At 43.8% G+C, this 87026-nt stretch carries 64 protein-coding genes and 6 tRNA genes; 55 read left to right on the plus strand and 15 right to left on the minus strand.

The genetic code is table 11. The features are described 5' to 3' along the window. Positions 1 to 84: 84 nt before the first annotated feature. Positions 85 to 444, minus strand: coding sequence for a GNAT family N-acetyltransferase (locus tag ACTUJY_RS05530; protein ID WP_463615066.1), 360 nt, complete (start codon positions 442 to 444; stop codon positions 85 to 87). Between the two features lie 295 nt (positions 445 to 739). Between ACTUJY_RS05530 and ACTUJY_RS05535 the strand changes: the two genes are divergently transcribed. Beyond that, positions 740 to 1213, plus strand: a complete 474-nt coding sequence (locus tag ACTUJY_RS05535; RefSeq protein ID WP_463615067.1) for a DUF1203 domain-containing protein — start codon at positions 740 to 742, stop codon at positions 1211 to 1213. 181 nt (positions 1214 to 1394) lie between these two features. Then, positions 1395 to 3137, plus strand: a complete 1743-nt coding sequence (gene recJ / locus ACTUJY_RS05540; RefSeq protein ID WP_463615068.1) for a single-stranded-DNA-specific exonuclease RecJ — start codon at positions 1395 to 1397, stop codon at positions 3135 to 3137. On the opposite strand, the gene ACTUJY_RS05545 is transcribed toward recJ, so the two are convergent. Continuing rightward, positions 3138 to 3506, minus strand: coding sequence for a hypothetical protein (locus tag ACTUJY_RS05545; RefSeq protein ID WP_463615069.1), 369 nt, complete (start codon positions 3504 to 3506; stop codon positions 3138 to 3140). It lies immediately after the preceding gene. A 227-nt stretch (positions 3507 to 3733) separates the two neighbouring features. Next, positions 3734 to 4165 (minus strand): hypothetical protein, encoded by a 432-nt coding sequence (locus tag ACTUJY_RS05550; RefSeq protein ID WP_463615070.1) that lies wholly within the window; start codon positions 4163 to 4165, stop codon positions 3734 to 3736. Positions 4166 to 4316: 151 nt separating this feature from the next. Here ACTUJY_RS05550 and prfB point away from each other — a divergent pair. The 9 genes from prfB (at position 4317) to ACTUJY_RS05595 (ending at position 16717) form a co-directional block, all read left to right on the plus strand. Then, a protein-coding gene (gene prfB, locus ACTUJY_RS05555; protein WP_463615071.1) for a peptide chain release factor 2 occupies positions 4317 to 5415 on the plus strand; the annotation gives its coding sequence in 2 pieces (ribosomal slippage) (positions 4317 to 4391 and positions 4393 to 5415; 1098 coding nt in all). A gap of 26 nt (positions 5416 to 5441) precedes the next feature. After that, positions 5442 to 6977 (plus strand): lysine--tRNA ligase, encoded by a 1536-nt coding sequence (gene lysS / locus ACTUJY_RS05560; RefSeq protein WP_463615072.1) that lies wholly within the window; start codon positions 5442 to 5444, stop codon positions 6975 to 6977. A 47-nt stretch (positions 6978 to 7024) separates the two neighbouring features. Then, on the plus strand, positions 7025 to 7411 hold the full coding sequence (locus tag ACTUJY_RS05565) for a hypothetical protein (RefSeq protein WP_463615073.1): 387 nt from the start codon (positions 7025 to 7027) through the stop codon (positions 7409 to 7411). Between the two features lie 257 nt (positions 7412 to 7668). Continuing rightward, positions 7669 to 9492, plus strand: coding sequence for a GAF and HD-GYP domain-containing protein (locus ACTUJY_RS05570; protein WP_463615074.1), 1824 nt, complete (start codon positions 7669 to 7671; stop codon positions 9490 to 9492). Positions 9493 to 9642: 150 nt separating this feature from the next. Continuing rightward, complete coding sequence (locus ACTUJY_RS05575) at positions 9643 to 11487, plus strand: CHASE2 domain-containing protein (protein WP_463615075.1); 1845 nt, start codon at positions 9643 to 9645, stop codon at positions 11485 to 11487. After that, positions 11484 to 11990, plus strand: coding sequence for an SH3 domain-containing protein (locus ACTUJY_RS05580; protein ID WP_463615076.1), 507 nt, complete (start codon positions 11484 to 11486; stop codon positions 11988 to 11990). Before ACTUJY_RS05575 ends, ACTUJY_RS05580 begins: the two co-directional genes overlap by 4 nt. Before the next feature lie 3 nt (positions 11991 to 11993). Next, entirely contained in the window at positions 11994 to 12881 is an 888-nt protein-coding gene (locus tag ACTUJY_RS05585) for a M48 family metalloprotease (protein ID WP_463615077.1), read from the plus strand. Positions 12882 to 12941: 60 nt separating this feature from the next. Further along, on the plus strand, positions 12942 to 14282 hold the full coding sequence (locus tag ACTUJY_RS05590) for an HD-GYP domain-containing protein (RefSeq protein ID WP_463615078.1): 1341 nt from the start codon (positions 12942 to 12944) through the stop codon (positions 14280 to 14282). Between the two features lie 194 nt (positions 14283 to 14476). Continuing rightward, positions 14477 to 16717 (plus strand): DUF6351 family protein, encoded by a 2241-nt coding sequence (locus ACTUJY_RS05595; RefSeq protein ID WP_463615079.1) that lies wholly within the window; start codon positions 14477 to 14479, stop codon positions 16715 to 16717. 29 nt (positions 16718 to 16746) lie between these two features. Here the strand turns inward: ACTUJY_RS05595 and ACTUJY_RS05600 are convergent, their stop codons facing one another. The 4 genes from ACTUJY_RS05600 to ygfZ form a co-directional block, all read right to left on the minus strand. Next, entirely contained in the window at positions 16747 to 17541 is a 795-nt protein-coding gene (locus ACTUJY_RS05600; protein WP_463615080.1) for a DsbA family protein, read from the minus strand. Between the two features lie 68 nt (positions 17542 to 17609). Further along, complete coding sequence (locus tag ACTUJY_RS05605) at positions 17610 to 22127, minus strand: DUF6701 domain-containing protein (protein WP_463615081.1); 4518 nt, start codon at positions 22125 to 22127, stop codon at positions 17610 to 17612. Between the two features lie 142 nt (positions 22128 to 22269). Then, positions 22270 to 23106: an HDOD domain-containing protein gene (locus ACTUJY_RS05610; RefSeq protein ID WP_463615082.1), complete on the minus strand. Its 837-nt coding sequence runs from the start codon at positions 23104 to 23106 to the stop codon at positions 22270 to 22272. Positions 23107 to 23136: 30 nt separating this feature from the next. Beyond that, positions 23137 to 24084: a CAF17-like 4Fe-4S cluster assembly/insertion protein YgfZ gene (gene ygfZ / locus ACTUJY_RS05615; RefSeq protein WP_463615083.1), complete on the minus strand. Its 948-nt coding sequence runs from the start codon at positions 24082 to 24084 to the stop codon at positions 23137 to 23139. A gap of 146 nt (positions 24085 to 24230) precedes the next feature. On the opposite strand from ygfZ, the gene ACTUJY_RS05620 reads away from it, so the two are divergent. Both ACTUJY_RS05620 and ACTUJY_RS05625 read left to right on the plus strand, forming a co-directional pair. After that, the gene (locus tag ACTUJY_RS05620; RefSeq protein ID WP_463615084.1) at positions 24231 to 24485 is read left to right on the plus strand and encodes an FAD assembly factor SdhE; all 255 of its coding nucleotides are present in this window, start codon (positions 24231 to 24233) and stop codon (positions 24483 to 24485) included. A gap of 4 nt (positions 24486 to 24489) precedes the next feature. Beyond that, the gene (locus ACTUJY_RS05625) at positions 24490 to 24942 is read left to right on the plus strand and encodes a protein YgfX (RefSeq protein WP_463615085.1); all 453 of its coding nucleotides are present in this window, start codon (positions 24490 to 24492) and stop codon (positions 24940 to 24942) included. Here ACTUJY_RS05625 and nadB read toward each other — a convergent pair. Beyond that, complete coding sequence (gene nadB / locus ACTUJY_RS05630; RefSeq protein WP_463615086.1) at positions 24939 to 26537, minus strand: L-aspartate oxidase; 1599 nt, start codon at positions 26535 to 26537, stop codon at positions 24939 to 24941. The two genes, ACTUJY_RS05625 and nadB, sit on opposite strands and share 4 nt — an antisense overlap. Positions 26538 to 26823: 286 nt before the next feature. Here nadB and rpoE point away from each other — a divergent pair, with 286 nt between their 5' ends. From rpoE to acpS, 12 genes are all read left to right on the plus strand, one after another. Continuing rightward, a complete protein-coding gene (gene rpoE / locus ACTUJY_RS05635; protein WP_463615087.1) occupies positions 26824 to 27393 on the plus strand; it encodes an RNA polymerase sigma factor RpoE in 570 nt (189 codons plus the stop codon). 305 nt (positions 27394 to 27698) lie between these two features. After that, positions 27699 to 28343: a sigma-E factor negative regulatory protein gene (locus ACTUJY_RS05640; protein WP_463615088.1), complete on the plus strand. Its 645-nt coding sequence runs from the start codon at positions 27699 to 27701 to the stop codon at positions 28341 to 28343. Between the two features lie 78 nt (positions 28344 to 28421). Further along, the gene (locus ACTUJY_RS05645) at positions 28422 to 28898 is read left to right on the plus strand and encodes a SoxR reducing system RseC family protein (protein ID WP_463615089.1); all 477 of its coding nucleotides are present in this window, start codon (positions 28422 to 28424) and stop codon (positions 28896 to 28898) included. An 88-nt stretch (positions 28899 to 28986) separates the two neighbouring features. Further along, positions 28987 to 30282: a Do family serine endopeptidase gene (locus ACTUJY_RS05650; protein WP_463615090.1), complete on the plus strand. Its 1296-nt coding sequence runs from the start codon at positions 28987 to 28989 to the stop codon at positions 30280 to 30282. A 129-nt stretch (positions 30283 to 30411) separates the two neighbouring features. After that, complete coding sequence (gene lepA, locus ACTUJY_RS05655) at positions 30412 to 32214, plus strand: translation elongation factor 4 (RefSeq protein ID WP_463615091.1); 1803 nt, start codon at positions 30412 to 30414, stop codon at positions 32212 to 32214. Between the two features lie 416 nt (positions 32215 to 32630). Next, positions 32631 to 33482 carry a signal peptidase I gene (gene lepB / locus ACTUJY_RS05660; RefSeq protein ID WP_463615132.1) on the plus strand — a complete coding sequence of 284 codons (852 nt, stop codon included), beginning with the start codon at positions 32631 to 32633 and terminating at the stop codon, positions 33480 to 33482. Positions 33483 to 33523: 41 nt separating this feature from the next. Further along, on the plus strand, positions 33524 to 33883 hold the full coding sequence (locus tag ACTUJY_RS05665) for a DUF4845 domain-containing protein (RefSeq protein ID WP_463615092.1): 360 nt from the start codon (positions 33524 to 33526) through the stop codon (positions 33881 to 33883). A 14-nt stretch (positions 33884 to 33897) separates the two neighbouring features. After that, entirely contained in the window at positions 33898 to 34587 is a 690-nt protein-coding gene (gene rnc / locus ACTUJY_RS05670; RefSeq protein ID WP_463615093.1) for a ribonuclease III, read from the plus strand. Further along, positions 34574 to 35479, plus strand: a complete 906-nt coding sequence (gene era, locus ACTUJY_RS05675; RefSeq protein ID WP_463615094.1) for a GTPase Era — start codon at positions 34574 to 34576, stop codon at positions 35477 to 35479. Before rnc ends, era begins: the two co-directional genes overlap by 14 nt. 11 nt (positions 35480 to 35490) lie before the next feature. Next, on the plus strand, positions 35491 to 36204 hold the full coding sequence (gene recO, locus ACTUJY_RS05680; protein WP_463615095.1) for a DNA repair protein RecO: 714 nt from the start codon (positions 35491 to 35493) through the stop codon (positions 36202 to 36204). Positions 36205 to 36255: 51 nt separating this feature from the next. Beyond that, positions 36256 to 36996, plus strand: a complete 741-nt coding sequence (gene pdxJ, locus ACTUJY_RS05685) for a pyridoxine 5'-phosphate synthase (RefSeq protein ID WP_463615096.1) — start codon at positions 36256 to 36258, stop codon at positions 36994 to 36996. Then, on the plus strand, positions 36987 to 37367 hold the full coding sequence (acpS, locus tag ACTUJY_RS05690; protein ID WP_463615097.1) for a holo-ACP synthase: 381 nt from the start codon (positions 36987 to 36989) through the stop codon (positions 37365 to 37367). Before pdxJ ends, acpS begins: the two co-directional genes overlap by 10 nt. 9 nt (positions 37368 to 37376) lie before the next feature. On the opposite strand, the gene folD is transcribed toward acpS, so the two are convergent. Beyond that, entirely contained in the window at positions 37377 to 38240 is an 864-nt protein-coding gene (gene folD / locus ACTUJY_RS05695) for a bifunctional methylenetetrahydrofolate dehydrogenase/methenyltetrahydrofolate cyclohydrolase FolD (RefSeq protein WP_463615098.1), read from the minus strand. Positions 38241 to 38456: 216 nt separating this feature from the next. Between folD and ACTUJY_RS05700 the strand changes: the two genes are divergently transcribed. The 13 genes from ACTUJY_RS05700 (at position 38457) to ACTUJY_RS05760 (ending at position 49330) form a co-directional block, all read left to right on the plus strand. Further along, positions 38457 to 38533: transfer RNA gene (locus ACTUJY_RS05700), tRNA-Pro, on the plus strand. A 37-nt stretch (positions 38534 to 38570) separates the two neighbouring features. After that, positions 38571 to 38647, plus strand: a tRNA-Arg gene (locus tag ACTUJY_RS05705). A gap of 77 nt (positions 38648 to 38724) precedes the next feature. Beyond that, a tRNA-His gene (locus ACTUJY_RS05710) sits at positions 38725 to 38800 on the plus strand. Positions 38801 to 38951: 151 nt separating this feature from the next. Then, positions 38952 to 39036, plus strand: a tRNA-Leu gene (locus ACTUJY_RS05715). Between the two features lie 120 nt (positions 39037 to 39156). Continuing rightward, positions 39157 to 40452 (plus strand): trigger factor, encoded by a 1296-nt coding sequence (tig, locus tag ACTUJY_RS05720; protein WP_463615099.1) that lies wholly within the window; start codon positions 39157 to 39159, stop codon positions 40450 to 40452. 184 nt (positions 40453 to 40636) lie between these two features. Then, positions 40637 to 41251: an ATP-dependent Clp endopeptidase proteolytic subunit ClpP gene (gene clpP, locus ACTUJY_RS05725; RefSeq protein ID WP_463615100.1), complete on the plus strand. Its 615-nt coding sequence runs from the start codon at positions 40637 to 40639 to the stop codon at positions 41249 to 41251. A gap of 180 nt (positions 41252 to 41431) precedes the next feature. Further along, complete coding sequence (clpX, locus tag ACTUJY_RS05730; RefSeq protein WP_463615101.1) at positions 41432 to 42727, plus strand: ATP-dependent Clp protease ATP-binding subunit ClpX; 1296 nt, start codon at positions 41432 to 41434, stop codon at positions 42725 to 42727. A gap of 134 nt (positions 42728 to 42861) precedes the next feature. Beyond that, positions 42862 to 45276 (plus strand): endopeptidase La, encoded by a 2415-nt coding sequence (lon, locus tag ACTUJY_RS05735; protein ID WP_463615102.1) that lies wholly within the window; start codon positions 42862 to 42864, stop codon positions 45274 to 45276. A gap of 332 nt (positions 45277 to 45608) precedes the next feature. Continuing rightward, positions 45609 to 45881: an HU family DNA-binding protein gene (locus ACTUJY_RS05740; RefSeq protein WP_463615103.1), complete on the plus strand. Its 273-nt coding sequence runs from the start codon at positions 45609 to 45611 to the stop codon at positions 45879 to 45881. A gap of 110 nt (positions 45882 to 45991) precedes the next feature. Next, positions 45992 to 46067 (plus strand) — tRNA-Val (locus ACTUJY_RS05745). Positions 46068 to 46131: 64 nt separating this feature from the next. Beyond that, positions 46132 to 46208, plus strand: a tRNA-Asp gene (locus tag ACTUJY_RS05750). A gap of 112 nt (positions 46209 to 46320) precedes the next feature. Continuing rightward, positions 46321 to 48225, plus strand: coding sequence for a SurA N-terminal domain-containing protein (locus tag ACTUJY_RS05755; protein WP_463615104.1), 1905 nt, complete (start codon positions 46321 to 46323; stop codon positions 48223 to 48225). A gap of 346 nt (positions 48226 to 48571) precedes the next feature. Further along, entirely contained in the window at positions 48572 to 49330 is a 759-nt protein-coding gene (locus ACTUJY_RS05760; RefSeq protein ID WP_463615105.1) for a TIGR01458 family HAD-type hydrolase, read from the plus strand. 51 nt (positions 49331 to 49381) lie between these two features. On the opposite strand, the gene ACTUJY_RS05765 is transcribed toward ACTUJY_RS05760, so the two are convergent. Continuing rightward, positions 49382 to 50467 carry a hypothetical protein gene (locus ACTUJY_RS05765; RefSeq protein WP_463615106.1) on the minus strand — a complete coding sequence of 362 codons (1086 nt, stop codon included), beginning with the start codon at positions 50465 to 50467 and terminating at the stop codon, positions 49382 to 49384. A 598-nt stretch (positions 50468 to 51065) separates the two neighbouring features. Here ACTUJY_RS05765 and gltB point away from each other — a divergent pair. From gltB to ACTUJY_RS05800, 7 genes are all read left to right on the plus strand, one after another. Further along, a complete protein-coding gene (gltB, locus tag ACTUJY_RS05770) occupies positions 51066 to 55529 on the plus strand; it encodes a glutamate synthase large subunit (RefSeq protein WP_463615107.1) in 4464 nt (1487 codons plus the stop codon). A 28-nt stretch (positions 55530 to 55557) separates the two neighbouring features. After that, a complete protein-coding gene (locus tag ACTUJY_RS05775) occupies positions 55558 to 56937 on the plus strand; it encodes an FAD-dependent oxidoreductase (RefSeq protein WP_463615108.1) in 1380 nt (459 codons plus the stop codon). 335 nt (positions 56938 to 57272) lie between these two features. Further along, on the plus strand, positions 57273 to 57677 hold the full coding sequence (locus ACTUJY_RS05780) for a RipA family octameric membrane protein (RefSeq protein ID WP_463615109.1): 405 nt from the start codon (positions 57273 to 57275) through the stop codon (positions 57675 to 57677). 78 nt (positions 57678 to 57755) lie between these two features. Further along, a complete protein-coding gene (locus ACTUJY_RS05785) occupies positions 57756 to 59033 on the plus strand; it encodes an SDR family oxidoreductase (protein ID WP_463615110.1) in 1278 nt (425 codons plus the stop codon). Then, entirely contained in the window at positions 59033 to 59503 is a 471-nt protein-coding gene (locus tag ACTUJY_RS05790; RefSeq protein WP_463615111.1) for a DUF2269 family protein, read from the plus strand. The genes ACTUJY_RS05785 and ACTUJY_RS05790 overlap by 1 nt, the downstream gene beginning before the upstream one ends. A 203-nt stretch (positions 59504 to 59706) precedes the next feature. Next, entirely contained in the window at positions 59707 to 61041 is a 1335-nt protein-coding gene (locus tag ACTUJY_RS05795) for an ABC transporter substrate-binding protein (RefSeq protein ID WP_463615112.1), read from the plus strand. Between the two features lie 118 nt (positions 61042 to 61159). Next, positions 61160 to 63388, plus strand: coding sequence for a DUF5916 domain-containing protein (locus ACTUJY_RS05800; protein WP_463615113.1), 2229 nt, complete (start codon positions 61160 to 61162; stop codon positions 63386 to 63388). 44 nt (positions 63389 to 63432) lie between these two features. Here the strand turns inward: ACTUJY_RS05800 and ACTUJY_RS05805 are convergent, their stop codons facing one another. The 5 genes from ACTUJY_RS05805 to ACTUJY_RS05825 form a co-directional block, all read right to left on the minus strand. Further along, positions 63433 to 64191: a hypothetical protein gene (locus ACTUJY_RS05805; protein WP_463615114.1), complete on the minus strand. Its 759-nt coding sequence runs from the start codon at positions 64189 to 64191 to the stop codon at positions 63433 to 63435. A gap of 215 nt (positions 64192 to 64406) precedes the next feature. Continuing rightward, positions 64407 to 65837, minus strand: a complete 1431-nt coding sequence (locus ACTUJY_RS05810) for a sensor histidine kinase (RefSeq protein WP_463615115.1) — start codon at positions 65835 to 65837, stop codon at positions 64407 to 64409. Then, the gene (locus ACTUJY_RS05815; protein WP_463615116.1) at positions 65830 to 66510 is read right to left on the minus strand and encodes a response regulator; all 681 of its coding nucleotides are present in this window, start codon (positions 66508 to 66510) and stop codon (positions 65830 to 65832) included. Before ACTUJY_RS05815 ends, ACTUJY_RS05810 begins: the two co-directional genes overlap by 8 nt. A 114-nt stretch (positions 66511 to 66624) precedes the next feature. Continuing rightward, on the minus strand, positions 66625 to 67398 hold the full coding sequence (locus ACTUJY_RS05820) for an enoyl-ACP reductase FabI (RefSeq protein WP_463615117.1): 774 nt from the start codon (positions 67396 to 67398) through the stop codon (positions 66625 to 66627). Positions 67399 to 67479: 81 nt separating this feature from the next. Further along, the gene (locus ACTUJY_RS05825; protein WP_463615118.1) at positions 67480 to 69345 is read right to left on the minus strand and encodes a DUF1631 family protein; all 1866 of its coding nucleotides are present in this window, start codon (positions 69343 to 69345) and stop codon (positions 67480 to 67482) included. Positions 69346 to 69770: 425 nt separating this feature from the next. Between ACTUJY_RS05825 and ACTUJY_RS05830 the strand changes: the two genes are divergently transcribed. From ACTUJY_RS05830 to ACTUJY_RS05875, 10 genes are all read left to right on the plus strand, one after another. Further along, positions 69771 to 70814, plus strand: coding sequence for a rod shape-determining protein (locus ACTUJY_RS05830; protein WP_463615119.1), 1044 nt, complete (start codon positions 69771 to 69773; stop codon positions 70812 to 70814). A gap of 92 nt (positions 70815 to 70906) precedes the next feature. Then, positions 70907 to 71827 carry a rod shape-determining protein MreC gene (gene mreC, locus ACTUJY_RS05835; protein WP_463615133.1) on the plus strand — a complete coding sequence of 307 codons (921 nt, stop codon included), beginning with the start codon at positions 70907 to 70909 and terminating at the stop codon, positions 71825 to 71827. Then, positions 71827 to 72315: a rod shape-determining protein MreD gene (gene mreD / locus ACTUJY_RS05840; protein ID WP_463615120.1), complete on the plus strand. Its 489-nt coding sequence runs from the start codon at positions 71827 to 71829 to the stop codon at positions 72313 to 72315. Before mreC ends, mreD begins: the two co-directional genes overlap by 1 nt. 2 nt (positions 72316 to 72317) lie before the next feature. Further along, on the plus strand, positions 72318 to 72920 hold the full coding sequence (locus ACTUJY_RS05845; RefSeq protein WP_463615121.1) for a Maf family protein: 603 nt from the start codon (positions 72318 to 72320) through the stop codon (positions 72918 to 72920). 17 nt (positions 72921 to 72937) lie between these two features. Continuing rightward, positions 72938 to 74389 (plus strand): ribonuclease G, encoded by a 1452-nt coding sequence (gene rng, locus ACTUJY_RS05850; RefSeq protein WP_463615122.1) that lies wholly within the window; start codon positions 72938 to 72940, stop codon positions 74387 to 74389. 13 nt (positions 74390 to 74402) lie between these two features. Then, positions 74403 to 78308 carry a YhdP family protein gene (locus tag ACTUJY_RS05855; protein WP_463615123.1) on the plus strand — a complete coding sequence of 1302 codons (3906 nt, stop codon included), beginning with the start codon at positions 74403 to 74405 and terminating at the stop codon, positions 78306 to 78308. A gap of 83 nt (positions 78309 to 78391) precedes the next feature. Further along, on the plus strand, positions 78392 to 79213 hold the full coding sequence (locus ACTUJY_RS05860; protein ID WP_463615124.1) for a carbon-nitrogen hydrolase family protein: 822 nt from the start codon (positions 78392 to 78394) through the stop codon (positions 79211 to 79213). 36 nt (positions 79214 to 79249) lie between these two features. After that, entirely contained in the window at positions 79250 to 80689 is a 1440-nt protein-coding gene (gene tldD / locus ACTUJY_RS05865) for a metalloprotease TldD (RefSeq protein WP_463615125.1), read from the plus strand. Between the two features lie 504 nt (positions 80690 to 81193). Continuing rightward, positions 81194 to 86182: an RHS repeat-associated core domain-containing protein gene (locus tag ACTUJY_RS05870; protein WP_463615126.1), complete on the plus strand. Its 4989-nt coding sequence runs from the start codon at positions 81194 to 81196 to the stop codon at positions 86180 to 86182. A gap of 5 nt (positions 86183 to 86187) precedes the next feature. Continuing rightward, positions 86188 to 86829 carry a hypothetical protein gene (locus ACTUJY_RS05875; RefSeq protein WP_463615127.1) on the plus strand — a complete coding sequence of 214 codons (642 nt, stop codon included), beginning with the start codon at positions 86188 to 86190 and terminating at the stop codon, positions 86827 to 86829. The last annotated feature ends 197 nt before the right edge of the window (positions 86830 to 87026 follow it).

An 87026-nucleotide genomic window follows, 5' to 3' on the forward strand; every position in this document is an offset into this window, starting at 1 on the left:
CTGTCGTAGCAAACCAAAGCATTTTAAGTCGTGAAATAATCCTTTCCAGTATCCACACTCTCGACGCAATCCTTCTTCTTTAAATCACAATTTTTTAAGCAGACTTTCTGAACGTTCATTACCGGGAACCGTATCCGCTTGTATTCGATGTAATCTACCGCAAGCCAAAGAGTCAGCAAAAGCCTGCGTAATAATTGCCGAAACCGTTTCTTTGGCATATCCATGGCTCCAAAAATCGGGGTGAAGATCGTAACCGATATGCGCGTTTTTCATAGTTTTACTCCAACTATTAAAACCGAAAGTGCCGATCAAACGATTATCCTTGTGCAAGCGTATGGCCCAACGAATACCTTCACCGGATTGCTGGCGAGTTTTAAAAAGATGTATGAGTTCTTCAGCCTGTTCAAGGTGGATTAATACCCGTAAATCGTAATATTCAACCACCTATTCGTCCGAAAATTAGTTGAAAATCGCTTCACGATCCTGCAAGGTAATTTCGTCGAGTATCCATCGTGCGGTTTTAATAGTTGGTTGTTGATTATTGGTTTTCTTTTGTTATGAAATTTTTATCAACAAAGCTTAATTCGCAAAAAGTTTTCTATTCGACCCAACTTTATGCCGCTATTGACGCGTAGCAACTGCTAAAGTGTCACTTCTTAAGTTTAACTTCCGAATACAGCCAGTACAAACCGTACCGATTAATTAAAATGGATTGGATTTTTACTCATCGAGACAAAGTATGTCCAATAACTTTATTATCAAAGCATTGACCATAGAGCCATTCAAGCCACTAATTGCATTGAATGACAAACAACTTAAACAACACAACGCCCGTTTTATAACGGTAAACAGCAAGCCAGGTTTTCCTTGTCGCGTTTCTCTGGTTGATGCTGAAGTCGGTGAAAAAGTTCTATTGTTACCTTTTTGCCATCACAATGTTTCTTCGCCCTATCGTTCCTCCGGTCCTATATTTGTACGCCAACAAGCTGTACAAGCACAACTTGAAGTGAATGAAGTGCCTATGATGTTAGAGCACAGAACCCTATCGATCCGTGCGTATGATGCTCAGCATTTGATGATAGATGCTGCTGTGGTGTCGGGTAAAAAACTATCGTTAGCAATTGAAAATCTATTTAAAAACTCCGCAGTAGATTACCTTCATCTGCATAATGCCGGTGCGGGTTGTTTTAACTGTTCGGCGTGGCGTGTGTGAATAACTTTTTACAGATTGGGAACTTTTATTAGGATTCCTTGTAGCTTAATAAACGATAGGTATATTTATTACCTTCTTACAGGATTTAGGTACTCTCGACAATATGACAGTTGGTTTCATTTTACTTATACTATATTTCAAATTGGGACTTGAGAGTTTAACGCCTTAATTGAAGGTAAAAATGTTAGAAAAAACAATTGTTCGGCGCCAAATAGAAGAGATACCAGAAGCGTTAAGTGAGTACTCGCCATTATTGCAGCGTATTTTAGCCGCTCGTCAAATACGAACTCCATCGCAAATGGATACGCGACTAAAAGCCTTAGCCGATTATCGCCTGTTAAAAAATATTGACTTGGCCACGGAAGCATTGGAGCAAATGATCCGGTTGCAGCAAAAAGTTATTATTGTGGGTGACTTTGATGCTGACGGTGCGACTAGCACAACTCTGTTAATGCTTGCGTTACCTCAAATGGGATTAAAACAACTGTCGTATGTGGTACCCAATCGCTTCGAGTACGGTTATGGATTATCGGTAGCGATTGTCGAAGAAGTAGCAAAGCAGACGCCAGATTGGATCATTACTGTTGACAATGGTATTTGCAATCATGATGGCGTTGCGCGTGCTCGGGAGTTGGGGATTCGTGTTTTGATCACCGATCACCATTTACCCGCAGAAACACTGCCTGATGCCGAAGTCATTGTGAATCCAAATTTACCAGGTGATGAATTTCCCAGTAAGTCACTTGCGGGAGTTGGGGTCGCGTTTTACCTATTAATTGCATTGAGAGCGCATTTACGGGAAAAGCAGTTTTTTAATGAGCAAAACATTCGAGAGCCTAACCTTGCAGAGTGGCTAGACATTGTGGCTTTAGGGACCGTTGCCGATGTTGTGCCGTTAGACAGTAATAATCGAATTTTGGTTGCTCAAGGATTAGAACGTATTCGCGCTGGAAATTGTCGACCAGGTATCAAGCTTTTATTGCAGGCTGCAAAGCGCAATATAGCTAATGTGCAAGCCAGCGACTTGGGGTTTGCGGTAGGACCGAGGCTCAATGCTGCGGGTCGGTTGGAGGATATGTCTGTTGGCATTGAGTGCTTGTTAGCCACAACAGAAAATCTAGCAATGCCTTTAGCGTATGAGTTGGATAGTTTGAATCAATACCGCCGAGAAATTGAACAAGATATGGTGCAAGATGCAATGGACAGCCTGAATCGAAAAGTAGGAGATTTAGTTGAAAGTAGGCCCCATGCCATTTGCTTGTTTGATGAGTCTTGGCACCAAGGCGTTGTTGGGTTGGTGGCATCTCGCATTAAAGAAAAAATGAACCGCCCTGTTATTGCGTTTGCTCAAGAAGACGAACAAAACTTGAAAGGCTCTGGTCGCAGTATTTCTGGAATTCACCTGCGTGATGTGCTGGCAAACTTGGCTGCGAAACACTCTTTTCTGTTGAGTAAGTTTGGTGGGCACGCCATGGCAGCAGGGCTGAGCATTAAAAAGGAGCATTTGCCTTTATTTCAAGAGTGTTTTGAGCGGGAAGTTAAAGCTTGGCTCGGTAATGACTCTATTGAAGATCAGATTTTAACCGATGGGGAACTTCAAGCCGATGAGCTGCACCTTTCTACGGCAATTAATATTCAGCAATCCGGACCTTGGGGACAGCAGTTCCCAGAGCCTTTGTTTGACGGTGAGTTTCTGGTTATCAATCAAAGAGTCTTGGCTGAAAAACATCTGAAACTGAATTTGCGGCATACGACGAGCGGTATAGAATGTGAAGGCATCTATTTTTTCGCACCGGAGCAGGTATTGCGAACCGATTTAACCAATGTTCAATTGGTGTATAAATTGGGAGTGAATGAGTTTAAAGGCGACACCAGTTTACAATTGTTAATTGAGCAACTGGTGTCGGTTCATGCAAATGACTAATTATTTGTCATTACTGGTATAGACTTGGAGTAAATCAGAAGACGATGCTTTAAGCTTTTTTAACTTTTTAACTTGACTGCTACTTAGCCGAATAGCAGAACCTTTATAAGGTTTGTTATGGAAAAAGTTCCAATCTTTTTTATTGGCTTTGAATCCGATCATTTTTAAAACTTTTACATCTTGGCATTGCGCTCGTGAAGGTCTAAAACCAAGCTTTTTTTCATAGGCTTTGACTAAGCCTTTATGGACGATAGAACTTGAATGTTGATCTTTAATCTCACAATATTCCTCTACAGAATAATTAACCATATCACTCGCAAAAAGCGATCCAGACGATACTAAAATTAAAGTGGCAGCTAGCTTTTTCATTGCAGACTCCTGATTCTCAAACCGGAACAAACTGGAAGAAGCCCAAGATGAAACTATGGGTGTTTTTATTATGGGACTATCTTTCGAAAATTACATTGAAGAGCTGTAACCGAGTGTGTCAAAAAGAAGGTTTTGTAATGTTCTGTAACTGAGATAACCAAATGAAAGTTAATACGCTACAACTTAACGTTTAACGCGTCGAAAATGAAGGTATTAAAAAAAATGCTTTAATTCGTTTTATCTTTTTTAGTTTGTTGCGCCAATAACTCGCCACAAAAATTTTTATTACCTTGCCATTGTAACGCTTTGACTTCTTCTTTATTTTCATCGGTATTGGCGCGAAGTATGCACACATCATTGTCGGAATCTAGAGGAATTGAAAACCCTAAGCCTAGAAATGAACCGCGGCCACCTGTTGATGTTCCTATAGAAAGTCTAGATTGACTGTCGCTATGTTCCTTCTTTGTCCATTCGACATAGAGTTCTCCATTGGACTCGAATTGGCGATTGGGTACACCCCAGAGTGAAATTAATTGATGTAAAGAGAGGCCTTGATATTGGCTGAGTTGCTGATCCACTTCCTTTATCGAATAAACAGAACAGCTGCTGGCAAACACAAGTGATACACAAAGCAAGAAAGTCGTTGAACGTCGCATCATGGAGTTACTCCGAAGCCGGGCGCCTAACCGAAGTGAGACAAGGGATTTTTCATCGCTATAGCCAATCACTATATTCCACTGTTTAAATCGGGAGCGTTTTTGTACAATAGCGCCTTTTCGACCTCAATAAAAGTGACCGGTTAGCAGTATTATGATTGAAATTAACGCGATTCGAGAAAAAATCAAAGACTTAAGTGCTCGTAACCTTGAACTCAGGGGGTATCTTTGACTTCGAAACCAAACAAGAACGATTAGTCGAAGTTGAGCGTGAACTGGAAGACCCTTCCGTCTGGAATGAGCCTGAGAAAGCTCAAGCGCTAGGGAAAGAACGTTCATCTTTGGAGCTCATCGTTAATACTTTTAATCAACTCCAACAAGGGCTTACGGACAGTTCCGATTTATTAGACCTGGCCATCGAAGAAAACGATGAAGACAGCGTGCTCGAAGTAGAGCGAGAGCTTAACGAGCTGGAAGGTCAGCTGGCGACACTGGAGTTTCGTCGTATGTTTGCTGGGGTTAACGATGCTTCTGACTGTTATTTGGACATTCAGGCGGGCTCTGGTGGAACCGAAGCTCAAGACTGGGCGAATATGTTGCTACGAATGTATCTACGATGGGGTGAAGCGAAAGGTTTTAAAACGGAGTTGATTGAAGTTTCCGAAGGTGATGTAGCCGGGATCAAAAGTGCTACTATTCGCTTTGGCGGAGAATACGCGTACGGTTGGCTACGTACTGAAACCGGTGTTCATCGTCTGGTTCGTAAGTCACCTTTCGACTCAGGCAACCGGCGACATACTTCTTTCGCTTCGGCTTTTATTTATCCTGAGGTTGATGAAGATATTGAAGTCGATATTAATCCATCGGATTTGCGCATTGATACCTATCGTGCCAGCGGTGCTGGCGGTCAGCACGTTAACAAAACCGACTCGGCCGTTCGTATCACACACTTACCGACCAATACGGTCGTTCAGTGTCAAAATGATCGTTCTCAGCATAAAAATAAAGATCAGGCAATGAAACTGTTAAAAGCGAAATTGCATGAACTGGAAGTAATGAAGCAGAATGAAGAGAAGCAGGCGATGGAGGAGTCCAAATCGGATATTGGATGGGGCAGTCAGATTCGTTCCTATGTTTTGGACGATGCTCGCATTAAAGATTTAAGAACGGGTGTTGAAAACCGTAACACCCAAGCCGTACTGGATGGTGAACTGGATCCTTTTATTGAAGCCAGTTTAAAAGCCGGCCTATAAACTTGATTGATACATTGAGAGAAAGAATGACCGAACAAATCCTTCAAGACGAGAACAAGCTGATTGCTGAACGTCGCAGTAAATTAGAGCAAATTCGCAAAAATTGCCCGGCTAACGCACACCCAAATGATTTTCGCCGTGAACATTACAGTGGTGACTTACAACGAGAGTTTGAGTCTGTATCGAAAGACGAATTAACGGATCTCAACAAAGTGGTCAGTGTTGCCGGCAGAGTCATGGCGAAACGTGGTCCTTTTTATGTTGTTCAGGATATGAAAGGTCAAATACAAGCCTACTCCGGCAAGGAGGTGCAAAAAGAGATTAAAGAGCGTTGGGGTGAGCTGGATATTGGCGATATTATCGGTGTAAAAGGGACCCTTAAGCGCTCAGGAAAGGGCGATCTTTTTGTTGCGATGGAAGAGTACCAGTTATTAACAAAATCGCTACGACCGTTGCCTGACAAATTCGCGGGCCTAAAAGATCAGGAGCTAAAGTATCGACAGCGCTATGTGGACCTGATCACAAACCAAAAAACACGACAGGATTTTTTGATACGCAGTAAAGTGGTCGAAGGCATTCGTAAATACCTCTCTGACCGAGACTTTATGGAAGTTGAAACACCGATGTTGCAAGTGATACCGGGTGGTGCAACGGCACGACCTTTCGTCACTTTTCATAATGCAATGGACATCGAAATGTTTCTGCGAATCGCCCCCGAACTTTATCTAAAACGATTAGTGGTTGGCGGATTTGAGCGTGTGTTTGAAATTAATCGTAATTTCCGAAATGAAGGCTTGTCGACTCGCCATAACCCCGAGTTTACGATGCTGGAATTCTATCAGGCTTATGCCAATTACAACGATCTGATGGATCTCACGGAAGACATGTTACGAACGTTAACCCAAGATATTTTGGGTACAACGGTCGTTACCAATCACTTAAAAAATGAAGAAGGTGAAGTCATTGAAACAATCGAGTACGATTTTGGTAAGCCGTTTACTCGAATGACGATGGTCGAAGCCATTTTGGAATACAACCCCGAATTTGATACCAAAGTTTTTGAGCAACCCGATCAAAATTTGGAGTCATTGATTGCTTATGCCAAACAGGTTGGGGTAAAAATTCCAGAGAATAATGTATGGGGGGCCGGCAAATACTTAACTGAAATATTTGAGGCGACCGCAGAGCATAAGCTCATCCAACCTACTTTTATTACGGAATATCCCTGGGAAGTTTCTCCACTAGCAAGGCGCAACGATCGAAATCCGTTTGTTACCGATCGCTTCGAGTTTTTTGTTGGCGGCCGAGAATTGGCAAATGGCTTTTCGGAGTTAAATGATGCCGAAGATCAAGCCGCTCGATTTCGTAAGCAGGTTGAAGAAAAAGAGTCGGGCGATGACGAAGCGATGCACTACGATGAAGATTATATTCAAGCTTTAGAATTCGGTTTACCGCCTACGGCGGGTGAAGGTATCGGTATCGACCGATTGGTCATGTTGTTTACTGACTCTCCAACTATCAAAGATGTGATCCTGTTTCCACATATGAGACCACAAGGTTAAGCGAGATAAACTCGATTTAAAACATGAGCTAAAGTAGAGAAAATTGCATGACAATTGTAACTCGAGTGAACTGGGTATTAATGCTGATTTCCGGGCTAGGACTTTTCGGTTATTACCAGGTCGGAATGGGCGCCAATCATTTACTTTGGATAGATTTGGTCACTTTTGGTGGTATTGTTCTGCTTCAGATCACTCTACTCGCTCGATTGGGAAGACTTTATGGTTTTTCGCTCGTGCTATTATACGTATTGGCGTTGCTGCAAGGATTGCGGCTGATGCTTTCTCTTGGCACCGCATCGGTTACTGTGAGCGGTGTGTTAACTTTACTTTTCACTTTATTTTTAATCCTTTTCTTTATTGGTGTGCGCGGTTTTCTTCGGTCTGAAAAAGGCAGAACAGCCCTTGGTTTGCCTACTGGCGAAAACGTTTCTTAACCTTATCCACTGAGCATTGGCGAAATTGGGCATTTTAGGCTGAGTTTTTGCCAATGGTTTTCCTTTTCGATCTGAATATCAAGTTTTTTATTTCAATATGAGATAATGAGTCTCGCCTTAAAATTACGCAATTTGCGATTTCGTGGCTTACAATAAGTTTGTCGGTTTTTATCTTAGGCGAGTTCTGGCCAAAAGCATAAGCGCATCCGATCTTTCCAGAGAACCCGATAGTCAACATGCTAAAGGTGGAGCTATAAGTGTCGCACTGGAAGATAGCTACTAATTCAAAAGAGATCCGTAAACTGATCCAGCCGATGATGGGTAAGGGCCAGGTCTGCCAGTTGTTTGACCAGAATACCCATAACCTTCATCAGGTGATGGCGTTGATCATTGATTGCGACGCTGATTTCGTTCCTGATCTCGCAAAACTCTCCTTTGACGGGCTAATATTTACCTGCGAAATTAGCGAGTACAGTGATGGGATTTTTGATCTCGATTTTAATCAAGCCCAGTGGCAAAAATTACTTCAGTTAATCGGTAAATACGCAACGCAGTCCATTCGATTACGTGAACAACAGCAACTTAATCGAGAGATGACGCAAATAGGCATTGCACTGTCGTCTGAAAAAGAGCTTTCAAGCTTGTTAACGATGATTTTAGACGAAGGGCGAAAATTGTCGGAGTGTGAGGCGGCGTCACTTTATTTGGTCGACCGAAGTGACAAAAAGCAACCCTTTCTTAAGTTCATGTTGTTCCAAAATGAAAAGCTCGATATTCCCTTTCAGGAAAAGAGATACCCACTGAATCATAAGTCTATGGCAGGGCATGTTGCTTTAACCGGTAAGCTCCTGAACATTCCAGATGTTTACTTTATTAAAGACGACGAGCCATATGTATTTGATGACAGCTTTGACCGTGCCTACGATTACCGTACTCGTGAAGCTTTAACGATACCAATGAAAAATCACAGTGATGAAATCATTGGAATATTGCAATTTTTAAATCGAAAAAATGAAAAGCACCAAGGCAAAGCGTTTGACCCACAAACTTGCGATCTTTTAGTCGCACTCGCCAGCCAATCGGCTGTTGCGATCGATAACAGTTTATTAATAGAAAATATTCGAGATTTATTTGAAGGATTTGTATCTGCTGCAGTCACCGCAATAGAAGCTCGAGATCCCATCACCAGCGGTCATTCTTTTCGAGTCGCCGGATACACTTGTAATTTGGCTCAACAATTAGAGCGGCACCCGATATTAAAGTCACAGGCTTTGACCGTCGCTGATATGCGAGAACTTCGATACGCTGCATTGCTACATGATTTCGGGAAGGTCGGTGTAAGAGAGCATATTTTACAAAAAGCAAAAAAACTCAATCCGTTGGAGCTCGAACTGGTTCGTTCTCGGTTAAAATGGTTTCGAGAAAAGCTGCGAGCCGATTTTTATGAACTGGCATTTCAATATCAACGTGAAAACAACAGTGAAGCGGGGGATTGGTACGAGCAACATCTACAAAAGCATGAGCAGCACATTCAACAACTGGAGCTTTATTTATCGATTATTGAAGAAGCGAACGAACCGAGTATTTTGCATCAAGATCACTTTGACAAACTTCTTCAACTGAAAAATCTCAAGTTTGAATCTCAAGGCGTGGTTCATGAGCTGATTTCCGAACAGGAGTTTCTCGCGCTTTCGGTGACGAAAGGAAGTTTAACGGATCCAGAGCGCGATGAAATTCAGTCTCATGTTAACCATACATTGGAGTTTTTAAAGCGCATCCCTTGGACGCAGGATCTGCAAAATATACCTTTTATTGCAAGTGCCCACCATGAAAAACTCGACGGTAGTGGCTATCCTTTTGGATTGACGGCGAGTGAAATTCCTGTTCAAACGCGAATGATGACCATTGCTGATATCTATGATGCATTAACGGCCGCGGATCGACCTTATAAGGCTGCTCTGCCTCATGAAAAAGCATTAAACATACTATTAGGAGAGGCAGAACAGGGAAAACTGGATCAATCTCTGGTTGATTTGTTTATTGAGTCAAAATCTTTTGAAGTCGATAAAAGTAGCATGTAGTAGCGATGAACGAGGTATGGAAATCACGAAAAGCGATATTTAATATTTTTAGAACTTAGAACTTAGAACTTAGAACTTAGAACTTAGAACTTAGAACTTAGAACTTAGAACTTAGAATTTAGAACTTGGATCTTTATCCCCGGGGGAGTCTTGAGAAAAATTTACGCCCGTCACTGGTTATCTGCATCGATACTGACCGGCCTTTTGATGTACCTGCATTTCACACCTTTTGCTGTGTCGGTGAATTATGTTTGGTCCGATATCTTAGTCCGAAACTTGTCGCATAAGTTTATCCCTCACAAAGACATTCTTATCGTGGATATTGATGATAAAAGTTTAAAAGATATGGAGTCTATTGCTGGTAAGTGGCCTTGGCCTCGTAGTATTCATGCCTTTGTTATTGAGCAACTTCAAGTGTTTCAACCCAAAGCAATCGTATTTGATGTTTTATTTGTTGAGCAAGACGTTTATCGACCAGAAGCGGATCGCTACTTTGCTGAAGTGATCGCGAGTACAAACAATGTTTATCTAGCTGGTGCAGAATCAGGGAGCCGTCGAGTTACTCCAATTCGACTCGCGGATTATCAAGATGCACTGCAACTTGAGATGGTTAAAGGTGGGCGAAAAGAAGCGCGAGCTCACTTGACCTTGCCTTGGATAATACCGACAGAGTACTGGAAAGTAGGCAGTATTACCTTTGATTTAGATGTTGACGATATTGGACGTCATTATGATGTGAGGCGCGATCTCAGTGGTTGGCAGTGGCTCAGTTTGCCCGCACGGGTCGCTTCCGATCTTGGCGCAGAGTTGCCTGAACAAAATAAAATACGATTACGCTGGCTGGGCTCGGAAATGATGCCTTTTGAGAGTATTGGTTACTCTGATTTGTTTGCTCACTTGGAACATCCCGATGCGAATCAACATGGAGCGATGATAGAAAAAAAAATCCTGATCGTTGGCAGCTCGGCTCTAGGGCTTTTTGATACTCAGGCAACACCGCTCAGCCCAAACTATCCCGCTGTTGCGATATTAGCGACCGCACTGGATAATCTACTGCTCAACCGATTTTACCAAACGGTGGAGTCTGAACAACTTTTGATCGTGACAGCCCTTTTGGCATTTTTGTTTACTATACTCGGTAGTGCATTCAGGCAATACCGAATGATCATTTTCGTACTTTTGCCGACATTATTAATGATAAATGCAACGATGTTGTTTATGTCCCATCATTTTGCGGCCAATGGAATGATTGTTCCCATTGCTTACTCTTGTTTAAGTGGCTTTTTAGCGTTGTTAACCGTTTCGCTTGTTCGCGGTTTTGGCGAGTATATGCAGCGCCAGAAGTTGATTGGCCTTTTCAGCCGATTTATCGATCCGCGAGTGGTCTCTCAACTTATCGAGCAGCAAAAGTTGGAAGTTTCAACGCAAAGTAAAAGTTGTCAGGTTACGGTTTTATTTTCAGATATTCGAGGGTTTACCACACTTTCGGAGCAGCATACTGCCAGTGAGATAGTGGCATTGTTAAACCGGTACTTTTCTGCTCAAGTTGAGACTATATTTAAATATGGTGGCACACTCGATAAATTTATTGGTGACGCCGTGATGGCATTTTGGGGAGCTCCGATGAGCGACCCTGAGCAAGCCGATAAGGCTTTAAAAGCAGCCATTGAGATGTCTAAAAACCTTGCTAGTTTTCGAGAACAGTTACCAGCGTCATTACGTCACTTTGATGTTGGTATAGGGCTACATACTGGTGAAGCGGTTGTCGGTATGATCGGTTCTGATAAGCGATACGATTATACCGTCATTGGCGACACTGTAAATCTGGCCAGTCGTATTGAGGGGTTAACCAAAAACAAAGCGCGCATATTGGTTTCAGAGGATTGTAAAAACGCTTGTCTCGGTGATTTCGAATGGGTAGCAATGGGGTCATTTCACGTTAAAGGCCGGGAAAAGCCGGTGCAAGTATTTTGCTTGGAGGGTAGTCAGTTATGAAAATTAAGTTCGTGCTGTTCACGTTTATAGCCGCACTTTCAATTCCATTTTCACTTTCATTGTTGGCCGAAACGACGGCAGAGCTGGTGCGCGACAGTCAACTCCATAAGAAACCACAACTTCAGTCCGACATATTATCAACACTCAAAAAATCGGATCAGGTTCGCGTTACAACGCGTCAAGGTGGATGGTATCAGGTGATGACGTCTTCTTTAGTGGGATGGGTGAAAATGTTTAATTTGAGGTTTGACAGTCACGCCAGCCAAGAGGGGCGAAGCGGACTGGGCGCTTTACTGAGTAGCACTCGAAAACCACACAGCGATGTGACCCTCACTACCGGTGTAAGAGGGATCAATGAAAAACTGTTGAAAGAGTCAAAACCAGACTTTGCCAGTATGGGTAAACTGTATCAGCATACGGCCACACCTTCACAAGCAAAAATATTTGCTAAAGCCGCAAAGCTTAATGCCAAAAAAGTTGAATATGCCAAAGCAAAGGAGTAGCTCATGAGTTTTTATGTTTCTAAATATATGGTTGTTATATGCATTCTTTTCCTCACTGCATGCAGCGGCTTGGTGATTCAAGGTGTTGACTTAGGAAAAGCGGTGGATATTGGTAAAAAAGCATTTACTACCAATGAAGTGAGTGAAAAAGATGAAGCGAATATGGGTGCGCAAATGACGGCGATAATTTTAGGTTCCGCGTCATTGCATTCTAACCTTGAGCTTCAACGTTACGTTAATCGAGTTGGTTATTGGATTGCGTTGCAATCCGAACGGCCCGCTTTGCTGTGGCAATTTGCTGTTGTTGATACTCAGGCCATTAATGCTTTCGCGATGCCCGGTGGTTATGTGGTTGTAACGTCGGGAATGTTGGAGTTATTGTCCAGCGAAGCTGAATTGGCGGCAGTACTGGCACATGAAATTGCTCATGTTAATGACAAACATTACCTTAAAGCGATGGAAAAGTCAGACAGCTTGAGTCTGGTAGGTGACTTAACTATGTTCGCAGGGGATATATATCAAGCTCGCAAAGGAGATTCAGTGAATGATGACTTCTATTTGAATAAAGCAGTTGCTGAAAAATTAATAAATACCACGACCGAACTCTATTCGAAAGGACTCGAGCGAGAAGATGAGTTTGAAGCCGATTCGCACGCAGTAACCTTGTTGGCTCGTTCAGGATACGATCCCTATGCAATGGCGCACGTGTTACAAAAACTGGCAACATTGTCGGCAGACGACTCCGATCTACAAATGTTATTCAACTCTCATCCTAAGCCTGAAGATCGTCTGCAGTTCATTGCAGGAACCTATAATTCGTTACCATTGAGTGAGGGTTTGTTGGTAGAAAGCCGATTTAACACCATGATGGAAAAGGTAAAGGGAATTTAAAAGTACTGTTAAATTGAGTAACGCGCATAAATTTACTGCTCACTTACTGGTGGTCGATAAATGGAACCGGCGAAAACAGAACCTAAAGAACATTACTTGCAACATTTAAGCGAAGTAAGTCGTTCTAATTCGGTTACTGTTGCTGAAGATATTTTTAATGACAATGGTGTGCTTTTAGTCGCTAAAGGAACGCCGATTAATGAAAATGTCTCTAAAAAATTATTAGTACACAAAGTCAGCAAGCCGTTGGACTCTGTATTGGGTCTAGGGAATTTATTAACGCAGTCCCAAATCTTTCAAGATATTGAAGATTACCTACGACAATTTCCAGACTGTTATTATATGCATCATTCTTTGAAATACGATCAACGTTTGAGGCACTTGTTTACCATAAAAGAATTTCCAAGAGTATTGCTGCAAAAACTGACGGTTATGAAGCAGCGGTTTCCCAAGCATTACCAAAAATCACTGTTTATATGTTGGTTTTCCTGCATGGTCACCGATGAGTTAGGCAGTGAGTTCAGTTATGGTGACGACATCTTTTATGCCAGCTTATTCTCAGATTTGGGGTTATTGCACATCGATCCGAATTTGGTCAATGAAGATGTGATTCATGATAAAAGTGGCTTACAGGTTTATCAAAGTCATCCGCTCATCAGTCGTATGATTGCTGAAAACAGCTCTTTATTTTCAAAAAGCACATTGATTGCTATTGCCGAGCATCATGAACGCGGTGATGGCATGGGTTTTCCTCGCAAACGGAAACTAAATCGACTTTCAGTGACGGGCCAGGTTCTTGGAATCGCTAATGTCATTTATGATATTCGGATGGGATTGTTCCTTAAGATGAATCATACACTGATGGAGTTCGCGCCTTATTTACTCATCAATTTGCGCTCTTTTCCAGTAGAAGTTATTCAAGCGACGCGAAAATTATTGCACCGTGGAGGGTTGCCTTTACATCACAACATTGAAAGAAAACACCTGTTGCAGGTAAGCCAAAACTTGCGTGATAGTAGTCGTGCCTTTGTAAAAATTCAAGAGTACCTAAAATCTTTGTCCAGACTATTACATCCGATAGAAAGTGATGCAATCGCTAGCACATTATTAAAGTCCTGTTATTCAATACTGTCGACCATTCAACGTTCAGGGGTTACCAGTCCGGATATTGTGCAATGGCTAGCAACTTTACAAGAAGATGACTACGACGAATGTGTGCAAGAACTTGCAGAAATACAACATTTATTTTATTGGCTATTACAAGGAGCAAACGATAACTTACAGCAAATTGAACACTTTATTGATTGCTTCTCGTTATCGGATGATAGACGAAAGGAGTTTGAATCGATCAAACATAACATCAAAGAGATATTAGAGAATATTCACGCGAACAAGCCTTAACGGCTCATAAAATACGTTTTGATTTTCAATGGCTTTATTGAAGTAATTTAGATTTAAAACAAGGATTATTTTGTAACTTATTGATTTCATTTTTGATATTTGTTTTTTATGTTTTCTAGCTGGTAAGCTAATCAGCATCATCTATACTTTTCTTGTCGAAACGAGATTTTTTCAACAATTCCTGAGGGGAAACCATGAGCAGTAGATGGTTGGGGAAAGTGTTTTCACAAACACTCCGCGTATCCTATTTTATCTCTCTTTTGTTATGTTTGGCGGCATGTCACGGCAGCCGATTTCAGCCGCAGATAACACGAATACCAGCGACACAAGAAGCGCAATTGATGTACGCTGCGAATCGCTCAGATAACTTGCTAAATACGCATGTTAAAGATCCTTTTCATTATCCAATTCAAGTTGGAGAAGTTGGGCCTATTCAACCTCTTTTTGCTGGACCGCTCACTTACCCCTTTTATTGCCGCAGTTATCGTTCGGGGTTCGGTCAGCCACTGGTGGACAACCATCAGGGTTATGGTATTCCTGTGTATAAGCATAAACCGGAAGCAGAGGGTGAAATTATTGGATACAGTAAGGATTGCTCTATACCTACACAAGTTGTTTACTTTTATAGGCACAGTGAGTCCGGACTCTTTTATCCTTGGCAGAATAAAAATGAATCGGTGATGATGATTTCGCAAGGAAATCAGAAAAAACCATTTATTGTACGAGTTGAAGTTGGAACCATTAATCGTTTTTTGTATACCATCATGGCACTGAAAGGAGAAAACGATTTACCCGACCGAGTGGATACAAAAAATTGGAATCAAAAACTGATTTATTTTTTTGGCGGTGGGGTTGGCATTGGTTACGATCAGGGAAAATTAAAACTGCATCGATTATTGAAGCGGCTTACGGTACCGCTTACGGAGGGGTACGCGGTTGCTTTTTCTACGGGTAATGCAACGGCTACTCATTTCGACATTCGACTTTCAGAAGACACTGCATTACGCGTAAAACGTCAATTTAGTGCACGTTATGGTGTACCCAAGTATACGCTTGGATTAGGGGCTTCCGGGGGAGGCATTCAGCAATATTTATTGGCACAAAACCACCCAGGCTTACTAGATGGAGCCATTCCTCTTTATTCCTATCCGGATATGATTACACAAACCATTTATGCCCTAGATTGCGACTTACTGGAGTATTACTTCGATAAAATTGATGGTGAAAATGAGCTTTGGCAAACGTTCGAAAACCGACAGTGGATTCAGGGGGTTGCCGCTGACAGTGATGCAGAAAATCAATTTTATCAGCTGGACATATTAGCGCGCCTGGCCAGTTTACGGTGGCCAAATTGGAGAACTGAAGGCATTACTGAGTGCGCCAAACATTGGCGCCCATTAGCGCAATTGATCCATAACCCACGAGCACTGCGCTATGAAAAACTTTTCTCACCTGAGGTTTTACAACAGGTGCAGTGGTCTATTTGGGCCAACTTGCAGCATATGTTGGGACAAAGAGTATCCGGATTTGCCAATCAAACTTGGGATAACGTCGGAGTACAATATGGCTTAAATGCTCTAACGTCGCGCAAAATTTCAATTGAGCAATTTCTCGAATTAAATGCTCAGATTGGCAGTTGGAAGCCTCCTGAAAAAATGCTTCCCGTGCGTTACTGGATGATTGCGGGAAATTCTCGAGCCTCTAAATTTTCGATGTGGAGTCATCACAATATGGATGGCAGTCCCGATGGTGGCTTCACTCCAGCGCCTCGCGCCAGCGCGGATATTGAAGCGATTGAAGCAGCGTATCGTTATGGATTTGTTTTTAAAGGAGATATCAATATTCCAGTAATCGATTTTCGTCACTACCTTGAAGATGAAGTGGATATGCACCATATGTCGGCGTCATTTGCGACGCGATCACGAATTTTGAGAGCTAAAGGTCATACCGATAACCATGTGATTTGGATCAGCGATAAGCCCTATTTTCCATTAAAAGAAATGCTTAGCTTAATGGATCAATGGATCGAAATGCGTCGTGCAGGGTTAACGAATGAAAAGCCGAAAGAAGCTGTCGATAAATGCTTTAATACCGTTGGTCAAGTCATTGCTGCAGGGGATTCCGTTTGGGATGGACGGTGGAATTCAAAACCAAATGGCCTTTGCAGCCAACGATTTAAAATGAATACCAACTCGCGAGTCGAAGCCGGAGCCTCTCTTGCGGGTGATACGTTCAAGTGTGAGCTGCAAAGTGTTGAAAAAGCAATCGCCAAAGGTGTATACGGTAACTTGAACATGAATGAGCATTTAACTCGATTAAAGCAGATTTTTCCAAAAGGTGTTTGCGATTATGGAAAAGACTTTTTGAAGAAAGAGCGAGTTCAGCAAAATCGAGTCACTATGAATATGGGGCAGTCTGAACAGGTTCTTCCTTGAACCGAAATACTCGAAAGAATTAACGGAGGTTAAGGAGCAGCCTGCCCACTTGCTTTTTCAGTGGGTACTTCTTGATTCATACAGTCTGCAGGCAATTTGAGCGTATCATTGACGATTTCAAACACTTTTTCATAACCACCGGCTTCGGTAACATCGGTAGCGTATTGGTAGTTGACCAGTACTCGAGGCACGCCGGTAATTTTATAGCGCAACATTAACTGATAATACTGCTCAAACTTTTTCGAGAGAAACTCTTCATTCTGCAGCAAAGATTCTGCTTTCGCTTTCTCAACACCGGCATCGACAAACATTTGCAAAATGCCGTTATAGTCGCTAAACCCAGGCTTTTGTTCGTGCAACATTCCAAATAATATGGGTTTTATTTGATCCAGTACACCCAGCTCGCGTGCAACGTGATGAATTGCAACAAATGGGACAAATTCTTTCCGGCCTAAATCGGTCGGCACGCTGAAAAAATCGACATCGGGGGCAAGGTTAGACTTCCAGGAGTTTAAATGCTCCTCGAGTTTAAAGCAGTGCGGGCACTGGTAGGCAAAAAACTCGATTACGGTTGGTTTTTCACAGCGGTCTTTTACTTCTAAAGTGGTGTAACCGCTGGTAACCAGAGGGCTGTTCGAGTCTATTGTATGATCGTGTCCTTCATGATCATGACCTTTATGACTTTCATGAGCATGTGCCTCTGAAACCGCTTCTTTTTTACTCGACGGCTCGGCTTTTTTCTCGGTATCCGAGCCGCAAGCCGTTAAAAGAAGTGCTAGGAATGTCGCTGGTATCGCTTTTGAAAATAAGGATTTTGAATTCACGAATAGTAACTCTTATTTAAATTGAATGATTCGCAGTCTACTCAAACTGCGATCTCTCATGGTTTACGTTAGTTTTCACGCCAATAAATCACGCGATCACTGCCTCGGTAACGGCCGAATCCCACTGTCGCAATGGGATTGTCTTTGTTATTGTCTCCAGTCCAGTCGAAGGTTAACCAATCTTGCGTGGATAAATCAAATTCTACATTCACTTCTCCCGAGTTTCCTAAACCTGGCGCAGAAAACCAGATGCCGTTATTTGTAGGAGACGCGCCACTATTCACGTTGGTTACTGCTACAGGAAGGGTTGCACTGGTATCGCCAGGGCTGAGATCACCTTGATAACTGCCTGCGATGAAGTTAATGCGGGTGTTGATGTAAGTGGTGCAGTTATCCACTGAATTGACAGTCCAGCCGGTGCTGGAAAAGTATTCAGTAAAGAGTGGCATTTCCAACATCTGAAGTTCGGAGCCGTAAGTGGTTTTGAGTTGAAGCCTTCCAATCCGTTGCTCTACACCTGCGGAACTGGAAGTGCCATTAACACCATCGGAGTCCGTCGCGTCAATATCTATACGAAGATTAAATTCCGAACTGAATGTATCGAATTGATAGTGTACATCAGGAATACTCACGTTGGTTGCGAGGCCTGTATTGTCAAACAATGGAGAGCCAATGACACCGCTGCTGGTTGTACCGGAAGCCGCTGCACCTGCAGAAACGTCAAATCCGCTAATGCTGATTGTTCCTGACTCGAGTTTAGCGAATCCAGAATCATAATTGGCGGTCGGTTGCCCTGTTGAATTAACCGCTTGAATCGAAATTTCAAGACTGTCTGTTTGGCCGACTTTATCTAAACCCGCAACACCGTTTGCCAGTCCGGCGTAACTAAACGTACCGCACTGCTCTACGAAATTGTCCGTTATGGTTAAATTGAACTGATCGGGAATGAACCGCCCTATATTGGCACGAATACCGGAAACCGACTCTCCACTGCTCATAAAGTTGTTGGTGAGGGCATTGAGCGTCAATATACCCACTTCGCTCCAAGATTGCGGCACGACTGCAGTACCTTCATTGCCGCTGCCGATGGCTCCAAAGGTATTAAAGCTGATGTCGTAGTCTCCGAGTAAACCGTTTGAATTGGTAACAATTTGAGCATTGGCGCTAAAAGTCACATCGGTGGCTGAGGAGGGCACATTAACGATATTTGGGGTAATTCCGTTATCACTTAAGTCGGCCCCATTGTCCGGTTGGCCATTATTATCGGCGTCGTCACCGGCCTGCCATAACACACTACGAAGGGTGGTATTAAAGTTGTTTCCTGCGACCAAATAAACAGGATCGTTTACGGTCGTCGCGTTGGGAGCGCCTGCGACTTGGATTTCGTAACCAAAAGGTCTAACAACAAAAGGTAAAATGCCACCTATGACTTCGTCCGTGGTGCCGCTCACAGGATCCCCAATGCCGACATCATCTTTTGCAGAAAAGCTGATACTGCCGACATCATTGTACACGACTGAGACGGTCGCCACGCCATTAGTAAAGGTGACGTTTTGAGGTGTGGAAGTCGGTTCCGAAGTTGCGATGGCCGCACCATTAACTAAAAGTGCTGTTACACCCGTGGCAGGCGTGTTGTAGCTGGACCAAAAATTGATGGCTTTAACACCCGAGTATTCTTCTATGACACCGCAATTGGTGTCGCCGGGTGCTTGACCGGCCGCGGTTAATGTCGCATTAAAAGCGCGTCCAGCAATTTGGGTCGGAATGGGTGATGGGGTGACGACAAAACCAAAGGGGCGAAAAGTAATGAGTCCTTCACTGTCATCATCTGTGATGGTGCCATCCGAAGCGTCAATATCCAGTGTTTCGCTAAACGTATTGCGCAAATAAAGTGTGACGGTGCCCGCATCGGCGGCAACGAATGTATAAGTGGCATTTCCATCAATAAAGCCCGAATTGACCAGACTGCCTTGTGCCGGGTCTGGGTTATTTCCAAGCTCATCAACGACGTCCCAAAACCCGTGACTGGTCGACGTCGACAAATTTATGGTTCCGGTATATCCGGTTTGTACGACTCCGCCAGCATCGACTATGGAAAACTGAATGGCTTCTCGAAAGCAATTGATTCCGTTGCCATCGTGTGTGATATCAATGATGTTATTCGCACAGGGTTCCGTAATACGAACTTGAATATTATCGATTTCAATGTACTCATCGCTGGCACGGTAGCCCTGAAAAACACGCAAACGAATACGGGTATTGGCGCTGATATAAGGCGCTAAATCGTAACTAAACGATCCGCTAACGTCGTTTGTGAATGTTTGTAAAGCGGTATAATTTGCGCCGCCATCGCTGGACGCGGCAATGTCGAATCGATCCCCATTTTCAAGGGTACCCGACGTATTGAGATCAAGTGTTAATGTCGCCGTCAGCGCATTGGTGAGATCCATTTCGCGCTCCACCCGAGGATCTTCACCCCCACCTCCGGTGTCATTGTGCATCACCAGTACGCCACCGCTTATGAATACATCACCAGAAGTTGCGCTGTTATTATCGTCGCTTTCGATCCAGGGCGTTGCCCAATTGGCACTGCCAGCACTGTAAGACGCACTTGAAAAATCATCAGTGAAATCTTGCGTACAAATGCCCGTAGCTGAGCAAGGGTGCGTTTCAGCCATCACCGTGGCGACGTGGGCAGCGGTTAACGTGTCGGCATAAATTCTTACCTCATCAATTCGGCCATTAAAGTAACGGCCAGCAAAAAACTGATCCTGACCGATTTGCAAGGGATCATTATTATTGATTAAATTTCCGGTAAACGTTGCACTGCCAAGCTCTGTTCCATTGACGTAGATTTTTTGCTCTCCATTTTCGTAAGTGAGTGCAATGTGATACCAGTTATTTGGCGTGAGGTTGGCACCAACTGAGCTAAACTGTTGTGTCCCGCCTGATGCGTTATTCCACCACCAATTGATTTCGCCAGAAGAATTGATATGGAATTCGTAGTTTTCATCTTTCGACAGAATTGTCATTAACCCGGAGCCAGGAATACTGCGTGGGTAAATCCAGGTAGTGATGGAAAGATTGGTACTGATATCCAACAACGGATTATCGTTGATCGCCAGGTATTGATTCGAGCCGTTAAATTCACCGTAAAAGCAGGTACCGGGATCGCCCGCTATTGCAGGACCGGCGTTCAGGTTTTGCGCGCCATTAAAGGCGGTTAAATCCAGGTTATTAGCGGTTTGGTCTTGCACCTCTCCTGCGGTACCGGTCCAGTTGGCTTCTTCAAATCGCCATTCTGCGACCGGGTTAGGAAGGGGCGTTGGGCAAACGCGACTGCTGCCGTCCCAATTGTTTCTCGCGAGTTGGTTGCTGTATACACTGTTGATTGACGCTGCACTTAAATCGTCGCTAAAAATAATGACTTCGTCGAGCAGGCCATTCCAGGCTTGCGAGGCATCGAAGGTTCCACCGACGCTGTCTTGATCCTGGCCTAAGGTTAAGCCATTAACCGCTATATCGAGAAAGTTGGCGCCATTATTGTGCGTCACACAGCCCTGTAGATTACTGTCGATGTATAAGCAGCTCTGTGAAGTGGCGCGCGTGCGCACCCATGCAATGTGATGCCAGTTTCCGTCAGCAAAAACATCAGACAAAGTCAGTTGAGTATTGGTGTTAAAAGTGGCTTCTCTTAACGTCGGCCAGAACACAGTGTTCGAGTCAAAATAGACCGTGACTTCATTGTGTTGAGCGTCCGACATTGCGGCTGAGAGTATGGTTTGGCTCGCGGTATTGGTTGTATTAACCCAAACTGAGAGCGTGAAGTCTCCTAAGCCGTTCATAGCATCACGATTCATTGTGAGATAGTCGCCGGTTCCGGTTGCGCTTAAATCGGCGGCATTACAAATAAAGCCCGCCGTTGGGGTCGAGGCAATAGCCGTTCCGTGATGATTATTCCCGCTGGTGTCAACGACTTCATCGGTTGTTCCATCCCAACTCAGCTCATCCATACGCCACTCCGCAATTGGGCCTACAGAAATGGCCACTTCGGTCACGACAACGTCGTCGACGTGCCAATAATCGAAATCAGAACCATTGCCTTGAATGAACCAAAAGCGAATTTGCAGTCCGTTGTATAAGGCATCATTGGGTAGATTGTATGTGCGAGAAAGCACTTCTCCAGGAGCGCCATTGCCTAAGAATGTTTCGAGCGTTGTCCAGGTATTAGAGCTGTTAAGATACTGAATGACCAAATCTTCACCGTCATCTGGATCTTCACTGAAGCTATCGTCTCCCCGACGTATCCACACGGTTAAATCGGCTGCTGGAACAAATGCATTGATCGAATTGCTGGTGGCTAAAACTTGATCCCAACGCAGTCGCATAGCATTAAGGCCGGACTGTTGGGTTTCACTGCCAATGCTTGCGTCACCACCCAGTGAGTTTTCCGTCCATTGCCCAAATCCGCTTTCGAAATCATCACTGAAGAGGATGTCGCCAGGCGCGGCAAAAGGCTCGCTAGCTGAGAGTAACAAGGCCATTGCGAGTAATAATCGGGTAATCAGAGAGTTGTGTTTAGGCATTCGTACTCACAAGCAAATTCGTGATTTTTAGCATACTAAAGTTAAATGTATAATCAAAACAGAGGCTTATTACTATTATTTTAGGATAATTGAGGCAGAAATAAGGATCAAAGGGAGATGACGCAATGCATTGCAGGCCTAGTTAACCTAAGGCACTGCGTGCTTCGTTGAGATCTTCTGCGAGCTCATCGACCTCGTGAACGTCGATTTCGGGGGACATGCCAAGTTTGGCAAAAGCAGGGATCTTGGCCCAGTCAACTTGAGCCAATGGGTGATTCGTTCCGGCGTAGGACTGTAAATTGGCTACCGTAACGAGGTCTACGTAATCGGCTGGGCCCTCGTGTTCGCGCTCAAAGTTCAAGTAACCCATGGGTACCGCAACCAGCTCTGGAGTAAAGTCCCAGGTTTTAAGAATTGCCATGCCAATTTTCGGATGCAATCGCGCAATGATTTTGTCGAGAATGCCTTCGTGCTCTAGGATATCAGGCGTATCTTCGGCACAAGTGAGAATCGGCAATGTGCCTATTTCATGTACCAGTCCGGCCAGCATGGCCTGATCGGGTTTCAGTTTGGTGTAGTGACTGGCCAATACTTGGCAGATGGACGCCACTTCAATGGAGTGCTCCCAAGTTTCGCGTAATTTCGCATCCACCTGATCATTCGTCGCCTGAAACATTTGTTCCATCGCCAGTCCAGTAGCCAGGTTTCGTACAAAGGAAATGCCCATTCGAGTGATCGCCAGTTGCAGGTTATCGACGACAACCCGCCCACGCAGTAATGGACTGTTAGCAACTTTAATAATGCGGGCCGCCAGAGCGGCATCTTTTGCGATTTCATCGGCAATTAATGCCGATGATGCCTCTGGGTTTTCTACCGCTTCACGGATGCGGAGTGCAACTTCAGGCAAGGTAGGAAGAGTCAGACGATCATTTTTTATAGCGTCCAGCAATTCGGACAAAAAGGTCTGTTCCAGGCTCATAGGCGATCTTTTAGGGTTATTGGATTATCTCTATTCATTCGGATCGGTTTGTTCAGGTAACCGCTCAAGTATCAGTATAGGACTATTTTCCTGATCACACTGAATTTTTTCCGCGTCATCAATACTGTCTTTACAAAGAGCCAGAATGGTTACGGTATTCTGGACTGTCGCCGCACATACGACCTCTCCCTGTTTTTTACCATCAGCGAGAATCGCGCTTCCAGGGTCTGGAAGTTGCGTGCACTTTTCACCGGTAAGCCGTCGAAGGTGCGATTTAAGCTTGCCTTTATAATGCATTCGAGCGACGACTTCCTGTCCTGTATAGCACCCTTTGTTGAAGCTTACCGCATTGAGCGTGGGCAAATTCAGGTTGTGTGGCAAAAAGTTATTTTGAGTGCTGGCGTACAATCGCGGTACACCGTTTAAAATTTCTCGCATTAGCCAGTGTTGATAATCATAAAATAGGATGTTGGAATCATCGATTAACTTTCGTGCATGATCAATTGGAAGTACGTGCCATTGCAATTGCTGATACCAACTTACGATGAACCCTTCATCCTGTCGAGTTTGGGTCAAAGGCTTAGAAGTGTCCATTGATTGGCTGCCTAAAACGGCCCATTGTTCACTGGCATCGTTAAGTTGTGTTTGATAAAAAACAGCAAACTTTTTTAACGTGGCAAGTGTCGAGTCGAGAATCTCGCGGGGGATGATGCAAAGGTAGTGTTCGTTATCTAAGTTCATTAGTAGGAAAAGTGACACCATTCGGCCTTGGGGGGTGCAAAGCGCTGTTATGCGCGCTTGTTTAGGCATCACCTCTTGCATGTCAGCCGTGAGCTGCCCTTGTAAAAATTTGTGGCTGTCTGGCCCCTTAATTTCAATTACACCGTATTGGGATAAGTCGTAATAACAAGGCGCGTTGTCTGGGGGGAGTTGAACAGAATGTTTTTCTGCAATTTGAGACTGCCAGGTTGTAGTCATGAAATGTCCTCGTGCCGCTTGCGTAAATCGCAAGCTTACATTAAGTTAACCTGAACTCGGGATAAGTAAAAAGCCGGAGTAAAAAGCCGAGTCTTCATCTGAGTCAGGGTTAAGTTATCAATTCAAAATTAAAGTGCATTTATTATATGACCGAAGTATTTGATCGCAAAAAAATAATCTGGAATTGCCGTCGTGGCATGCTGGAACTGGATGTGATCCTGATCCCTTTCGCGGAACAGCATTATCTGCAATTAAACGATGATCAACAACGAGACTTTGTCCGGCTACTGGATGAAGCCGATCCCGATCTGTTTAATTGGCTTATGGGACACGGGCATCCGGAAGATGAGTCTTTGGCAAGTATGATAGAACACATACGCACCACTATGAAAGTCGCCTGAGCAAATGCCTGAAAAGGGAGCGTTTTTTTTTACGGCCAAACCGGGTCAGCTGTTTTTTATTTATTTGTTTCTATTGTTGATTGCGCTTTTATTGTTGGGACTCTTGTTTCCCTGGTCGAAAAGTATTTTTTTAGGGTATGCCCTTGGAACTTTAAGTTGGTTTATATTGGTTGTTGCCAGGGCTTTTCAGCATCGTAACCGACTATATGAGTTAGCTTTTAATAACGGTATCTGGGCAATTCGACATCACAATCAGGCTGACTTTGAATTGATTAAACCGAACGAACGAACGTCTGTTTTTCCACATTGCATCATGTTGGTATATCAGGATGAATTAAACAAAACTAAGTTTCTGTTTTTTTGGATTGACGTATTGGGCGAAAGTGTTTATCGAGAGCTTTCGCGCAGGCTAAGAGAGTACTTTTTTATTAAGCGAAAGTCTCAAAGAGCCGATTAGATTTCACTTGGCCTTACTATACTGTCCTGCGCTTCAGAAAGTTTATCCGGAAAGTCGAGCGTGTAATGCAAACCTCGGCTTTCTTTGCGCATTTGAGCACATCGAATCATCAGCTCTGCCACCTGCACCAGGTTTCTTAGCTCCAACAAATCGTTCGTCACCTTAAAGTGAGCGTAGTAATCGGTGATTTCCTGCTTTAACAATTGAATGCGCCGTGCAGCTCGTTCCAAGCGTTTATTGGTACGCACAATGCCGACATAATTCCACATGACCAATCGCAATTCATGCCAGTTATGGGTGATCACAATTTGTTCATCGGAATCGGTGACCCGGCTTTCATCCCAATACGGTATTTCAACTTCCATACAAGGTTCATTAAAGTGTGCCTCGATGTCTTCCGCAGCCGATTTAGCAAATACCAGGCATTCCAACAGTGAATTACTTGCCATGCGATTGGCACCGTGTAAACCCGTACAGGCGACCTCTCCAATCGCATAAAGTCCTTTCACATCGGTACGACTTTGCAGATCCACTTTGACACCGCCACACGTGTAATGTGCGGCAGGCACCACCGGAATGGGTTCGCGAGTGATATCGATGCCGAGAGCCAGGCAACGCTGATAAATGTTTGGGAAATGGGATTGAATAAAAGCGTCGTCTTTGTGAGAAATGTCGAGATAAACGCATTCAACCCCAAGCTTTTTTATTTGATGATCAATGGCTCGCGCCACGATATCGCGCGGGGCCAGCTCGGCGCGATCATCATAGTCGGGCATGAAACGAGTGCCATCGGGACGCAGCAGGAACGCGCCTTCTCCGCGTAACGCTTCCGAAATCAAAAATGAACGAGCTTCAGCATGATACAGACACGTCGGATGAAATTGGTTAAATTCTAGGTTCTCGACACTACAACCGGCACGCCATGCCATCGCAATACCGTCGCCTGAGGCGACATCGGGGTTACTGGTATAAAGGTAAACTTTACTGGCTCCACCGGTTGCTAGAATCACGAAACGTGCTTTAAAAACATCGACATCGCGATGTTTCAGGTTGAGTGCATAGGCACCAATACAACGCTTTTCATCACTGCCGAACTTGTCGCTTGTGATGAGATCAATGGCATTGTGACTTTCAAACAACTCAATGTTGGGCTGTTGTTTTACGGCACCGACTAATGTCGTCGAAACCGCTTTACCGGTGGCGTCTGCTGAATGAATAATGCGCCTGTGACTGTGCCCACCTTCTCGAGTTAAATGATATTGCTGCTCACCTTTTTCATTTTGCTCGGTACTGAAAGCAACGCCTTTCTCTATCAGCCAGTCGATGGCTGCGCGCGAGTTTTCAACCGTATAGCGAACGGCGGCTTCATCACAGAGACCAGCGCCGGCAATCAAGGTGTCTTGAACGTGCGACTCAATACTGTCGTGCGAATCGAGAACAGCTGCAATGCCTCCTTGAGCATAAAAGGTAGAGCCTTCAGTCAATTCAGCTTTCGACAAAACGGCCACTTTACCAAGCCGACTCAAATGCAGGGCTGCGGTTAAGCCAGCTGCGCCGCTACCTATAATAAGAACATCGTGTGAATATTGCCGCATTGGCTATCCTGTTAAAGAGTGAGAGCTAAAGTCGGTGAACGTTTGAAAGTAAACCACCAAAACGATGGCCCTTTTTCGAAGAGTTAAATGCTGACTTTTCTGATTGAAAATTAAGCAAATTCAACGAATTGGGTACCCATACCGTGATTTTTGAATTATTCATCGCCATTCTGTTGCTCGATTGTCATAATTATAAAAAAAATCCGTAACTAACACGAACTTAAGTTGTGCGAATAGGTCATAAGATGTCAATGAATAACAACCTGACACTCAGAAGGAGGCTATTATGAGTGCCGGGAACGATCAGGAACTGGTAGCAAGAGTACAACAGGGCGATAAGCGTGCGTTTGATTTACTGGTAAAAAAATACCAGCACAAAATTTTTAGTTTAATTTCTCGCCTTGTGAAAGACCCAGCCGATATTGCTGATGTTGCGCAAGATGCATTTATTAAAGCTTACCGGGCGTTACCGAATTTTCGAGGCGACAGCGCTTTTTATACGTGGATTTACCGAATTGCGGTGAATACTGCGAAAAACCATTTGGTTGCTCAGGGCAGACGTCCTCCCGACTCTGACATTGATGCAGGAGAAGCCGAACAGTATAACGGTGCAGATGCACTACGCGATGTCGGCTCTCCAGAGCGCATGGCGCTCCGAGATGAATTAAAACAGCGTGTTTATGAAAGTATCGATGCGTTACCTGAAGATTTGCGTTCGGCGATTACTTTGCGAGAAATGGAAGGGATGAGTTACGAAGAGATTGCCGACGTGATGGATTGCCCAGTAGGTACGGTCCGCTCGCGAATATTTCGTGCACGAGAAGCCATCGATCGGAACATTCGTGAGCTCTTGTAGTCGAACAAACATGAGCTGTTTTTCGGGCCATTTTCGTTACTTGACCGTATAGAGTCTGAAAGGCACACTGAACGGCGTTAATGATGATGTGCTTGAGCAAAAGTTGAACTTTCTTCACGTTTTGGCGTCAAGAGCATACCGGTGATGGTTATCGTTTACTGACTGAATTTGTTTTATTGCGAAACGATGAGTAAATACTAAGGCAAACAGAATGTTCGGGTGAGCCGGTGATTAAGAATTCATTAAAAAAAGAGTTCGGGTTGATACTCAACCTGAAAAACTCGTAAATGGGGTTGGTTGAACTTATGAATCAAGATGAACTGAAACAAACGCTTTCGGCTTGGATCGATGACGAATTGACGGCATCGGTCGACTCTTCTGAAGTTTATCGAGACTGCATCGAAAGTGAAGAGGCGCGTAAATCGTTTGAGTCTTATCAAGCCATTCGGGCCTGCCTGAAAAACGAATCTTCTCCGCACTGGTATCAAGGTTTCAGTGACAAAGTGGCTGCGGCCATTGACTCGGAACCGACCGTGTTAGCGCCTCGCAGTATTAATAAGGTAAAGAAAACGTTCACTGGGTGGGCTGTTGCCGCTTCTGTCGCGTTGGCGGTCGTGTTAGGCGTACAATGGATGCCGGTTCAACATTCCGACCCTGTGTCTGGTGTTGCAGACACGACTGCTGCGCAATCAGCCAATACCATGCTTGCCGAATACCACGTGACAGAAGATGAAAAAGCGCAGCTTGATCGCATCAATAAAATTTTCAGCCAGTTTGCGCAACAACCTCAGGTTTCTGGAGCCGGAACACTTCCTTACGTCAGGCTGGTGAGTGGCGAGCAGGTAAAAACCTATCACATGACGCCTCGTCAGTTTCGCCAAGTGATGATTGAAATGGAAAAACGTAATCGCGAAGCCGAGCAAAAAGCTCGACAGGAGCTTATGCAGTAGTCGTTTTCTGGTAGCGGCTAAACTTGAGAATTATAAATTAACCTCCATTTTGGGGGTTTATTTGTTTTTGGAGCCGCTATGAATGTAACTCAACCAGCAATGGTGAAAGAAACGGTATTGGTCGTTGCAGTGGAGGCCTCGTTTGCTTGGGTTGAGTCGACCGCAAAATCAGGTTGCCAATCTTGCGAAGTAAATCAAAGTTGTGGCACCGGTGTGTTAAGTAAAGTGTTGGGGCGCCGTACCTTTTATCACAAGATTGAAAACACTTTGGATGTCAAAGTGGGTGACCAGATCGTTATTGCGGTACCACAACGAGGCGTCCTGATGGCCTCCTGGGTTATGTACGTTATCCCTTTATTGACCCTGTTTATCGCTGCTTTGATTGGCCAGTCGTTTAAATGGCAAGAAGGTTGGATTGTTTTAGCAGGGGTGTCAGGGTTAGCGTTTGGGTTTGTTTTAGCGCGTTTTTTTTCACAACAGATGGAATCCCGATCAATTACTCGTATGACAATGGTTGCTAAAGTGGAGCCAAATATGATGTTACAAATCGAATGAGACTTTTTAAATGGCATTATTGTCAGAGAAGGTTGAATTTACGTTGGTTCGTTGATTGTAAGAAATAAATGAAACAGGAGATTGAATTGTGAAGTTGGTGAAAGCATTTTCCCTGGTATTTGCGTTGATGCTTTGTGGCTATTTGCAAGCCGCATTACCTGATTTTACTCGCGTGGTCGATAAAGTTCGGGACTCTGTCGTTGTGATCAAAACGGAAGTCGAAAGTCGAGGTCGTAAGGCCACCGGTCCTTCCGGCTCCGGATTTATCATCGATAAACAAGGATATGTGTTGACCAACCGACATGTCATTCATGGTGTTGATGCCATTTATGTACAGTTGGTGAACAATAAGGTGTTTAAAGCGGAACTCTTAGGCGAGGACGAAGGTACCGATATAGCCTTGTTAAAAATCGAAGCGAAAAACCTTAAACCTGTGACGGTGGGTAATGTGGACAAGTTGAAGGTGGGGGCCTGGGTTCTGGCGTATGGTGCTCCCTTTGGATTAGAGCATACGGTTACTGCAGGCATTGTCAGTGCCAAGGGCCGCAGTTTGAGAACGGAACAATACGTACCTTTTATACAAACCGATGCGGCAGTAAATCGCGGTAACTCTGGCGGTCCTTTGTTTAATCAAGATGGCGAAGTTGTGGGTATTAATTCCCAGATTTTCAGTATGTCTGGCGGTAACATGGGGCTCGCTTTCGCTATTCCGATGGATTTGGCGATGGAAGTGGGCCAACAGCTGCGCGAACAGGGCAAGGTGAGTCGGGGCTTTTTAGGAGTGAGTTATGAAGACGTAGACTTCGAAAAGGCGGAAGCATTTGGTATGGATGAAGTACGAGGTGCCTTGATTAATTCGGTATCTCCAGACTCTCCTGCAGCTAAAGGTGATTTGCGGGTCGGTGATATTGTTTTAAAAGTGGATGGGAAAGACGTCGAAGTGGCCGCCGATTTGCCGTTCATGGTAGGTCGCATTAAACCCGGTACTGAAATTGAAATGCAGGTGCTACGCGAAGGTAAAAAAAAGGAATTGGAAATAACCGTTGGAGAGCGCGAAGGTAATCAGGTGGCGGGGCGTAGCAACCGAGAGTCACCAGGTGCTGGCCAGCTTGGTATGACGGTTGCCGAACTCGATGAGCAATTGAAGCAAGCGGCCGATGTCGGTTATGGTGTGATTGTACGACGAGTTTTCAATGGAGCTGCTCAAGATGCAGGTATTCGAGAAGGTGATATATTACAGATGCTGAATCAACAACGCATTTCCAGCGTTGATGATTATGAAAGTGCGCTAGCTGGGCTTCCTCAGGTTGGTTCAGTAGCGGTGCTTGTCGTTCGTCGAGGTTTTGGCCCACGCTTTTTAGTACTGAGGTTAGGTGAAGATTAATAGTTGCCTCTGCCTTTGTCGGGTAAAATACGGTAGAATCTGCGCCTTTTGTAGCAATCGAGCATTCTTAAGGCGCATACCTTTGAGCGCTAAGTTGCACTCAGGCAGTTATCCAGGCAAATTCAATATATGTCGTACACTCAATACATTCGTAACTTTTCGATCATTGCTCATATCGATCATGGTAAATCGACCTTATCGGATCGTTTAATTCAGTTTTGTGGCGGTCTAACCGACCGTGAAATGGCTGAACAGGTACTCGATTCTATGGATCTGGAACGTGAGCGTGGTATTACCATCAAAGCGCAGAGCGTCACTTTGGAATACACCGCTAAAGACGGCCATACCTATCAACTGAACTTTATCGATACACCAGGGCATGTTGATTTCTCCTACGAAGTGTCGCGTTCGTTAGCTGCCTGTGAAGGGGCATTATTGGTTGTGGATGCAGGACAAGGCGTAGAAGCTCAAACGGTTGCGAACTGTTACACCGCGATTGAGCAAGAGCTGGAAGTGATACCGGTATTAAATAAAATTGATTTACCGGCAGCCGATCCGGAGCGGGTCAGTCAGGAAATTGAAGATATTATCGGTATTGAGGCGATTGATGCGGTACGTTGTTCGGCGAAAACCGGGGTTGGCATTGAAGACGTTCTGGAAACCATCGTTGCAAAAGTGCCTCCAGCAAAAGGTGATGATACGGCACCATTAAAAGCGTTGATAGTTGACTCCTGGTTTGATAACTACTTGGGTGTGGTTTCACTTGTGCGTGTGATGGAAGGCACTTTAAACGCTGGTGACAAAATGCTAGTGATGTCTACGGGCAAAGCGCATTTAGTGGATCAGGTTGGCATTTTTACACCAAAACGGAAAGATACTGGTAAGTTACGTGCGGGTGAAGTGGGTTATGTGATCGCCGGCATCAAAGACATTTTGGGTGCGCCAGTGGGGGATACTTTAACGACGCTGAAAAATCCTTCAGCGGAGCGATTGCCCGGATTTAAAAAAGTGAAACCGCAAGTTTATGCTGGTTTGTTCCCGGTTTCCTCCGATGATTACGAAAGTTTCAGAGACGCACTAGGTAAGCTCAGCTTAAACGATGCTTCACTGTTTTATGAGCCGGAAAACTCCACTGCACTCGGCTTTGGCTTTCGATGCGGCTTTTTGGGCATGCTGCACATGGAAATCATCCAGGAGCGACTGGAACGTGAGTACGATCTGGACTTGATCACAACGGCACCTACGGTAGTGTTTGAAATTGTGAAAAGTGACGGTGAAGTGGTGCATGTCGACAACCCGTCTAAATTGCCAGAACCCGGTGAAGTTTCAGAAATGCGAGAGCCCATTGTTGAAGCCCATATTTTGGTGCCACAAGATTATCTCGGCAACGTTATCACGCTCTGTGTCGAAAAACGCGGTGTGCAAAAAAATATGCACTATGCCGGGAATCAGGTGCAACTCACTTATGAGTTACCGATGAATGAAGTGGTACTCGACTTTTTCGATCGTATAAAGTCGGTCAGTCGCGGTTATGCATCGCTCGATTACAACTTTGTACGCTTTCAGGCCGCTAGCTTGGCGCGCCTCGATATTCTCATCAATGGTGATAAAGTCGATGCATTGGCGATAATCGTGCATCGAGATCAAGCGTTTTATCGTGGCCGAGAATTGGTCGAAAAGATGAAAGAATTGATACCACGACAAATGTTTGAAGTGGCCATTCAGGCAGCCATTGGGAATCAAATCGTTGCACGGTCCACAGTAAAAGCGTTACGTAAAAACGTAACTGCCAAATGTTATGGTGGAGACGTCAGTCGTAAGAAAAAGCTGCTGCAAAAGCAGAAAGAAGGTAAAAAACGCATGAAGCAGGTAGGCCGGGTAGAAATACCTCAAGATGCTTTCCTCGCGGTATTGCAAGTAGGTAAAGATTAAATTTAAATCATTTTGGGACATTTATGGATTTTAAAACCACACTGATCGTTGTGTTTATCGCAACTTCCATAATCAGCGGACTCGATAAATGGGTATGGTCAAAGCAACGTCAGGACAAATTGGATCAAGCGCGACAAAAAAAGCGTAATTTAGACTATGACGTTGCTGAAAAAATTTTAAAAAAGCCCGACTGGGTCGAGTATTCAGACTCATTGTTTGTGCTCGCCTGTGTGGGAGCAATAGTTTGGTTAATGTTGCCTAACTTTGAATTGATTCTGGTCGTTGCGCTAGGCATCAGTTTTGTGATTACGTTGGTCGAAAAGTTGTATCTCGAAAAGAAAAAAAAGAAAGAAGTACAAGCTCTTTATCAACGCAATCCAAATCCTCATGAGAAAGAACTGGCTGCAGTAGAGAAAATGCCATGGTGGATCGACTATGGTTGGTCTTTCTTTCCGTTGTTGTTGATAATTGTTGGGCTGCGCTCTTTTTTCTATGAGCCTTTTAAAATTCCTTCTGGCTCGATGAAGCCGACACTGTTAGTGCATGATTTTATTTTAGTGAATAAGTACGCTTATGGTTTACGCTTACCGGTTACTAAAACCAAAATCACCGATGGTGACAAGCCCAAACGAGGTGACGTGGTGGTTTTTCGAGCGCCTCATGAACCAGAGAAAGATTACATAAAACGACTGATTGCACTACCAGGGGATAAAGTTTATTACACACCTCAGCAAGAAGTGTTTATCGAACCTAATTGTAGAACGGCTGAAGATCAACAAGAAGCTGAATCCGTTGGGTTGGTTTGCGGTGTGCGCAACCGAGTGAGCCAGCAGTTGATTGCAGCAAGAGGTTTTGAAGGCCAGGATATTTATCGGGAAAATTTAGCGGGAGTAGAGCATGACGTTCTTATTGATGGTGACATCAAAAGAACAGGACAAGATAAATACGCAAGCAACTGGCAAGATGGACTTGCCTATTACAAAGCGTTGAAGCCAGATCTTACACGCAGACAATTTCATGCAATGTCGCAATCGTATTATCACGACTGGAAAAACGGAGTGGAAGTTCCTGCTGGCAACTATTTTGTCATGGGAGATAATCGTAATGGCAGTAGTGATGCACGTTACTGGGGCTTTGTACCCGAAGAAAAAATGGTAGGAAAAGCTGAAGCGGTTTGGTTGCACCTTGGGTTTGGGTTGGCTGAGACCGGTTTGCTTAGTTATATCCCGACTTCAGTCGATTTTGGCCGTGTTGGAGCGATTCAGTAAACCTATACTACAATAACACTCATTAACCGAGGAGGCTTCTCATGTATCACAAGCAAAAAGGCGCAACATTTTGGCAATGGTTGATTGTTGGCGGAATGGCTGGCGTTTTTATTTATGTTGGATTAATGATGACGCCCGTTTACATGGAAAACATGAGTGTAAAAAAAGCACTGAACAATCTTGATGAGGTTGGTGGCAGCAAACTGACGAAAAACGATATAACTAAACGAATTATGTCGCAATTTCAAATTGATCAGGTGTCACGAGCCACAAAAGATGACATTAAATTTAAACCTTTACGTGGCAATAAACTGGAAGTTTCCATTCATTACGATGTGAAAGTTCATTTGGTTGGTAACCTGTATGTGTTGGCCGAGTTTCGAAATAGCAAAGTGTTATAGATCGAGTATTTTTCATGTGGCAACAACAGGCAATTGAAAACCTACAAAAAAAAATTCAATATATTTTTAACCAGCCTGAGTTATTAAAACAGGCATTGACCCATCGTTCGGCTAAAGGCGCTCATAATGAGCGCCTTGAGTTTTTAGGGGACAGCGTTCTCGGATTTGTAACAGCAGCAAAGCTTTATCAGTTGTTTCCAAAAGCGGATGAAGGGCAATTGACGCGATTGCGTGCGAGGTTGGTTAAAGAAAAAACGCTTGCAGAAATTGCTAACGAACTGGAGCTTGGCGAGTTACTCAAATTGGGTGGCGGTGAATTAAAAAGTGGTGGGTATCGTCGCGCTTCGATTTTATCGGATGCATTCGAAGCCATCTTAGGTGCGGTTTATCTTGACAGCGGTATTAAGTCAGCGCAAAGCGTGATCTTGCATCTGTACGATCTACGCTATCAATCATTGTCGCTCGATAAAGCAGAAAAAGATCCGAAAACACGATTACAAGAATGGCTGCAAAGCCGCAAGAAAGACCTACCTGAGTATCAGGTCACTCGGTCTGAAGGAAAAGATCATAACAAAGTTTATTGGGTCAATTGCTCGGTGAAAGAGCCGGCATTATCCAGTGAAGGTAATGGCAGCAGTCGTCGAAAGGCAGAACAAGCCGCAGCAACCAAAATGTTGGAGCAATTAGCAAATGTCGGAAAGTGAAGTGTCGCGCTGCGGTTATGTAGCGATTCTGGGGCGTCCCAATGTCGGTAAATCCACTTTACTGAACCGATTATTAGGCCAAAAAATAAGTATAACATCGAAAAAACCACAAACTACGCGTCACCGAATTTTAGGTATCGATACTCAGGGTAGTACACAAATTATTTTTGTTGATACCCCGGGATTGCATGTCAATGAAGCGCGCGCAATTAACCGACTCATGAACCGAGCAGCCAGCTCATCTTCTCAAGAAGTGGATATAAACTTATTAGTTGTTGATGGAACGCTTTGGAATCAAGACGATGACCTAGCGTTAGATTTTGTAAAAAAGGCGAAAGCTCCAGCAATTCTCTTCGTTAATAAAATCGATAATGTGAAAGACAAAACATTGTTGTTACCCCATTTGCAAAAACTCTCATCAGAGTTTGAGTTTATCGAAGTGATTCCTGGTTCGGCGGAAAAGGGCGATAATGTAGAATTGTTACGACAGAAGTTGTTTCAATTGATGCCGGAAGGCACTCACTTTTTTCCGGAAGATTTTGTGACGGATCGCAGCCAACGTTTTATGGCGGCTGAAATTATTCGTGAAAAACTGATGCGCAATTTGGGGAACGAATTGCCTTATTCGGTAACGGTTGAAATTGAAAAATTTGAGTTCGATGAAAAAGGTATTATACACGTGAATGGATTGATCCTGGTTGAGCGTAAAGGACAAAAAGCCATTATTATTGGAAACAAAGGTGAAAAATTAAAAGTGGTCGGTCGTGACGCGCGAGTAGAAATGGAGCACATGTTTGGTGCGAAAGTGTTTTTGCAAACCTGGGTAAAAGTAAAAGACAACTGGGCCGATGATGAGCGCGCACTTAAATCGCTGGGTTACGACGAATTTTGATGTGAGTTAGCATGTCGAAACTGACATTGCCGCTGATTGTGTTGCACACCAGGGCTTATCGGGAAACCAGTTTAATTGTTGATGCCTTTTCCGAGAGTCATGGACGTATTCCCTTGGTTGCAAAAGGTGCTCGCAAACAAAATAAAAGTCAGTTGCGTGCCATGCTTCAAATGAGTTCCGAGATTGAAGCCACTCTTTCCGGTAGTTCGGAGCTAAGAAATTTGGTAGAAGCCGATTCAATTCAATCTCCAGGGACATTTTGCGGTGAAGATTATGCGCTCGCGTGTTATGTCAGTGAGTTATTATTGAGAGTAACGCAACCCTGGGACCCCATCTCTGAATTGTATTCTGTTGTTAGAGACTGTTTTCATTCATTCGTTTCACAACAGGATAAGTTGTTTCATTTGCGACATTTAGAATGGCGATTGATAGAAAGCCTGGGTGTGAGTATCGACTTTGAGAATGATCGAAATGGCATTGCTATCGATCCAGATGCGTTATATCAATTGCAGCATCGAGAAGGGTTTGTTCGTAACCAGTCCATTGGCGAGTTAGCTTCGGGTTATTCAGGTAAAATATTGCTGAAGATTGAACAAGGTTTATGGCAAAGTGATGACGTTTTAACTGCCTTAAAGCGTATCAACCGACACTTGCTGCAACCGTTTTTGGGGCATCGACCTATGAAAAGTCGCGAGTTATGGCGACAGTGGCATCGACACCAATAAAACGCTATTCTTGCGAGTTAATTACCAGAACCCATTATGTCAGGAACTTTAATGCGAAACCCCATTCTTTTAGGTGTGAATATCGATCACGTTGCAACACTTCGAAATGCACGAGGAACGATTTATCCCGAGCCGGTAACCGCCGCTGCAATTGCGGAGCAAGCCGGAGCCGATGGTATCACGATTCATTTACGTGAAGATCGACGTCATATTGTTGATCGTGATGTGTTTACTCTTAAGGAAACTCTTCAAACACGAATGAATCTGGAAATGGCCGTAACCGAAGAAATGCTTACGATCGCGGAAAAAGTTAAACCGCATTATGTTTGTTTGGTTCCAGAAAAACGTGAAGAACTGACCACTGAAGGCGGCCTTGATGTGGTAGGAAATGAAAATAAAATTAAAACCGCATGCGAACGTATGGCGCAAGCGGGTATTCAGGTGTCGCTTTTTATCGATGCTGAATTATCACAAATTGATGCCGCTAAACGTTGTGGTGCACCGCTGATTGAGTTACACACAGGCGCCTTTGCGGATGCGACATCCGAAAGCGCAGCTGCAGAAGAGCTGAGGCGAATAAAAAAAGGAGCTGCACACGCGCATGAACAGGGTATTCAGGTGAATGCTGGCCATGGGTTGCATTATCACAATGTTCAGCCGGTGGCGATGATCCCAGAAGTAATAGAGTTGAACATTGGTCATGCCATAATTGCACGAGCAGTATTTAGTGGTCTGGATAATGCCGTCAAAGAAATGAAGCGTTTAATGGTTGAGGCTCGGCAATGGCCATAGTTGGAATAGGTACCGATATTGTCGAAATTCAGCGTATCGAAAAATCTTTCGGTAAATTTGGCAATAAATTCGCTCAGCGCATCCTTTCCGAGCCGGAGTTGCAGAGTAAAAGCTTTCAGTTTCAGCCAGCGCATTATTTAGCCAAGCGATTTGCTGCGAAAGAAGCGATTATGAAAGCATTGGGAACGGGGTTAGCTAAAGGGATTCGGTTTGATGACTTTACGGTACTGAATGATGAAAGTGGTAAACCCTTTGTTGAGGTATCCGGTAAAGCTTTGGAGCGAATGCATGAGCTTGGGATCAAGCATCTACACATTAGTATTTCCGATGAAAAAAAACAGGCGATAGCTTTCGCTATTGCCGAAAACTAAATACTTCCTTTAAATTTCACCCTTCTCGGCTATTTCTGCAGCGATTAACGTATTTTCCATTAACGAGGCTACCGTCATTGGACCTACACCGCCAGGCACTGGTGTGATCCAGCTGGCACGTTCAGCGGCTTTTTCAAAGTTTACGTCACCAACAATACTGCCGTCTTCAAGCCGGTTGATACCCACATCAACAACGATTGCTCCCGGTTTTATCCACTCACCTTTGACAATGCCCGGTTTTCCGACGGCAACAACGACTAGATCAGCATTGGCCAAATGTTCTTTTAGATCGCGAGTAAAGCGGTGTGTGATGGTTACGGTACAACCTTTAATCAGTAATTCCAGTGCCATTGGACGACCGACTATATTGGACGCACCAACCACACAGGCATTCATACCGCGGATTTCTACATCCAATGAGTCGAGTAATGTGATGATGCCTTTTGGGGTGCAAGAGCGCAGTAAAGGGTTGCGTTGCACCAGCCGACCCAGATTAAAAGCGTGGAAGCCATCGACGTCTTTCTCGGGAACAATATGTTCTAACATCTTATTGGAATTGATGTGCGCGGGAATGGGCAATTGTAACAACACGCCGTGAATCGTGGGATCTGCATTCAGCTCATCTATCGCTTCGAGTAGCTCTGCTTCGCTTGTCGTTTCTGGCAACTCTATTTTTTTTGAGAAAAAGCCGATTTCTTCGCAGGCCTGAACTTTCTTATTTACATAAATGCTTGATGCTGGGTCATTACCTACCAAAATCACGGCGAGCCCGGGGCGGGTACGACCGTTTTCGACCCTCTCTTTTACCTGCTGCTGAATCGACTCGCGAAGGGCTGCGGCAACGGCTTTACCATCAATAATTTGTGCTGTCATAAGAGTTGGATGTCCAGTAATTAACCGAATCACATTATAATAGTCGGATCTATCCGCCTTTTTCAGGTGGATAGCAGAGCTGGTTATTTTCTCAAGAAAATGATTGAGTTAAAAGCCCGAAAAATCGTTGAAGAAAATCTTTTTGCTTATTGACGGCTTACAGTGAAATCAGTATTATGCGCGCTCTTTGCAGGGCATTGCCCTTGTAATGATATTCGGGGAATAGCGCAGTCTGGTAGCGCGCCTGCTTTGGGTGCAGGATGTCGGGGGTTCGAATCCCTCTTCCCCGACCAGTTTTTATGTGCTTCTGTTGGCCTTAGGTTGCATTTAGCGCCCGTAGCTCATTTGGATAGAGCAACGGCCTTCTAAGCCGTGGGTAGCAGGTTCGAATCCTGCCGGGCGTGCCAATATTCTGCTATTATTGGTCGTCGGCCCAGGAAACGAACTTCAGCCAGCGCTGAAAAGAGCACCAGAACGATTTATGGTGGGTGTAGCTCAGTTGGTAGAGCCCCGGATTGTGATTCCGGTTGTCGTGGGTTCAAGTCCCATCATCCACCCCAGATTTTTCTGAATAATCCTAATTAAGAAATGACCGAAATTTCGATTCGGCGAGTGGATTATTAAGACGACCATGTAGGGTGGTGTAGCGTAAGGACTGAAACCACAGAGCCAATACTTCATCATATCTGGGTCTGGGACATATAAGAAAACGCGAAAGTGGTGGAATTGGTAGACACGCTGGATTTAGGTTCCAGTGCCGCGAGGCGTGAGAGTTCGAGTCTCTCCTTTCGCACCAGTTTTCTTAGTTCTAACTTGCCGTACACTCCCCGCATAGGAAATACAATGGATAGCCTAGTAGCTGCTTGTTAAAGCGGCTTTTTTGCTATTTTCTGTTTGAACTTTTTGGAGTATTGCAATGCAAGTTTCAGTAGAAACCACATCAGCTCTTGAGCGTAAATTAACGGTTAGCGTGCCTGCCGAAAGTGTGGATACTGAAGCGCAAAAGCGCTTACAACAGCTGGCCCGTAACGTAAAACTGAATGGTTTTCGTCCGGGTAAAGTCCCATTTAAAGTCGTGAAAAAACGTTTTGGTGACAGTGTTCGTCAAGAAGTCATCGGCGAAGTGATGCAGCAATATTTCTATCGTGCAATCATTCAGGAAAAAATCACTCCTGCCGGTGCACCTTTTGTTGAGCCGGTGAAAAATGAAGAAGGTCAGGATTTCGAGTTTATTGCAACTTTCGAAGTGTATCCTGAAGTTGAAGTTAAAGACTTATCCGATATCACCATCGAAAAATTCTCGGCCGAAGTTACCGACGACGATTTAAACGATATGTTGGATACACTTCGAGAGCAACGTGCGAACTGGGTTGAAGTAAAGCGTAAAGCCAAAGAAGGCGATCAGGTTGTTATCGATTTTGTTGGCAGTGTTGATGGTGAAGAGTTCGCCGGTGGTAAAGCTGAAAATCATCCGCTGGAACTAGGTTCGGGTTCTATGATCCCCGGCTTTGAAGAACAATTGATCGACGCAAAAGCGGGCGATGAAGTGGAAGTGAAAGTGACTTTCCCAGAAGATTACCATGCCAAAGATCTGGCTGGCAAAGAAGCTGTTTTTCAAACCAAGGTGCATAAAGTAAACAAAAAAGAATTGCCGAAAGTTGGTGAGTTAGCCGAAGCACTGGGTGTTGACGATGGTAACATTAATAAAATGAAAGACGATGTTCGTGCGAATATGGAGCGCGAGCTGAAAAATGCGTTGAATGCCAAAGTGAAAAATCAAGTGATGGACGCATTAATCAACGCTCACGAAGTTGAAGTTCCTAAGTCAGCGATTGACTCAGAAATCGATGCCATGCGTAAGCAGATGATCCAACAATACGGTGGTAATGAAGATATGGCGTCTAGTTTGCCTGCATCTATGTTTGAAGAGCAAGCGACTCGGCGCGTTAAGCTGGGATTGATTATCGGTAGTGTAATCAATGCCAAAGAGTTGAAAGCTGATGAAGAAAGCATCGACAAGCAATTGAATGAAATGGCATCGGTTTATGAGCAACCTGAAGAAGTCATTGAGTGGTATAAAGCCGATAAATCTCGCTTGTCGCAAATTGAGCAGTTGGTATTAGAGCAAAAAGTAGTCGACAGTGTGTTAGCGGAAGCTAAAGTTGAAGACAAAGTGACGACTTTCAAGGAGATTATGAACCAGAAAGATTAATCTCTTCTAGCAATGGACGGCGTGAAACCACCTAAGTGGTTAATATCTCAGTAAAAAAACATTCAAGCCCGGAGCCAATACTGCTATAGTTCAGGTTTCGGGCTTTTTTTATTTTTCGGTGGTAGCTTATGGGATATCGAATCGTCACCATAACTGCTTGACCGACTGACTAACAGGAGAAGTCATGCTGGACACCAAACAACTGGAAACTGCAGCAACTTTAGTTCCTATGGTAGTAGAGCAAACTGCCAAAGGTGAACGCTCATACGACATCTATTCTCGATTATTAAAAGAACGCGTTATTTTTCTTGTTGGCCCGGTCGAAGACCATATGGCAAACCTCGTTGTGGCCCAGCTTTTGTTTCTTGAATCGGAAAATCCAGAAAAAGATGTGTTCCTCTACATTAATTCGCCTGGAGGGTCGGTAACGGCCGGAATGTCCATCTACGATACCATGCAGTTTATTAAACCCGATGTTAGTACGTTGTGTATTGGTCAGGCTTGCAGTATGGGGGCCTTTTTACTTGCGGGAGGCGCAAAAGAAAAGCGATTTGCATTGCCTAACTCTCGGGTCATGATTCACCAGCCGTTAGGCGGATTTCAGGGGCAGGCTTCGGATATTGAGATCCATGCCAAAGAAATTCTGAAAATGCGTGCTACATTAAATGAGATATTAGCGCACCATACCGGGCGCGATATGGCGGATATCGAAAAAGATACAGATCGAGATAATTTCATGAGTGCGGAGCAAGCGGCAGAGTACGGAATCATCGATAAAGTGCTCAGTAGCCGCAACTAAAATAATAAATATTGTCGACTTATAGCAATGGGCTATAAGTCGCTTTTTTTCAGCGGTCTGACCTGAATGGAAATTAGGATAAAACGGTAAAAAAGGCTAACATATAAGGTAGATCGGCTTAAACGATATCGAGAATTACGCTCTCTATCGTTGTGTGTTAACCGAATTCGAGGATAGTTCATGAGTGATAAAAAAGGCACTGGCGGAAAAGACGACAGCGGTAAACTGCTGTATTGCTCTTTCTGCGGCAAAAGTCAGCATGAAGTGCGAAAGCTGATTGCTGGGCCTTCAGTATTTATATGCGATGAGTGCGTTGAACTGTGCAACGATATCATTCGCGAAGAAGTTGAAGACATTGTTCAAGAGTCCGAAGGTGTCAAATTACCGACACCAGAAGAAATTAACGACATTCTGAATGAATACGTTATTGGTCAATCGCAAGCAAAGAAAGTTCTTTCTGTTGCGGTTTACAATCACTATAAGCGTTTGAACTCTAATACTTCATCTAAGACCGAAGAAGTGGAGCTGGGTAAGAGTAATATTCTCCTCGTTGGGCCGACGGGAAGTGGTAAAACCCTCCTGGCAGAAACATTGGCACGACTGCTGAACGTACCGTTTACGATTGCCGATGCGACGACTTTAACCGAAGCCGGTTATGTGGGTGAAGATGTTGAGAATATTATTCAAAAGCTGTTACAACGTTGCGATTACGATGTAGAAAAAGCTCAACAAGGCATTGTATACATTGATGAAATTGACAAGATTTCACGCAAAGCCGATAACCCTTCCATCACGCGAGACGTATCTGGAGAAGGGGTTCAACAGGCTTTGCTAAAGTTGATCGAAGGTACGGTCGCGTCAGTACCTCCTCAGGGTGGACGTAAGCATCCACAGCAAGAGTTTTTACAAGTCGATACTCGTAACATTCTGTTTATTTGCGGTGGTGCATTTGCTGGACTCGATAAGGTCATACGTGATCGTTCTGAAAAAAGCGGTATCGGCTTTGGTGCGGAAGTTCGTGCGAAAGATGACAGTAAAAATGTGGGTGAAGTATTGCGTGAAGTTGAACCGGATGATCTTGTGAAATATGGATTAATTCCGGAGTTTGTGGGCCGATTACCTATAGTGGCCACGCTCGAAGAGTTGGACGAAGAGGCATTAGTCCGAATTTTGAAAGAGCCCAAAAATGCACTTACCAAGCAATATTGTCGGCTGTTTGATATGGAAGACGTGGTGCTGGAATTCCGTGAAGATGCGCTTAAAGCGGTTGCTCGTAAAGCCATGGACCGACGTACGGGAGCTCGAGGTTTACGCTCTATCATGGAAAAAGTATTGCTCGACACCATGTATAAGCTCCCTTCGATGGAAAGCGTATCCAAAGTTGCCATCGATCAAGCCGTCGTCGAAGGAGAGTCTGAACCGCTGTTAATATTTGAAAACGAAACTGCGAGTAAAGCGGCTTCGTCTGATAAGTAGTATCATCAAGGGAGTTTGCATGATTAAGGGTCAGCTTGCTGGCCCTTTTTTGTATCTCAAAAACGATATTGCATTTGAATACTGTTGCAATAGCCCCATATAGATAAGCACATTTACAAGAATTGGCAGAAGTTATGTCTGAAGATACCCGAAAAGTCAGTGCCCGTTTGCCGGTACTTCCATTGCGCGATGTAGTGGTTTTTCCTCACATGGTGATCCCTTTGTTCGTGGGGCGCAGTAAATCCATTGAAGCGTTAGAACAAGCCAGTCTCGGCGAGTCGCGACATATTCTGTTGCTGGCCCAGAAAGAAGCAGCGACGGATTCGCCCGAACAGTCTGATATTTATACGATTGGTTGTGTCGCGAAAATTTTACAAATGTTGCGTTTGCCGGATGGTAACGTCAAGGTTTTGGTGGAAGGACAGTTCCGAGCAAAAGTGACGCAATTTGAAGAAAGCCGTTGTTTGATGGCGGAAACCGAGTTATTGCCTGACGTCACCCCCGATCCCGTGGAAGGTGAAGCAATGGCGCGTTCTGCGACTGAGCTGTTCGAAAGTTACATTAAGCTGAATAAAAAAATCCCGCCTGAAATATTGTCTGCTTTATCGAGCATTTCAGACATCACCCGCCTCACCGATACTATCGCTTCACACTTGTCGTTGAAAGTTGATGAAAAGCAGAAAATTCTCGAAATTGACGATGTGAAAGAACGTTTAGAACATTTGATGGGATTAATGGAAGGCGAAATTGACGTTTTGAATGTTGAAAAACGCATTCGTGGTCGTGTCAAAAAGCAAATGGAACGCAGTCAACGTGAGTATTATCTCAACGAACAGATGAAGGCCATCCAGAAAGAGTTGGGGGATGGTGACGATTCCAGCAAAGAAATCAGCGAGCTGGAAGAAAAAATCAAAGCCGCTAATATGCCGCAAGAAGCGCTGGAGAAGACAGAAGCTGAGCTGAGAAAGTTGAAGTTGATGTCACCTATGTCGGCTGAAGCGACCGTGGTTCGGGGGTATATCGATTGGATGATCAGTGTGCCTTGGAGCAAACGAGGTGAAATTAAAAAAGACTTGGCAGGAGCTGAACAAATTCTTGAAGACGATCATTATGGATTAAAGGAAGTGAAAGAACGCATTCTGGAATACCTCGCGGTTCAGCAGAGAAAAGACAAAATCAAAGGCCCAGTGCTGTGTTTGGTCGGACCGCCAGGGGTCGGTAAGACTTCATTGGGACGATCGATAGCGAAGGCAACAGGTCGTGAGTACATTAGAGTGTCCCTTGGCGGAGTTCGTGATGAAGCCGAGATCCGTGGGCACCGACGCACCTATATTGGCTCCATGCCCGGTAAAATTATCCAGAAAATGAGCAAAGTTGGCGTGAAAAACCCGTTGTTCTTGCTGGATGAAATCGACAAAATGGCATCGGATATGCGTGGTGATCCTTCTTCAGCGCTACTTGAGGTATTAGATCCGGAGCAGAACAATAGCTTTAACGATCATTATCTTGAGGTAGATTATGATCTGTCCGAAGTCATGTTTGTTTGTACCGCGAACTCCATGAACATACCAGAGCCACTGCTTGACCGGATGGAAGTGATCCGTATTCCTGGATATACGGAAGACGAAAAACTGGCGATCGCTGAAAAATATTTGGCCCCCAAACAACTTGATAACGCAGGCTTGAAGGACGAAGAGCTCGTCATTCAAAAAAGTGCCATTCGGAAAATGATCCAGCACTATACCCGAGAAGCCGGTGTCAGAAACCTTGAACGAGAAATTGCGAAAGTTTGTCGTAAAGTTGTAAAGCAATTGACCTTTAAGCCACGTGATAAAAAAATGTTGATCAGCGATCGCAATGTTGGCAAATTTCTTGGTGTTGAGAAATACGATTACGGCAAAAAGTCTGAAGAGCATCGCGTTGGGCAGGTGACGGGGTTGGCCTGGACTCAGGTTGGTGGTGACTTGCTGACGATCGAAGCCGTCGCGACGGCAGGTAAAGGCAATACTCTATTTACCGGGCATTTAGGTGAGGTAATGCAGGAGTCTATAAAGGCCGCTATGACCGTGGTTCGCAGTCGTGCGGATCGCTTGGGAATCGCTAAAGACTTCTATGAAAAAGTGGATATTCATGTGCATGTGCCGGAAGGAGCCACACCTAAAGACGGTCCCAGTGCGGGAATAGGTATGTGTACAGCATTGGTCTCTGCGTTAACCGGGATCCCTGTATTATCAGAAGTAGCAATGACCGGAGAAATAACGTTACGAGGAGAAGTGTTACGGATCGGCGGGTTAAAGGAAAAATTGTTAGCGGCTCACCGCGGTGGTATTCGAAAGGTGGTGATTCCGAAAGACAATACCCGTGATTTGGAAGAAATACCGCAAAATATTATTGGTGATTTGGAAATTACTCCCGTGCAATGGATCGACCAAGTGTTGGAAGTTGCATTGGTCAACCCTCCGGTTACATTAGAGGGGAAAGGTGAAGTGACTGCGGATCCAGTGTTAACAAAGGACGAAAACGCCAATACATTGAATCAAGCTCACTGATCACTGGCTCAAGTAAACGCTATCAATCATTTGCGGTTGGTGGCGTTTTATTTCTTTACGCAATATTTCAATTTCAAAAAATGATATCCGTCTTGCGGATACAATCGTTATCAAGCTTTAAACTCGAAAAATGAGCAATTGTTCAAAGAATCTGCGAGTATGGAGAAAAAATAAGCGCAAGGCCGCATAAATACTGGGATCTTTCCGAAAGTTGCTTGACAGCTATTTTGCCCAGTTGGTATAAAGTTCGCTCGCACATCTGCTGGCAGAGTATAAAGTGAAGAATACGTCTGTTTGCAATCAACCACACAACAATTACAAGGGGAAGTTGAGTGAATAAATCAGAATTGATTGATGCTATTGCATCGGGAGCCGATATTTCTAAAGCCGCAGCCGGACGAGCTCTTGATGCCACTCTGGATGCAATTACCGAAACATTACGTAAAGGCGATCAAGTTGCTTTGGTCGGTTTTGGTACTTTTAGTGTTAAACAGCGTGCTGCGCGTACTGGCTTAAACCCACAAACCAAAGAAAAAATTGAAATACCTGCTGCAACAGTTCCTGCATTTAAAGCTGGTAAAGCATTAAAAGACGCGGTAAACTAGCGCGCCCTTTCTGGAGGGAAATAGGTTGTAGGCCGTTGAAAGAGATACTTGTCCCTTTCTAACAAAATTCTACATCAAGCTCTTTGAAAACATTATTTAAAGAGTTATTTGGGCGCTTAGCTCAGTTGGGAGAGCATCGCCCTTACAAGGCGAGGGTCACTGGTTCGAGTCCAGTAGCGCCCACCAAATTAATTGGATGGGAAGGTATGTTCACAAAGTGACGTAAATGTGTGAACAAACCAAAGAATTTGGAGCGGTAGTTCAGCTGGTTAGAATACCGGCCTGTCACGCCGGGGGTCGCGGGTTCGAGTCCCGTCCGCTCCGCCAGTAAATGAACGCGCCGCATTTGGCGCGTTTTTTTTATCAAAATAATCAAAACGAAATATCTTAAAAGTACAACTTCTAAGATATTGGCAAAGAATCACTCAGGTATCGGATTATGATGGAGAGTATTCGTACGGGCGTTCAAAAGCCCTGGATAAAGTTTTTATTGGCCATTGTGGTCGTATCATTTGTTTTTGCCGGATATTTTACTTCGCAAGGCTTTTCCGGAAGTCCGGACGCCGTTGCAAAAGTGAACGGTAATGAAATCAAATCGACGGAATGGAACACGGCAGTTAATGCTGCAGCTTCTCGATATGGGGAACAGTTTAATGCAATGTTCCCAACCGAAGAGCGTAAAGAGCAGTTCCGTCGCGATGAGCTTGAAAAATTAATCAATAGCAAGCTGGTTGCTCAAGAAGTATCAAACATGGGCTTTCGAGCTTCAGGACAGCAAATTATTGAGCAAGTCCAGGCTATTCCAGGATTTCAGGATAACGGTAAGTTTTCGACCGATTTAATGGATCAGGTGTTAGTGCGTCAAGGTTGGTCGCGAGCAACATTCAAAGACATGGTAGGTGAAAACATCGCGCTTACTCAGTTTACTCAAATATTTACCGATACTGAGATTGCATTACCCTACGAAATTGAGCAACGAGTAGCGTTACAGCAGCAACAGCGTTCGGTTAAAGCTTTGGTGATTGATGCGGCAAGGTTTGAAGACAAAGTGACGCTGAGTGATGAAGAAATCGAGCTTTATTATCAAAACCATCTTAATGACTATCAAGTTGAAGAAAAGCTGGTGGTTGATTACATCGAGTTAAAATCTGACGATTTAGCATCTGCAATTGATATTAGCGATGAAGAAGTTGCTGAGTATTATAAAAATAATCAGGACTTGTATCGTACCGAAGAAGAACGTCGTGTTGCTCATATCTTAGTGAAGGCGGAAGAGCGATCAGAGGCTGAAGCGGAAGCCAAGATAAACGACTTACTTTCACAGTTAAAACAAGGTGCGGATTTTGCTGAACTGGCAAAAAAAGAGTCGGAAGACTTCTCTGCTGAAGAAGGTGGTGATTTAGGATTTGCCGGTCGTGGTGTTATGGCCGCTGAGTTTGAAAAAGCCATGTTCGCTTTAACTGCAGAAAACGATATCTCTGATGTTGTGAAAACCGAGTTTGGTTATCACATTATTAAGCTTCTGGAAATTAAGTCCGGTGACGCGCGCCCACTGGAGGAAGTAAAAGATGAGATTGCTTCTCGCATGAAAAACGAAAAAGCAGAAGAAGCTTTTTATATCAAAAAAGACAAAGTTGCCCAATTGGCGTTTGATCATTATGACTCTTTGACGGCGGCTGCTGCAGAGGGTCAGCTGGAAATCAAAACCAGTGAAGCGTTCCCTCGTACTGGAGGTACAGGCATTTTTGCTAATGCAAAATTGTTAGAAGAAGCATTTAGCAGTGATGTATTAAACGATAAGCGCAATTCTGGTGAAATCGAAATTTCTGAAGATCATATTGTTATATTGCGTGCAAAAGAACATACACCAGCTCGCACCAAACCATTGGAAGAAGTAAAAGCTGAAGTCAGTACTGCACTGCGTCGTCAGAAAGCGCGTGAAGCAGCGAAATCAACTGGTGATGAGTTGATTGCGACGTTGAATGCAGGTGAACTTATCGATGCACAGGTTACTGAGTTAGGGCTCGAGTGGAAAGAAGCGAAAAATATTCGACGTAACTCTTCGGAGTTGGGTTTTGATTTGACTCGCCTTGCTTTTAAAGCACCGAAACCAGTCAATGGTGTAGCGGTTGCAACTGGAGCGGAAACCATGAACGGTGACTATGCTGTCGTTCAAGTAACCGATGTTACTACCGTTAATGCAGAGAAAATTTCGGAAGCGGAAAAGAAGCAAGCGCAAGCACGCATTCAACGTAGCATTGGTGATTCTGGATACTCTGCTCTGGTTAAAGCGGTACGCGAAGACGCCGATATAGTGAAGTACGAAGAGCGTATTTCACGTTAATCCTTATCTATGTAAGTTCGTTTTTTAAGCCGGGTTATTGCCCGGCTTTTTATTTTTAGAGTGTTTTCTAAACTTACCAAGTCACTCCTACTCGATCGTATAATTTTCTAAAGTTCAATCATCTGATTTTGGCTTTCTTTAATGGGACCTTGTGACCGAAAAAAGTGCTATTGGATGATAAGTGCAAAAAGTTGTTGTTACTGCTATTTAGGGTACTAAATACGGGCTACTTTCTTTTTGTTGCATCCGAATAGGTTCTGTGTATTGTTCCAATCGTTCATTTTGTACCATACTGAAAGAATGACTCAATTTGCAAGCAAACTGAATGCACTTTATTGGATGAGATATGACGACAAAAATAAAGGCGATATTTTTTGATTTAAGTGGCGTGCTGTTCCAAGGAACGCAAGTTATTAACGGAGCGGCTCAAGCAGTAATCAATTTGCGAAAACATTATTGCTTGCGCTTTGTTACCAATACTGCGACGCGTTCACATTCAGAAATTATCGCCAAACTCGCAGCCATGAATATCGAAGTGAAACCGGAAGAACTTTATACCGCGCCGGTAGCGGCTTATCAATTTGTGAAAAAAAAGAAGCTACGTCCTTTTTGTTTAATTCATCCGTCTTTGCGTGAGCAGTTTTCTGATTTACCTCAAGACAATCCTAACTGTGTGATCCTAAGTGATGCAGGAGACGACTTAAATTATCACCATTTGAATCGAGCGTTTCAATTGTGTTTCCAAGGCGCTTCTTTAATTGCAATTGGTAAAAACAAATATTTTCGATCTGAAAATGAAATTAAGCTGGATACTGGAGCATTTGTACATGGACTTGAGTGGGCTGCAGGAGTTAAGGCCATCATTATGGGAAAGCCTTCCCCCGTGTTTTTTCAGCAAGTCGTCGCTTCAACTGAGTTCGCAGCCAACGAATGCATGATGATTGGTGACGACTTAGACGGTGATGTTCTTGCAGCGCATTTAGCGGGATTACAAGCAACGTTGGTTCGAACAGGCAAGTTTCAGCCAAATGATGAAGAAAAGCTGGCAGGAAGAGCGCCAGTTATCGACTCTGTACAAGACATTGAGTCCATCATAACGGTCTAACCGCTCTTTCACTTTAGAAAAAATTAAAGGTAGGGTCGCGGCAAATGCACTTTAAGGGTATTCGTCTCCGTCCATTTGCCACCGTAATCGATTGTCATCCGAGTTTTCGTTATAAGAGTTTTCGCGATCTGCTACGAACTTGCGTTTTACCTTTGTTTCAAGACAGGTAATTGAGTCTCCAGCAACACTGACAAATTGTCGCTGTTTCATTTCTTTCTTTAATGTCACTCTATCGCCTGGCAGCACATTGGCGCTCGAAACATCCAGTGCGTGCACTAGGGCCATATTTTTCCATGTTTTTTCCACGGCTAATCGACTTACCGAGTAACTCGGGAATTGCGGATCTTCTTGGTAGGTTAACAGCACATGTTCGTTTTCATAGACCACTCCTTCCCCAATATTGATATAAATTTCATTGTTATCCACACGTATGACTTCGCCTTGGATCGGATGGTTCTGGAAGTAATGACTCACTTCGATTATCGTTCGGTTGACTGCGGCAATTAATGCTTGCCCGCTGGTTGTTGTTGCAAAGCCATTAAAGAACGTTTGGTTGACTATGGGAGAAAAAACCGTAGGGTTACCACTGCGTTCGCACGCTTCGAGTTTTGACGTTATGGGGACTTCAAGAACAGGATGGTGCTGTCGGTCGTAAACAACGAGAATGAGCGAGATGGTAGCGGGCTTATCATCGCCGTGAATTAAGCTCCAAAATCGATCGAAGTGAGCAAAACTAAGACTGAACAAATTGTTGGAGTCGCCGAGCGCATACAAAGAGTCATAACGTTTGATGTGAAACTGCAACAGGTAATCGTAGTTCTCATCAACAGGTTGTAGAAATTGACTGTAGCGCACCAATTGATAAAAAAGTTGGTTTAATGCAGAAGGTACTGTGCGGACCTCCGTATAGTGTTCTTTACCGCTCAGCCCACTTGTGTCGTAGCTGACTTTCCCACTCGCATTTACCCATGGCAAAAGCTTGATTCGAATGCCACTTCCAGGCTGGTCTTGCCAATGCAAATGACTGTAAAAACGAGTTTGTTCACCGGTTAAGTAAGGGAGGCGGATCGAGGTTGTGGCGCTGTAGCCAATTCCAGACACAAATATCACTAAAATAAAGTAATAAACGTTGTTCATTTCATAGGGTCGAGGGTTAACCGGGCTCTATGGTGTGTATCGGCCGCAAAAAATTTGAGTTTACTTAATCCTTTCCTCAATATTGGTACTGGTGAATAAATATGATTTCAAATGCATAATAATAATGCACTATGTAATAAAATTACATTTTAAGTGGCTGTTTAAATAAATCATTAAATAAAATAAAAAAATCCAGGATAGGCCTTCTAACTGCCTGTAATTAAAGATAAAGGCGTTTTTTTGGACATTGTTTTCTTTTGCGAGCTTTCAGTGGAGTTTGTTTAAAACAGACTAATATTCATTTTCTTATATCGAATGAAATAACAAATAAGTTGTAATATTTCATGATGACTTTCTTTACAATGGGTAAATATTCGATATAGACTGATATTGTGTTGCTTTGCAGCACGTCAGTGGAATGTTTTACCTATTGCACTGAACCAGAAGCTCAAGCGCAGTAGAAAGCTTCTTATGGCATTACTTCGTTGAAGTCACTCTATCTGAAACGTTTAGTATTCAGAGTCGATAGCACAACGCCTCACCATAACAACATCGGCTTCAACTGACATCCAATAACAGTAATCAAAAGGATGGGACCATGAACAAGCTCTATCACCACGGTCAGGCGAAAGACAATTGTGGCTTCGGTATGATCGCGCACACCCATGGTAAACCCAGTCATCAGCTGGTTGAAACAGCGCTCGAAGCACTGAATCGTATGACACATCGTGGTGCCATTGCTTCAGATGGCTTGTCGGGTGATGGATGTGGCCTTTTGATACAAAAGCCCGAATCCTTTTTACGTCGTGTAGCGCAAGACGCTGGGTTATCGCTTGGGCGTGATTTTGCCGTAGGTATGGTGTTTTTGCACCAAGATGAAACCATTGCGCGTCAGTGTCGCAGTATTCTTGAGCAAGAAATTCGTCGTGAAACTCTATCGGTGATTGGCTGGCGACGTGTTCCTATCAATACCGATGTTTGTGGTGAAGTCGCGTTATCGTCGTTACCCCAAATTGAGCAAATTTTTGTCCAAGGTATGCCGGGTTGGAGCAAACACGATATGGAGCGCCGCTTGTTTATGGCGCGTCGGCGGGCGGCTTGGCGAGTACTCGACGAAGTTCGTGACTTTACCTACTACGTTTCTTCTTTATCCTGCCTGGTCATGGTTTATAAAGCTTTAGTGATGCCGCGTTATTTGGCTAAGTTTTACGTTGATCTCCAAGCGTCGGATTTCACCAGTGCTATTTGCTTGTTCCATCAACGTTTCTCAACAAATACATTACCACAATGGCGTTACGCCCAACCGTTTCGGTTTTTAGCGCACAATGGAGAAATCAATACCATCAGTGGTAATCGTAACTGGTCGAAAGCGCGCACCAGTAAATTCGTGACACCCCTGTTGCCCGATTTAAAAGAAGTTGCGCCCTTAGTGAATCAAACCGGTTCCGACTCTTCGTCATTAGATAATATGCTGGAAGTGTTTCTGGCTGGCGGTATGGATATTTTTCGCGCCTTGCGTCTTTTGATCCCTCCGGCCTGGCAAAATCTTCCGGGGATGGATCCCGACCTGCGTGCCTTTTATGAATTCAATTCCATGCACTTGGAGCCTTGGGATGGCCCGGCAGGGATTGTGATGACCAACGGTCAACACGTTGCTTGTACATTGGATCGCAATGGCTTACGGCCGGCACGTTATGTGATCACCAAAGACGACATAATTACACTGGCATCCGAAGTCGGCGTGTGGGATTACGAAGAAGCCGATGTGATCGAAAAAGGTCGAGTTGGTCCCGGTGAAATGTTTGCCATTGATACCAAAATTGGCAAGATCTGGAAAAGCCGAGAAATCGATGACGAACTAAAAACGCGTCATCCGTATCGCGCCTGGTTGGAAGAAAACCATTTGAATTTACTGAAGCAACAACCGGAAATTGCTGAGCCAATTGAGCCTGATGAATTGCTGTTTCAACAAAAACGTTTTGGTTTTTCACAGGAAGAAAAAAAGACGGTGATCAGCAACCTGTTTCAACAGGGTGTGGAAGCGACCGGCTCCATGGGTGATGATACACCCATTGCTGTTTTGTCCACCGAGCAACGCAGTGTATTCGACTATTTTCGCCAGCAGTTTGCGCAAGTAACGAATCCTCCGATTGATCCATTGCGCGAACAGGCCAGTATGAGTCTCGAAACCTGTATCGGTGTGGAGTACAACGTGTTTCAGGAAACCACTGGTCATGCTTATCGCGTGGTATTAGACAGCCCAGTATTAACCTTCAACGAACATCAACAATTGCTGCGTTTAAAAGGCAAACATTATCGACAACTCACCATTCCATTAGGATTGTCCGAGTCTGAATCATTACAAAGTGCCATCGAGCGCATTACCAAACGAGCGGTTCATGCCGTCAGTGATGGTGTGGTTATTTTGAATTTGTCGGATCGTGATCTGTTGGATGAAGAAACGCCCATTCATCCTTCGTTAGCCATTGGTGCCATTCACAATGCTTTGATAGAAGAGGGGTTACGGTGTGACTGCAATATTCTAGTGGCCAGTGGCTTTGTGCGCGATCCACATCATTTTGCGGTTTTATTTGGCTTAGGCGCAACGGCTATTTATCCGTATCTAGCGTATCAAACCATCGAAGAACTGAGTAATGAAAAACATCCAGACGAAATTGAAAAAGGGATTTTGGCTTATCGTAAAGGTATTGATTATGGGCTACGAAAAATTCTATCGAAAATGGGCATTTCTACCTTAGCGAGTTATCGAGGAGCACAATTGTTTGAAGGATTAGGATTTGCCGATGAAGTCATGAAGCGTTGCTTTCCGGAAATGGCGTCACGCATAAGCGGCGTTGATTTTAGTTTACTGGAACAAGACGCTCGATTGTTACAACGCAAAGCGAGTGTGCCGCACATCAAATTGCAGCAAGGCGGGTTGTTAAAATTTCAGTTTGATGCGGAACAACACGCATACAATCCGGATGTGGTGCAATTGCTACAACAAGCCGTGAACTCCGGGAGTTACGAAGCGTATCTGAAATTTTCGAATCAAGTAAATCATCGAAAACCTTTAGCTTTGCGCGATCTGTTAACGTTGGTACCAGCGGAGCAACCGATAGAACTTTCGAAGGTTGAAGCTGAAGAACAATTATTTCCACGGTTTGATAGCGCTGCTATGTCGATCGGAGCGCTTTCACCTGAAGCTCATGAAGCGCTAGCGATTGCAATGAATCGTTTGGGCGGACAGTCGAACTCCGGTGAAGGAGGAGAAGATGCTCGCCGTTTCAACACATTAAAAAATTCGAAAATCAAACAAGTTGCATCGGGCCGCTTTGGCGTCAATGCACACTACCTTGTGAATGCCGAAGTTTTGCAAATTAAAGTTGCACAAGGTGCGAAACCAGGCGAGGGCGGTCAACTCCCTGGGCATAAAGTTACCGCATTAATTGCACAATTACGTCACTCCATTCCGGGCGTTACTTTGATTTCTCCGCCGCCTCATCACGATATTTATTCGATAGAAGATTTGGCGCAATTAATTTTCGATTTAAAACAAGTGAATCCGAAAGCGAGAGTGTCGGTCAAACTGGTTTCTGAACCCGGGGTAGGAACGATTGCTGCCGGTGTCGCTAAAGCCTATGCCGATATGATCACCATTAGCGGATACGATGGTGGCACTGGTGCCAGCCCAATAACTTCGATTAAATACGCAGGCTCTCCCTGGGAGTTAGGTTTGGCGGAAGTACAACAAGCACTGGTAGAAAATGGATTGCGCCATAAAGTAACGGTACAAGTAGACGGTGGATTAAAAACCGGTCTCGATGTAATCAAAGGCGCGATTTTGGGTGCGGAAAGTTTTGGATTCGGTACTGGCCCCATGGTGGCTTTGGGTTGTAAATACTTACGTATTTGTCATTTGAATAATTGTGCAACGGGTGTTGCGACTCAAGACGATGAATTACGACGCAAACATTTTCATGGCTTGCCAGAAAAAGTGGAAAACTACTTTAAATTTATTGCCCGAGAAGTGCGTGAATGGCTGAGCGTTTTAGGTGCGGAAAAGCTGGAAGACATTATCGGCAAAACACATCTGTTGAAGCGAGTGCAGTCGACTATTGAAAAGCACAAAGCGATCAATCTGGATGCCATTTTAAGTAGTGCCTCGGTTGTCAATCAATATCCGAATTATTGTGTCGAAAAATCCAACCCTTCTTTTGATAAAGGATTGTTGAATGAACAAATACTGGATGATGCGCGACAGGCTGTCGATAGTCATCAATCGATCACTTTAAGTTATCGCATTAAAAATTATCAGCGTTCGATTGGCGCGAGGTTAAGCGGTTACATTGCGGAGAAATTGGGAAAAGACGGTTGTAAACAGCATCCTGTTCATATCAATTTTTCCGGCACTGCAGGGCAGAGTTTGGGCGTTTGGAACATACCGGGTGTGTTCATTTCTGTCGAAGGTGATGCTAACGATTACGTTGGCAAAGGTATGTCGGGTGGGCGAATTGTTTTACGACCGCCGCGTCATTCCACGCTGGTCAGTCGGCGTAACACTATTATTGGAAACACCTGTTTGTACGGCGCAACCGGAGGTGAACTTTATGCGGCTGGCAAAGCCGGTGAACGTTTTGCGGTACGCAATTCCGGTTGCGATGCGGTGGTCGAAGGTTTGGGCGCACACGGCTGTGAATACATGACGGGCGGTCGTGTTGTTGTACTCGGAAGTGTGGGTTGGAACTTTGCAGCTGGCATGACGGGTGGTGAAGCGTTTGTTCTAGATATATCCAACGAGTTCGAAGCTTATTGCAATACCGAATTTGTTACGGTTCAGTCCATTACTGAAAGTACAAGTGCAGCAAAAATTTCTGAGTTAAAAGCGTTGATTGAAAACCATGCACGATTGACGCAAAGCGAATGGGCGCAACAAATTTTGGAAAGTTTTGAGCATTACATCGCTTCTTTTAAATACATTGCACCGAAAGTACAGGTGAGCAGTAAAGGCAAACGACAAACAAGGAAAGCGAAGTTAATTCATTTTGCAAAAGTGGGATGAGAAATTCCGTACAAAAAAGGTAACGACTATGGGTGAACAACGTCAACTGTTTGAGTTTATCGATCTGGATCGTCAAGAACCCGAGAAGCAACCGATAGAAGTGCGCAAGCATGAGTTTTCAGAAATTTATCGAGATTTCAAACAGCCGGGTATTAAGGAGCAGTCCAGTCGTTGTATTTCCTGTGGTAATCCTTATTGCCAATGGAAATGCCCGGTACACAATTACATTCCTGATTGGTTGGATCTAGCTGCGCAAGGTAAATACATTGAAGCGGCCGAATTGTCGCATCAAACCAACAGTTTGCCGGAAGTGTGCGGTCGCGTTTGTCCGCAAGATCGTTTGTGCGAAATGGCTTGCACATTAAACAACGACTTTGGCGCGGTTACTATCGGTCAGGTAGAAAAGTTTATTACCGATCAGGCTTTTGCACTGGGTTGGCAGCCGGATTTATCCAACGTAAAACCACAACCCTTTAAAGTAGCCGTAATAGGCGCAGGACCCGCAGGTCTTGCCTGCGCCGATGTGCTTATTCGCAATGGTATATCGGTTACGGTTTATGATCGTTACCCGGAAATTGGCGGCCTTTTAACGTTTGGCATTCCCGAGTTTAAACTGGAAAAAAATGTAATGGCACAAAGGCGTAAAGTGTTTGAGAACATGGGCATTACCTTTCAATTGAATTGCGAAGTGGGTAAAGACGTTTCTTTTGCTCAACTTGAATCGCAGTACGACGCTGTATTTTTAGGTTTGGGTACTTATCGCCCGGTAAATGGAGCGTTAAACGAAGGTGAAGCGCAAGGCTGTTATCGCGCGCTCGATTACTTGATCGGTAATACCAATTATTTACATGACTATCAAATACGCGGCAGCGACTACATTAATTTGCGAAATAAAGTGGTGGCTGTTTTGGGCGGTGGCGATACCGCAATGGATTGTGTGCGTACCGCCATACGGCAAGGTGCAGAGAAGGTGTATTGTATTTATCGCAAAGACGAACAATCCATGCCTGGCTCGAAAAAGGAATATAATCACGCGAAAGAAGAAGGCGTCGAGTTTATTTGGCATCATCAGGCGATTAATACGGTTCGCACCAGTGATGGTCAATTAGTTGGACTTACATGCCGTGATACACGAAATGGAAACGAAGAGTTTATTGAATGCGACGCCGTGATTGTTGCTTATGGATTTCGACCGAGCCCTCCAAACTGGTTGAGTGATTCTCAAGTTGTTTTGGATGAATCTCAAAAAGTAGTTACCGATGAGCACCAGGGCTTTCGCACCAGTCAAAATAAAATTTACGCTGGTGGTGATATGGTTCGCGGTGCCGATTTGGTGGTGACTGCTATTGCTGATGGACGAAAGGCTGCAGCTTCTATTTGTGAAGACTTGGGGGTTTTGGTTGGTTGATGTTTTGGATAAGCTCGGATAGAGATATTGTTGGCGAGTGATATATTTGTGCTTGATGATTTATGCTTAGTTTGCTGTAGAGATTGCAATTAATATTATCGATTTATCAGGTTGTAGTTTATTGTTTTTATGAGTTCTAACCCTGTGTTTAATACTAACTTTACAGACATCATTCTGTTTGAATGTATTTAAACACCTAATCTGAGGCACCTGAAATAAAGGTCCCGATGAGATTTAATCTTTAACTATATGATCTGAAATATATCGATGGAAACATAGGGATGCTAGTCTTATAATTCTGTAGGATCGTTTTTTTATTTCAATAAGGAATCCAAATGAAAAAAGAGCAACTAGTTTGGGAGCACTTTAAATTAAACTCAGACCAAAGACTAAAAGCATTTAATTTTTATGTTGTTCTTTCTATTTTCGCGGATGGAGGCGTTTTTACGGCTCTTGAGAAAAACATTGATCCTGTATACCTCTTTATACTGGGTGTTTTAGTTATTATTCTTTCTATCATATTTTGGCTAATTGATACCAGAAGTCGAAACCTATTGCTTTTAACTATTCCAGCAATGAAAGAGATAGAGTCTTCATTTCCTGGTAAGTTTCAACTTTTCAAGTTGGACGAAGAGCAACGCAGCAAAAATATTGTTCGATATACATTTGCAATTAGAGTGCTTTTTTTATGCCAAATTCTATTTGGAACATTTACTATTGTATTTAGCCAAATAAAGTGATTCAGTTATACCTAATAAAACATAAAAATGTTTTTGTTTCTGGTAAAAAACAATAAACTAAACAGGTAAAACATAGCAATGCAAGCACTGGTACTAGGAGGAAACGGTTTTATCGGTCGCGCTATTTGCTCAGTGTTTTTGAAGCAAGGCTATCAAGTAAAGTCATTAGGTCGTAGTTCCATTGGTTTACTTCCAGATGTAGAGCCTGTTCAACTCACCGATTTATCACATCAAAACGATTCGTTTTGGCAAAATTTATTGCGCGATGTTTCTGTCATCATTAATTGTTGGGGCGTTTTAAAAGCCAGTGATAGTGAATTTGATAAGGTGCATTATCAACTGCCAAAACAAGTGGCAGAGCAGGCAAAAAAGCGTGCCATTCGTTTTATCCAAATATCGGCGATAGGGCCGGAAGACACCACCTTTATCCAAAGCAAATATCGTTTCGATAACTGGCTTACCGAACATTATACAAACAGTGTGATCCTTCGGCCTTCAGTGGTGATCAGCACACATGGTTCTTATGGCGGTACATCTCTTATTCGAGCTATATCGGCAACACCTCGGATGCTCATTTTACCCGGCGATGGCAAGCAGTTAATCAGACCCATAATGCTTGACGATCTGGCAACTATGGTCATTCATTTAGCTAAGCGAACTTCGGAACATACTTCCGTTATCCACGCATGCGGGGAACAGGTTTGCAGTATTCAAGAGCTGTTAACGACGCTAAGAAATTGGCTGGATATTAAAACCTCGTGGACTTTGCATATACCCATGGCATTTATTCGATTCACAACGCAAATTGCCGAACGTTTTACGCGGGGCCCAATGGGTGCGAATACTCTGCATATGCTTAATCAGGGGAATACTTGTTCCGATGATGAGTACCAACAAGCCGTCCAAATATCAGGCGTGCATCCTCAATCCGTCATTACAGCATTCAAACAAACGCCTTGTTTTGTGCAAGACCGTTGGCACGCTAAATTATATTTCCTTAATGGTATCAATTTATTTTTATTGTTTTGGGTTTGGTTGTTTTCTGGAATCGCTGGCTTAATGTACACGCCAGAGAACTGGAGGGAATTGCTAGCGCCTATTGTTCAAGAGACGTCGGTTCAATCGATATTAGTGTATACACTTTCAGTTTGGGATTGTTTGTTAGCCGTATTACTTTTTGTTTATCGATTTAGAGCGTGGGTATTAGCTTTAATGTTGATAAGTGTTGTTGTTTATACCATTACGGTAACTTCGCTTAACCTGAATTTATGGCTTGAGCCTTTGGGCGGAGTGGTAAAAAATCTTTGCGTTATCACCAGCGTTTTGTTGGCCATGGTTTTACACGAGAAAAAATAGTGACCTATTATTTAACGTTAAAAACACTGCATATATTAACCTCCACACTGCTATTTGGAACCGGATTGGGTACGGCATTTTATATGTGGCGCGCCGATGTTTCTCGCGATGTAGCAACCATTGCTCATACAGCTAAAAATGTTGTGCTTGCGGACTGGTTATTTACAACCCCTAGTGTCATTCTTCAACCCATAACTGGCGTGTTAATGATCGCTTATGCCGGTTATTCGTATGATTCTTTTTGGATACTATGGAGCCTGATTTTATACGTTATTATTGGCGCATTGTGGCTGCCTGTTGTGTTGATACAGATGAAAGTTCGTGACAATGCAGTACAATCAATGGGGTCAGGAGAAAAATTTAATGAAACGCGTCATCGTCGGTTAATGTGGATTTGGTACAGCCTCGGATGGCCAGCGTTTATGGGTGTTATTTTGATCTTTGGACTTATGGTATTTAAGCCTGTTTAGATAAATTAAGTGAAAAGCGATTCGAATACTTAATCAGTTGATCGCTTTATTACTTATAGCGCTCAGAAAGAGGCGAAATATAACTCTTTGAACGTCATTACCTGTATAGGCCTTCGATCAATTTGAAATGATTTTACAAATGCAGTCATTGGAATATCTCTATAGTCTATAATAAGAAACGCCTGGTTTATCAGGAGTTTTGTATGCAGACTTGTTTTTCTCTAATAAGAACCTACCTGTGGCTAATAATATCATTTGCACCACTCGGCATTGTTTTGGGGGCAGAACCAAGCGACAAAGATGAGCTGAATCGTTTAACGTTCGAGGAACTCCTTAGTGTCGAAGTTGGCTCTCCTGGGAAAGGTGTGTTTATCCCACATGATGTGAAGCGAATGCCTAACGCCATTAATATTCGCTTGATCGTCCCGCTGAGTCGATACCCTCGTTACTCTACCGAACTGATTGCTGCTGCTGACTCTGCAACTCGTCGAATCAATTCTCAAGGGGGTATTTTGGGACGACAGCTCGTGGTGATTCGTGGTGATGATAATGGTGATGCGAAAGAGGCAGAGCGCGTTGCACGCCTGATGTCTGAAAAGTACTCGGTTCAGGCATTCATTGGTCCTAACAGCTCGATTCGAGCTTATCAAGTTGCTAAAACTGTTTCTAACGAAAAACGAATTCCGCTTATCTCTCCTACCGCGAGTGCAGACTACCTGGCAAGCAAACAACATTTAGGGCTCGTTTATCGATTGATTGCAAATAATGCCCAACAAGCTAGTGCTATCGCTGAGTTTCTAAAAACAAACTCACGCGATCAGCGAGTTACGATGATGCGGTTGAAAGGGGAATATGCTACAGAGCTTGAGCGTCATATTCATGATGCTATTTCGAATATGGGAGGACAATTATTTAAATCGGAAGTGTTGAGTTCAATGATTAATTATAAAGAGTTTGATTTAAGCAGTAGCATCATCCGTATTTCTTCTTTTAAGCCTCAAAGTGTTATTCTTGTCTCTTCTCAAACGCAAGCTGCCGATATATTAGAGCAATTTGAAAGACTGTGGACGCAGCCATTTCCTTTGATTATTACGGCCGATCTCATAAAGCCTAAACCACTTCTAGATGCTCCTTTATCGGGTATTAAACGATGCGTTGTAAACGTTCTGACAGAAAGTCACGAGAGTTCTACATCGGTATTGAGTGACGTTTCTAAGTTAATCCGAGAACAAGCATCAGCTTATGATTCTGCATATGTATATGATGCGGTCTACCTTTTGGCTTACAGTTTGATTTATTCTCAAAAGTTGAATAAAAAAATCACAGATGCAATACCGCTTATTGCGTCGGAAGGACCTGACATTACCGATAATCATTTTCAAGGGTTTTCACAGCGGGTGAATAAGCACGCTGCATTTCGTTTTATTGGAAAAAGTGGGCGTGTGCATTTTGATACTTCAGGTAATAATATCGCAGCAACTTTAGACGTTCGGCCAATGGTGGCGGAAGTGTCAGCACTCGATAATTGTGGACGATAACGTTTCAAACTATTAATAAGTAAAAAGTTAGAATAATTCTAATTACCATTTGGTAAGTTGAGTTGCAAAGTCATGGTATCCGCACATAATTAAAAAGAACCCATCCGTTGCGATACCAATGACACGCTCTCAAACAGGAATAACAACGTATATTTTTCTGCTTGCCCAGAGTGCCATCGCTCAGTCTATTGAGATTGATGGCGAGCTGGACGACGCTATTTGGCAACAAGCCAGAGTCTTCAACCAGTTTAAGGTTACTGAACCTTTTTCTCAAGAAAGCGAACCAAAAGCTACACGAGCTTTACTTTACTCCGATGAAAGTGGACTTTATATCGGGTTTTATAATGAGCAAGATGCCAACGAGAGCATTAACGCCAGCTCATTACGCGATGCGGAGATTCAAACCGATTTTAATGAAGTCATCATCGACTTTGATGCGCAAGGCTCACGTGCTTATGGATTCAAAGTCAGTCGCAGCGGTTCGGTTCAAGATGCCGTCTGGGTTGATGAAAATCGCGAATCAATGGATTGGGATGGAGACTGGCAATTCGCAGTAGCCGAAGAAGACGATTTCTGGAGCAGCGAGATCTTTATTCCCTGGTCGATTGTAACTATGACGGAGAGTCAAACTAACGAACGACGAATCTCGGTTTATTTTTCACGTTGGCACCAAGGTTTATCGATGCGTTTTTCTTATCCCGCAATTGACCGTAAACAAACCAGCTTTTTACGTTCGTTTCAGGTTTCGACACTGACATCGGCAAAGTCGACGTCATTTGATGTGTTCCCATATCTGGCATTAAACCGTGATTTGGAACAGCAAAAAAACGATGAACGAGTGGGTGTGGATCTGTTCTGGAAAATTACGTCGCAGCAACAATGGAATCTCACCATTAATCCCGATTTTGGTCAGGTAGAGTCTGATGATCTGGTGGTGAATTTTTCTGCACAGGAAACTTTTTTCAGCGAGAAGCGGCCCTTTTTCCGTGAAAATCACGATTTGTTTGATATGCAAGGGCCGGAGTCGTTGCTGTTGGTGCACACGCATCGCATTGGTGGAGCGCCAGATGCCGGTACCGCAGAGGCGAGCGATATTGCCGCCGCAACTCGCTACACCTATCTTGGAGAGTATCTGGAATTGGGGCTGCTGTCCGCGTTTGAAGAGGACTCATCGGCGGCGAAAGGTCGAGATTATTTTGCCATCCGTGTACAAGGCAAGTTTGAACCGGTAAAGCTTGGGTTGCTACACACTCAAACAGAACGTCCGACTTTGATGCGACAAGCAGACGTGACAGCATTAGATTTAAAATGGGAGTTGACCGATGATGTTTTATTCTCCGGGCAATGGCTAGAAACCACGATTGATCAACTTATTGACCTGAAAGTTCGTGATCAAGGCTGGTGGCTTCGCGGCGCTTGGGAGTTATCGGAAAGCAGTCGTCACGATTTAACCTATCTGGATTATGGTGCCGCTATGGAGGTGTCCGATTTTGGATTTGTGAATCGAAACAACCTTAAGCAATCCACATACCGTGGCAGTTATGAATGGACCGATTTAGGCGAAACACTACGTGATATGGAGGCCTGGTGGTTACTGGTCGACTCATCGAATCAAACCGGGCAAAGTTTACCATTTCACTTTGAAACCGTGTGGGAAGTCACTTTGTCCGGAACGCAGTCGTTGGAGCTGGAGTATGTCAACCGAAGCGCAGGCATGGATGATAGGATCACTCGCGGTAATAATCCGGTGTATTTGCCCAAGTTTGAAAAAGCCGGTTTTGCTTTTTTATCCAATCAGAACCAACGTGTTTCATACGAAATGGGTTTCGCAGCAGGTAAGGATTTTCTGAATGGATCTTTTTATGAGTTTGAAGTGATACCAGCATATCAAATTTCAGATACAACAGACATCACCTTGGGTATTGAGTTAGTTCACAACAATAGTTGGTTGATTTGGAATGACGAGAATATTCTGGAAGAGTTTGAGCGGGATGAGTTGACACTTTCGCTGAATTACAACGCGGTCTTCAATGAGCAACATGAGTTGCGTATTAAGATAGAGGCGGTTGCACTGGAAGCCAAAAGCATTAATGAATTTGAAGCCGACCCTAATGGTAGGTTAATCGCAACCGGGGAGTTTCCTGATAGCTTCTCATTGAGCGAGTTTGCCGCGCAAGTTCGATATCGTTATGCCTTGGGCCGTTTGTCTGAACTTTTTTTGGTATACAGCCGCGGTGGCGAATTTGAACAGGAACATGTTGGTTTACCTGTTGGCCGTTTATTGAATCACAGTGTTGACGCTGACGATAGCGAACATCTTCTTTTTAAAATTAAGTTACAATTCTAAGTGTGTGCTTTAGCTACTCAGCTTTGACTGAGTAGCTCTTGTAATTATTCAACGGCGAAGCAGCTTTCAACGGCCGTCTTATTGCCACTTTCAGCGATGACAAGAATTTCGTATTTAAAGTTTTCGCCAAGTAACAGAAAGTCACTGGGTAATTCCAGTGATGTGACGTCTCCGGGGAAATGAACGGTCATCGTTGTTTCCAAATCTAAATTTTCAATGGCAATTTCATAAAGCTCAACCTCAACCTCACCGGCTTTTCCCAGCTCCGGATGTGAGGTTTCCACAGGATTCCAGGCAATAACAACAGGCCCGCTGATTACCGGTATTTCATCTTCTTCGCAATCTTCCACCATGTCAGTGCCGGATACGGTGATACCTGATGTGGGAGCCGGCATAACATGGGACAAAAACACCTCGCCTTCCATTTCTTCACCGTCTAATGTCTCTCCCTCTATTTCGTAGAGGCCTTCAGGAAAACGTTGAAAGAAAGTCGCTGGAGGAAGTTCATCAAACGTTGGTTCAGCACTTTCAAAAAATAACTCGGTAAGTCCCTGACGTTTTAGTCGACTTTTTACTCGAATGTTTAATAGAGTACGTTCATTGGGATCTTCAATTTGCAAATGCTTCCAAGCCTCGCCATCGATTAGAGCGTGAATACCCAGGTCACCGTCGGTATTGTTTAATTCAAAGAAAATTTTTGCTTCGTCAAATTCCAGCTCGTCATCGGCTGATGAACTATTTGGAAAAATACTTGCCAGAATACCGCTAATGGCTAATGGAATAAGCTTACGAGAAAAGTTCATGTCGTCACTCCTATAAGTTGCTAAATTGATAAAGAAGAGCAAAGCATTTAATTTCTATTTGACCAAGTAAAATTAAATTTCTCTTCACGAGATAAGCTTAAGCAAGCAAGCTTACCTGGAGCTTACGTTTTGATTACTATTTGGTAATGATGTGAAATTAAGGGACGAGGTAAAGGGACTAAAATAGGAACGTTAAAAAGTTGAAGTTAAAAACATTAAACTTTAATGTTTTTATCTCTTATTACAGGTAATAGAGAAGAAAAGTGGCTTAAAGATACGTTAAAGCGACTGCCTTTACCTGGTTCGCTGTATAACAGAATATCACCACCGTGAGCGCGAGCGACGGCGCGGGCAAAACTAAGGCCTAATCCACAACCTGTTTGTGAACGACTTTGATCGCCACGATAAAACCGGTCAAACACCTGAGCTTGTTCCTCTGTATTAATGCCAGGTCCGTTGTCTGAAACAATAATATTTACTTGTTTTTGATCGCATACTAGCGTCACTTGGACCAGACCATTGTTTGGTGTGTATTTAATGGCATTGTCTAAGAGATTTGAAAGCATGCGTTGCAACGTTTGCTTATCACCCATTACTTCGCAATGTTCGTCAGCGTTTGCTATCAGCTTTATGTTTTTTTGTTCCGCAAGCGGTTGAAAAATTTCACAGGCGTCGTTAATCAATTGCGCAATGTTCAGTTGTTCTCTTTTTATGTTTGCCGCACCGGCTTCGAGCTCTGCAAGATCTAAAGTAGCATTGATCATTTGTATTAATCGATCACATTCCTCAATAATATCAGCATAAGCATCGTGACAAACCTGTGGTGTATTTTGCAATGCGGATTCGGCATGGGCGCGAATACGTGCAAGTGGGCTTCGTAGATCGTGTGCGACGTTGTCGGTAAGTTCTCGCATATCCATTACCAGATCGCGAATGCGATCGAGCATCGCATTAAAAGTTGTGGCCAGCTGACCGATTTCTTCACCCCAAAGTTGCCCTTGGGGTACACGATGATCGAGAGCGCCGTACTCAATTGAGCGTGCGGTAGCACTGATTTGTTTAATTCCTCGTACTGCTTTTTGTGCTATTAACCAGCCAAAACCAGCTGCGAAGGGTAGCACAATAATAAACATTGTGGCCATTACGGTTTGGATGATTGTCAGTAACTCTTCGCGTTCTTCCTCCGATTCTCCAATGAGTATATTGAGGTTTTCGCCAATTTTCCCATAAATCATTCGTACATAAAACTCTCGATCGTAAGGACGAAACTGACGAGCTCGGGGGGAATTGGTATATCGAATCTTTTCATGCTCATTAAAGTGAGCGACAGCTCCGGACCAATGCGTAATATCGGAAGTTAATAGAACTTCTCCACGACTATTTATAATTTGAAAAAGGGTGTTTTCCGAGGCTTGTGCTTCCATCATTTCTTTTTTTATTTCCAACTCGACGCCAGAAAGACCTTGTGTTTTGAATATTTGGCTAAACTCTACAATGTCTTCTTCCAGATCGTCGTTATGTTGTTTAATTAAAATCGAATTGACAGAATAATAAATTGCAACAAACACCAGTGATAAAGAAAGAGTAAAAACCAAAAGGTACCAAAGCGTCAGACGGGAAGATAATTTAGCGGGCCATTTAATCATCGGCAACTTTTAATACGTATCCTAAACCGCGAATAGTATGGATTAGATTTTGGTTAAATTCTTTATCCACTTTGTCGCGTAGTTTGCTTATTCTTGCTTCGACGACATTGGTATGGGGATCAAAGTTGTAGTCCCAAACACGCTCCATGATCATAGTTTTGGATACAACGTGGTTGGCATTGCGCATCAGGTATTCGAGTAATGCAAATTCTTTGGGTTGTAAATCGATGCGCTTATCCGATCGACGAGCGGTTCGCGATAACAGATCGATGGTAAGATCGCCTACAGTTAAAGAGGTGGACGCTGCTTCATTGTTGCTACGTCGAATTAATGCCTGTACGCGAGCCAAGAGTTCACTGAACGAAAATGGTTTTGTTAAGTAATCATCGCCGCCCAGCTGCAATCCTTTCACTTTATCATCAATAGAACGTTTGGCACTTAAAATTAAAATCGGTAAGTTGATTTTTCGTTCGCGAATTTTATCGATAATTGAAAGGCCGTCGAGTTTGGGCAACATAATATCAAAAATGCCCAAATCGTAAGTTTCACTGAAGGCAAAATCTAATCCTTGTTGACCGTCGGTGGCGTGATCGATGGTGAATCCAGCTTGATTTAATCCATTACTGACGAAGTCGGCGATTGTGGTGTCATCTTCGATTAATAGGATTTTCATAGGCATACAGCCGCAATTTAGAAAATAAACTTTGCTCTGGTTAATCTTAGCGAGCGACAATCCATTTGTAATCAAATTATGGCAAAGATTACCAAATGGTAAAGTTGAGACAATTTACCAGCCGAGTGTATGCAAACCACCATCCACATAATAAACGCTACCGGTAATATTTTTGCTAGCGTCACAAGCAAGAAAAGCGGCCATGTGTGCGACATCTTCTTTAGTGGTGTTGTGCCGAGTAGGGATTCGGCCTTCGGTGGATTTCATTTTTTCCTGAAACGCAGGAATCGATGCGGCGGCAATGGTTTTAATCGGCCCTGCAGAAATGGCATTCACCCGAGTGCCTTGAGGGCCGAGTTCACTTGCGAGGTAACGTACCGCAGATTCTAATGCGGCTTTGGCGATGCCCATAATATGATAATTGGGCAATACTTTTTGTGAGCCGTTGTAAGTGAGTGTTTGAATTGACCCGGTTTCTGACATCAGTGGCTTAAGGTAGCGGCAAGCAGCGATCAAGCTGTAAGCGCTGATCTCCATACATTGCATAAAGTCGTTTTTATTGCATTCACTTAAAGGGGATTGCATTGCTTCAACATTGGCGTAGGCCATACTGTGAACAAACACATCGATTTGCGGCCAATACTGGTTCACCTGACTGAACAATTCAGCAATTTGTTGCTCTTCGGTAAAGTCGCAAGGCAATAAAGCAAGTGGTTCAATGTGAGACTCGCGGCAAAGTTTTTTAATGCGCCGCAAATGGCTTTGACCTTGGTAAGACAATATAATTTCAGCGCCAAGCTGATGGAAGCGCTCTGCAATGCCCCAAGCCAAACTATCGACCGTGGAAACCCCGGTGATAAGGGCGTGTTTACCGCTTAAATCGATCATATTTTAAAGTGAGAGTGTGCGAATTTAAATCGTGCATTATAACGAGAATTGTCGCCAACAAGAAAACATTGAAACGTGTATTCATTGATCTTTCATGGCTTCACGTTGACCTGCCACCAAGGTTTTCAATGTGTCTTCAAATTCTTTGCCTTGTTCTAGCAGTTCCATGCGTTGAGCCGCAAACAGGTCAATGAGCTGCTCTTCTTTCGGATCGAGCACACGCTGACCATGATGATCGGTAAATATATACTTGCTCGTGGTGGTTGAGATAATACTCAAGGTCAGCTGCTGTGGCTTTTGGCCTTCTTGAGTGTAACGTAATATAGCTCCGGGCATCAGGCTGTCGACCAGCTTTTTTGAGTCCAGTCGACGCTGTTCCATCCGCGCTTCTTCTGCCTTTGCTTTGGCGATTGCTTTGGCGCGCTCTTCTTCTAGCTTGCGTTTTTTCTGCTGTTGATTTTGCAATTCTTCTTCGATTTTCTGACGGATCACTCGCCTGGCTTCCTCTTCTGCCGCTTGCTTACGTGCCTGATCCGCCGCCTGTTCCATTTCAATGCGTTTAACTTGATCTTCCAGTATTTTTACACGACGGGTTAAGGTTTGCTGTAAATAGTCGGTGAGCTCTTGCCAGTAGTTGTGATTGTCAATATTCACCAAAGGTAAATGAGAAGGATGGAAGCTGGCTGCGGTCGTATCAAAGTCTGCAATTAAAGCACCCGACAAATTGACAAAAACTAACCATTTGCCGGTATAGTCCCGAGGTACCAGTTGACACCGAAAACGTTTACCGCGTTGTATCAGGTAATACCAGTCATCGTCTTCCAACATTTGATCCAGTTGTTCAGAGAAGTCGGTACTAACTGGGTTGGACTCTTCACTTTCAAACTCACCTAATAAAGGGCTGGTAATCAAGGAATGAAAGTCAGAGCGCTCACCGTTGAGCTTGCGAATATGGATGTCTTCCAGTTCATAAAAGAAGTCTTGCAATCCCTGAGCGTTGTGAAACAAATTATCCAATCCATCGTATAATCGCTTTAATGCCGCTGGCACCTTTTCCTGGTACTGTTCACTAAATTGTGGATTGAAGGGAGCGTTAATGCTCCAAATAAGCGTTTCTGTATCTTCAATGGCCGTGTGCCACTTTTGACCCACAGGGCCTGTTTCCATAAAAATGTGTTTCAGATAACTGCTTAAATAATTTTCCAGGAACTCCATCAAAAAGACGGGAAATTCTTCTCCCGATGTTTTTTGCCGAATGTAGTCGGACACAAACACATCGGCTTTTGCTTCACGCTCTTCGCGTCGCTTTTGCTCAACAATTTTTTTTAAGCGGTCGGTTCGATAATCGTTAAACGCACTTTCCAGTGACATAATGCGGTTGCATGCCTGATCATAAAGCCGAGGATTACAACCTTTTTGGTTAAGTTGGCTGAGTACCAACCGAATACCATCAAGCAACTTTCTCGCCAAATTACCGCTACGCTGATCCCAGCACTCACCCAACATCAGTAATTTAGAAAGCACCAGTTTGGCTGGGTGTTGGGTAACTTGTAGAAATTCTGGAGAGTGAACGGATAATTGAGCCCAACTTAATGCCAAGAGCTGCATCAGGCGATTAATGTCTTCGTGTTCTTCAGTAATACCATTTAAATATTGAAAAGAAAGTTCAGTAAGATGCAGGCTGTTTTTGATAAGCCCGGGTATGTGGTAATCCTTGTCTTTCGGCAATTTTTCATAAATCAGTGACACAATTTCATAGTGTGCCATTGGTGAAGATTGTGGTGATGCGGCTTTTACAGTGTCTCGAAAAATTTGTTGCAACACTCCGAGTATTTCGGAGCCCGATAGCTCGCAAAAGTTAGCGTTGCTTTTTTTGTCCTGTTCACGAAACAATCGATATTCCAGTTCTCGATTTTTTCGGCTCAGTGCAAAAATGCTTTTATTCATATGTGCCTTAGTCGACCTGCTAATTTTAGCCCGATTTTGGGTGCCTGATACTCACAGGCAAACGATGTTACCTGAATAATGGTACAAGTACACGTTAAGTGTATCGTAAAAATCGGGGTTTGAGAGAACCGCATCATTATTCATTAAAGACAACGCTCAACTGGGGCTCTCAGTTGACTAAACTTGCAGCAATCCTATCGATTTAACACATTCTTTCACAGAACCGGGCGCGAAAACGCAACCAGTGCTTGCAGCACCGATAGGGCCTTGTTACATTAGCGCGCAAGATCTCGCTCTTTTGCTTGCTGCATGTATCACCCAATTGAAATCCTGCCGATCACGAGCAGTCAGTTTACTGGATATAAGCCGGTACGTTTTGGGCAACTGAGCAACCATGTTAATTCAGACTGGATCCAATAAGAACGATGTTAAATAAAATTCGAGGGTTGTTTTCAACCGATCTTTCTATTGACCTGGGTACCGCCAATACGCTGATTTATGTACCTGAAAAAGGCATTGTCTTGAACGAACCTTCCGTCGTTGCCATTCGGCGCGAGCGAAACGGTAATAAATCGATTGCTGCCGTTGGGCAAGAAGCAAAAATGATGTTGGGACGTACGCCCGGTAACATTGAAGCCATACGCCCGATGAAAGACGGTGTGATCGCCGACTTTGAGGTTACTGAAAAAATGCTGCAGGAGTTTATTCGTAAGGTACACGACAGCAGCTTTTTTATGCGGCCTAGCCCAAGAGTGCTGGTATGCGTGCCCTGTGGGTCGACTCAAGTTGAACGGCGAGCCATTCGCGAATCCGCCTATGGAGCGGGTGCACGCGAGGTTTATTTGATAGAGGAGCCAATGGCTGCAGCGGTAGGTGCCGGAATGCCGGTGGGAGAAGCTCGTGGTTCCATGGTCGTGGATATCGGAGGCGGTACTACAGAAATCGCAATATTGAGTTTGAATGGTGTGGTGCAATCGGAATCTGTCCGTATTGGTGGTGATCGATTTGATGAAGCCATTATTGAATACGTGCGTCGTAACTATGGCACCATCATTGGTGAAAGTACGGCAGAGCGAATTAAGCATCAAATTGGCACGGCTTACCCCAGCACCGAAGTGATGGAAATTGACGTTCGTGGCCGTAACTTAGCCGAAGGTGTTCCACGTAGCTTCACCATCAACAGCAATGAAGTGTTGGAAGCTTTACAAGATCCACTCGCGGGTATTATTCGTGCGGTTCGCTCTGTACTCGAGCAATCACCGCCAGAGTTGGCTGCCGATATTTCTGAGCGAGGCTTGGTGCTCACCGGTGGCGGCGCGTTAATCCGTGATATTGATCGCCTTTTTATGGAGGAGACCGGACTGCCCGTCATTATTGCTGAAGATCCTTTAACCTGTGTGGCACGCGGTGGTGGTAAAGTTCTGGAAACCATTGAAGCACACGGTGGCGATCTCTTCTCTCACGACTAGTCAAGACAGTAATTCCTATCTATAATCAAAGACTTAGCCACTATTTCTCTGGTTGAGTCTTAACTTATGGGTGGAGAAGCGTTATTAAACCGATTTTTGTCAGCGAAAGCTCCAATTTAACTCGACTGTTTCTAGCCGCGATGTTGTCTGCGCTGTTGATGTTTTTTGATCACCGCGGCCAGCATCTCAACTCGTTACGTAATTTTCTTTCTACTTTTTTAACACCTCTTGTTTACATCGCTGACCTACCCGGCGAGCTTGCTTTTTGGAGCGGTGAACGTATTCGTGGTCGGGATGAGCTTTTCAAAGAAAACCAAGCATTGAAAGACGAAGTGTTTATTTTACGAACGCAATTGCAAAAACTGGTGTCTTTAAAAGCCGAAAATGCTCAGTTGCGAAATCTGCTCGGTACCGAACAAAAGGTCGAAGGTCAGCGATTGGTCGCGGAAATAATAAATGTTGCCAGCGATTCAGCGGTGCACGAGTTGTTGATCAATAAAGGCTCAAGGCATGGTGTTTATGAGGGGCAGGCCGTGCTGGATGCTTACGGTGTCATGGGGCAGGTCACTCAGGTTGCATCAATAACCAGTCGTATTATTTTAATCACAGATCCTCGTCATGCCATACCGGTTCGTGTAGAACGCAGTGGAGAACGTTCTGTAGCACTCGGTGACGGGCAACTCGATTATTTGACATTGCAATACGTCCGCAGCACAGCCGATATTCAAGTGGGAGACTTATTATTGAGTTCTGGGATCGGCGAGCGCTTTCCAGACGGCTATCCGGTGGCCAGAGTCACTGAAATTACTCAGGAGCCGGGAAAGTCCTATATGAAAGTGGTCGCAGCAACGGAAGCGCATTTGGCGAGAACGGGGCAAGTGCTTTTGATCTGGCCAGATCGTGAACAGAAAGATGAAACTCACGAGTCCTTAAAGCAAGACTCTGCACACGAAAGTTCTTCCAGTGACGCTTTGTGGAGTGATACAGCAACCCATTTACTGGGAGAGCCATAATGAATCCGGGCGCACGCAACAATTACTGGGTAATTTTGCTTTCATTTGCCATTGCAATGCTACTCGATATATTGCCATTGCCTGCAGGGCTACAAATCTATTGGCCACAATGGTTGGCGATGGTGCTTTTGTATTGGGTGGTCGCATTACCGCAGCGAGTGGGAATCATGTCAGCTTGGGTCGTTGGGTTGTTTGTCGATGCCTTACAGGGGGCCGTTTTAGGTCTACACGCTCTTAGCTTTTCTGTAATGACTTATTTTGCGCTGTTGCTTTACCAGCGTATCCGATTGTTTCCTCGTTGGAAGCAGGCTCTGGTGGTCGCTATGCTGATTGGTATTTATATGTTGCTGGTGCTTTGGCTGTCGAGCTTAACGCGGCCGGTAGAAAAAAGTTTCAGTTATTGGATCTCCATGATCATCAGTGCTTTTATTTGGCCTTGGTTGTTTATATTGTTGCGTGATATTCGACGTCAGTTCAGGGTGAATTAAGAGTGAGCGACATAACATACGATAAGGTTTGCTTAGCGTCGCAATCACCAAGACGGCGGGAATTATTGCAACAGATAGGTGTTGAGTTTGAAGCTCAACCCGCACACATTGATGAAAGCCGATTGCCTGACGAACACCCCAATGATTATGTGAAACGTATTACCTTAGCCAAGGCTGCTGCGATTTGGGAAAGTGACAACTATCACCGTCAATATCCGGTTTTGGCTTCCGATACGGCGGTCGTACTGGGAGAAACTATTTTCGGCAAGCCGGTCGATGAAGCGGATGCACAGCAAATGTTGCAACATTTGTCCGGGCGAGAACACCAGGTATTAACCGGTGTTGGACTACGCTTTGCCGAGCAGGGAAGTTATTTGTTATCGGTGTCTACCGTTAAGTTTCGCGTTCTCAGCGACCAGGATATTGCGCACTATTGGCGCACCGGTGAAGGGCGTGACAAAGCTGGAAGTTATGGCGTTCAGGGGCAGGCGGCTTCTTTCATTGAGCAGATTAATGGCAGTTTCAGCGGTATTATGGGGTTGCCACTGTATCAAACCAGTGAATTACTTGGCCAATGGCAAATCGGCTTTTGGCTAAACCGATAGGGATTCCAATGATTATTATGAGCGAAGAAATTCTGATCAATGTAACGCCACAGGAAACCCGAGTTGCAGTGGTAGAAAATGGAATGCTACAGGAGCTGCTAATTGAGCGAATACAAAATCGCGGCACGGTTGGCAACATTTATAAAGGAAAAGTAAAGCGGGTGCTTCCCGGAATGCAGGCCGCGTTTGTCGATATTGGGTTGGAGCGCAGCGCCTTTTTACACGTATCCGAAATTATTCCACAACACGACAACGGCGACGAGGCCGAAGATGACATAACCCGTCTGCTCCATGAAGGACAGGAAATTATCGTACAAGTGATCAAAGATGAGTTAGGCAGCAAAGGTGCTCGTTTAACGACACATATCACAGTTCCCAGTCGTTATTTGGTGCTCATGCCAGAGAATCCTCATGTGGGTGTATCGCAGCGTATCGAAGATGAAAACGAGCGCAATCGATTAAAAGAAATTCTCAATGAAAAAGAAAATTCGGAACAAGGCTACATTATTCGAACCGCCGCTGAAGGTGCGGGGGAAACTGAACTTCGACGCGATGTGGTGTTTTTGAAAAAACTGTGGGCGCGTATAGAAAAGCGAATCAAATCGGCCACTTTTCCCGCGTTAATTTACGAAGATTTAAGCCTGGAATTGCGCATGGTGCGCGATATGGTGGCGAGTAAAATTGAAAAAATTCGAATTGACAGTAAACGCGTGCACGATAAAACCCAACAATTTGTCAGTGAGTTTGTTCCAGAGCTGGAAGAGCGTCTCGAATTTTATCAGGGCAGTCGGCCGCTATTCGATGTTTACAATATTGAAGATGAAATTCAAAAAGCCTTGCATCGGCAGGTTCCATTAAAATCGGGCGGCTATTTGATTATAGATCAAACCGAAGCCATGACGACCATCGATGTGAATACCGGTGCTTTTGTCGGCCACCGCAATTTGGAAGAAACCATTTTTCGTACCAATTTGGAAGCCGCATCCGCATTAGCGCGGCAGTTAAGACTGCGTAACTTAGGCGGCATTATCATCATCGATTTTATCGACATGAAGGAAGAAGAGCATAAGCGCCAAGTGTTACGTACATTGGATAAAGCGCTGGAACACGATCACGCCAAAACACACATTTCAGAGGTATCTGCGTTAGGGTTGGTTCAAATGACGCGCAAACGCACGCGCGAAAGTTTAGAGCATGTGTTGTGCGAAGCATGTCCTACTTGTAATGGTCGCGGATCTATTAAAACGGCAAAAACGGTTTGCTTTGAAATCTTTCGAGAAATTACTCGTGCAGCCCGCGCTTATGAAGCGCAAAAATTATTGGTACTGGCATCGCAAGGCGTTGTGGATTGTTTACTTGACGAAGAAGCCAGCAGTGTTGCAGAGCTCGAGTCTTTTATTGAAATTCCCATTCAATTTCAGGTGGAGTCGCTCTATACCCAAGAACAATTTGACGTGGTACTGATGTAATGATTTCACTGAAATGAAAATTTCGCGCTTTTTCAATCGGTTGTTACAACGTTTGTGGTTAATGTTTGCTGCAGTGGTAATCTCGGCTGCGGTATTAGTAAGTTTGGCGCGTGCCTTTTTACCTTTTATTTACTTGCTTCATCAGGATATAGAAAGTTTTTTATCGAAGAAGTTAGACGCTAAAGTTTCGTTTCAAAGCGTAAGCGCCGGTTGGGAAAATCAAGGACCGATGCTTAAGGTTTCGACCATTAAAGTTCAATCCAAAGACGGAAAGCAAACGCCGTTAATGGTTGATGAATTGATTGTGGCGGTGAACTTTTGGCAATCGTTATTTGAAACGCGATTGGTTACCGATGAAATCACACTGACCAAAAGTCGTATTGAAATAGATCTCGATGCTGATATTTTTTCGATAAAAGGACTCAGTGACAGTGGCGGCGACTATTCCGGGAGCGATGTGTTTCTCGATACGCTACTCGGTCAAAATGATGTTGACGTTCGAGATATCGAGGTACGCTTTTTTCAACAGAATAAATCATTTCCGGAGCTCAAGCTCAATCATTTGGCGATAGAAAATTTCGGTGATATCCATCAGATCTCCGCGGCGCTCATTCAATCGGGTGGCGGTTCATTGCAAGTTGTGAGTGAGCTTTACGGTGATCCGAGACGACCCAATTCACAAACGAAAGTGTATGTAAAAAGTGATGCCATCGAAGTATCGGATTTACCCTTGATGGAAACAATTGTTGCCGGACATTTAAAGCAAGGTGCGCTGAGTGGTGAAATTTGGGCAGACTGGTCCTATCAAGGGTGGCAAGGTGCGGTGTTGGATGTTGAGTTCAAGCCGGTGCAGTTTTCCATTCGTAATCGAAACTTCAATTACCAAACCATTCGCGCATCAATGAATTGGGAGAAGCTCGCACACGGTGGAAGTGTTGTGACGTTGGGCGTGTTTGAAGCATTGGCCGCGAATCAAACACGAATCGATCTTAGTGGACTCACTTTGACACTTACGGACAAAACGGACCCTAAAATTCAACTCAGTTATCGCGATATAGAACCCGGACAATTGAATAATGTTTGGGCTTTGATGATGGATGAGCCAGAACTGCAAAACTGGTTTTTAAATGCAAACCCACAATTAAAGCTTTCGGACTTGCAATTAACATTACAGCGGGTAGACGGCGACTGGGAAGTGACGGACGGACTCATTGATTTATCGGAAGTGCGATTAAGCCGAACGGAGTCGACTCCCGAAACGCCGCCAATGAGTGGACGTGTCACGATAAATGAAAATCAGGTGTTATTTCAATTCGATACGATACCCGGTGTCATCGACTATCGGCCTTTATTCCGTTGGCCGATCCCACTGGAGCAGCTCGCTGTGCGCGGTGAATTTGTAAACTTTAATGCGGGGAGCGCGCTTGTTTTTCATCAAGTGGATTTAAAAACGGATGCGGCAACTGTGTTGGCGAAAGGCAACCTTTATTTTCATCGCAATGCGAGTCCAGAAATCAGCTTTCAAGCGGAAGTGTATGAGGCTGATGCAAGCAAAACATCCTTATATTTGCCGGTTGAAGTGATGGATGACTCATTGGTGGAATATTTAGACACTTCTGTGCATGGCGGACGAGTTGAGTTTGGTCGGTTTAATTTTCAAGGTAAGCTGGTTGCGGACATGTTGTCACAGTCTGACTTAACGTTTGAAATTCTCGGCTTTGCTAAAGAACTGGATTATCAATATCAACCGGACTTTCCTAAGTTAGAGAAGCTTGACGCAACACTTTTCTTTGATCAAGATTCGATGTTTGTCTCAACGACTGAAGCCAGACTCTGGAACTTAAACGTTAATAAAGCCACTGCGGCCATTGCAAACTTTTCCGGTAGTCCGCCAATGTTGGACTTGGATATTGAGGTGGAAACCGATCTTTCTAGTGCGCAACGATTGATTGCTCAGTCACGATTGAAGGAGATTGTTGGTCGTTTGTTGGAAGATGTTCAACCGCGAGGGCGCTTTTCGGCGACGACTCAACTCCGAGTGCCGTTGGAAGGAGACGATGATGTCACCTTGCAAGGAAAAGTACTGCTTGCTAATAACTCGGTGAGCTTGCCAGCCGTTGATTTAGAATTGGCAAAAGTTGCCGGTGTTGTACAGTTCGATGAGCAAAAAGTTTGGGCGAGTAACATTCAAACGGACGTGTTAGGCGGTAGTGCCGTTTCGCACATCGATACCAAAGACTATGATGGCAGTAAGCGACTCACCATTCAGTCGCAAGGAAAAGTAGATACAGCAAAAGTGATGGATTGGTTGTTACCCAACAGTCAATTACCCATTGAAGGCGAAGCAGAGTTTAAACAGGAAAGTTGGATTTGCCTGAGTGACTGCTCCGGACAAAATTTAAATGTTTCGGTAACGAGTGAGTTATCTAATACTCAGGTTAAACTTCCGCAGCCATTTAACAAGCCCTTAGATAAAAAATGGCCAGTCAATGTTAATATCAGCCAAAACAATGACCAGCAAAGTATACAGTTTTCAGTCAATTCGAAAGTGATGGCTGGCCTGAACTATCGTAAACAGAAAGGAAACTTTGAGTTATCGAGTGGCTCCATTTTATTGGGTGAGTCACAAAACGCTATAGAGTTTGCTCCGGATCAAATGACGCTGCATGTGCAAATGGACCATGCTGATTTATTCGATTGGTTAAATAATATTGACGGGCTATTAAAAAGTTTGGGCGCACAAGAAAGTCAATCGAAACTACCGCTAGTCGCAAAATTTTCGGTTAATCAATTGCTGGTGGCTGGTATTCCCTTAAATAAAATTGATGCGCGGTTAACGGAACATCCGGAAGGTGGCTTTGTTATTGCCTTTACAGCGGAAGAAACGAAAGGCTATTTACGTATAGCGGATGCGGATGATTTGCGAATAAATTTTGAATATTTGCATTTGCCTGTTGAACTGCTTAAAACCATGGCAGAGAGTGAACAACAAACGCAAACAATTGAGCACTTTCGCGATTGGCCGAAAGTGAGTGTTGAGTGTGCCGACTGTTGCTTTTTCGATATCGGCTTGGGTGCTCTACAATTGCACTTATTACCGCAAAACGAGCAATTGCGTATCAATGGTAAAGCCGATCGCGGGGATGTTTTTCGTGCGCCTTTTTCCATTCTCTGGAATGCATCGGAAAACAGTACCCAACTGGAAGCGGAGTTCCATTCTAGAAAGTTTGGTGATTTACTGCGAGACTGGGGGTTTAAAGTTGGTATAAAGGAAAGTGCCGGTCGCGGCTCTTTGGGTTTAGTCTGGCAAGGTGCACCCTATGAATTTGAGCTAGGGAACATTAATGGCGGTTTTAGTGTCGGACTCGATAAAGGTTATCTGGAAGAAGTGTCCGATGCCAAAGCTCGAATATTTTCCTTGTTCAGTTTGCAGTCTTTGTTTCGACGCTTAACGCTCGACTTTAAAGATATTTACCAGGATGGTTTTTTTTACGAAGCCATGGCGGGTAATTTTGGCATTAAGCAAGGTGAAGTTTTTACCGACGGCTTTATTATTAAAGGTAACGCTGCCGATGTTAGTGTGAGTGGCATGGTGAACCTGGATCGACAAGTGTTTGATCAGTACGCATCGGTGACACCAAAAGTGACGTCCAGTTTACCGGTTATTGCCGGGTGGGCAGTAGAACCAACAACGGGCATTTTAGTTTGGTTATTGAGTAAAATATTTGAACCGGCAATTGATGTTATTACCAACATTGAATATCGAGTGGTGGGCGCTTGGGACGCACCTCAGGTGATTGAGTTGGGTAAATCGACGCGTGAAATTGAATTGACGGATGAGCAGTTGGAGGCTATTCGACAAGTGCATGAGAAGCAAGAGTTAGAGGCGGAGCAGGTTGAAGAGCTTAATGATAATTAAGCTTTTGGGTTTTTAGGTTGTTTATTTCGCTCTCTGCGTAGCGGTGCGAAACCAATTTTGAAGAAAACCACTAAGTAATGATCATGAAAGAAAAAAATTTAAAACTCGCAATCATTCAAATGCGCTCCACCACCAACCTGGAGCAAAACCTCACTCAAGCCGAAAGCTTAGTCGAACAAGCTGCCGGTCAAGGCGCGCAACTCACCGTTCTCCCGGAATATTTCCCACTCATGGGCCAAAAAGAAACCGACAAACAAACCATTCAGGAGTTTCCAGGTGAAGGCCTCATTCAAGAACAGTTAATGGGGTGGGCAAAACAACACAAAATCTGGATTGTCGGGGGTAGCATTCCCATTCGCTCCGATGATCCTGAGCGTCCTTACGGACGAACGCTGGTGATTAATAGTGAAGGCGAAATCGTTGCTGGATACGACAAAATCCATTTATTCGACGTTTCGGTTGATGATAATCAAGGCAGTTACCGGGAATCTAAAGGCACTTACCCTGGAGCAAAACCGGTTGTTTGCGATACGCCTTGGGGTAAGCTCGGACTGGCGATCTGCTATGATCTAAGATTCCCGGAACTGTTTCGTTATTACGCGGAGCAAGGCGTCAAACTGGTGGCTTTGCCTGCGGCATTTACGGTGACCACCGGTAAAGCGCATTGGGAAGTGTTGCTCCGTGCGCGCGCCATTGAAAACCAGTGCTTTGTATTGGCTTCTGCGCAAGGTGGGCATCACGAAAATAATCGGGAAACCTGGGGGCATTCTATGGTGGTGGATCCTTGGGGAACAATCGTGGGACAATTGCAGCAAGAACCGGGCGTATTAATGGTCGATATCGATTTATCTCAAATCGATAGTTTGGCTAAAAAAATGCCCGTGTTGGCACATCGCAAAATTTAATATTCGTTTACGTCAGCGGATTAAAGACAGGTATTTATGAGCAATACACTCGATCAAGTAACACAGTATTTTCTTTCTCCTGCAAACTTGGATACCTCCAAAATTGCACGCATTTTGGAATCGATGCTTGGCCATAAAATCGATAACGCCGAATTGTATTTTCAAAGTGTTCGTCACGAGTCTTGGGGCTTGGAAGACGGCATTGTGAAAGAAGCGAGTTACAACGCCGATCGGGGTGTGGGTGTTCGCGCCATGGCCGGAGAAAAAACTGGGTTTGCCTATTCAGAAGAAATCATTCTACCCGCACTGGAGCGTGCATCATCTGCGGCGCGTAGTATTGCGCGCAGTGGCAGTATTGCAAAAGTAAACGCGTGGCAATCACCGCGAATTGTACCGCTGTATGATTCACACGATCCTATAGGCGGTATGACCGAAGAACAAAAAATTGATTTGTTAAAACAACTCGATGAATGTGCACGCCAACAAGATCCGCGTGTAAAACAAGTTATGGCGTCGGTATCGGGAGTTTATGAGAAAATTTTAGTGATGGCGTCTGACGGTACCTTAGCGGCAGATGTTCGACCTTTGGTGCGTATGAATGTTTCCGTTATTGTTGAACATAATGGTCGACGAGAACGAGGCAGTGCCGGTGGTGGTGGTCGATTTGACTATCAAGTGTTTGTTGATCGAAACAATATTGAAAGTTATGCCAAAGAAGCCGTGAGACAAGCGTTAATCAACCTAGATGCAATTGATGCACCGGCCGGTGTAATGCCTGTGGTGTTAGGTGCTGGTTGGCCAGGTGTGTTATTGCACGAAGCGGTGGGCCATGGTTTAGAAGGCGATTTTAATCGCAAAGGGTCATCGGCGTTTTCTGGTCGTGTAGGTGAGCGCGTTGCATCACCATTGGTAACCGTTGTTGATGATGGCACTTTAGAAAAAAGTCGCGGTTCCCTCAATATTGATGACGAAGGCACACCTACGCAACACACGGTATTAATTGAAGATGGAATTTTAAAAGGTTACATGCAAGACAAACGCAACGCGCGTTTTATGAATGAAAAATCCACCGGCAATGGTCGACGTGAATCGTATGCTCACCTTCCTTTACCCAGAATGACCAACACTTATATGCTTGCCGGTAAAGATGATCCGCAAGACATTATTAAAAGTGTTAAAAAAGGGATTTACGCACCCAATTTTGGTGGCGGCCAGGTAGACATCACCTCCGGAAAATTCGTATTTTCCACCAGCGAAGCCTATTTAATTGAAAATGGAAAAATTACCGCGCCAGTAAAAGGTGCAACCTTAATTGGTAATGGCCCGGAAGTTATGAAAAAAGTATCCATGGTGGGTAACGATTTGAAGCTTGATCCAGGTGTAGGCATTTGCGGCAAGGATGGCCAGAGTGTGCCTGTCGGTGTTGGCCAGCCAACACTGAAAGTGGACGAGTTAACGGTTGGTGGAACGCAATAAAACGGAAACGTTTTTGGTTTTATGGGATGGGGAGGAGTCCATGCCATTGGGTGCTAACCCATCTCTTTTAAGATAAAGTGGCATAATAAACGTTATTTTATAACAGTAAGCTTTGCTATGTTACTATTAATGGTTTCCTATTTGTCTATGAGCTTTTTCAGTGGCCATTTTTAAACTTGTGTATCGAAAGTAACTTCGGCTACACATTTGCGTTGAAAAGTTGGCTATTACTTACCGAAAAAAATCTAATTATCTTGTTATTAATCAGTCAGTTACACGAATAGAGTCTCTGAAAAAGTTAAGAGCCTGGCGTGCTAGAGTCACTTTAGTGCACAACCATTCGTCACAAAGCCAATGTGTTTTTGTGAAATATCTCCCACAATTTACTCTTTTATCGCGTGTGTTAGTTGTGTAAAATCTCGCCGTTTTTTCAGTTATATAAACAACTGAAGTGAAGTCTTAGGTTCCTAGCAATACGGACATTGCTTTAATAGAGGTCAGCGCATGTTCCGTCATTTTTGTTTTCTGTTTGTATTCCTTTCTTTGAGTATCTCGATTTTTACCCCACCAGTAGAAGCCAGTGTTTTACCAGCTGAAAACGGTTGGTGCTCCTACAGTGAGCTTAATACTGCCGTTGGAGGTTGTGAAAAAGAGCTCGCAGACTTTCTAAGTCAAGTGGAGTTAAGTTACTTGAGCGATCCAGATTGGGAGTGCTCATATTCAGAGTCATATGTTCAGTATTACTCTGCTAACAACGGTATAGCAGGAAAATATTACGATTGTACTTATAGGCCAAATGGAAACTCTGGTAGACACACTGCGTATATTAAAGCTTCTACATGCAATTATTGCCCCAACGCATCTTTTTCCCAAGGACTAAACGTTTTAGGTGGTAGCAATGTCGATGTCTGTGTGCCCAATTCCTGCCCTGCATCTCCTCAAGGCTCCGCATTTACTGCTGGAAACCCAATCAGCTGCTTAACTGGGGCAAAAATTCAACCGACAACGATATTTCAAAATCAGGGGACAGACGCTTTATCTCTGGACTTAAAATATAACAGTAAATCTTTAATTGAAAATCTTAATGATCCGGCACGAACTCTTGAAATCGGTAATTTCGGAGCGCTTCGCGGTGCTTCTCAAGTAAAAAGTTTAGAGACGGTATACCAAGATGGTAATAATGTGGCCATTGCTTTAAAAACGGGCAGTCGAGTCACTCGATATTATACCGGTGATATATATAAGCCTATGAGCAGCGAAGGAAATTTTGGCTCATTAGTTAAAAACGAAGATGGAACCTACGAGCTGACCGATCAAAATGGAACTGTTTGGAACTTCGATGCGCAAGGGCGCTTAGCATCACGAACATTAAAAAATGGGTTAACAAGAAGCTACCAATATTACAGCGGTGGCTTTGGTACTGGAAAAGTGTCCAAAATAGAAAACAATTTTGGACAGTTCCTTCAGTTCGAATATAACGCTGCCGGGTTTGTTAAAACAGCAATAAATGTTGATGGTGTTGCGTATCATTTTGAATATGACTCGAATCAAAACTTAGTCAAAGTGATTTATCCCGACAGTACACCTAATGATTTAACGAATAATCCAACGTTGCAGTTTTTATTTGAAGATACGCGTTTCCCTAATGCTTTAACTGGGATGATCGATGAAAACGGTATTCGGTTTGCGACTTGGAGCTATGACGACGCTGGTCATGCAATTTCTAGTGAGCATGACGTAAATATCGAGAAAGTTGAGCTTGATTTTTCAACGAAAGGTGAAACTAAAGTTAAAGAGTACGTGTCGGAAACTCAATTTAACGAAAAAATCTATCGCTATAAAAAAATTAATCAACAACAAAAAGTTTATGAAATTGAAGCACTGCCCTGTGATGGGTGCAGTGAAGTTGGTACGGAATACTACAGTTACAACAGCAATGGTAACGTCACCAAAATTATTCATCCGAGCGGTAAAGAAACCCATTACACCTACGATAGCGAATACCGTGAAATTTCTGTAACAGAGGGTGCTGGTACAGCGGAAGCTCAAACAACGACAACTGTATGGAATAACACGTGGAATAAACCGGAAACAGTAACTAAAGGTAACCTTGAAAAGCGCTTGGTTTACGATGCACAAGGAAATGTGATTGAGCAAATCGAAAAAGATCTGAATACTGCTGAAGAGCGAGTCACTCGATTAAGTTATAACAGTTTAGGTTTGCTTGAGTCGATTGATGGACCTCGTACCGATGTAAATGACTCTTCCACTTATACGTATAACTTAGCCACTGGGCGAATCGAAAGCGTCACCAACGCATTAGGGCACAAAACTGAGTTTTTAAACTTTAATGCCAATGGTTTTCCTTTATCCATTAAAGACTCTAACGGGTTAGAAACTGTTTTGAACTGGGATGAACGTGGGCGTCTGCTGTCTCAAACAGTTGGTGGCTTAACTACATCTTACGAATACAACCCAGTTGGATTGATTTCTAAAACGACTACACCAAACGGCAGTTCATTAAGCTATAAGTACGACTATGCTCGTCGACTAGTAAGCGTTACCGATACTTTAGGTAACAAAGTAGAATACACGTACGATTGGGCTGGTAACAAAACGTCTACCAAAATTCGTGATCCTCAAAACATTATTACCTTTACACAATCTCAAGTGTTTAATCAATTAGGTCAATTGGTTCAAAACTTGGGGGCCAATGGTCAGTCGACTTTATTGAATTATGATAGTGCCGGAAATATTACCGCTAACACCGATGGTGAGCAGAACCAAACCCTATCGGTGTTCGACGCTCTCAGTCGCGTAAAAGAAGTAACCGACGCGTTAGGCGGTGTTACTGAATACCAGTACGATGCACATAACCGAGTAACGTCTGTAACTGATGCAGAAAATCGAACGACTACCTACGAGTACAATGCTTTTGGGAATGTGTTAAAACTGACCAGTCCAGACACGGGTGTCAGCACGTTTACTTACGATGAAGCAGGAAATGTTTTAACGAAAACCGATGCTCGAGGTATTACTGCTCAGTATCAATACGATGCTTTAAATCGAGTGACACAAATAACTTACGCTGACGCATCTCAGAATATCGCTTTTGAATACGATACCTCGTATAACCAAGTATCGGCATTAGGTCGACTGAGTAAAATTACCGATGCTTCGGGCACTACAATTTACCATTACAACCTGTTAGGACAACTGGAAAAAGAAGAACACATTGTTAAAGATAAATCATACCTCTTAGCTTATACCTACGATGAGCAAGGTCGATTAAATTCTGTGACTTATCCATCGGGAGTTCAACTCAGTTACGTGTATAACAACAATAATCAAATAGTTGAAATGCACAGTGACATTGGTGGCCAGTTAAGCACACTTGCAAGTAATATGAGCTACTTGCCCTTTGGGCCAATGAGTGTTCTTACATACGGTAACGGCTTGTCGTTGTTTAATTCTTTCGACCAAGATTACCGACTCACACAGCGAGACTTAACCGGCTTTGTTGCAAGAAGTTATGGCTATAACGCCAATAATAATATTACTTCGATTCAAGATAATGAACTTCAACAGTTTGATTATAACGCCGTTAGTCATTTGGTAACCGCTAACGGCGAGTATGGAAGCATTGCTTACGATTACGACAAAGTGGGCAATCGGCTCATAGAAAATGTCAATGGCATAAAAGAGTTCTATGAATACACGATACCTTCAGCAGAAGGAGGGATTCCTTCTGGTCTGGTTGCTTCATTCAGTTTTGAAGATAATTTAAATGACAATTTGAATCCCACAAAAAGTGGCAGTTTATACAATAGCGCATCGTTTGATGTGGGTTTTTCTGGTCAGGGGTTGAATCTAGATACGAGTAGTAAATATGCTTCTTTAGATGTGCCTGCGGATCTGGGAATGAGTGGTCAGGTCACTATTAGCTTTCGCGTTAAATTGAGCAGCCTTTCCGGTTGGCGGTTTGTACTGGGGCAGGGCGATTACTGGGGCTCAAATGATATCGCGTTTCATTGTTATAACTCCAGCTGTGGTATTTATACCGGAAGTGGTACAGCACGTGCTGAAGTAAATTACACCAGCTATTTAAATAAATGGCATTTATGGACCGGTAAATTAGAAAATGGTGTATTAAGTTTTTATATTGATGGTGTAAAAGTAAAGGAAGTAACTAATGCAACCGCACCAACTGTTTCCAAACGATTTACTTTGGGAGCTGATGCGCAAGGTTCGTACGGTGCCGCAATGTTAGTGGATGAGCTCCAAATATTTGACCGAGCATTAACGGACGAAGAAATTGCGGGGCTATTGGTGGTTAGTCAGTCCTCTGGTTCTTTGAGCGGGGAAAAACTTACTAAAATTACTGGTAGTCAAGTATCTACATTCGAATACGACGCCAACGGCAACACAACCCGAAAAGGCGACTTATTCCTCGGCTACAACCAAGCTAACCGCTTAAGCTCCATAGCAATAGGCAGCACATCCGCCACATACACCTATAACGGTAAAGGCGAGCGGACCATTAAAGTTGTTAACGGTGTAGAAACCCACTACATCTACAACAGCCAAGGGCAACTCATCGCAGAAGCGGATAGTACCGGTAACGTATTAAAAGAATACGTATACTTAAACAATCAACCGTTTGCGCAAATTGTTGGCAGTAATATTTATTATTACCACAACTCGCACCTGGGTACGCCGGAATTAATGACCGATGCCAACCAAAACATTGTTTGGCAAGCGAATTACACGCCCTTTGGTAAAGCTACGGTTGAAGTTGAAACGGTTGAAAACAACATTCGTTTCCCTGGTCAGTATTTCGATGCCGAGAGTGGTTTGCACTATAATTACTTTCGGGATTATGATCCTGAGACGGGTCGGTATGTTGAGAGTGATCCTATTGGGTTGAGTGATGGTCCCAATACTTTTGGGTATTCTTATCAAAATCCTGTAAATCGTTTTGATATGTTCGGGCTGAATACTACTACATTAGCTCGACCATTTACTTTCCGAATACCCGCTCCAAACCCTTATTTATCTTCGTTTTCTGGAGGATATATAGTAGGAGAAGGATTTAATTATGGCTGGGAAGCGATAACGGGACAAAGTCCGGGATCTAGTATTTATGAGTGGATTAATGGTGATAGCTCTGAACTCTCTCAACCTATTCCAGTTAATCCTAATCAGTATCGTGATGAATATGAAGACCGAGGTGACTTAGAGCAAATAACTAATCGTAGAGAGTATCATCGTATATGTGATGAGCCCCCTCCACCTGGAGGCGATAGGTGTCAACGGGCGAAGTGGGAACTCCAGAAGTGGAAGCGGTGTAAAGCTGCTCGGGAGGAGTATACAAATAGATGGTATGATGGGGTGATGGACGATACACATCAACAGCAAATTAGACAAGCTGAAGCTGGTATTAAAAAGGCAGAACGCACAATAAGACAATATTGTAAAGAAGACTGCGAATAAGTTTAATGAAAATTAATATATACGAGGATTTAATATCCTTTTTATTTACAAAGAATGCTTGTGGTGAGAGTTGGTATGATAATGATGAATTTATTGAGCCAGACTTTGTCAGTTCAAAACTTTTAGGGTTATTGATAGAACTCTATCAAGACTCTCAATTGATACGTCTCGCCAATGACATAGATTGTCTCTACCATGGGCTAAATTACACCATAAATACAGCTCATGGTAACTTCGGTTATTTATTTGTAGACGAAGGAATTTGTATTAGGCTGAGAATTGACTCTGTAAAGGCAATGTATTTTCTTTTTAAAAATATTTTTAGCAATATATGCCAAGTTCAGAGCAATGATAGCTTAAATTTTCGTAAAATTGACTATCTTTGCATTACTTGGTGGCAATTATTTTCGCGTCATGGAGTACCTTACAAAGTATCCCTTTTAGAGTTTGATTTAAATGTACTTGAAACTCTCGAAAAAATATTAAAATTAGAAAACTATTGTTGTGTGAGATCAGCATTAATTGGCCTAAGTAACTGGAAAAGTGCTTATCCAGAACAAGTGAGTAAAATTATAAATAATCATATTGAATTAGTCCCAAAAAGTTTGCGTTCCTTTGCTTATAAGGCATTGGATGGAAAATTATAAGGAAGGAACCGTAGGATGTATATGGACTCCAGGAACTGTAGGATGTATATGGACTCCTCAGGGATCGCAATAGAAGAGGGCGTTCAGAATTCTGTGTCAGCCTAAAAATTAAAGTTCTAGTTCACCATCTAATCGACCTTCAAAGTGGATGGCCAGTTGTGACAATGTCAGGTTCCAGTTTTGAACTGGCATTGTCC

The sequence above is a fragment of the Pleionea sp. WD8-19 genome (assembly GCF_055326765.1).

What these genes read in the sequence shown, in the direction of transcription:
- acpS (WP_463615097.1), top strand. Translation starts at nt 36,987, where the DNA reads ATGGCCATAGTTGGAATAGGTACCGATATTGTCGAAATTCAGCGTATC.
- lon (WP_463615102.1), top strand. Translation starts at nt 42,862, where the DNA reads ATGTCTGAAGATACCCGAAAAGTCAGTGCCCGTTTGCCGGTACTTCCA.
- ACTUJY_RS05815 (WP_463615116.1), bottom strand. Translation starts at nt 66,510, where the DNA reads ATGAAAATCCTATTAATCGAAGATGACACCACAATCGCCGACTTCGTC.
- ACTUJY_RS05545 (WP_463615069.1), bottom strand. Translation starts at nt 3,506, where the DNA reads ATGAAAAAGCTAGCTGCCACTTTAATTTTAGTATCGTCTGGATCGCTT.
- ACTUJY_RS05830 (WP_463615119.1), top strand. Translation starts at nt 69,771, where the DNA reads ATGTTAAATAAAATTCGAGGGTTGTTTTCAACCGATCTTTCTATTGAC.
- ACTUJY_RS05590 (WP_463615078.1), top strand. Translation starts at nt 12,942, where the DNA reads ATGGAACCGGCGAAAACAGAACCTAAAGAACATTACTTGCAACATTTA.
- pdxJ (WP_463615096.1), top strand. Translation starts at nt 36,256, where the DNA reads ATGCGAAACCCCATTCTTTTAGGTGTGAATATCGATCACGTTGCAACA.
- lepA (WP_463615091.1), top strand. Translation starts at nt 30,412, where the DNA reads ATGTCGTACACTCAATACATTCGTAACTTTTCGATCATTGCTCATATC.
- lepB (WP_463615132.1), top strand. Translation starts at nt 32,631, where the DNA reads ATGCCATGGTGGATCGACTATGGTTGGTCTTTCTTTCCGTTGTTGTTG.
- gltB (WP_463615107.1), top strand. Translation starts at nt 51,066, where the DNA reads ATGAACAAGCTCTATCACCACGGTCAGGCGAAAGACAATTGTGGCTTC.
- rnc (WP_463615093.1), top strand. Translation starts at nt 33,898, where the DNA reads ATGTGGCAACAACAGGCAATTGAAAACCTACAAAAAAAAATTCAATAT.
- ACTUJY_RS05645 (WP_463615089.1), top strand. Translation starts at nt 28,422, where the DNA reads ATGAATGTAACTCAACCAGCAATGGTGAAAGAAACGGTATTGGTCGTT.
- ACTUJY_RS05860 (WP_463615124.1), top strand. Translation starts at nt 78,392, where the DNA reads ATGAAAGAAAAAAATTTAAAACTCGCAATCATTCAAATGCGCTCCACC.
- ACTUJY_RS05620 (WP_463615084.1), top strand. Translation starts at nt 24,231, where the DNA reads ATGACCGAAGTATTTGATCGCAAAAAAATAATCTGGAATTGCCGTCGT.
- ACTUJY_RS05755 (WP_463615104.1), top strand. Translation starts at nt 46,321, where the DNA reads ATGATGGAGAGTATTCGTACGGGCGTTCAAAAGCCCTGGATAAAGTTT.
- rpoE (WP_463615087.1), top strand. Translation starts at nt 26,824, where the DNA reads ATGAGTGCCGGGAACGATCAGGAACTGGTAGCAAGAGTACAACAGGGC.
- ACTUJY_RS05565 (WP_463615073.1), top strand. Translation starts at nt 7,025, where the DNA reads ATGACAATTGTAACTCGAGTGAACTGGGTATTAATGCTGATTTCCGGG.
- ACTUJY_RS05795 (WP_463615112.1), top strand. Translation starts at nt 59,707, where the DNA reads ATGCAGACTTGTTTTTCTCTAATAAGAACCTACCTGTGGCTAATAATA.
- ACTUJY_RS05765 (WP_463615106.1), bottom strand. Translation starts at nt 50,467, where the DNA reads ATGAACAACGTTTATTACTTTATTTTAGTGATATTTGTGTCTGGAATT.
- ACTUJY_RS05610 (WP_463615082.1), bottom strand. Translation starts at nt 23,106, where the DNA reads ATGAGCCTGGAACAGACCTTTTTGTCCGAATTGCTGGACGCTATAAAA.
- ACTUJY_RS05870 (WP_463615126.1), top strand. Translation starts at nt 81,194, where the DNA reads ATGTTCCGTCATTTTTGTTTTCTGTTTGTATTCCTTTCTTTGAGTATC.
- ACTUJY_RS05785 (WP_463615110.1), top strand. Translation starts at nt 57,756, where the DNA reads ATGCAAGCACTGGTACTAGGAGGAAACGGTTTTATCGGTCGCGCTATT.
- ACTUJY_RS05800 (WP_463615113.1), top strand. Translation starts at nt 61,160, where the DNA reads ATGACACGCTCTCAAACAGGAATAACAACGTATATTTTTCTGCTTGCC.
- ACTUJY_RS05810 (WP_463615115.1), bottom strand. Translation starts at nt 65,837, where the DNA reads ATGATTAAATGGCCCGCTAAATTATCTTCCCGTCTGACGCTTTGGTAC.
- ACTUJY_RS05855 (WP_463615123.1), top strand. Translation starts at nt 74,403, where the DNA reads ATGAAAATTTCGCGCTTTTTCAATCGGTTGTTACAACGTTTGTGGTTA.
- nadB (WP_463615086.1), bottom strand. Translation starts at nt 26,537, where the DNA reads ATGCGGCAATATTCACACGATGTTCTTATTATAGGTAGCGGCGCAGCT.
- ACTUJY_RS05665 (WP_463615092.1), top strand. Translation starts at nt 33,524, where the DNA reads ATGTATCACAAGCAAAAAGGCGCAACATTTTGGCAATGGTTGATTGTT.
- ygfZ (WP_463615083.1), bottom strand. Translation starts at nt 24,084, where the DNA reads ATGACTACAACCTGGCAGTCTCAAATTGCAGAAAAACATTCTGTTCAA.
- ACTUJY_RS05825 (WP_463615118.1), bottom strand. Translation starts at nt 69,345, where the DNA reads ATGAATAAAAGCATTTTTGCACTGAGCCGAAAAAATCGAGAACTGGAA.
- ACTUJY_RS05580 (WP_463615076.1), top strand. Translation starts at nt 11,484, where the DNA reads ATGAAAATTAAGTTCGTGCTGTTCACGTTTATAGCCGCACTTTCAATT.
- ACTUJY_RS05640 (WP_463615088.1), top strand. Translation starts at nt 27,699, where the DNA reads ATGAATCAAGATGAACTGAAACAAACGCTTTCGGCTTGGATCGATGAC.
- ACTUJY_RS05585 (WP_463615077.1), top strand. Translation starts at nt 11,994, where the DNA reads ATGAGTTTTTATGTTTCTAAATATATGGTTGTTATATGCATTCTTTTC.
- ACTUJY_RS05780 (WP_463615109.1), top strand. Translation starts at nt 57,273, where the DNA reads ATGAAAAAAGAGCAACTAGTTTGGGAGCACTTTAAATTAAACTCAGAC.
- lysS (WP_463615072.1), top strand. Translation starts at nt 5,442, where the DNA reads ATGACCGAACAAATCCTTCAAGACGAGAACAAGCTGATTGCTGAACGT.
- era (WP_463615094.1), top strand. Translation starts at nt 34,574, where the DNA reads ATGTCGGAAAGTGAAGTGTCGCGCTGCGGTTATGTAGCGATTCTGGGG.
- ACTUJY_RS05595 (WP_463615079.1), top strand. Translation starts at nt 14,477, where the DNA reads ATGAGCAGTAGATGGTTGGGGAAAGTGTTTTCACAAACACTCCGCGTA.
- rng (WP_463615122.1), top strand. Translation starts at nt 72,938, where the DNA reads ATGAGCGAAGAAATTCTGATCAATGTAACGCCACAGGAAACCCGAGTT.
- clpX (WP_463615101.1), top strand. Translation starts at nt 41,432, where the DNA reads ATGAGTGATAAAAAAGGCACTGGCGGAAAAGACGACAGCGGTAAACTG.
- ACTUJY_RS05875 (WP_463615127.1), top strand. Translation starts at nt 86,188, where the DNA reads ATGAAAATTAATATATACGAGGATTTAATATCCTTTTTATTTACAAAG.
- tldD (WP_463615125.1), top strand. Translation starts at nt 79,250, where the DNA reads ATGAGCAATACACTCGATCAAGTAACACAGTATTTTCTTTCTCCTGCA.
- ACTUJY_RS05775 (WP_463615108.1), top strand. Translation starts at nt 55,558, where the DNA reads ATGGGTGAACAACGTCAACTGTTTGAGTTTATCGATCTGGATCGTCAA.
- tig (WP_463615099.1), top strand. Translation starts at nt 39,157, where the DNA reads ATGCAAGTTTCAGTAGAAACCACATCAGCTCTTGAGCGTAAATTAACG.
- mreD (WP_463615120.1), top strand. Translation starts at nt 71,827, where the DNA reads ATGAATCCGGGCGCACGCAACAATTACTGGGTAATTTTGCTTTCATTT.
- ACTUJY_RS05605 (WP_463615081.1), bottom strand. Translation starts at nt 22,127, where the DNA reads ATGCCTAAACACAACTCTCTGATTACCCGATTATTACTCGCAATGGCC.
- ACTUJY_RS05625 (WP_463615085.1), top strand. Translation starts at nt 24,490, where the DNA reads ATGCCTGAAAAGGGAGCGTTTTTTTTTACGGCCAAACCGGGTCAGCTG.
- ACTUJY_RS05820 (WP_463615117.1), bottom strand. Translation starts at nt 67,398, where the DNA reads ATGATCGATTTAAGCGGTAAACACGCCCTTATCACCGGGGTTTCCACG.
- folD (WP_463615098.1), bottom strand. Translation starts at nt 38,240, where the DNA reads ATGACAGCACAAATTATTGATGGTAAAGCCGTTGCCGCAGCCCTTCGC.
- ACTUJY_RS05550 (WP_463615070.1), bottom strand. Translation starts at nt 4,165, where the DNA reads ATGATGCGACGTTCAACGACTTTCTTGCTTTGTGTATCACTTGTGTTT.
- ACTUJY_RS05535 (WP_463615067.1), top strand. Translation starts at nt 740, where the DNA reads ATGTCCAATAACTTTATTATCAAAGCATTGACCATAGAGCCATTCAAG.
- clpP (WP_463615100.1), top strand. Translation starts at nt 40,637, where the DNA reads ATGCTGGACACCAAACAACTGGAAACTGCAGCAACTTTAGTTCCTATG.
- ACTUJY_RS05760 (WP_463615105.1), top strand. Translation starts at nt 48,572, where the DNA reads ATGACGACAAAAATAAAGGCGATATTTTTTGATTTAAGTGGCGTGCTG.
- ACTUJY_RS05805 (WP_463615114.1), bottom strand. Translation starts at nt 64,191, where the DNA reads ATGAACTTTTCTCGTAAGCTTATTCCATTAGCCATTAGCGGTATTCTG.
- recO (WP_463615095.1), top strand. Translation starts at nt 35,491, where the DNA reads ATGTCGAAACTGACATTGCCGCTGATTGTGTTGCACACCAGGGCTTAT.
- recJ (WP_463615068.1), top strand. Translation starts at nt 1,395, where the DNA reads ATGTTAGAAAAAACAATTGTTCGGCGCCAAATAGAAGAGATACCAGAA.